Source organism: Vibrio vulnificus NBRC 15645 = ATCC 27562 (assembly GCF_002224265.1).
Classification (GTDB): Bacteria; Pseudomonadota; Gammaproteobacteria; order Enterobacterales; family Vibrionaceae; genus Vibrio; species Vibrio vulnificus.
The window spans coordinates 1,153,429-1,267,012 of record NZ_CP012881.1 but is presented as its reverse complement, the minus strand read 5'-3'; the positions used below and the strand labels follow the sequence as shown (position 1 = coordinate 1,267,012).

Here is a 113,584-nt window from a genome sequence, read left to right as displayed (position 1 = left end):
AAGCACCTTCGTGGAAGACCGCTTCAATTGGGCCAAAGTTATCACCCGCCATGATCTGAGTGAGAAAGTCATCTCGATCCATGTAATCGGTAATGTCGAGATCAACCAAGTTTTTGAACTTTCGACCGTTCTTTAGGTTGTCTACAACCAGAATGTCATTGATACCAATCTCGTTTAGGGCTTTAACAATGTTGCTGCCAATCATGCCAGCGCCGCCAGTTACGATGATCATAAATCTTCCACCTAAGGTTAAAAATGCCAAAAAATTTTATCAGGAAAAGGAGGAGGGTGCTAGAACTTGGTCTTAACCTGGGTTCTTCGTATGAAGGCAACTGAATTCCCAATCCGATGAGAGTTCAGTTGCCTATATGGGAGAAATAAGAAAACTAGACCCTAGACCCTAGACCCTAGACCCTAGACCCTTATCTCTTAATACCAACGGCTTCTCGCGTTGGTCACTTCAAATAGCTCGTACTTGCGACTCAGTGTTTGACCGCCATCTCGCGTGATTGGTTGCCAAGCAAAAACACCACGCGCCGTGCTTGGTTTGATCGTCATCGCATCAAATGGAATCGAAATATAGAAGCCTTTGTTGTAACTGCCTTCGCCATATTCCTCGGTCGTTAGGTCCGTCACGGTCGCAAATGCACCGACGATCATGCCGGATTTAAACTGTTTGGAGAAATCGACGCGTACCCCGTTGTCGCCGCCCAAGAACTTACCCGCGCTGACTTTAAACAACGTGTTCTCCAACAAAGACCACTGAGGCATGTAGTAAGCAGAAAGTTGACCCGTAGTGCCTTTATCAAGAACGTAAGCTTGGCAGCCAGTATCGTTTGGTTTGCAGTTAGAGGCATCGTAGCCATCGTAATAAACAAACGGTTCGTCGAATGTGGCAAACCAGCTATCTGGGTCACGCTGCGAGATTAAGTTCGCATCTAAGCCCAAAGCCCAGTTTTTACCTAATGGACGGTAAAGCACTTCACCACCCACACCAGCAAACATGGTTTCCAAATAACCGCCGTACATTTGGGTATAGACTTGCTGCGTAGGTTGAGCAAACCAAGTGAGCTGCATATGGTTTAGACGAACAGGGTTATCACTCACATAGGAGCGGAACATCGTTCGCACGCGCGGCACGGCGAAGTTCGAAATATGAGGGTCTTTCTCTACGTAGTTGAACTTGTCGTAGTTATCGGCAAGGTTGACGTAGATAGAACCGCTCGCCTCGATATTATTGGTGAGCCAATAGTTTGCTTCGGTATTAAAACCAAGGTGGAACAAGTAGAACGCTTCAGGGCCACCTAATGATTGCGCCAACACAGGAGAAATACCTGCGTTCCACCGCTCACGATGTGTCGTCAATGGTTTCGCGTTTTCACGGTAATCGGGCTCGCTGGTGTTGCCTAGCTCGCGGCTATTGGCACCAAGGTATTGATACGTCGCCGCTTGTTTATAGGCTTCTGCATCAAGCTCGGTTTGCGTTAAGTCCACGCCATTACGGGTTTCAACAATCTTATAGGTAGTGATGTAGTCTGGTGCGTTATTGGCTAAAATCGCGGCGGCGCGATCTTGCGCTTCTTTTCTATCTCGGTATTTAACCTGCTCACCCGCAATCACCAAAGCATCACCTTGCTCATACAAGGTGCTTTGTTGATAACCCGCGTTGCTGTCTAGTTGCTGGGCGACTGCTTGCCAATCGGTATTGCCTTCGCTTGGTCTTCCCGTGACGGCTTGCTTTGGTTCATCTCGCCAAACCGCTTTGAGATCATCAAAGTTGGTGTAGAGATTAAAACCAAAGGTCAGTGTATCGCCACGTTGGTAACTTAACTTGGCATCGCCCCAATCTCCAAGTTGGTAGAGCACGCCAAAGTTCCAAGGGGTATGTTGTGGCATCGGCTTACCACCACGGACATAAGGGAAATCTTGGCTGTAATCGTTGGCATCGTATTCCACTTTCACACGCAGTGGTTGATACGGTGTTTGATATTCAATGCCGCCATAGAGAGCGGCAGGGCCTTTAAACCAGCGCTCAAAATCAACGCTGCCCCCCGAGCCTTTATAGTCACTTGGCCTTTCACAAAACTTATCGCTAACTTTGCAAAATGGGTTGGTGAAGTTGCCGTTTTGGCCGATATAACCCCATCCCATACCGAGCGTAAAGTCGATAGGGCCAAACCGTTTGGTTGCGGCAATAAATTCGCCGTCAAATAAACCTGTCCCGCCAAAATCACGAATGCCAATTGAGGTTTCAGGTAACCAGTAGCTCTCTTGCCAAAGGCGTATTTTGAAATCAATACCTTTATCGGTATAGAGATTATCACCGCTGTAATCTGGATTCGGGTTAAACAGCATATCCGGCACGCGTGTGTAACGGATAGTGGTTTCAAACCAATCGAACAACTGCAGCGAGGTGTAATAATGGTGGTAGTCGTCGTTGAGGTTAACACCAAAGTTGAATTCACCCTCTTTTGCCATACGGCCAGACGGCATTTGCATTAAACCCACGCCACCAAAATCAGTTTGTGAAGGGCGAAGTGTCACGGTTTCAAGCTCAGAGGCGTGTGAATGCAAAGAGGTTACGCCTGCTAGTGCGGAGAATACGCCAAGGCAAACGGCGGAAACTCGAGAGCGAAAGCCAACGCTTGGGATTTTTGATGAGGAATTTAAGTACGTCATAATTAACCTTTGATCATCCCTAATAGTTTGACGATGTCGCTCTCTAGCGCCTGAAGAACATCATTACTGGCGTTAAAGCCAATGAAAATTGTAGAGCCTGGTTGCACCGACACATGCTGATTGTTCCAGTAGCCATAACCCACTTTGCTGCTGTCTCCATTTGGCGATATCACCCATGCCTCGCTTTTATTGCCATTGTCATTCAATGTGCTGCCCGCGATGTAATCGACCACCTCGAAATCGGCAGAAAAAGGCACTGTTTTTGGGGTAATCAATCCTAATAAAAACACTTGGTTCTCGCGTGAGGCTTGTTTTAATGCATAGTGACCCGGTAGGGCAGGGTTGAGATCCGTTTTCAAACGCACCGCATCAATATCTAAGTTAATGTCTTCGCGATAACCGTATTGATGCTTTTCCACTAGCGTTAGTAAAAGCTGGCTGGCCCGGCGATAATCTTCATTTTTAGCGAGTTCAAGAAGTTGCTGGCGAACGTTCTGTAGCAGGGTATCTGCCTCGGCTTGCTTGTTGAGGTTAAACAGCTGGAAGCCTTCATGGAAACTCAATGCTTGTGCATTCGATGAGTCGTTTTGTTGACGGTTTTGCTGCTGAGCATCCCAGAGCACTTGCTCAAGACGAACCGGTTGTGGGTAGTTGAGTTGTAAACCGTGATTGAGCAATATCACCTGAGTGGGTTGCTGAATATCGACCGCTTGTGAAGCCGCTAAAACGCTCGGTGAAAGAGTCAACGCAGACGCTACAATTCCACTTAGCAGGGTGACAAAGGAAAAGCCATTTTTCATTGTGCAGCCTCCGCAAACGGTTTCAGGATCTCGAACTCAATACGCGTCATTTCAGGCCCAAGATATTGAATGCTTTTCATTACTTGACCACTGTCATTAACCCAGTATTGGTTTTGCACCGTGGTATCTAATTGAGGGAAAAAGATGTTCTCTTGCCAGATGGTTAACGTTTGCTGCCAAATAGCGGAAATTGCCTCTTCACTCCCCATTCGCGTGAGCGTCACATCGCCAAGATAGCCGTAATGCTTCCCTTTATTGCTGTCAGAGCTTTGTGTTTCCCAATCATACTGGCTTTGCCATTGAAGGTTGGCTTGCCAAGGTTTCGCTTGTTGAGAGTGCGCTAAATCCACCTCTCTGCGTATAAGGTTCCCATAAGGAAGATTAAGCGTTTTTACCACACGGCCGTTTTCCGTCACGATCATCCCGCCATCTGAAGAAACCCATTTTAGCTGTAGTTGACTGTTGTCTGGGTTTTGTTCTGCGTAGCCTAGCACCATGAAAATACGCTGGCCGTCGTTAATTCGCATATAAGTACTGGCGTAGGGAAGCTCTAACACCTGCTGAGAGGTTTGGGTAATGTCTTCTGCGCCAAAGAACGCTTCATTTAGCGTGGTACTCATGTCATCGAAACGTTGAACACAACCGGAAAGGAGAATCAAACTGGCTACGGTTGCACTACGCACAAGAAAACGAGGCAAAATAGCCTGCTGAAAAGGGAGATTTATCATCGACTAACAACCTTGTTGTTGGTAGGAATCCATCAATAAAAAATAGTGTTCAAGGGTACTATGGAAGGCGTAATGAGAAAAGGAGAGATTAAACAATCGTCAAGTGAAGCCTCTATATAATAGCCATCCTTACTGGCGCGGAATCCATCCTTCGCATTGGCTGTTGCGAGAGTGAGCGGCAGAGGATTCATCATCAATTCTCTCACCCTGTCATCCCCACGAACGTGGGGATCCATCGTATAGCAAGCACCGTGGCTCGGTTTTATCGCTTCATTACTGGTGTTTCTGTTGATTTAGCTACTCTCTCACCTCGTCATCCTCGCGAACGCGGGGATCCATCGTATAGCGAGCGCCGTGGTTTGGTTATATCGTTTCATTGCCAGTGTTGCTGTTGGTTTCGCTTTAGTTTTTGTTTGTTATTGTGAGTGCGTTGCCAATACTCGGATTCTGGCGCGTGTGGATGAATGGATTCCCGTATGCACGGGAATGACAGCTGGTGGTGCGATCAATTCTCTCACTCCGTCATCCTCGCGAACGCGGGGATCCATTGTATAGCGAGCACCGTGGCTCGGTTTTATCGTTTCATTGCCAGTGTTGCTGTTGGTTTCGCTACTCTTTCACCCCGTCATCCTCACGAACGTGGGGATCCATTGTATAGCGAGCGCCGTGGCTTGGTTTTATCGCTTCATTGCCAGTGTTGCTGTTGGTTTCGCTTTAGTTTTTGTCTGTTATTGTGAGTGCGTTGCCAATACTCGGCTTCTGGCGCTTGTGGATGAATGGATTCCCGTATGCACGGGAATGACAGCTGGGTGGTGCCGATCAATTCTCTCACTCCGTCATCCTCGCGAACGCGGGGATCCATTGTATAGCGAGCACCGTGGCTCGGTTTTATCGTTTCATTGCCAGTGTCGCTGTTGGTTTCGCTTTAGTTTTTGTCTGTTATTGTGAGTTCGTTGCCAATACTCGGCATCTGGCGCGTGTGAATGAATGGATTCCCGTATTCACGGGAATGACAGCTGGTGGTGCGATCAATTCTCTCACTCCGTCATCCTTACAAACGTGGGGATCTACTGTATAGCGAGCGCCGTGGCTTGGTTTTATCGCTTCATTACTGGTGTTTCTGTTGATTTAGCTACTCTCTCACCTCGTCATCCTCGCGAACGCGGGGATCCATTGTATAGCGAGCGCCGTGGCTCGGTTTTATCGCTTCATTACTGGTGTTTCTGTTGGTTTCGCTTTAGTTTTTGTCTGTTATTGTGAATGTGTTTCCAAACGTGGCATCTGGCGCGTGTGAATGAATGGATTCCCGTATGCACGGGAATGACGGCTGGTGGTGCGATCAATTCTCTCACTCCGTCATCCTTACGAACGTGGGGATCCATCCGTCAGCACCCGCCATCACTAACGTTGATCACAACAATCCCAGCAACTTACTTACGTTCACTTTCCCTAAAAACAAAAAAACCAACACTCTTTCAAGTGTTGGCTTAGAGACTAAAGCACTAAAACTTAGTTAGTACCAGTAGTACCAGTAGTGCCAGTAGTGTTGTTTGAAGAAACAACAACCGCTGTTGCCGCTACTGCTGCACCTGCCGCTACTGCTGCAGTTGTTGCTGCACCCGCGCCCGCTGCACCTGCGCCAGCACCTGCTGCTGCGCCTGTAGAAGCAGTTGTACTAGTTGCTGTAGTTGCTGTTGCAGCTTCACCCGCAGCAAATGCAGTAGAAGACACACCTAGTGCAATCAACGCTGCTAATGCGATTTTTTTCATGATTATTCCTTTGTATATATACGTTTTCAAACATCGATGTCGGAGCTTGAATAGCTCCGGTGTTTATTTTAGGTAGAATATGGACGGAATGTAAACAATTAGTTGTAGGTGCAACGATGTGAATTTATGGTTTTTATCTTATTGATAGTACCGTTTGCGTATCAAAAATCATTGTGCTCTAAGCCACAATATGGATAATAACCGCCCATAAAAATTATTAATAATGACACAATACTCAGTGGTGTCATAAAACGTCAGTACTTTGTTGCAGCAAGCCGTTATTAGAGCTATTGCGCAGCAAATTGTCCCAGCGCTATGTGGTTTTGCGTGCTTACCAAAGGGCGGTAGCGTGTCAAAAAAGCCACAAATCTGGGTGGAAAACCACACTTTTAACGGGTTCTTACATTTTCTTACGTTCAGTTAGCGTAGAATGTTGTGCGAAGCTGCTTAAAATCGCAGTCAGTGTGGGAGCTAGGCTATAAAGTATAGTTAAATGCGGTTAAGGAAAACGCCTTTAACTATGTTGAATACCTATGCTTTCAAAAGCGTTAGAAAGAAATGGTGTTCAATCGAACCTTTGCTCATTCAAGAGTGCTGTAAACACTCTTAATTTAGACGATTTGGCTTACATGGAACTAAAAACAAAACTTCTGCTAGCGATGCTAGCGCCTGCCTTGCTTGCCGGTTGTACTGTACCCGGCTCACATCTATCCACCGATAATAAAAACCTTGTTGAAGTGAACGATAGCAGCCAAGAAAGTAACCTTTCTGAGGTGGTTAATCTGTATCCGCTAAACGCCCAATCGGTCACGGAATACGCCAAAGCGCAGCATTTTACTTCTCGCGCAAACCCAGAGCTTGATCGGCAGATCGCCCGTTATGAATACAAAGTGGGCCCTGGCGACATTCTTAACGTTACCATTTGGGATCACCCTGAGTTGACGATTCCAGCAGGCTCTTACCGTAGTGCATCTGAAGCGGGTAACTGGGTACATGCAGATGGCACCATTTTCTACCCTTATATTGGCACTGTAGAAGTGGCGGATAAAACCGTGCGTGAGATCCGCGCCGATATTGCCAAACGTCTTGCGAAGTTTATTGAAAGCCCACAAGTGGATGTCAACGTAGCCGCGTTCCGCTCTAAGAAAGCTTACATTACCGGTGAAGTTGAAAATCCAGGACAACAAGCGATCACCAATATCCCTTTAACTGTTCTTGATGCGGTTAACCGTGCTGGTGGCCTAGCGGAAGATGCCGATTGGCGCAACGTGACGCTTACTCGCAACGGTGAAGAGCAAGCCATTTCTCTCTACGCGCTTATGCAGCGTGGTGACTTAACGCAAAACCGTTTATTAGAGCCGGGCGATATCATCCACGTGCCACGCAACGACAGCCAAAAAGTGTTTGTTATGGGCGAAGTGAAAGATCCCAAACTGCTTAAAATGGATCGCTCTGGTATGAGCCTGACGGAAGCCCTCAGCAGCGTTGGTGGAATCAACGAGCTCTCTGCCGATGCAACTGGCGTGTTCGTCATCCGCACGTCAGACAACAAATCTGAACGTATGGCAGATATTTACCAGCTCAACATTAAAGATGCCTCGGCACTAGTGATTGGCACAGAATTCGATCTGAAGCCGTACGATATCGTCTATGTCACCGCCGCACCTATTACCCGATGGAATCGCGTGATCAGTCAGCTAATGCCAACCATTAGTGGCTTCAATGAACTAACTGAAGGTGCTCTACGCGTTAAAACGTGGCCGTAAGAAAATTTTATAGGGACTAGCTTACTAGGGACTAGGAAAAGAGAAAGAGCAGGAACGAGATTACTAGGAACTAGGAAGAGCACAAGCCTAGAAAACTAGTAATCTAGCAACCTTCTCTTCCCTAGCAACCTTCTTAATCTAGCAACCTAGAACAAGGGAAGTCATGCGTTATAAAGAGCTTGAGATTTGGAAGCGCAGCTATCAAGTGGTTTTACAAGTTTACAGCTTGCTCAAAACTTGCCGAGACCGTGGCTTGAAAGATCAAATCTCTCGTTCTGCTGTCTCTGTTCCATCAAACATCGCAGAAGGTTCCGAAAGAGGTAGTTATAAAGACAATATTCGTTTTCTTTATATTGCTAAAGGTTCTTGTGCGGAGTTAGCGACGCAGATTTCGCTGGCAGTCGATTTGGGCTATATCCCGATGGAAGCCGGACGAAAGCTAGAGTCAGAAATACTAGAAATAGGCAGGATGATAGGCGGTTACATCAAGTTTCTTTCTCAACATGTGAAAGAAGAAAGTGCTGAATATTTCTAGGAAGAGCGGGAAAAAGCAGGGACGAGGTTACTAGGGAAAAGCAGAAGAGCAGGGACTAGGAATAGCAAAAACCTAGAAAACTTCTCTTTCCTAGAATACTAGCAACCTTCTTTACCTAGCAACCTTCTCTCCCCTAGCAACCTGAGGAAAACATGTTTAACAAAATCTTAGTCGTTTGTGTCGGTAATATTTGTCGCTCTCCAACTGGTGAGCGTGTACTACAAAAACTACTTCCGAATAAAACCGTGGCTTCTGCTGGCATTGCAGCAGAGAAAAGCCGTTTAATTGGTAAGCCAGCCGATGCAATGGCGATAGAAGTGGCAAAAGAAAATTGTGTTGATGTAGAGAACCATCAATCACAGCAACTGACCTCTGCACTGTGTAGCCAATATGATCTGATCCTAGTGATGGAAAAAGGCCATATGGAAGCGCTAACTCAAATTGCCCCTGAAGCGCGTGGAAAAACCATGCTCTTCGGCCAATGGATAGGGCAAAAAGACATCCCCGATCCATATCGCCAAAGCAAAGAAGCCTTTGTGCATGCTTATCAGCTAATTGATGAAGCCGCACAAGCCTGGGCAAAAAAATTGTAGAAGAGCAGGGACGAGGAAGAAAGAGCAGAAGCGAGGTTACTAGGGACTAAGAACGACTAGTAACTAAGAAAGAACAGGGACGAGATTACTAGGGGCTAGGAAGAGCAAAAGCTTAGAACACTAGGACCTTCTCTTCCCTAGCAATCTTCTCTTTCCTAGTGATCTAGAAAACTGCTCTTCCCTAGAACCTTATTTTAAAATCATAAATCCACCAACCCGGAAATGAACGAGACAATGACAACACCACAAAACCGATCTTCCGTTGATAACTCGTCTGACGAAATCGATTTAGGCAAGCTGCTTGGCATTCTTTTGGATGCAAAATGGATCATCCTAGTAACAACCTTTTTCTTTGCGGTTGGTGGAGTCGCGGTTGCGCTACTTTCAACGCCTATCTACAAAGCCGATGCGCTGATTCAAATTGAGCAAAAAAGCTCGGGCGGCATTAGCTCACTGGTTGGGGATATGGGAGAGTTATTCTCTCAAGAATCTTCTGCCACAACAGAAATTGAAATCATCAAGTCACGAATGATTTTGGGTGATACGGTGGATAAGTTCAATTTAACCACAGTAGCAGAGCCCAAATACTTACCTGTCATTGGTAAGGGGCTGGCTCGCATCGCTGGAAAGGTGAACCAAATCGAAATCAGCCGTTATACCGTGCCGGAATACGCTCAAGAAATGAAGCATACCTTGGTGGTGCTGGATGCAGAGAAGAAAACGTATCAATTAGTACGTGGTGATGAACAAGTGGTGCTGAAAGGCGTCGCGGGAGAGCTTGCAAAAAATGATGGTTACGAGTTGTTTGTTACGGAATTACGTTCTCACAATGATCAAGAGTTTGCTATTGGCCAGCGTAGCCGTTTAGAAGCCATTGAATGGTTAAAGCAAAACCTAGCAATTAGTGAGCGCGGTAAACAAACAGGCATTTTACAATTGAGCTTTGAAGGTGAAAACCGCAAGCAAATTGGTGAGCTACTGAATCACATTAGCCAAACCTACTTCTTACAAAACGTTGAACGCAATTCTGCGGAAGCGGAAAAAAGCTTAACTTTCTTAAAAGGCCATTTGCCGGATATCAAAACCAGCCTAACAACGGCAGAAGATACTCTGAATCGATTCCGTCAAGATAATGAGTCGATCGACTTAGGGCTAGAAGCAAAATCGACGCTTGATGTAATGGTCAAATTGGAAGCGCAACTAAACGAGCTGACCTTCAAAGAAAGCGAAATCAGTCAGCGTTTTACCAAAGACCACCCGGCATACCGTTCTCTACTCGATAAGCGAGAAACGCTACTTAAAGAGCGCGAGCGTTTAAACCAGCAAGTGCAAAAGCTGCCAAAGACGCAACGTGAAGTGCTGCGCATGACGCGTGATGTGGAAGTTAACCAACAGATCTACATTCAGTTACTCAACAAAGTACAAGAACTTAGCATCATCAAAGCAGGTACCGTAGGCAACGTACGTATTCTCGATGAAGCGCAAAGTTACGCAAAACCTGTTAAACCGAAGAAGCCGCTGATTGTGGTGCTTGCGACTCTGTTAGGTGGCATGCTCAGTGTGGCCTTGGTATTGGTTAAAGCGGCACTTCACCGTGGTGTAGAAAACCCAGATGAGATTGAACAGATTGGCCTTTCGGTTTATGCCAGTGTTCCTAAATCCAACCTACAGTTAGAGCTTGCCAATAAGCTTGCTCGCAAGAAGCGCAATACAGATTTAACGCTACTGGCGGAAAGTAACCCAGCCGACCTATCTATTGAAGCATTGCGTGGCCTGCGTACCAGCTTGCATTTTGCGATGATGGAAGCAAAAAACAACGTATTGATGATCTCAGGCCCTGCGCCTGGCATTGGTAAATCGTTTGTTTCCACCAACTTCGCCGCAGTAGCAGCAAAAACAGGGCAAAAAGTATTGTTGATTGATGCCGATATGCGCAAAGGCTACTTGCAACAGTGTTTTGGTTTGAATTGGGAAAATGGCCTATCGGACTTGCTCAGCGGGAAAGTAACAAGAGACGTTGCAGTGCAATCTGCCAAAGTCGAAAACTTGGATATCATTACCCGTGGCCAAGTGCCGCCAAACCCTTCTGAGCTGCTAATGCACCCGCGTTTTAAAGAACTTGTTGATTGGGCAAGTGAACACTACGACTTAGTTATCATTGATACCCCACCAGTACTCGCAGTAACTGATCCAAGTATCGTTGGTGCAATTGCGGGCACAACATTAATGGTCGCTCGTTTTGGCCAAAACACGGTGAAAGAGATCGATGTGGCTCGCAGCCGTTTTGAGCAAGCGGGCATTGAGGTGAAAGGCGTGATTCTAAACGCGATCGAGAAAAAAGCCTCCTCATCCTATGGTTACGGATATTACAACTATAGCTATGGTGAGAGTAATAAAGCGTAATAATTATTTGCTAGAACCTAGAACCTAGAACCTAGAACCTAGAACCTAGAACCTAGAACCTAGAACCTAGAACCTAGAACCTAGAACCTAGAACCTAAAATGAGATGGCGATGTTGGGCTGTCTCAAAATAAATAAAAGCGTAAAGGAAAAGAGCAGTATTTTATGAAAATTCTCGTCACTGGCGGTGCAGGCTTTATCGGCTCTGCTGTGGTTCGCCATATTATCAATGATACTCAAGATAGCGTAGTAAACCTTGATAAGCTCACTTATGCAGGTAACTTAGAATCACTGGCTAGCGTTGCGTACAGCGATCGCTATGCTTTCGAGCAGGTAGATATTTGTGATCGCGCAGGGCTGGAGCGCGTATTTGCCGTGCACCAACCGGATGCTGTGATGCATTTGGCCGCTGAATCGCACGTTGACCGCTCTATCGATGGGCCTTCAGCGTTTATTGAAACTAATATTGTCGGTACATACACTTTATTAGAAGCCGCGCGTAGCTACTGGAATAGCTTGCCCTGCGAGCGGAAAGCCGCATTTCGTTTCCACCATATCTCCACCGATGAAGTGTATGGTGATTTAGAAGGCACCGACGACCTCTTTACTGAAACGACCTCCTACGCACCAAGTAGTCCTTATTCTGCTTCGAAAGCATCGAGTGATCACTTGGTCCGTGCGTGGCTGCGTACTTACGGTTTACCAACAGTTGTTACTAACTGTTCAAACAACTATGGTCCGTATCATTTCCCCGAAAAGCTTATTCCGCTGATAATTCTCAATGCTTTAGAAGGCAAAGCGTTGCCTGTATATGGCGATGGCATGCAGATCCGCGACTGGCTATTTGTTGAAGATCACGCGCGCGCGCTTTACAAAGTGGTTACCGAAGGTGTTGTGGGTGAAACTTATAATATCGGCGGCCATAACGAGAAAGCCAATATTGAAGTGGTTAAAACCATTTGTTCACTGCTTGAAGAGATGGTGCCAAACAAGCCGCAAGGCGTTGTTCAGTATCAAAACCTGATTACTTATGTAAAAGATCGCCCTGGTCATGATGTGCGCTACGCGATTGATGCAAGCAAGATTGAGCGCGAGTTAGGTTGGAAACCACAAGAGACCTTTGAGTCCGGTATTCGTAAAACAGTCGAATGGTACTTAAACAACCAAGAATGGTGGTCTCGAGTGTTAGACGGCTCCTACTCTCGCGAACGCCTCGGCATAAATTAATCACTCTCGGTCTTCCTCTTAAACTATCTAAGGTTCTTTGCTCTAGGCTCTTCCTAGAACCTAGAACCTAGGACCTATTAACCTAGGGGCCTATCTTCATGAAAGGTATCATTCTTGCCGGTGGTTCGGGCACAAGGCTTTACCCAATCACGCGTGGTGTATCGAAGCAGTTACTCCCTGTTTACGATAAGCCAATGATTTATTACCCAATTTCCACTTTAATGCTAGCGGGCATCCGCGATATTCTGATTATCACCACACCGGAAGATAACGACTGCTTTAAACGTTTACTCGGTGATGGCAGCGATTTTGGCATAAATCTGCAATATGCCGTGCAGCCAAGCCCTGATGGTTTAGCACAAGCTTTTCTCATTGGTGAAGAGTTTATTGGTGATGACGCTGCGTGTTTGGTATTGGGTGACAATATTTTCTATGGCCAGTCATTTGGCAAACAATTGAAGCGTGCCTGTGAGTTGACTTCTCAAGGAGTTGCAACCGTATTTGGTTATCAGGTGAAAGACCCTGAACGCTTTGGTGTGGTTGAATTCGACCAAGAGATGAAAGCCGTCTCAATTGAAGAAAAACCCGTTAAGCCAAAATCGAACTATGCTGTCACAGGATTGTATTTCTACGATAACCGAGTTGTAGAAATGGCAAAGCAAGTGAAGCCCTCTGCGCGTGGTGAGTTAGAGATCACTACCCTCAATGAAATGTATCTCAATGATGGCTCGCTGAATGTAGAACTACTCGGCCGTGGTTTTGCGTGGTTAGATACAGGCACTCATGAAAGTTTGCATGAAGCTTCTTCTTTTGTGCAAACCATTGAAAACGTACAAGGCTTAAAAGTGGCTTGTTTAGAAGAGATTGCATGGCGCAATGGTTGGTTAACAGACCAAGAATTAGAGATGATTGCGAAACCTATGCTGAAAAATGGTTATGGACAGTATTTGCAGTCGTTAATTAAGTAAATGGAAACTATCATGAAGGTTTTAATTACCGGATGTAACGGCCAAGTTGGTCATTGTCTGACTGAGCGTCTAAAAACTCAAGCTGAGGTGTTGGCTTTAGATTACGAAGGGCTAGATATTACCAACCGTGAAGCTGTGTTTAACACGGTAGCTGAGTTTAAGCCTAATTACATTATCAACGCCGCAGCGCATACCGCGGTTGACCGTGCTGAGCAAGAAGTTAAGCTTTCTTTTGCCATTAACCGTGATGGCCCAAGTTACTTAGCACAAGCCTCCAATGAGTGCGGCGCGGTTATGCTACACATTTCTACTGATTATGTATTCGATGGTATGGGTGATAAGCCATACCAAGAAAGCGATAGCACCAGACCTCAAGGGGTTTACGGGCAGAGCAAATTAGCAGGAGAGCAAGCTGTAGCTGAAGCTTGTCCTAAACATTTGATTTTGAGAACTGCCTGGGTATTTGGTGAGCATGGCAATAATTTTGTAAAAACCATGCTGCGTTTAGCACAAAGCTGCGATGAGCTGAGTATTGTCGGCGATCAGTTTGGTGGGCCAACTTATGCAGGCGATATTGCTGATACGTTGATTACCATGGTGCAAAACATCGAGCAGGGTAACAAACTTAAGTGGGGTGTTTACCACTTCTCAGGAATGCCTTATGTCAGCTGGTATGATTTTGCGTCAGCAATATTTCAAGCGGCAGAACAACATAAAATGTTGGATAAACAACCACTACTCTCTTCAATTCCAACATCAGCTTACCCAACGCCAGCCAAACGCCCTGCTAACTCCCGTCTAGATTGTGCGAAAATTGAAAATCAATTTTCTATTAAGCCAAGTGATTGGCAGGCTGCTTTAAACAATATTCAAGCTTATAAGTAATTAGCATTATGAAAGTTATTGATACAAACATACCTGATGTCAAAATCATTGAGCCCACGGTGTTTGGTGATGAACGCGGATTCTTTATGGAAACGTGGAATCAAAAGCGTTTTGAAGAGTTGGTGACAGGTAAGCCAACCCAATTTGTACAAGATAACCACTCAAAATCCAAAAAAGGGATTTTACGTGGTTTGCATTACCAAACAGAAAACACCCAAGGCAAACTAGTGCGTGTGGTTTCTGGTGAAGTATTTGATGTTGCGGTAGATATCCGTAAAGATTCACCAACGTTTGGCCAATGGGTAGGTGAATATTTATCCGCTGAAAATAAACGACAGCTTTGGATACCAGAAGGTTTTGCTCATGGTTTTTATGTAACTAGTAATGAGGCTGAATTTGTTTATAAGTGTACGGATTATTATAATCCAGATTCGGAAGTGTCAATTAAATGGGATGACGAAACTTTAAAAATTCAGTGGCCACTAGCTAATATGCCAATTTTGTCAAATAAAGATTTAGCAGCTCAAAATTTTTTGGAATCTGAATTGTTATGATTGAAAAATTTAATGTTCAAATGCGTGACTTTAACACGCTTAAATTATCTTCTGTAGCAGAGAGATTTTATGAGATTTTTGATGAGAACGAACTCTCTGATGTCTTTGGTAACAAGATAAATGCTGAACAAGATTTTAGAGTTTTGGGAGCGGGAAGTAACGTTTGGTTAAGTAGTGACAGCATTCCTGTTGTTATTCAGTTAAATGTTGAAGGGATTTCAATAGAAAGAAAAGAAGAAACCACGTCTGTAGCGGCAAAGGCAGGTGAGAATTGGTCGCTATTTGTCGAGTTCTTAGTTTCTGAAGGTATTGGTGGGCTGGAATTTCTGATTGATATTCCAGGAACAGTTGGCGCTGCTCCAATACAAAATATAGGGGCATACGGCGTAGAAGTCGGAGAATATATAACATCGGTTAAAGTGTTTGATACAAACAACATGGAATATAAGTATATTCCTAATGAAAATTGTATGTTCGGCTATAGAGATAGTATCTTTAAAAAAGATAAAACACTGATTGTTACAGAAGTATTTTTTGAGTTTAGGAATGATTATATTCCCAATATTAAAAATTCAGAAATTGTTCAAGAGATCTCAGGGAGTGATGTGACCATTGACTTGATTTTAAATGCTGTAAGAAAAATCAGGAAAAATAAAATACCAGATCCTAAGATACTTCCAAATTCAGGGAGTTTCTTTAAAAATCCAATATTAAAAGAAGAAAAACTTAAACAAATAAAATCAGAATATGATGATATTGTTTTTTATAAATTAAACTCTGGGTATAAAGTTAGTGCGGCTTGGATAATAGAAAAAGCTGGTTGGAAAGGAAAAATAATTAACGGTGTTGGAATGAGTTCTATGCATTCGCTTATTTTGACTAACTCATCCAATAATAATTTAGTTAAGATAGATGAATATGTGAAACTTCTTAAGCAGGATGTTTTAAGGAAATTTGATGTGGAACTCGAAGTAGAACCTGCTTGTTGGTAATTTAAAGAGAGGTTGATGTGGAAAAGTTAGAAATAATTGGTGGGAATAGGCTTAAAGGAACAATACCTGTATCAGGTGCTAAAAATGCGGCACTGCCATTAATGTGCGCTGCTTTATTAGTAGAAGGTAAGCTGACGTTAAGTAATGTACCAAGGCTAAAAGATGTCTATACTTTAGTGGATATTTTGGGTTCTATGGGAGCAAAGTCAGAGTTTAATAATAACTGTCTTGAGTTAGATTGCTCTGATTTAACTAGCACATTTGCATCATATGAACTAGTTAAAACCATGAGAGCATCTATTTTAGTACTAGGTCCCTTACTGGCTAGATTTGGTAAAGCAAAAGTATCTTTACCAGGAGGTTGTGCCATTGGTAGTCGCCCTGTTGACCTACACCTTAAAGCACTAGAAAGCTTAGGGGCAGAAATACATATTGAGGACGGGTATGTTATAGCGGAAGGAAAGCTAAAAGGAAGTGAGGTGTACTTTGATATACCTACGGTTGGAGGTACAGAAAATACGATACTGGCCGCTACTTTGGCTAAAGGAACTACGATAATTAACAATGCAGCAATGGAGCCAGAAATAGTAGATCTCTGTGATTGCCTTAGAGGTATGGGAGCAATAATATCTGGCGACGGGACATCTTGCATAACTATCGAAGGTGTTAAAAAATTAAATAACGCCAAACATAGTGTTATAGCTGATAGGATAGAGGCTGGTACATTTATTATCGCATCTGCAGTCACTAATTCAAACTTGACTTTGACTAACATTAGGAAGAAAGATTTAACATCAATTCTGAGTAAATTAACCCAAGCGGGGATCTCTTTGGTTGAAACTGAAAGTGGACTTACTGTTTATCGAGATGCAAACCTCAAAGCCGTAGATATTCAAACACAGCCACATCCAGGTTTTCCAACTGATATGCAAGCTCAATTTACAGTACTGAACTGTATTGCAGATGGGGTTGGTACGGTTGAAGAAACTATTTTTGAAAATAGATTTATGCATGTTGCTGAGTTGAATCGAATGAATGCCAATATAAGCATTCATGGTAACTACGCAAAAATTGAAGGTAGTCGAAAGCTAAAAGCTGCGACAGTTATGGCAACAGATCTGAGAGCATCTGCATCCCTTGTGATTGCAGGTCTTGTTGCTGAAGGAACGACCATTGTTGATCGTATATATCATTTAGACCGCGGATATGAAAATATCGAAAATAAGCTAGCAGCGGTAGGAGCCTCTGTGAAGAGAGTTAAATGATAATAAGTCTTTTCTTGTTTGATAAATAATCAAGCATAGAGTCATTAGTTGTGACTTCATCAAGTTAAAAAAGAGGGGAGATCAATCTATCTCCCCGAAATACTAATGTGTTATGAATAGGTAAGTGAAATGATAGGCTTTATCATTGGTACTTTTAGTCACGGAAGAGGCGGGCATGTATGGGACCTAAAAGTAATAGCCGAAACTCTTTCTAAGCATAAAAGTTGTGTAATATTTAATATTGGCTGCAGTGAGTCTCCTGTGCTTGAAGAATCAAATTTGGAAGTTATTAATTTACCTCTAGAACTATATAAATCAACAAAGTTGATGTCAGAGGAGGTTAAAAAAAGATCCATTAAAACCTTAATTGTTATTGATGTTAGAGTGAGCATCATTCCATCATTAGTTTCTAGTTTTCACACAATCCCGATTATTTCAATTAAGCCTGGCGGTCCGAATCCCAAGAAGTATTTTCCTACTTTTGGAAAATTAATCGTATATAGCCAAGAAAACTATGAATATTTCAAATTAAATTCAGAGTACAGTTTTGAAAAATTGAGTTTTATTCCAAATAGATGTTCAAAAGTCAAAGTAAACAAAAGCCTAGTAAAGGATATTGAAAAAAAAGTAGGTAAAGATACTTTTATTTTTTTGCAGATAATAAGAATTGTAGAGGAGTATCACTCAAATATATCGAAGGCTATAAGTTTAATAAAAAAACTGAGTGAAGATAAGAGTGTTAATAGCTCTGCATTAGTGCTAGTAGGGGTCCCACAATGTTCTAAAACGTTAGCTAAAGTAAAAGAAGAAGCTAAAGGATATCCGGTATATATATTGAACGATGATATTTATACTAAGAAAGCTAGTGAACTTATTGATATTGCTGATGTTGTAATTGCTAATGGCCGTGGGGTTATGGAGGCTTCGTCACGATCAAAACCGATATTGATATCTTCTGTTGACGAAGAACTTCCTGTTGTATTGAATGAATATAATTTTTCCCATGCATTTTCTGTTAACTTTTCACCTAGACTCGACTTGACGGATGTAAAAAATGAAGATTATAATAATTTCAATGCAATTAAATCTGTTATTAATGATCAGGCTTACTATAATGAGCTGGCTGATTTTTCGAAATCGAAATTTTCAGAGTGCTTTGATGTTGAAGAAGGGGTGAAAGATTATATCGAAATTATAGATAGTTCTAAGTTTCAAAAAATAAAACCAAAGGATGTGATTTTTTCCTTAAAGATATACCTATTTTCTGTGATTAAATTGATATTTAAAGGTCGAGTTTAGATTTGATAGGAAGTTTTATTTTTAATGCTGGCGGTAATGTTTTTGCTCAGTTTCTTGCTGTTGTATTTATACCCATATTGTCACGTATGTACAGCCCTGAAGAATTTGGGATTGTAACATTTTTCTTAGCTATTACATCGTGTGCCATTTCTGTTAGTTCCTTGCGATATGCTACAGCTATACCAATCGTTAAAGGAGAAAAAGAATTCTTAGCTTCGATTGTTTCAAGTTCAGCTATTGTTGCTGCGACCTCCGTACTTTTCTGGTTGGTCATTTACAGTTTTAATTTTGAATTTTTCCGACCTATTTTTGAAGTTAAAGATATCGCGGTAACATACATTATAGTAATGTCAATAAATAATATACTTATTAATGTTATTATTCGAAGGGGTGAATATAAAGCCATTGGTTTGGCAAAAATATCATCCGCAACAATATTAAATCTTTCAAGGTTACTTGCAGGTTTGCTTTCAATTGAAAATGGTTTGGTTGTATCACTGATTATATCTGAGCTTGTGACTTTGTTTGTGATATTATACAGTATTAAGCCAGCTAGCTTTTTAATTATTCGCGAGCGTACGCTTAAAAAAAACAACATACTTGATTTTTTGAAAAAATATAAAAGATACCCAATTTTTCAAGTGCCATCTCAGGCTTCTTTGATTGTCACACAGTATGCTCCAGTTTTTCTTCTTTCGATTTCATTTGATGCATCATATGTTGGGATATATGCGATGGCTAATAATCTAGTAAATATGCCAGTCAATTCATTTGGACTTGCTCTTAGCCAAATATTTTATGGTGAATTCAGTAAAGAGCATAATCAAGAAAAGATGTTAAAAACCTCATTAATAATTATTGGTTCTATAGTAACTGTAACTATACCAATTTTGTTAATATTTTATCTATACGGAGAGTCAATAATCGCTCTCCTTTTGGGTAATAGGTGGCAATTTGTTTATGAAGTGTCGTTTTACATGTTAATTCTAGGTGCTACTAAACTATGTGTTTCTTCAATATCTCAGAGTTTTAATATTTTTGATAAGCAGAGTTTTCAACTGAAACTTAATATATTATCTCTTTTTTCATCATATTCTTCGTTGTTTTTATCTATGAAGATTGGGGTTGGTTTTTTGGAAACAATATATATTTACTCTATCTGCTCATCAATTGCAAATGTAATTATAGCGATATTTATACTTAGAATGATAAAACTTTGCACTAAAATTAATGCTTTCTAGGATTTATTTTTGTGTTGAGAATATTTCTGATGAATTATGATTTATTTAATTGGGTTAAATATGAAAACAATATTAAAGAAGTTTATTTTAAATACTATTCCTAAGAGTGAAATTGGTGATAAAATTTTTGCCACCTTATCATTTATATATTTTCACCGGAGGCTGCCTAATAGTTCAAATAGCTTTATAGACGTTTTACATAGGGTTAAAACATCAGGAATTCTTTACGATCCAACAAGGTGTTTTATTTCAGATAAGTTTTTAGTAAAGCAGTTTGTCGCTGGAACCATTGGCGCTGGTTATACTGTGCCTACTTTAGCAATTTTAAAAAATAAAGATGAAGTTTTGGATTTCATAGCTCCTGAAGAATGTGTTGTCAAACCTTGTCATTCAAGTGGTGATGTAATATTCCTTAATAAGGGGGATAAACTTGACTTTGATGATGTTAAGGAGTGGTTGAGTGAAAGTTACTATGAAATATCACGAGAAGTCAACTATAAAAATTTAAAACGTCGAATAATTGTTGAACCAATCCTATATAAAAGCCGGAACTTGAATGACTATAAGTTTTTTTTCTTAGATGGCAAGTTTCTTTTCTTGCAAGTAGATGTAGATAGAATGACATCGCATAAGCGGGGTTTCTATGATAAGCAGTTTGATTTTCTCGATTTTTCAACAAAATATCCTTTGTCTGAACCTCAAGAGAGACCTTCCAATTATACAGAAATGCTCGACGTTGCAACCTCATTAGCCCAAAACTTTGACGGAATCATTAGAATAGATTTATATTCCAATGGCCAGGATATTAAAGTTGGTGAAATAACAAACTGCCACGGTTCTGCTAGAGAAAAGATTATTCCTGAAGGTAAGGAAATCATATTGGATGATTACATACAACGTTAGATTAAAAATGGGTCTGTCCTTTCTCCTGTTTTTTTCATTATTTTTTAACACACAATCGAATGTCATTGTTTTTTATTTGGCATTTACTCTCAATCTTATTTACGTTTTTTCATGCGTTCTATCGAGACTAAAGGTGAAGATTGAGCCTTTTGTTTATTTTTATTGTGTGTTTTTGTTGTGGGGAATACTAAGTATTATTTGGTCTAGAAATGTTGATTTAGCAATTAATATGAGTCTAAGGATGGTGCTTCTTTTATTGTCAATGATTTTTACAATAAACCTTAATAATAAGGATGAGTCTTTAATAAAAGCTGGTTACTATGGGCTACTTTTAGGTATTATATTGAATGTCCCCTTAACATTTTCGGATGCATACTATATTAGTGGTCGGTTTAGTGGGACTACAATAAATCCTAATCATATATCTCTCTTTAGTGGCTTTGTTATTTTCTTAACTATTCTGAATAAGAGGTTTTTGGAAAAGTCAGTTTTCCTGCTTGCCATAATACTTAGCTCATACCTTATTTTTCAAACTGGCTCAAGAAAAGGGTTACTTCTTGCTCTGGTAGCTGTTTCTATTTACCTTTTTAAGTTAGATGAAAAAAAAGCAACATTATCCTACTCAGTAGTTCTTTGCCTTGCAGGGTTTACTATTTTGTTTATATTTTTTACTAACCTTGATTATCTTTCTACAATTCACCCAACATTTTTCAGGTTTTATGAATTAACACAAGTAAACGTGAGTGATTTGTCAAGAGAGGGCTTTGGAGGAGATAGTAGTACAAGGTGGCGTTTAATTTTTATCGTTGAAGCATATAACATTTTTCTAAAGTATCCTGTAACAGGTATAGGATTAGATAACTTTAAAACCATCTTCTCTGAAGAGTTGTATAGCCATAATAATTATGTCGAGCTGCTTTCTACTTTAGGCTTTGTTGGATTGATCTTATATTACCTGTTTTATTTTTCCATTTTTAAGTATGTATTTAGAAATAGGAATGTATTTTGTATTTTTATAATGTTATTTTTCCTATCGATGGATTTCGCAATGGTATCCTACTTTGAGCGAATGTACATTCTTCCCCTTATTCTCATATATTTCACAACTAAAAGAGAGCGACCGCTTGAAAGTTCTACATATAACAAACGCATACCCTTATGAAGGTCATCCGGAATTTGGATGTTTTATTTATGAGCAAATACAAAGCCTCGAGGGAAAAGCTGATTCAGATGTTCTATTTATAAATGCTCATAAAAAAGGACCGCTTGAATATCTTAGAGCACTTCCCCGAATAAAATCAATGACTAAGGAAGCTGATATAATCCATTGTCATCATTTGTTTAGTTTTATTGCTTTAAAACTGTCATTTTCGAGAAGAAAACCTGTTGTGTTATCTTTTCTTAATGATTGGACGAAGGAGGTTAAATTAAATATACCAGAGAGGATTAAGAGGTTTTTATGCAGGTTTTATGTCACTAAAGCTGATAAGGTTATATTTAAATCATTTATTCCTGATTTCTTAAGGGGAGAGAAATTTGTATTCTTACCAAATGGTGTTGATACGGATTTTTTCAAAATTTATGACAGGAACATTTCAAAAAATAAATTAGATTTATGTGTGAATTCTAACTATATACTCTTTGTCAGCTCAAAAAATTTATATAGACAACAAAAGCGTTACGATATTTACTTGAAGGTTATGGATCAGTTAAAGTTAAAGTACCCAGAGCTAAATTATCAACCTTTAACAATGTCCATTGATGATAGAATCACTGCAAGGCATAAAATTAATAGCGCTTCGTTGCATTTGTTGTGCTCAGACTATGAGGGTTCTCCAAACTCAGTGAAAGAAGCTTTATCGAGTGGGGTGCCTGTAGTTTCTAGACCTGCTGGAAGTGTCGAAGACCTGCTGAAAGGGACTCCCCATACCTCTATGACATATACTGATGATTATATTATCATCGCTGATGCAGTTCATGAAATTGTTAGTAAAGCTGTTGTTCGTCAGTCTATTAGAGATGCATTATTAGGTAAAAACCTCTCTAAAGGACAAGTTGCTGATAAATTGTATGATATTTATTCAGATTTGGATGCTAAAAAATGCAAAAATTTATATTCTTTGCTTTAAATTGGAAAAGGTCTAAATGAACTTTCCCTTTTGAAAAATTCTCATAAATATCTTGTTTTCTTATGCTTTTCGTGATCTGAACGATATTTTCGTGAAGGTCGATTTATTGTAATTGTTATTAGGTTTATGTTGTGGATGTAAAAGTAGCTGTGGTTGGTACAGTCGGCATACCAGCATGTTACGGTGGTTTTGAATCGCTAGTTGAGAATTTGACAGCGTACAAGTCTGAGCATGTAAATTATCAGGTCTTTTGTTCTAAAAATGCATATAGCAAGAAAGTTGCGAACCATAATGGTGCCGAGTTAATTTATCTTCCTTTACAGGCTAATGGTATACAAAGTGTACCTTATGATGTACTTGCTTTGCTAAAGTGCATTTGGCTGAAGCCAAATGCTGTTCTAGTCCTTGGTGTTTCTGGGTGTTTGTTTTTGCCAATTTTTAGATTTTTTTCAGCAGCTAAAGTGATAACTAATATTGATGGTCTAGAGTGGAAGCGGGATAAGTGGGGGCGCTGGGCTAAGAGATTTTTAAAGTGGTCCGAGTCTGTAGCCGTCAAGTATTCAGACGTCGTGATTACTGACAATAAAGCTATTGGTGATTATGTAGCAGCCGAGTATGGTAAATCTAGTGTCACAATTGCATATGGAGGAGATCATGCGCTACGGGACATCGAAGCAAATAATGTAAGGTATGACTATGCTTTGGGGCTATGTCGTATAGAGCCAGAAAATAATGTTCAAATGATTCTAGAAGCCTTTAGCCAAACCGATAGGAAATTAAAGTTCATTGGTAATTGGAATTCGAGTCAGTTTGGTAGAGATTTAAGAAAAAAATACTCGGAAACTCCTAACATAGAGTTACTTGATCCTATATATGATATTGATGAGTTATACCGATTAAGAAAAGGTTGTACTTTATATATTCATGGGCATTCAGCTGGCGGAACAAATCCTTCACTAGTTGAAATGATGCACTTCGGTGTCCCAATTTTTGCTTATGACTGCAGTTTTAATCGCTTTAGTACTGAAGATAAAGGACATTACTTCGAGCATAGTTCTCAACTGATCGAACTTCTTAGCTATACGGAAGAAAGTCAGCTTAAAGCAAACGGTAATCATATGAGGGATATTGCGATCAGGCGTTATACTTGGGCTGAAATAAATAGATTGTATGAGATGACCTACTAAATTAGTTATCCAGGGAAACCGCATGAAGTTCGTTGATATATAAGGGCTGCGGTGATGCTTAGAATTAGTTACCAATGCTTCATTAATCTCAGTTTTTAGATGTAACCCGATGAAATTTAAGATCACCTTGAAGATCATTTCTGTTGTTTTGTAATAGCTTCTAGACAATATAGGAGCCTAAATATGAGCGAGTTAATCAACCCATTTATGTATTTCCAAATCATTGAAGACTATCGACAAGAAAGCAAAGTAGAACACAAATTATCAGACATTATTTTGCTGACAATTTGTGGTGTTTTGTCGGGTCACGATGGCTGGGATGGCATTATCGATTTTGGTAATGCTCGCTTAGATTTCCTTAAACGATATGGTCACTTTGAAGCTGGAATTCCTTCTGCGGATACGCTGTCTCGTGTGATGGGTATGATTAACCCTGTAGCTTTGCAAAGAAGCTTCATTGCCTGGATGAAGGACTGCCATACACTGACGGATGGTGAAGTTATTGCCATCGACGGTAAAACATTACGCGGCTCTTATGACCGCTCGAAAGGCAAAGGAACGATCCATATGGTGAACGCTTTTGCTACTGCAAATGGAATGAGCATTGGGCAACAGAAGGTTGATTCTAAGAGTAACGAGATTACCGCGATCCCCAAGCTACTTGACTTGCTAGATGTAAAAGGCTGCTTGATTACGATTGATGCCATGGGCTGCCAAAAGAAAATAGCGCAGCAAATCCTTGATAAAGAAGCGGATTATTTATTGGCGGTCAAAGGCAATCAGGGAATGCTTGAGCAAGCCTTTGATGATTATTTTCGAATGGACATGCTTCAAGACTTCGACGGTAGTTCTTATAGTACTCAAGAAAAAAGTCACGGAAGAATAGAAACGAGAGTGGCTTTAGTGAATCGCGATTTGTCGGTTTTGGGTGATATTGAACATGAATGGCCTGAGCTTAAATCAATGGGCATCGTGGCTTCAATTCGACAAGAATCGGCAGTCGCAACAGAGCAAGATGTGAGAATTCGTTACTACATATGCTCTAAAGAATTGGAAGCTCAAACGTTACTTGAAGCGACTCGTTCTCACTGGGGTGTAGAGGTCATGCATTGGTCACTTGATACCGCATTTTGCGAGGACAATTCACGCATTAGAGCGGACGATCGAGCAGAGGCTTTTGCAAGGATCAGGCAGATATGTTTGAACCTATTAAAGAGCGAAACCACGTTTAAAGGTGGTATCAAACGTAAACGGATGAACTGCGCAATGGACGAAAAGTACCTAAGTAAGGTTCTTGAAAGCCTTACGTGACGGTGATGTTCATGCGGTTTCCGTGGCTCAAGAACACTGTTCCTGAGCCCGTTTTTTAATGTATTTGACCCTTTATGCTTTTTGCTCGGCACCTTCAGTTTGGCCCTTTCCCAGAATGCGACGAGCAAAACTGGTAATACGCCAAACATAGTTAAGAAGTGTTGAATAAATCAAGAAGCAACTGATGAAGCTATAAAACATAAATGCTTCACTAATTTTAGTCGCTTCACCATAAATACCAAATGCAGCAAATAGAGTAGCAAAGCCACAAATAACGACTAAAGTTTGTCGAGATGTGAGCCCTAATCGCTGAAAAATATGGTGGAGGTGTTCTCTGTCTGGCTTAAATGGCGAATCTCCACGTCGCACTCTGCGGATCATAATTGCGGCCATGTCCATAAGTGGTACAGCAATTAACCAAAGGGCCGTTACGGGCCTCATTAATGGTTTACTTTCTACTTGGCTCACACCAAGCAATAACCAGATCACAGTAAACCCAATCATCATGCTACCGGCATCACCCATGAAAACTTTTCGTTCTCTTCCAAGAATACCTAAGTTCATCAAAATATAGGGCAGCATAGCCACAATGATGACGACGCATAAATAAGCAAGGCCGTGTTGGCTATCCACATTAAGTAAGAAAGCTAAAGCGCCAAACGTGACAATCGATAGCCCACCCAGCAATCCGTCAATACCATCTACCATATTGAATGCATTGATGGCTCCAATGACGGCTAAGATTGTTATGATGGAGCCCATCCAACCTAAATAAATTTCACCTACACCGAAAAGGTTACCCAAGCTATGAAGCTCAATTCCAGCAGCGTGCATCATAACCAGTGATAAGGCAGCTTGAATACCCATACGTATTTTAAAGCTCAAATCAAACTTATCATCAAGTGCACCAACAAAAGTCAGTAACATGATCGACGCAAGATAGAGCCAGCTGTGGTTAATGGTTTCTGGCCTAAAGACCAAATACTGAGCTAATACCAAACATATAGAAATACCCCCAACAAGAGGTACTGAACCAGTATGCAACTTACGTGCATTGGGTTTGTCTACAAGCCCTATTCTCTTAGCGACTTTGCGCATTAAAAACAGGGTGGCAAAAGAAGAAAAAAAGATAAAGGAGAGTTCTAAAAACATGTGCTAGCCAACGAATGTAATATTTAGTTTTGTAATGATGAATTTTAGCTCAGTTTCAATGTTCAGCAAAGGTTTACTCATTTGGACTGGCAATATTGTTTGTAACGTGGAAAGTTTACGCGCTTGGATTTATGTTATTGTTTTATATTCCTTTTACCGTTAGTGAAAGTTCTCTGGTGTTTTACTATCGAAAAAAAAACTTTTTTGGTAACCTTTAGCAAATTTTTATTATAGGTATAAATGAATGAAAATCGCAGTTGCAGGTACCGGCTACGTAGGCTTATCTAATGCCATGCTTTTGGCACAGAATCATCAAGTAGTCGCTGTAGATATTATCAAAGACAAGGTCGATCTATTAAATCGCAAACAATCTCCAATAGTAGACACTGAGATTGAATATTTTTTATCACACAAGTCGTTAAACTTTACCGCGACTCTAGACAAAGAGGCCGCTTATCAAGATGCTGAGTTTGTCATCATCGCGACTCCGACGGATTACGATCCGCAAACAAACTACTTCAACACATCTTCAGTTGAAGCCGTGATCCGTGATGTAATGACTATTAATCCTGATGCTGTAATGGTGATTAAGTCTACTGTGCCTGTTGGTTATACCGCTCGAATTAAGAAAGAGTTAGGATGCGAAAATGTCATATTCTCCCCTGAATTCTTGAGAGAAGGTAAGGCGTTATACGATAACTTGCACCCATCTCGCATCATCGTTGGTGAACGAAGTGAGCGCGCGGAAGTTTTTGCGAACTTACTGGTTGAGGGTGCAGTAAAAAAAGATATTCAAGTGCTGTTTACCGATTCAACAGAAGCGGAAGCGGTGAAGTTATTCTCCAACACCTACCTAGCCATGCGCGTTGCCTATTTCAATGAATTAGACTCCTATGCAGAAGCGCATGGTTTAGATGCTCGTCAGATCATTGAAGGGGTTGGCTTAGACCCTCGTATTGGCAATCACTACAACAACCCATCATTTGGTTATGGCGGTTACTGCTTGCCAAAAGATACCAAACAGCTTTTAGCAAACTATCAAGAAGTTCCAAACAATATTATTGGCGCGATTGTTGATGCTAATCGGACGCGAAAAGACTTTATTGCAGATTCGATCATTAAACGTCAACCCAAAGTAGTAGGCATATATCGTTTGATCATGAAAGCTGGCTCAGATAACTTCCGTGCGTCTTCAATTCAAGGCATTATGAAGCGCATTAAAGCAAAGGGTATAGAAGTTGTCGTTTATGAGCCTGTGCTTCAAGATGCTGAGTTTTTCCATTCACGTGTCGTAAAAGATCTGAATGAGTTCAAAAAATGTTCGGATGTGATTGTTTCCAACCGTATGGTCGAAGAGTTAGCGGATGTAGCTGAAAAAGTTTATACACGAGATCTATTTGGTAGTGACTAATCTCACACTTGATTAAGTTAAGCCAGTCTTATATGACTGGCTTTTGTTTCTTTAGGAATCGGTTAATTATGAAATACTTAGTAACTGGTGCTGCTGGTTTTATTGGTAGCGCAACAGCAGAGAAACTTAATGCAGCAGGGCATGAAGTTGTGGGCATCGATAATCTAAATGATTATTACGATGTGAATCTAAAACATGCCCGACTCGCTCGTATTGAAAATCCACTGTTCAAATTTGCAAGTGTGGATATTGCAGATCGTGGCGCGATGGAGCAGTTGTTTGCAACTGAGAAGTTTGATCGCGTTATCCACTTGGCAGCCCAAGCCGGAGTACGTTATTCACTAGAAAACCCACATGCTTATGCGGACTCAAACTTGGTTGGGCATCTCAATATTCTTGAGGGATGCCGTCAAAACAAAGTAAACCATCTGGTATATGCATCTTCGAGCTCTGTGTATGGGCTTAATGCAAAAGTTCCTTTTGCCACTTCAGATAGTGTTGACCATCCGGTATCACTCTACGCTGCAACGAAAAAGTCTAACGAGCTAATGGCTCATAGCTATTCTCATCTGTATGACATCCCAACAACAGGTTTGCGCTTTTTCACTGTGTATGGTTCTTGGGGGCGTCCGGACATGGCCCCATTTATTTTCACTAAGAAAATTCTTGATGGCGATACCATCGATATCAACAATAATGGTGATATGTGGAGAGACTTTACCCATGTAGATGATATTGTTGAGGGTGTAGTCCGTATTGCAGACGTCTTACCAACTCGAAATGAAAGCTGGACTGTAGAATCCGGAACTCCAGCAAGCAGTTCTGCTCCATATTCGGTTTATAACATTGGTCATGGCTCTCCTATCAACTTGATGGACTTCGTTAAAGCGATTGAAGATGAACTTGGTATTGAAGCGAAGAAAAACTTCCGTGAAATGCAACCTGGGGATGTTTATCAAACCTACGCAGATACAGAAGATCTATTTACCGCCACAGGTTACAAACCAAGAGTAACAGTTAAAGAAGGCGTTGCTGAGTTTGTTTCTTGGTATAAAGAATTCTATAACAAGTAATACATAACGAGGCGAAAGCCTCGTTATTATGTCTAGCTAGGTATAAATCGCAATGATTAAAAAATGTCTTTTCCCCGCAGCAGGCTACGGTACTCGTTTCTTGCCTGCGACGAAATCCATGCCCAAAGAAATGATGCCGGTTGTTAACAAACCATTGATTGAATATGGTGTTGAAGAGGCTATAGAAGCTGGTATGGATGGGATGTGTATTGTTACCGGTCGTGGTAAGCATGCGCTCATGGATCACTTCGATAAGAATTATGAGTTAGAGCACCAGATTTGTGGTACCAGCAAAGAGGCACTATTGGGTGATATACGACAGTTAATAGATTCAGCAAGTTACACCTTTATTCGCCAACGTGAAATGAAGGGGTTAGGTCATGCAATCTTAACGGGTAAAGAGCTTGTTGGTGATGAGCCTTTTGCTGTCGTTTTAGCTGACGATTTGTGTGTAAATCAAGATGAAGGCGTGTTGGCTCAAATGGTTGCGTTGTTCAACCAGTTCCGCTGTTCTATTGTGGCTGTGCAAGAAGTGCCTGAAGATGAAACACACAAATATGGTGTAATTTCCGGCGAAATGATTAAAGAGGGCATTTACCGTGTCGATAACATGGTAGAGAAGCCAGATCTAGGAACCGCACCGAGTAATCTAGCTATTATTGGCCGTTATATCCTAACGCCAGATATTTTTGAATTGATTGAGCAAACGGAACCAGGCAAAGGCGGCGAGATTCAAATCACGGATGCACTTTTGAAGCAGGCGAAGAGTGGTTGTGTTCTTGCATATAAATTTAAAGGTCAACGCTTTGATTGCGGCAGTGTGGAAGGTTATATCGAAGCGACCAATTACTGCTTCGAGAATCTTTATAAATAGATGATCGTACGAAATTAACCACTTAAAGAGCTAGGCTGATAAGAGATCCTAGCTCTTTTTTTATGTCGCTGGCACTGTTGCTTCTTTCTCTCAGCTCGTCATCCTCGCGGACGCGGGGATCCATCGTACAGCGAGTGTTGTTGCTCGGTATTACCGCTTTGTTACCAGTATTGTTGTCGGTTTCGCTCTATGTAGTTGTTGGTTGTGGCAAGTGCGTTTCCAAACGCGACATCTGGCGCGTGTGGATGAATGGATTCCCGTGTGCACGGGAATGACGACGGGTGGCGTGGCGGCTGTCTTCAGAGTTTTGTTCTTTGCAGTTGATCTTCGTTCGGCTTTTTCTTTCCGTCTTTTATCTCGTCATCCTCGCGGACGCGGGGATCCACCGTACAGCGAGTGTTGTCGCTCGGTATTACCGCTTCATTGCCAGTGTTGTCGGTTTTGCTCTATGTAGTTGTTGGTTGTGGCGAGTGTGTTTCCAAACGTGGCATCTGGCGTGTGTGGATGAATGGATTCCCGTGTGCACGGGAATGACGACGGGTGGCGTGGCGGCGGTGTGCTGAGTTTTTATGTGAGACGGTGCTGTTGGTGTTTTCTATCATCCTTTGTTTTCTAACTTTTTCCTTCTCACTTCGGTCTGTCTGCTTTTTCTTTCTATCCTTTTTCTCGTCATCCTCGCGAACGCGGGGATCCATCGTACAGCGAGTCTTGTAGCTCGGTATTACCGCTTCATTGCCAGTGTTGTTATTGGTTTTGCTCTATGTAGTTGTTGGTTGTGGCAAGTGTGTTTCCAAACGCGACATCTGGCGTGCGTGGATGAATGGATTCCCGTGTGCACGGGAATGACGATTGGTGGTGTGGCGGCTGTCTCAGAGTTTAGTTCTTTGCAGTTGATCTTCGTTCGGCTTTTTCTTTCCGTCTTTTATCTCGTCATCCTCGCGGACGCGGGGATCCATCGTACAGCGAGTGTTGTTGCTCGGTATTACCGCTTTGTTACCGGTATTGTTGTCGGTTTCGCTCTATGTAGTTATTGGTTGTGGCAAGTGCGTTTCCAAACGCGACATCTGGCGTTTGTGGATGAATGGATTCCCGTGTGCACGGGAATGACGGTAGGGGGCGTGGTGGGGATGTGCTGATTTTTTATGTGAGACGGTGCTGTTGGTGTTTTCTATCATCCTTTGTTTTCTAACTTTTTCCTTCTCACTTCGGTCTGTCTGCTTTTTCTTTCTATCCTTTTTCTCGTCATCCTCGCGGACGCGGGGATCCATCGTACAGCGAGTGTTGTAGCTCGGTATTACCGCTTTGTTACCGGTGTTGTTGTCAGTTTGGCTCTATGTTGTTGTTGGTTGTGGCAAGTGCGTTTCCCAACGCGACATCCGGCGCGTGTGGATAAATAGATTCCCGTGTGCACGAGAATGACGATGGGTGGCGTGGCGGCGGTGTTCTGAGTTTTTATAGGATAGTGGCGCTGTTGATGTGTCTTGTCTCATCTTATCCTTTGTTATTCAAATTTATTCCTTACAACTTCGGTTTGTCAGCCTCTTTCTATCTCTCAGTTCGTCATCCTCGCGAACGCGGGGATCCATCGTACAGCGAGTGTTGTAGCTCGGTATTACCGCTTCATTGCCAGTGTTATTGTCAGTTTTGCTCTATGTAGTTGTTGGTTGTGGCAAGTGCATTTCCAAACGCGACATCCGGCGTGTGTGGATGAATGGATTCCCGTGTGCACGGGAATGACTGCTGGTGGTGTGGCGGCGGTGTGCTGAGTTTTTATGGGATAGTGGCGTTGTTATTGGTTTTGCTCTATGTAGTTGTTGGTTGTGGCAAGTGCGTTTCCAAGCGTCGCATCTGGCGTGTGTGGATGAATGGATTCCCGTATGCACGGGAATGACGGCTGGTGGCGTGGCGGCTGTGTGCTGATTTTTTACGGGATAGTGTCGCTGTTGATGTGTCTTGTCTCATCCTTTACTCTTCTAACTTTTTCTTTCTATCCTTTTTCTCGTCATCCTCGCGAATGCGGGGAACCATCGTACAGCGAGTGTTGTAGCTCGGTATTACCGCTTCATTGCCAGCGTTGTTGTTGGTTTTGCTCTATGTGGTTGTTGGTTGTGGCAAGTGCATTTCCAAACGCGACATCCGGCGTGTGTGGATGAATGGATTCCCGTGTGCACGGGAATGACTGCTGGTGGTGTGGCGGCGGTGTGCTGAGTTTTTATGGGATAGTGGCGTTGTTATTGGTTTTGCTCTATGTAGTTGTTGGTTGTGGCAAGTGCGTTTCCAAGCGTCGCATCTGGCGTGTGTGGATGAATGGATTCCCGTATGCACGGGAATGACGGCTGGTGGCGTGGCGGCTGTGTGCTGATTTTTTACGGGATAGTGTCGCTGTTGATGTGTCTTGTCTCATCCTTTACTCTTCTAACTTTTTCTTTCTATCCTTTTTCTCGTCATCCTCGCGAATGCGGGGAACCATCGTACAGCGAGTGTTGTAGCTCGGTATTACCGCTTCATTGCCAGCGTTGTTGTTGGTTTTGCTCTATGTAGTTGTTGGTTGCGGCAAGTGCGTTTCCAAACGTGGCATCCGGCGCGTGTGGATGAATGGATTCCCGTGTGCACGGGAATGACGATTGGTGGTGTGGTGGCGGTGTTTTGAGTTTTTATGTGAGAGTGCCGCTGTTGATGTGTCTTGTCTCATCTTATCCTTTGTTATTCAAATTTATTCCTTACAACTTCGGTTTGTCAGCCTCTTTCTATCTCTCAGTTCGTCATCCTCGCGAACGCGGGGATCCATCGTACAGCGAGTGTTGTAGCTCGGTATTACCGCTTCATTGCCAGTGTTATTGTCAGTTTTGCTCTATGTAGTTGTTGGTTGTGGCAAGTGCGTTTTCAAACGTGGCATTTGGCGTGTGTGGATGAATGGATTCCCGTGTGCACGGGAATGACAGCCGGTGGCGTGGCGGCGGTGTGCTGATTTTTATGGGATAGTGTCGCTGTTGATGTGTCTTGTCTCATCTTATCCTTTGTTATTCAAACTTATTCCTTACAACTTCGGTTTGTCAGCCTCTTTCTATCCTTTTTCTCGTCATCCTCGCGAAGGCGGGGATCCATCGTACAGCGAGTGTTGTAGCTCGCTGTTACCGCTTCATTGCCAGTGCTGTTGTCAGTTTCGCTCTATGTTGTTGTCAGTGGTGAGTGCATTTACAAATGCGACATCCGGCGTGCGTGGATGAATGGATTCCCGTGTGCACGGGAATGACAACTGGGGGCGTGGCGGGTGCTGAGTTTTTATGTGAGACGGTGCTGTTGGTGTTTTCTATCATCCTTTGTTTTCTAACTTTTTCCTTCTCACTTCGGTCTGTCGGCTTTTTCTTTCTATCCTTTTTCTCGTCATCCTCGCGAACGCGGGGATCCATAGTACGGCGAGTGTTGTGGTGTGGTATTACCGCTTCATTGCCAGTGTTGTTATTGGTTTTGCTCTATGTTGTGGCGAGTACGTTTCCAAACGCGACATCAGGCGTGCGTGGATGAATGGATTCCCGTGTGCACGGGAATGACGGTAGGGGGGCGTGGCGGGGATGTGCTGAGTTTTTATGTGAGACGGTGCTGTTGGTGTTTTCTCTCATCCTTTGTTTTCTAACTTTTTCCTTCTCACTTCTGTCTGCTTGCTTTTTCTTTCTATCCTTTTTCTCGTCATCCTCGCGAACGCGGGGATCCATCGTACGGCGAGTGTTGTGGTGTGGTATTTCCGCTTCATTGCCAGTGCTGTTGTCAGTTTTGCTCTATGTTGTTGTCTGTGGTGAGTGCATTTCCAAACGCGACATCCGGCGCGTGTGGATGAATGGATTCCCGTGTGCACGGGAATGACGGCTGGGGGTATGGCGGGTGCTGAGTTTTTATGTGAGACGGTGCTGTTGGTGTTTTCTCTCATCCTTTACTCTGCTAACTTTTTCTTTCTCACTTCGGTCTGTCGGCTTTTTCTTTCTATCCTTTTTCTCGTCATCCTCGCGGACGCGGGGATCCATCGTACAGCGAGTGTTGTGGTTTGGTATTTCCGCTTCATTGCCAGTGCTGTTGTCAGTTTTGCTCTATGTTGTTGTCTGTGGTGAGTGCATTTACAAATGCGACATCCGGCGCGTGTGGATGAATGGATTCCCGTGTGCACGGGAATGACAACTGGGGGCGTGGCGGGTGCTGAGTTTTTATGTGAGACGGTGCTGTTGGTGTTTTCTCTCATCCTTTGTTTTCTAACTTTTTCCTTCTTACTCCGGACTGTCTGCTTTTTCATTTTGTCTTTTTCTCGTCATCCTCGCGAACGCGGGGATCCATCGTACAGCGAGTCTTGTAGCTCGGTATTACCGCTTCATTGCCAGTGTTGTTATTGGTTTTGCTCTATGTAGTTGTTGGTTGTGGCAAGTGTGTTTCCAAACGCGACATCTGGCGTGCGTGGATGAATGGATTCCCGTGTGCACGGGAATGACAACTGGGGGGCGTGGTGGCGGGTGCTGACTTTTATGGGATAGTGGCGTTGTTGATGTGTCTTGTCTCATCTAATCCTTTGTTATTCCGCCTTCTTCCTTACAACTTCGGTCTGTTAGCCTCTTTCTATCCTTTTTCTCGTCATCCTCGCGAACGCGGGGATCCATCGTACAGCGAGTGTTGTAGCTCGGTATTACCGCTTCATTGCCAGTGTGGTTGTCAGTTTCGCTCTATGTTGTTGTCTGTGGTGAGTGCATTTCCAAACGCGACATCCGGCGCGTGTGGATGAATGGATTCCTGTGTGCACGGGAATGACGGTAGGGGGCGTGGCGGGGATGTGCTGAGTTTTTATGTGAGACGGTGCTGTTGGTGTTTTCTCTCATCCTTTGTTTTCTAACTTTTTCTTTCTCACTTCGGTCTGTCGGCTTTTTCTTTCTATCCTTTTTCTCGTCATCCTCGCGGACGCGGAGAACCATCGTACGGCGAGTGTTGTGGTGTGGTATTTCCGCTTCATTGCCAGTGTTGTTGTCAGTTTTGCTCTATGTTGTTGTCTGTGGTGAGTGCATTTCCAAACGCGACATCCTGCGTGCGTGGATGAATGGATTCTCGTGTGCACGGGAATGACGGTAGGGGGCGCGGCGGGGATGTGCTGAGTTTTTATGTGAGAAGGTGCTGTTGGTGTTTTCTCTCATCCTTTGTTTTTTAACTTTTTCCTTCTTACTTCGGTCTGTCTGCTTTTTCTTTTTGTCTTTTTCTCGTCATCCTCGCGGACGCGGGGATCCATAGTACGGCGAGTGTTGTGGTGTGGTATTACCGCTTCATTGCCAGTGTTGTTGTCAGTTTCGCTCTATGTTGTTGTCTGGGGTGAGAGTATTAAGCTCCGCTATAGCGATTGTGTCTATTTGCCACGTGTATTGAGGTGAGTTGTATCTCGGTTACTCCAGGTTGCGAGGACTTCAATCGTCTGAATCTTTCTCCGATTATTTTTCAAACAGCCCTTGCAAGCAAAACTGTGATCTGTATAATACGCCGCACTGACTTGTTCAGTTGTGAACCAATGAGCAGCGAGGAGCCAGCAGCTTCGGTTGTGGGGTAATGTATACTCAGCTTATGTTCGCAGTTAATACAATTAGCTTATCTATTTTAGTGTTCCTATCTGATAGCGTTCCTTCCATAGATACATGGTTAATCGAAAATTAACTGACAATGCGTCCTAATCTTGGATGCTACGGTTTCACATAAATCAATCGGCATTCTCTCGTCTTAACGAGTTTGAGTGGCGATATTGTTTGTGTAATTTTTAATATTGGAGCTCTGTCTCATGCAGAACCAACGTATCCGTATCCGCCTTAAAGCTTTCGATTACAAACTAATCGACGCTTCAACAGCGGAAATCGTTGAAACAGCTAAGCGCACTGGCGCACAGGTTCGTGGTCCAATCCCACTACCTACTCGTAAAGAGCGTTTCACCGTTCTTATCTCTCCACACGTTAACAAGAAAGCTCGTGACCAGTACGAAATTCGTACTCACAAGCGTCTAATCGACATCGTTGAGCCAACAGACAAAACTGTTGATGCTCTGATGCGTCTAGACCTTGCTGCAGGCGTTGACGTTCAAATTAGCCTAGGTTAAGGGAGATTAGAAGAATGATTGGTCTAATCGGTCGTAAAGTGGGCATGACCCGCGTATTTACTGAAGAAGGCGTTTCTATCCCTGTAACTGTTGTTGAGGTTGAAGCGAACCGTATTGCTCAAGTGAAAACTCTTGAGACTGACGGCTATGCAGCAATCCAAGTTACAGCTGGTACAAAGAAAGCTAACCGCGTAAACAAAGCTGAAGCAGGTCACTTTGCTAAAGCTGGCGTTGAAGCTGGTCGTGGTCTTTGGGAATTCCGTTTAGAAAACGGCGAAGAGTTTGCAGTTGGTTCAGAACTAACTGTTGAGCTATTCAACGAAGTTAAAAAAGTAGACGTTACTGGTACATCTAAGGGTAAAGGTTTCCAAGGCACTGTTAAGCGCTGGAACTTCCGTACTCAAGATATGACTCACGGTAACTCATTGTCTCACCGTGCTCCTGGTTCTATCGGTCAATGTCAGACTCCAGGTCGCGTATTTAAAGGCAAGAAAATGGCAGGTCACATGGGTGCTGAGCGTGTAACGACTCAAAACCTAGAGATCGTACGTGTTGACGCTGAGCGCAATCTGCTTCTTATTAAAGGTGCAGTCCCTGGCGCAACTGGCGGTAACGTGATCGTTAAACCAGCTGTTAAAGCATAACGTCTAGGAGTAAGTAATGGAATTGATGGTTAAAGGTGCTGCTGCACTAACTGTTTCCGAAGCTACTTTCGGACGTGAGTTCAACGAAGCTCTTGTTCACCAAGTAGTTGTTGCGTACGCAGCAGGTGCTCGTCAAGGTACTCGTGCTCAAAAAACACGTTCAGAAGTTTCTGGCGGTGGTGCTAAACCATGGCGTCAAAAAGGTACTGGCCGTGCACGTGCTGGTACAATCCGTAGCCCACTATGGCGTACAGGTGGTGTTACTTTTGCTGCGAAACCACAAGATCACAGCCAAAAAGTAAACAAGAAAATGTACCGTGGTGCGATGAAGAGCATTCTTTCTGAGCTAGTTCGTCAAGAGCGTCTAATCGTTGTTGATAACTTCTCTGTTGAAGCACCAAAAACGAAAGAGCTAGTTGCTAAGCTTAAAGAACTTGAGCTAAACGACGTGCTTATCGTAACTGGCGAAGTAGACGAGAATCTATTCTTAGCTGCACGTAACCTATACAAAGTTGACGCACGTGACGTAGCTGGTATTGACCCAGTTTCTCTAATCGCGTTTAACAAGGTTCTAATGACTGCTGATGCAGTTAAGCAAGTTGAGGAGATGCTGGCATGATCACTCAAGAGCGTCTACTAAAAGTTCTACGTGCACCGCACATCTCTGAAAAAGCAACTATGGCAGCTGAGAAAGCGAACACTATCGTTTTCAAAGTAGCGAAAGATGCGACTAAGAAAGAGATCAAAGCAGCTGTAGAACAGCTATTTGAAGTTGAAGTTAAGTCTGTAAATACTCTTATCACTAAGGGTAAGACCAAGCGTCAAGGTCTACGCCAAGGCCGTCGTTCAGACGTGAAGAAAGCGTACGTTACTTTGAAAGAAGGTCAAGATCTTGACTTTGTTGGCGGCGCGGAATAACAGGAGTAGTTGAATAATGGCTATTGTTAAATGTAAGCCGACTTCGGCTGGTCGTCGTCACGTTGTTAAAGTTGTTAACGCTGACCTACACAAAGGCAAGCCTTACGCACCTCTTCTAGAGAAAAACTCTAAGAACGGTGGTCGTAACAACAACGGTCGTATCACAGTACGTCACATCGGTGGTGGTCATAAACAACACTACCGTGTAGTTGACTTCAAACGTACTAAAGACGGTATCCCAGCGAAAGTTGAGCGTCTAGAATACGATCCAAACCGTAGCGCAAACATCGCTCTAGTTCTGTACGCAGACGGTGAGCGTCGTTACATCATTGCACCTAAAGGTCTGCAAGCTGGTGACGTTATCCAATCTGGTGTTGATGCACCGATCAAAGCGGGTAACACTCTACCAATGCGCAACATCCCAGTAGGTTCTACAATTCACTGTGTTGAATTGACTCCTGGTAAAGGTGCACAGTTGGCTCGTTCAGCGGGTGCTTACGCTCAGCTAGTAGCTCGTGATGGTTCTTACGTAACTATCCGTCTACGTTCTGGCGAAATGCGTAAAGTTCTATCTGAAGGTCGCGCAACAATCGGTGAAGTTGGTAACTCTGAGCACATGCTTCGTGAGCTTGGTAAAGCTGGTGCAAGTCGCTGGCGTGGTGTTCGTCCAACCGTTCGCGGTGTGGTAATGAACCCAGTAGATCACCCACACGGTGGTGGTGAAGGTCGTACTTCTGGTGGCCGTCATCCAGTTTCACCTTGGGGTGTACCAACTAAAGGCTACAAGACTCGTAGCAACAAACGCACTGACAAGTACATCGTACGTCGTCGTAACAAGTAATCTATATAAAGAGGAATCGCCATGCCACGTTCTCTCAAGAAAGGTCCATTTATTGACCTACACTTGCTGAAGAAGGTAGAGAAAGCGGTGGAAAGCGGAGACAAAAAGCCACTTAAGACTTGGTCCCGTCGTTCAATGATCATCCCTACGATGATCGGTTTGACCATCGCTGTCCATAATGGTCGTCAGCACGTTCCAGTTTTCGTTACCGAAGAAATGATCGGTCACAAACTGGGTGAATTCGCACCAACTCGTACTTACCGCGGTCACGCTGCGGATAAGAAAGCTAAGAAGCGTTAAGGAGTAAATAATGGAAGCTATTGCTAAACATAACTTTGCTCGCATTTCGCCTCAGAAAGCTCGCTTAGTTGCGGATCTAATTCGTGGTAAATCTGTTGACCAAGCTCTTGAAATCCTAACTTTCAGCAACAAAAAAGCTGCTGTACTAGTTAAGAAAGTTCTAGAGTCTGCTATCGCTAACGCGGAGCACAACGAAGGTGCAGATATTGACGATCTGAATGTCGCAAAAATCTTTGTAGATGAAGGCCCAACCATGAAGCGTATTATGCCTCGTGCTAAAGGTCGTGCGGATCGTATCTTGAAGCGTTCAAGCCACATCACTGTTGTTGTAGCAGATCGCTAGAGACTAGGAGAGTAAGCAATGGGTCAAAAAGTACATCCTAATGGTATTCGTCTAGGCATCGTTAAGCCTTGGAATGCTACATGGTTTGCTAACACCAAAGATTTCGCTGACAACCTAGACGGCGACTTCAAGGTACGTCAGTTCCTAACTAAGGAACTTTCAAAAGCGTCTCTGTCACGTATCGTTATCGAGCGTCCTGCTAAGAGCATCCGTGTGACTATTCACACTGCTCGTCCAGGCGTTGTTATCGGTAAGAAAGGTGAAGACGTTGAGAAGCTACGCACAGCTGTAGCGAAAATTGCAGGTGTACCAGCGCAAATTAACATCGCTGAAGTACGTAAGCCTGAACTAGATGCGCAACTTGTTGGTGACAGCATCGCGTCTCAGCTAGAGCGTCGTGTAATGTTCCGTCGTGCTATGAAGCGTGCGGTACAAAACGCAATGCGTCTAGGTGCTAAGGGTATCAAAGTGGAAGTAAGCGGTCGTCTAGGCGGCGCTGAAATCGCACGTTCTGAGTGGTACCGTGAAGGCCGTGTGCCTCTACACACTCTACGTGCAGACATTGATTACGCAACTTCTTCGGCTCACACCACATACGGTGTAATCGGCATTAAAGTTTGGATCTTCAAAGGTGAGATCCTAGGCGGTATGCCAGCAGCAACTGAAGCTGCAGAGCCAAAGGCTGACAAGCCTAAGAAGCAGCGTAAAGGCCGTAAGTAAGGAGTCGACAGATGCTACAACCTAAACGTACTAAGTTCCGTAAGGTTCATACTGGTCGTAACCGCGGTCTAGCTAAAGGTACTGAAGTTAGCTTTGGTTCTTTTGGTCTTAAAGCTGTTGGCCGTGGTCGTTTGACTGCTCGTCAAATCGAAGCTGCACGTCGTGCTATGACGCGTCACATCAAGCGTCAAGGTAAGATCTGGATCCGTGTGTTCCCAGACAAGCCGATCACTGAAAAACCACTTGAAGTTCGTCAAGGTAAGGGTAAAGGTAACGTTGAGTACTGGGTAGCCCAAATCCAACCTGGTAAGGTTATGTACGAAGTTGATGGTGTACCTGAAGAATTGGCGCGTGAAGCGTTCCGCCTAGCGGCTCGCAAACTGCCATTCAAGACTACATTTGTAACTAAGCAGGTGATGTGATGAAAGCACAAGATCTACGCGAAAAGAGCGTTGAAGAGCTTAACTCTGAGCTATTGAATTTGCTACGTGAACAGTTCAACTTGCGCATGCAAGCTGCAACTGGTCAACTACAGCAAACTCATACTCTGAAAGCTGTACGCCGTGATATCGCACGTGTGAAAACTGTTTTGACTGAGAAGGCAGGCGCATAATGAGCGACAAAATTCGTACTCAACTAGGTCGTGTTGTTAGCGACAAGATGGACAAGTCTATCGTTGTTGCTATCGAGCGCATGGTGAAGCACCCTATCTACGGTAAATTCGTTAAGCGCACGACTAAAGTTCACGCACATGACGAAAACAACGAGTGTGGCATTGGCGACACTGTTGAAATCGTTGAGTGTCGTCCACTGTCTAAGACTAAGTCTTGGACTTTGGTAAAAGTTGTAGAAAAAGCGAAGATGTAATCTTCACTATTCTATGAATATAAACGGCTCCAAAAATTTTTTGGGGCCGTTTATTTTTTGACTACCCAATCACAAAAAAGGGTGGTACAATTCGCGTCCCTTATAAAGAGGCAGCCCGACCCGAGAGGGTCTAGTTTTTTTAATATTTAGCGGAGCACTAACATGATCCAAATGCAAAGTATGCTGGACGCAGCTGATAACTCAGGCGCTCGCAGCGTAATGTGTATTAAGGTTCTGGGTGGCTCTCACCGCCGTTATGCACATATCGGTGACGTTATCAAAGTTACTGTTAAGGAAGCAATTCCTCGCGGTAAAGTTAAAAAAGGTGACGTTCTGAAGGCGGTGGTAGTTCGCACCCGTAAAGGCGTACGTCGTCCAGACGGTTCTGTCATTCGCTTCGACCGAAATGCTTGCGTACTGTTGAACAACAACAGTGAGCAACCTATCGGTACACGTATCTTTGGTCCTGTGACTCGCGAACTTCGTGGCGATAAGTTCATGAAGATCGTTTCACTGGCTCCAGAAGTTCTGTAAGGAGCGGCAAAAAATGGCAGCTAAAATCCGTCGTAACGACGAAGTAATCGTTCTTGCTGGTAAAGATAAAGGCAAGAAAGGTAAAGTAACTAAGGTCCTAGCAACTGGTAAAGTTGTTGTTGAAGGTATCAACCTAGTTAAGAAACATCAGAAACCTGTTCCAGCTCTAGGTATCCAAGGCGGTATCGTTGAGCAAGAAGCAGCTATCGACGTTTCTAACGTGGCTATCTTCAATGCAGCTACTGGTAAAGCTGACCGTATCGGTTTCCGTTTTGAAGACGGCCAAAAGGTTCGTTTCTTCAAGTCTAACGGTGAAACTGTTTCTAACTAATTTAGAAAGTAATTTGGAGTTCTACTATGGCGAAACTGCATGATTACTACAAGTCGTCTGTAGTCGCTGAACTGACCAAACAGTTCGGTTACACAAGCGTCATGCAAGTCCCTAGAATCGAAAAGATCACCCTTAACATGGGTGTGGGCGATGCTATCAACGATAAGAAACTGCTAGAAAACGCAGCTGCTGATATGGCAACGATCTCTGGTCAAAAGCCACTTATCACTAAAGCGCGTAAGTCTGTTGCAGGCTTCAAAATTCGTGAAGGCTACCCAATCGGTTGTAAAGTAACCTTGCGTGGCGAACGTATGTGGGATTTTATGGAGCGTTTAATCTCTATCGCTCTTCCACGTGTACGTGACTTCCGTGGTGTTAACGCTAAGTCTTTTGACGGTCGCGGTAACTACAGCATGGGCGTTCGCGAGCAAATCATCTTCCCGGAAATCGACTTTGATAAAGTTGATCGTGTACGCGGTTTAGACATCACTATTACGACGTCTGCTGGTACTGATGAGGAAGGCCGTGCTCTGCTGGCTGCCTTTAACTTCCCATTCCGTAAGTAAGGTGAAGGGTTACTGTTATGGCTAAACAATCAATGAAAGCACGTGAAGCAAAACGTGCAAAGCTAGTAGCTAAGTTCGCTGAAAAGCGTGCTTCTCTAAAAGCTATCATCAGCGATGTAAATGTATCTGAAGAAGATCGTTGGAATGCGGTTCTAAAACTGCAAACTCTTCCACGTGATTCTAGTGCGTCACGTCAGCGCAACCGTTGTAACCAAACTGGTCGTCCACACGGTTACCTACGTAAATTCGGTCTGAGCCGTATCAAAGTTCGTGAAGCTTGCATGAAAGGCGAGATTCCTGGACTTCGTAAGGCTAGCTGGTAATTGCCACTTTAATCATTTGGAGTAAATCATATGAGCATGCAAGATCCGATTTCGGATATGCTGACCCGTATTCGTAACGGTCAGGCAGCAAACAAAGTTGCTGTTAAAATGCCTTCTTCAAAGCTGAAAGTTGCAATCGCTGCACTACTAAAGGCTGAAGGTTACATCGTTGACTTCGCTGTTGAAGGCGAAGCAAAACCTGAGCTAGAAGTTACTCTTAAGTACTTCCAAGCTAAACCAGTAATCGAGCAACTTAAGCGTGTTTCACGCCCAGGTCTGCGCGTCTACAAGAAGAAAGACGATCTGCCATCTGTTATGGGTGGTCTAGGTGTTGCTGTAGTTTCCACTTCCAAGGGTCTGATGTCAGACCGTGCTGCTCGTAAAGCAGGTCTTGGTGGTGAAATCATCTGCTACGTAGCTTAATAGGAGTAGAATATGTCTCGTGTTGCTAAAGCACCTGTCGCTATTCCAGCTGGCGTAGAGGTGAAACTGAACGGCCAAGAAATCACTGTAAAAGGTGCTAAAGGTGAACTATCTCGCGTTATCAACAACGCAGTAGTTATCGCTCAGGAAGAAAACAAGCTAACTTTCGGTCCTCGCGAAGGTGTTGCTAACGCATGGGCTCAAGCAGGTACTGCTCGCGCTCTAGTTAACAACATGGTTGTAGGTGTTACTGAAGGCTTTACCCGTAAGCTAATCCTTAAGGGTGTAGGTTACCGTGCTGCTATCAAAGGCAATGCGGTTGGTCTAACTCTTGGCTTCTCTCACCCAGTTGAGCATGAATTGCCAGCGGGTATCAAAGCTGAGTGTCCTAGCCAAACTGAAATCGTTTTAACTGGTTGTGATAAGCAGTTGATCGGTCAAGTTGCAGCAGACATTCGTGCTTACCGCGCGCCTGAGCCTTACAAAGGTAAAGGTATTCGTTACGCAGATGAAAATGTGCGTAGTAAAGAAGCTAAGAAGAAGTAAGGTAACACTATGGATAAGAAAGCATCTCGCATCCGTCGTGCTACACGTGCACGTCGTAAGATTGCAGAACTTGGTGCAACTCGCCTGGTAGTACACCGTACTCCTCGCCACGTTTACGCTCAAGTTATCGCAGCAAACGGCTCTGAGGTTATCGCAGCAGCTTCTACTGTAGAAAAAGCGATCCGTGAGCAAGTGAAATACACTGGTAACATCGAAGCAGCTAAAGCAGTTGGTAAAGCTGTAGCAGAGCGCGCTCTTGAAAAAGGCGTATCTACTGTTGCATTCGATCGTTCTGGTTTCCAATACCACGGTCGAGTAGCGGCGCTAGCAGATTCTGCTCGCGAAGCTGGTCTGAAATTCTAAGGTAGGGTTGGAAGATGGCTAAAGAACAACAAGTTCAAGCGAATGATTTGCAAGAAAAGCTAATCGCAGTTAACCGTGTTTCTAAAACGGTTAAAGGTGGTCGAATCATGAGCTTTACTGCACTAACAGTAGTTGGTGACGGTAACGGTCGTGTAGGTTTCGGTTACGGCAAAGCTCGTGAAGTACCTGCAGCGATCCAAAAAGCAATGGAAAAAGCGCGTCGTAACATGGTTACTATCGCACTTAACGAAGGCACACTTCACCACCCAGTGAAAGGTCGCCACTCGGGCTCTAAAGTTTACATGCAGCCTGCTGCAGAAGGTACTGGTGTTATCGCAGGTGGTGCGATGCGTGCAGTACTAGAAGTTGCTGGTGTACACAACGTACTGTCTAAAGCGTACGGCTCTACTAACCCAATCAACATCGTTCGTGCAACGATTGATGCGCTAGTAGACGTTAAGTCACCAGAAATGGTTGCTGCTAAACGTGGTCTAACTGTTGAAGCTATTTCGGAGTAAGAACACCATGGCAACTATCAAAGTAACACAAACTAAAAGCTCAATTGGTCGTCTACCTAAGCACAAAGCTACACTTCGTGGTCTAGGTCTTCGTCGTATCAACCACACAGTAGAACTTGAAGATACTCCGTGCATTCGCGGTATGATCAACAAGGTTTACTACATGGTTAAAGTTGAGGAGTAATCAGAAATGCGTTTGAATACTCTATCACCGGCTGCTGGCTCTAAGCATGCTCCTAAGCGTGTAGGTCGCGGTATCGGTTCTGGCCTTGGTAAAACAGGTGGCCGCGGTCACAAAGGTCAAAAGTCACGTTCTGGCGGTAAAGTTCGTCCAGGTTTTGAAGGCGGTCAGATGCCTCTAAAACAACGTCTACCAAAATTCGGTTTCACTTCTCGTAAGAGCCTAGTGTCTGCTGAAGTTCGCGTAGCTGAGCTAGCGAAAGTAACTGGTGACGTGGTTGATCTAAACAGCCTTAAAGCTGCTAACGTTATCACCAAAAACATTGAGAACGTGAAAATCGTTCTTTCTGGTGAAATCAATAAGGCAGTGACTGTTAAAGGTCTACGTGTGACTAAAGGCGCTAAAGCTGCAATCGAAGCTGCAGGCGGTAAAATCGAGGAATAATCTCGAGGAACGAGGTACAGATGGCTAAGAAACCAGGACAAGATTTTCGTAGTGCTCAGAGCGGCTTAAGTGAACTGAAGTCGCGCTTATTATTCGTAATTGGTGCACTTTTAGTATTCCGAGCTGGCTCTTTTGTGCCGATTCCTGGTATTGACGCTGCTGTACTTGCCGATTTGTTCGAACAGCAAAAAGGTACCATCGTTGAAATGTTTAACATGTTCTCCGGTGGTGCTCTTGAGCGTGCATCTATTTTAGCACTGGGCATCATGCCGTATATTTCGGCATCTATTGTTGTCCAGTTGCTAACTGTAGTTCATCCAGCGTTAGCTGAACTCAAGAAAGAGGGTGAAGCAGGCCGTCGTAAGATCAGCCAATACACACGCTACGGCACGCTTGTACTTGCAACATTCCAGGCTATTGGTATTGCAACTGGCTTACCAAACATGGTCGACAATCTGGTCGTTATCGATCAAACCATGTTTACGCTAATTGCAACCGTGAGTTTAGTAACCGGTACCATGTTCTTAATGTGGTTAGGTGAACAAATTACTGAGCGTGGAATTGGTAATGGTATTTCATTACTGATCTTTGCAGGTATTGTTGCTGGATTGCCTTCGGCAATCGGTCAAACAATCGAGCAAGCGCGTCAAGGTGAATTGCATGTACTTCTTCTGCTGTTAATTGCAGTGTTGGCTTTTGCTGTAATTTACTTCGTTGTTTTCATGGAGCGTGGTCAACGTCGTATCGTTGTTAACTACGCGAAGCGTCAACAAGGTCGTAAAGTATTTGCAGCACAAAGCTCGCACCTACCATTGAAAATTAATATGGCTGGTGTAATTCCTGCGATTTTCGCATCAAGCATTATCCTGTTCCCTGGAACATTGGCCCAGTGGTTTGGTCAGAATGGTGAAAGCAGCGCGTTCGGTTGGTTAACTGACGTGTCATTGGCTCTAAGTCCTGGTCAACCTCTATATGTAATGCTTTATGCAGCAGCGATTATTTTCTTCTGTTTCTTCTACACGGCGTTGGTTTTCAACCCGCGTGAAACAGCAGATAACCTGAAGAAGTCAGGTGCATTCGTACCCGGTATCCGCCCAGGCGAGCAGACAGCCAAGTACATTGATAAAGTAATGACGCGTTTAACCTTAGCTGGTGCGCTTTATATTACCTTTATCTGTCTGATTCCGGAGTTCATGATGGTCGCGTGGAACGTACGTTTCTACTTCGGCGGTACATCACTACTTATCGTAGTTGTTGTAATTATGGACTTTATGGCACAGGTACAGACACATATGATGTCTCATCAATATGAGTCTGTGTTGAAGAAAGCGAATCTGAAAGGCTACGGCCGTTAATCCGGCGGTAGTTTCAGTTTCAATTACGGAGTTTAGCAATGAAAGTTCGTGCTTCCGTTAAAAAAATCTGCCGTAACTGTAAAGTAATCAAGCGTAACGGTGTAGTTCGCGTGATTTGCAGTGAGCCAAAGCACAAGCAGCGCCAAGGCTAATCAGCAGAAATTTTTACTTGAAATAAAAGGTAGTGTCGAGTATATTCCTCGGCCTACCTTTTGCGTGCAAAAGAAGTAGTATCCCGCAGCGTATCCGACACGGGCTTTGCTGCGGATAATTCTTTTATGAAACCTAGGAGTGAATAATGGCCCGTATTGCAGGCATTAACATTCCTGATCAGAAACATGCTGTAATCGCTCTAACTGCGATCTACGGTATCGGTAAAACTCGCTCAAAAGCTATCCTAGCTGACGTGGGTATTGCTGAAGATGTTAAGATCAGTGAACTAACTGAAGAGCAGATCGATCAACTGCGTGATGGTGTAGCTAAGTACACTGTAGAAGGTGATCTACGTCGTGAAGTATCTATGAACATCAAGCGTCTTATGGACCTTGGCTGTTACCGTGGTCTTCGTCATCGTCGCAGTCTACCTCTACGTGGACAGCGTACTAAAACCAACGCTCGCACCCGCAAGGGTCCGCGTAAGCCGATCAAGAAATAATCGGGAAGGTAGAGTACAATGGCTAAACAACCAACTCGCGCGCGCAAGCGCGTACGCAAGCAAGTTGCGGATGGCGTTGCGCACATCCATGCTTCTTTCAATAACACAATCGTAACTATCACTGACCGTCAAGGTAATGCTCTTGCATGGGCTACTGCTGGTGGTTCAGGTTTCCGTGGTTCTCGTAAGTCTACTCCGTTCGCTGCACAGGTTGCTGCTGAGCGTTGTGCTGAAATGGCTAAAGAATACGGCCTAAAGAACTTGGAAGTTATGGTTAAGGGTCCTGGTCCAGGTCGTGAATCTACTGTTCGCGCACTGAACGCAGCTGGTTTCCGCATCACTAACATTGTTGATGCTACACCAATCCCTCATAACGGTTGTCGTCCACCTAAGAAACGTCGCGTATAACGTTTTTTAGATTACTGGAGAAAGATCATGGCAAGATATTTGGGTCCTAAGCTGAAGCTTAGCCGTCGTGAAGGCACTGACTTGTTCCTTAAGTCTGGTGTTCGCGCGATCGATACCAAGTGTAAAATTGATAACGCACCAGGTGTACACGGCGCTCGTCGCGGTCGTCTATCTGAGTATGGCGTTCAGCTTCGTGAGAAGCAAAAAGTACGTCGTATGTACGGCGTTCTAGAAAAACAATTCCGTAACTACTACGCAGAAGCTGCTCGTCTTAAAGGCAACACAGGTGAAAACCTACTTCAGCTTCTTGAAGGTCGTCTTGATAACGTAGTTTACCGCATGGGCTTTGGCGCAACTCGCGCAGAAGCACGTCAGCTAGTTAGCCACAAAGCTATCCTAGTAAACGGTAAAGTTGTAAACGTTCCTTCTTTCAAAGTAGCGGCTAACGACGTTGTTTCAATTCGCGAGAAAGCTAAACAGCAAACTCGTATCAAAGCAGCTCTAGAAGTTGCTGAACAACGTGAAAAACCAACTTGGATTGAAGTAGATGCTGGCAAGATGGAAGGTACATTCAAGCGTATGCCTGAACGTTCAGATCTATCAGCTGACATCAACGAACAATTGATCGTCGAGCTTTACTCTAAGTAAGGTTAAACTAAAGAGAGGACACAATGCAGGGTTCTGTAACAGAATTTCTTAAGCCACGTCTAGTTGACATCGAACAGATCAGCTCGACCCACGCAAAAGTAACTCTTGAGCCATTGGAGCGTGGTTTCGGCCATACTCTAGGTAATGCACTTCGCCGTATTCTTCTATCTTCTATGCCAGGTTGTGCTGTAACAGAAGTAGAAATTGAAGGCGTTCTTCATGAGTACAGCACTAAAGAAGGCGTTCAAGAAGATATTCTTGAAATCCTACTAAACCTAAAAGGTTTGGCTGTACGCGTTGCCGAAGGCAAAGATGAAGTGTTCATTACACTGAACAAATCAGGCTCGGGCCCTGTGGTTGCAGGTGACATCACCCATGACGGTGATGTAGAGATCGCTAACCCTGAACACGTAATTTGTCACCTAACGGATGACAACGCAGAGATCGCAATGCGCATCAAAGTAGAACGTGGTCGTGGTTATGTTCCAGCTTCAGCTCGTATCCATACTGAAGAAGATGAGCGTCCAATCGGTCGCCTACTAGTAGACGCTACTTACAGCCCTGTAGACAAAATTGCCTACGCTGTAGAAGCAGCTCGTGTAGAACAGCGCACTGACTTAGACAAGCTTGTTATCGATATGGAAACGAACGGTACTCTTGAACCTGAGGAAGCAATCCGTCGCGCAGCAACTATTCTTGCTGAGCAATTGGATGCGTTCGTAGATCTTCGTGATGTACGTGTACCTGAGGAGAAGGAAGAGAAGCCAGAATTCGATCCGATCCTACTGCGTCCTGTAGACGATCTTGAACTAACAGTTCGCTCTGCTAACTGTCTGAAAGCAGAAGCGATTCACTACATCGGTGATCTAGTACAACGTACTGAGGTTGAGCTACTTAAAACGCCAAACCTTGGTAAAAAATCTCTTACTGAGATTAAAGACGTACTTGCGTCACGTGGTCTGTCTCTGGGCATGCGCCTAGAAAACTGGCCACCTGCATCAATCGCTGAAGATTAATCGATACTAGTTAGAAGGATTAGGTCATGCGCCATCGTAAGAGTGGTCGTCAACTCAACCGCAACAGCTCACATCGCAAAGCGATGTTCAGCAACATGGCTAGCTCTCTTGTACGTCATGAAGTTATCAAGACTACATTGCCAAAAGCTAAAGAGCTACGTCGCGTAGTTGAGCCTTTGATTACACTAGCTAAGACTGACAGTGTTGCTAACCGTCGTCTTGCGTTTGCACGTACTCGTGACAACGAAGTAGTTGCAAAGCTATTTAACGAACTAGGTCCACGTTTTGCTGCTCGTCAGGGCGGTTACACTCGTATCCTAAAAGCTGGCTTCCGTGCTGGCGATAAAGCTCCAATGGCTTACATTGAGCTTGTAGATCGCCCAGCTGCTGAAGAAGCTGCTGCTGAGTAATCAGGTTCGTAAGAACAGAAAAGCCGAGCATTAGCTCGGCTTTTTTGCGTTTGTAAGATAAGGAAATAACGAGCCAAGCCTTACTTCCTTGGAAAAAGCTTCGCTCAGAGAATCGCGAGCGAACTTCGTTCTTCGAGAAGAGATCGCGGAGAGAGAGCCAAAAGTTGCAGACAGCACTGGTTCCTAATTTGGATTTCATTATCTGAGTTTAAAGAAAAAGGGTTGGCACTGCGCGCCAACCCTTCAAAATTTTCTCGCTTCTCGCTTCTCGCTTCTCGCTTCTCGCTTCTCGCTTCTCGCTTCTCGCTTCTCGCTTCTCGCTTCTCGCTTCTCGCTTCTCGCTTCTCGCTTCTCGCTTCTCGCTTATTTCCAGATAGAAGAAAGACTATCTAGCAAACCTGAGCTTGCGCCCTGATTTTGTAGTGCGCTTAGGATGATCGGTGTAAAGGTAGAAATAAGAGCTGGATCTAATCCCAATGCCGAAAAGGCGCTCTTAACCGTGTCGTTATTGCTGATTAACGCTGTAAGGCCGCTTGATTGTAGTGAATCAAACCCAGGCATAAGCCCTGCTAACTCGGTGCTTTCGTTATTGCTCAATGAGTTTTTCGCGAGCGCAAGGAGTGATCCCACTCCGCCGACCGCCTGTTCTGACAAAATGTTGGCGCTACTTTGGATAGTAGTGATGAGATCATTGTCAATTGAGCCTTTCTGAGACCAAGTTTGTACTGCGCTCATCAGCGCGGCGTTAGCCATTTCGCCATAACCACTTTCTGTACCTGTTTGAGCTTGTTTCGATGTCGTTTGACACCCCATAAGTGCGACACTGACAAAGGCGGCGATAGCGATTTTCTTGTACATAATATTTCCTTATTTGCTGACTTATTTTCGGTATTGTCACAACCGAATATTCTTGTTTTGAATGGCTTCAGTATTATCCAAAAAAAACGGCGACACATTGTGTCGCCGTTATGAGAAATGCTACAAGTTTAAATTAAACGATATCTAGCAGTTCTACTTCAAATACTAGTGCGGCAAATGGAGGAATTGACGCCCCCGCACCACGCTCGCCGTAAGCAAGATCGTGTGGGATGTACAGTTTCCACTTAGAGCCTACTGGCATCAGTTGTAGTGCTTCAACCCAACCTTTAATCACACCTGTGACTGGGAATTGCGCTGGTTGGCCACGTGATACTGAGCTATCGAACACGGTGCCGTCAACCAACTCACCATGGTAGTGAACGCGTACGGTTTTGTCTGAAGTTGGGATTTCGCCATTGCCTTCAGTGATGATTTCGTATTGCAGGCCAGACTCAAGAACCGTCACTTCTGGACGAAGTGCGTTGTCTTTTAGAAATACTTCGCCGTCAGCCGCTGCCGCTTTTGCCGCTTCTGCACGCGCAGATTCTGCGCGAGTGTATAGCTCGTGTAGTGCTTTGTTGATTTCGTCTACTTCAATCGCTGGCATGTCACCAGTTAAAGATGTTGCGATACCCGCTGCGATGGCTGCAACGTTTAGGCCATCAAGACCTGAACCTGCTAGTTGCTGGCCCATTTGTAGGCCAATACCGTAGCTTGCTTTCTCTTCTACGGTTTCAAATTTAATGTCAGACATAAAAGTCACTCTTATTGAACGAATGAAAGCGAAAGGATAACAGTTTAGGCTACAGGTTTAAATGGCCCATCTCTCACCGCGGGGCGTATGGACTTGTAAAAGGAACGTTTTCCTTCACGCTTTTTAACCATTTTTACCTTGTAATGACTCACTGTCATCGGAAAGCACTATACTCAGCCAATTTGTATTTTTATACTGAGTGCAAAGGGTTTGGAGAAGCACTAGCATGAATCGACGTCGAAAGAAGAAGGCTCAGGTAGATTATCTGGCGCTGTGTAAACAGCGTATTGCTCAATTTGATTACAAGCGTATTTTGTCCAACGTCAAGCAATTTTGGGCAGCGTTGCCACGTTTACATCAACGTGCGCTTTATGTTTTAGTTCCTGTCCTGTTGGTCTTGTTACTGTGGCCAAGTAGCGAACCAGAGCTCAAAGTGCCAGAGCCTAGCACGCCACAGCGTATTGCTTTGGATATTGATACTACTGGGTTAAGCCAGCAACGCACAGAAGAGCAGAACAACTTAAAGTCCAATAGCTGGAAGGAATACCTAGTGCGTGATGGTGACACCCTTTCTCAGGTGTTTCGTAATAATCAGTTGTCGATGTCGGATCTCAATGCACTGGTGCGCATCGAAGGGGATGACAAACCGCTCAGCCAGATCAAACAAGGTCAGTTGGTGCGTTTTAAGCTCAATGACACCGGTCAATTGGACATTTTGCAGTTGGAAAAAGGCACGACCTCAGTGATGTTTTTCCGTTTATCTAATGGTGGTTTTGGCCGCAGCAAGTAGCGCTGCCGTGTGATGAATCAGTCCCAATAAGGCGCCTTGAGCGCCTTATTGCGTTTATACGAACTCTCCTTTTCTAGCTCGATGATGGAGAGCGATGTTTCTGTTGTCTGATATATAGCCACTTGCGAACGGGCAGTAGCGGCAGCACAATCAATGAAATTCCAAGCCATGTGAAGCCATCGGGCCGTTCGTTAAAACCGACTAGGCCTATGATGGTGACAAACAGCAATCCAGAATACTCCGAGAGCGCAATTTGGCCTGCTGGCGCACGGCGATATGCTGCAACGGCCAAACCGTTATAGCCAAGAATGCACACAGCGCTTATTGCGACAAACAGAAACAGTTGAGCACTCATGGGTTGCCAATGAAATAGCGCCAGCAAGGCCGATACAGGAATGGAGAACAGGCTCGTCCACCATAACGTAGTCACCACCGATTGCGAGACCGGCAACTTTCTCACTAGGATGTTAAACAGTGCGAGTGTGGTGGCGGTGCCGAGTGCAAAGAGGGCCGCCCAATGAAATTGAGAAGGGCGTAACACGATCAACACACCAACAAAGCCCAGGCTGGTCGCAAGCACTTTGGCAGCGGAAGGACGTTCTTTCAACAGCCAAATTGACAATGGCAGCATGAGTAACGGTGCGGCATAAAAAACCGCATTGGCAGTTGCCAGCGGCAGATAAGTGATAGAAACCATCATACAACCGCTGCCAATCAAAATGAGGTGCGCTCGGGTGATGGTCACTGCGGGTTGTGTTAATCGCCGTTGTTCTGGTGATTGAACCCACCATAAGGGCGTGATGAGTAAGAGCGAGACCAACTGACGCAAAAACATGTATTGAAATGGGGAGATATCACCGTCAATGAGCTTTACGGCGACATCGGAAAGCGTCGCCAAGAAGTTGCCAACAATCAGTAAAACGATAGCCAGTTGGTGAGCTTGCATTTAGTCGCCTTTACGCATATCGATATGAGGGATGCCATCCTCAAGGTACATGTCTGACACTGTGCGAAAGCCGTGATGTTGGTAAAACGCTTCAAGGTGTTGTTGGGCACCAATGTCGATTACTGTGTTTGGCCAAAGTTCGTCACAACATTGCAACGCCTGAGTGAGCAACTGATGGCCAAGACCATTGCCTCGCGCACTGGCTAAGGTTGCCACGCGTCCGATTGAGGCGTGAGGGTAAGTGGTTCCAGCAGGAAGCAAGCGACTACAAGCAACCAACTCTTCTCCTTGATAACCCAATAGATGATAGACCCCAGGTTTTGTATCGTGGCCATCAAGCTCAGGATACGGGCAGTTTTGCTCAACGACGAAGACATCAACGCGAAGTTTTAATAACTGATAAAGCTGGGTGTTCGACAGCTGCGTAAACGGCAGCAATTGCCATTGGACCATGGATAACCCTCCTAATGAAATGAATATGGCGACTCTAATTTTTCTCTTCCGCGAATGCCATTAACATATGTTAACAATGACTATCTCTATGTTATCGAGTTAAGCCGTTGAACGGCTTTTAATTCGACTTAAGCTGACTGGGGTGATACCTAAATAAGCCGCAATTTGCCGATCACTGAGCCTTTCCAATAACGTGGGGAACGACGTTTTAAACAAGTGGTATTTTTGCTCAGGAGTGTGAAGCAGCAAAAAGCGCTCTTTACGTTCTTTGTAAACCAGTTGAGTCTCGAGTAAGTGCGTGTAAAGCGGGTGATGTGTTGAGCGCCAATGCTGCAGTAGTTCGATTGGAAATATCAGCAAATGTACTGGTGTTAATGTCTCAAGCAGAAAAGGACTTGCTTGTTGCAAAATCGCGCTTTCAAAGCCGATCATCCAATCGACTTCCCAATAGAATTCTTTGCTGAACTCTTTACCGTCTTCAGTGAGATAGCAGGCGTGACATAACCCATCGAGCAAAAAATAAAATTGCTGCGGATACTCTCCCTGATGGTGGAGAATATGACGAGTGGGCAACTGCAGTTCTTTGGCTTGAGAGAGCACCAGGGCAATGGCATCGGCGGATAAACTGAGTTTCTGAAGCTGTTGTATAAAGCGAGTGTCCATGTCTCTCCCTAAAAAAAACCGTTGCCTTAGGGCAACGGTTTGAGTTTAAGCATTTCTCATATCGAGAAAAGTTATTTTTGCAGATCCAACTGGTACACGGCGAAACCAACGTCGTCCGTCGCAATCTGCTTCATTGGGTAGATGCCTTTCTCCTTGATGAACTGCGCCGCTTTGTCGCTTGGCGAGGTTTCAAAGCGAATATCCAGTGCTTTGTCTGACTTAATCGGCGCGAAAGTCCAGTTATTGTCGGCACTTGGTGTCACTTCCCCTTTTTCTTGGCTCACGCGAGAGATGTAGTTGGCCACGACAGTGCGGTTTTCATCTGGTGAATCAAACGCGACAAACTCTGAACCTGTGCCTGGGAACTTGTTGCTGTAAGCACGGTAATTGTTGGTCGCAATAATGAATGTTTGCTTCACATCGATCGGCTTGCCTTGGTAAGTCAGGCCAATAACACGCTCAGAATCGGCGTTGATCACTTTACAATCACCGTCATATTTTGCAGGTTTGGTCACATCAATCTGGTAGTTCACCCCATCGATCACATCGAAGTTATACGTGCGGAAACCATCCCAATCGATCAGAGATTGAGGCGCCGTGCTGCTGACGTCGATTTGCTTGAACTGACCTGCACTACATTCAAGCCACTCTTTCACTTCGTGACCAGTGACTTTCATCGCCACCAGTGTATTTGGATAGAGGTACAAGTCGGCTGCGTTACGGAACGTTAACTGACCAGATTCCACTTCGGTAAAGTTGGCCGGATCGTTTTTACGACCACCCGCTTTAAACGGCGCTGCGGCAGAAAGAACGGGTAGGCCAGCAAGATCAGGATCGCCTTGGATAAAGCGTTCTACGTAATCTTTCTGCGCTAAGTTAACAATTTGCACGGTTGGGTCGTCTTGAACTAAGGCGAGGAAGCTGTACATCACATCGTTCGCTTTACCGATAGGTTGGTTAACGAACTCGCGTGTGCCCTTGTGGTCGGCTTCCAGTGCTTTTACCATCGCCGCATCGGCGTCAACCAATGGTTTTTTGGTTGCTTTGTCGAAAATTGGGCGCGCTTCCGTTTGTCCTTTGACAACCGTCCATTTCCCTTCTTTTTGCTGTAGTTCTAAGTCAATAATACCGACATGGCTGCCCCAGCGTCCTGGCATCACCGCCGCAACACCGTTGATGGTGCCAGCTTGATTATCGACACCTTGGATGTTGTCAAAGCCTTTACCTGGGAACACTGCGTGGGAGTGGCCAAACGCAATTGCATCAATGCCGTCCACTTCTGAGAGGTAGTAAACTGAGTTTTCTGCGCCAATTTTGTATGGGTCAGAGGAGACGCCGGAGTGTGGAATGGCGACGATCACATCGGCACCTTCTTTCTTCATCTGCGGAACCAGCTCTTCTGCGGTTTCTTTGATGTCTTTGGCGAACACTTTGCCTTCGAGGTTTTTCTTGTCCCACACCATAATTTGAGGAGGTACAAAGCCAATGTAGCCCACTTTGATGGTGTGCTCTTCACCGTTTACGTCTTTGAAGGTGTGAGCTTTGATGATGTAAGGTTTGAAGTAGTGCTTGCCCGTTTTCTTATCAAAAACGTTGGCGCTGACGTATGGGAAATCCGCATCGTTAATGGTTTCCGCTAAGAACTCTAAACCGTAGTTGAATTCGTGGTTACCAATGTTACCGACATCGTAGCTCAGCTGGTTCATGGCTTTGTAAACAGGATGAACTTCACCCGCTTTAATGCCTTTAGCTGCCATGTAGTCACCCATCGGGCTACCTTGAATTAAGTCACCGTTATCAACCAGTACGCTGTTGACCACTTCGCCACGTGCTTGTTTGACCAGTGTTGCTGCACGCGTCAAACCAATTTGTTGTGAAGGCTTGTCTTTGTAGTAGTCGTAGTCCATCACATTAGTGTGAATATCGGTGGTTTCAATAATGCGTAGTTTGATGGTTTCAGCCATTGCTGGGCCAGCCATGACTAACATGCTGCTTAAAACGGCTAGAGATAGGGGTTTCACTGCCACTTTCATCGTCTGCTCCAAAAGAATGTTTGCGGAAAGGTCGGTGATTAATGTAACAAATAATGATGAAACCTATCTTACGCGACATATTGAATTGTGATTTTGAGCAATTACTTTATCCCGTTCTGCTTATTATCTCTCACCTTTTGCGGGTTATTTCAGCGCTGAGAGTAACGAGATTGTATTTCCTTAGCAGTTTTTTGAATAAAAAATGAAATTTTAGAATTTCAGGTAATATGAAGAGCTCGCCATAATGCGCTTATCAATAGTTCGATGGAAAGATGAGCATGGCAGACAAGGACACAGCAACGGTTTTCCCTTTTAAGCGCCCTAGCGTGGTGGCAAGCAGTCCCAAGGCTGGCCGTTATGGTCACAGCCAGCTCAAGCATGGTGAAGTGGCTTTAGTCGGTGCGGGCCCGGGTGACCCGGAGCTGCTGACGCTCAAAGCGCTCAACTACCTACAGCAAGCCGAAGTCGTGCTGTACGACTACCTCGTCTCTGATGAGATCATGGCTCTGGTAGCAAATGACGCCATTCTAGTGTGTGTGGGTAAGCGAGCGGGTCACCACAGCGTACCTCAAGAGAAAACCAACCAACTCCTCGTGGACTTTGCTAAGCAAGGTTACAAAGTCGTGCGCATCAAAGGTGGCGATCCGTTTGTTTTTGGCCGTGGCGGCGAAGAACTAGAAGTGTTAGCCGATGCTGGCATTACCTTTCAAGTGGTCCCAGGTATTACAGCCGCAGCGGGCGCCACTGCGTATGCGGGCATACCGCTTACCCATCGTGATTACGCACAATCCGCAATGTTTATTACAGGGCATCTCAAAGCAGAAAGTGACCAATTGGATTGGTCGACTCTGGCAAGGGGGCAGCAAACACTGGTGATTTATATGGGGTTGATGAAGTCGAATTACATTCAAGAGCAATTGATTAAACACGGTCGCAGAGCACAAACACCGATTGCGATTATCGAACGCGGAACTCAGTTGTCACAGAAAGTTTTTAAAGGTCAATTATCGGAACTGGCTGATTTAGCTAAGAAAGCAGAGGCCCCAGCACTGATTGTGATCGGTGAAGTGGTGCAGTTGTCTCAGAAATTAGATTGGTTCTTATCTGGTACTCGAATCAACAATAGTGCTATTGCCAACTCAATATAATCGTTACCAAAGATTTAGGGATACGTATAAGCCAAAAGGTTTAAAAAGGAAATAACTATGGATCAACAACGCCTGACTCACTTGAAGCAGCTGGAAGCAGAAAGCATTCACATTATTCGTGAAGTGGCTGCTGAGTTCGACAATCCAGTAATGATGTACTCAATCGGCAAAGACTCTTCGGTCATGCTGCATTTAGCACGCAAAGCCTTCTATCCAGGGAAGATTCCTTTCCCACTACTGCATGTAGATACGGATTGGAAATTCCGCGAAATGATCGAATTTCGTGATCGTACGGCAGAGAAGTACGGCTTTGAATTGTTGGTACATAAGAACCCAGAAGGTCTCGCTATGGGATGTAGCCCATTTACCCACGGCTCATCGAAACATACTGACATCATGAAAACGCAAGGCCTTAAACAAGCATTAAATAAGTATGGTTTTGATGCTGCCTTTGGTGGTGCGCGTCGTGATGAAGAAAAATCGCGAGCGAAAGAGCGTGTCTACTCATTCCGTGACAAAAACCACACTTGGGATCCAAAAAATCAGCGTCCAGAGCTGTGGAAAACCTATAACGGCCAAGTAAACAAAGGCGAAAGCATTCGTGTGTTTCCTTTGTCGAACTGGACAGAGTTGGATATTTGGCAATACATCTACCTAGAGAACATCGAGATTGTTCCGCTGTATCTGGCCGCTAAACGCCCGGTGGTAGAGCGTGATGGCATGCTGATCATGGTGGACGATGATCGTATGAAGCTGAAAGAAGGTGAAGTGATCGAAGAGAAAAGCGTGCGCTTCCGCACCCTCGGTTGTTACCCATTAACGGGCGCGATCGAATCAGAGGCGAATACCTTGACAGGCATTATTGAAGAGATGCTGGTGGCCACTTCCAGTGAGCGTCAAGGACGAGCCATCGACCACGATCAATCGGGGTCGATGGAGCTGAAAAAACGTCAGGGTTACTTCTAAGGATCTAAGGAAAGAAAATGAATAGTGCAGTTCAAGCTCAGCTCGCTGAGTTAGGTATTGAAGGTTACCTAAATCAACACCAACACAAATCGCTACTTAGATTCCTGACATGTGGCTCGGTAGACGATGGTAAAAGTACCCTGATTGGTCGTTTGCTACACGACTCAAAACAGATTTATGAAGATCAACTTGCGGCAGTGCATTCAGACAGTCAGCGCGTTGGTACCACGGGCAGTCGTCCAGACTTAGCCTTGCTAGTGGATGGTCTACAAGCGGAGCGTGAGCAAGGCATCACCATCGATGTGGCTTACCGTTACTTCTCAACCCAGAAGCGTAAATTCATTATCGCCGATACTCCGGGGCATGAGCAGTACACGCGCAACATGGCAACAGGCGCTTCAACGTGTGACCTAGCGGTGATTCTGATCGACGCGCGTAAAGGTGTGTTGGATCAAACGCGTCGTCACTCGTTTATCTCCAATTTGCTCGGCCTGAAACACTTTGTGGTTGCCGTGAACAAAATGGACTTAGTGGAATTTTCTCAGCAACGCTTTGAAGAAATCAAAGCGGAGTACCTAGAGTTTTCGAAAAACCTGCGCGGCGAAACGGATATTCAAATTATCCCAATCTCTGCTCTGGAAGGCGACAACGTGGTTGAGCTGAGCCAACAAATGGCTTGGTACCAAGGCCCGACACTACTCGAAATTTTGGAAGCGGTTGACGTTGAGAAAGAGAAAGAAGCGAGTGAATTCCGTTTCCCAGTGCAATACGTTAATCGTCCAAACCTCGATTTTCGTGGTTTCGCTGGCACTATTTCGTCTGGTGTGGTGAACGTGGGCGATCGCATTACGGCGCTGCCATCGGGTAAGAGCTCAACCGTTGCGCGCATCGTCACCTTCGATGGCGATCTTGAACAGGCGCAAGCGGGTTTAGCTGTGACGCTGACTCTGGCCGATGAGATCGATATCAGCCGCGGGGATTTGATTGTTCACCATGGTGCGAATGTGGAGCTCACTAACCATTTGGCAGCGGATGTGGTGTGGATGACAGAACAGCCACTTCAGCCTGGTCGTGATTATGACATCAAGATTGCTGGTAAAAAGACCATTGGTCGCGTTGAGCACATTCATCATCAATATGACATCAACAACCTTTCCAAACACAGTGCGGCGGAGTTGCCGTTGAATGGTATTGGTTTGTGTGAGTGGACCTTTAACGAGTCTATCGCTCTGGATAACTACCAAGATTGTGCTGATACCGGTGGTTTCATCATCATCGATCGTCTGACAAACGTCACTGTTGGCGCGGGCATGGTGAGTGAGAGCCTGACGGAAGTAACCAAAGCAAGCAGTGATTTCTCCGCATTTGAGTTGGAATTGAATGCACTCATTCGCAAGCATTTCCCACATTGGGATGCGAAAGATTTGAGCGAATTGCTTAAGAAGTAACACTGAGTCATACCGAAGTTTGTAGAGTCAGTCAGACGTTGTTGTAACTGGGGGAGTGAGGCTCCCCCATATGGGGATGTAGTATGTGGGAGCAAGGATTTGTATTGGCGTTGTTGCTGGGCATCATCACCTGTTTGCTCGTCACGAAAATCAAACCAAGCTATATTTTTGCTGGTGCGGCGTTTGCGGCATTTATGGCTGGAATGAGTGATCTCACTGCGATTGCGGCGAACTTCACCAACTCATCCTTATTGACCTTAGTGCTGCTGATTCTCGCTTCGACTGCGCTGGAAAAGACGCGTTTGATCAGTTGGGTCAGTCGCAGTATTTCGGAAGGCAGATTGTTGACGGTGGTGGCAAAACTGGGTTTTTCCACGGCCTTCCTCTCTTCGTTTACCAATAATACCGCGGTGGTAGTGTCGTTGATTGGGGCTATCAAACGCAATCGTCAACATGCGCCTTCTAAGCTGTTGATTCCGCTTTCTTATGCAGCGATTTTTGGTGGCACACTGACATTAATTGGCACGTCTACCAATTTGATCATCAACAGTTTCGTCGAAGATGCAGGACTACCCAGTCTCAGTTTCTTTACCCCAACGTTGATTGGTTTGGCGATCGTGATTGGCGGGGTATTGGTGCTGATCCCTCTCAGTTATTTGCTACCCGATTACGATGACCAAGGTCAAGATGAGTTACCGTATTTCCTAGAAGCCGCGGTTGAACCCGGTTCACCGCTGGTGGGGCGTAGCATCACCGAGAACAATCTACGTGCTTTGCGTAAGCTGTTTTTGGCAGAGGTGATTCGTGATGGGCAAACGGTGCCTTCCGTTGGGCCTGATTTTGTTCTGCAAGCCAAAGATCGTTTGTTGTTTTGTGGTGAGGTTGATAGCGTCTCGACGTTGCAAGAGATTCCCGGTTTAACCTTGTTTGGCCAGCAGCATCTGAATGGGCAGAACTTTGTTGAAGTGGTGGTGAGTTCCTCAGCAACTTTCTGCAACAAAACCCTCAAATCGAGCCGTTTTCGTGACCGGTTTGATGCGGTGGTGGTGGCGATTCGTCGTGGCCATGAACGTCTCGAAGGGGGCTTAGGCAATATTACCCTAGCGGCTGGCGATACCTTAGTGGTAGTGCCGGGTAAGCGATTTGAAGCGGAGCGGCAGGCACATCGTAAAGAGTTTGTGCTGATGAACGATTTGGATTCCAGCGCCCGTTTGGACAGCCACAAATCAACGTTGGTGTTGCTCGGCTTTATGGCGGTGATTGCTGCGGCACTGACGGGGTTAGTGCCCATTATTAAAGGCTTGGCACTGTATCTCCTGGCTCTAGTGGTTTTTGGTATTGTGCAACTCAATGAGCTAAGACGACGTTTTCCGATTGATATTGTGGTGATTGTTGGCTCGGCGCTGTCGATTGCGCAGTTGATGATCAGCTCTGGTTTTTCAGAGCGTATGGGCGGTATGTTCATTGAAGCCTTCAATGGCTGGGGTGTGTTTGGTGCTTTGGTGGCCACCTACTTTGTCACTTTGATCCTCACGGAACTGGTGACCAACAATGCCGCTGCGGCTCTTGCCTTTCCGCTGGGCTATAGCATGGCGCTGGGTTATGGCGTTGATCCGATGCCGTTTATCATGGCGGTGTTGTTTGGTGCCAGTGCCAGTTTTATTTCACCCTACGGGTATCAAACCAACTTGCTGGTGTACAGCGTGGGGAATTATCGTTTGTTGGATTATTTGAAAATTGGTGTGCCGATCTCTTTGGTGTATTCGGTGCTCGTGTTGACTTTGATTCCGATTTTCTTCCCGTTTTAAAAAGGATTTTCTATGAGCAGCGTTATCGCGCAAAAAGATGAAAATGTCGTTTGGCATCAACATGCTGTGACTAAAATGCAGCGCGCAGATTTAAAACAGCAAAAGCCAGCCGTGCTTTGGTTTACAGGGTTGTCTGGTGCGGGCAAATCGACAGTGGCTGGTGCGCTGGAAAATCGGCTTGCTGAGCAAGGTTTCCATACTTATTTATTGGATGGAGACAACGTACGCCACGGTTTGTGCAGTGATCTTGGTTTTTCGACGCAAGATCGTCGTGAAAACATTCGCCGTATCGGTGAGTTAGCTAAGTTGATGGCCGATGCAGGATTGATCGTGTTGACGGCATTTATTTCTCCTCACCGTGCTGAGCGTCAGTTGGTGCGTGATTTATTGCCGGAAGGGGAGTTTATTGAAGTCTTCGTCAATGCGTCATTAGAAGTGTGCGAACAACGCGATCCAAAAGGTCTGTATAAAAAAGCACGCGCAGGCGAAATTGCCAACTTCACGGGAATCGACTCTGAATATGAGGTACCGCTCAATCCAGAGATTGACCTGCCTGCAGGAGAAAAAGGCATTGAAGCGCTGGTGGATTTACTGGTGGAGCAACTTACGCTGCGTGGTGTGATTTCCCCACGTTAGTACTCTTATCTGAATTTTTTGTATGACAAGAAGTGAGTGTCGCAGCGCGAGACTCACTTTTTTATTGTGATTCATTTTATGTGGATCGCATGACGTTATTACCGTGCTGGCAATTTTCGCGTCGATTTTACACGGTGTGATGGATGCTACTTTGCGCGTCAGTTTGTACGGTAAATTTTTGATTGAGTAGCGCAACCAATTGATCGTAATACGAGTTATTCGGTTTGTTGCCAAGCAACTTACACAACTCATTCCCTGTTGGAGTAAAACGGTAATAAAGCAAACGCACGCCTTTAGATGTGGCATTCAACTGCAAATTTTTGCCTTGATAAGTGAGCATGAGCGGTGTTTGCTGTTCAATTTCACCCGACTCAAGCTCAGTTCCGTGCAGCAGCCCTAATTCAATCAAAACCAGTAGACTGGAAAAGGGAAGTTGGAAGCTGCCAATATTAATGTTGCTGGTGGTGTCCCGCTTCCCAAAGCTGAACAGTCCGCCTTGTGCACGAAAGCCAATGAGTAATTTACGGCTGGCGTCACCACCAAAGCTGCAGGCAAGCGAGGCGGCGCGTTGCAGTGTGTGCGCTTCCTTCGGCGTCATGTCTTGTAGCACTTTCAGCGCTTTCATCGACGTTGAACCTGGATTGGTCACTTCGCGTTTAAGTACCTGTGCCCACAGTTTTTGCATGGCACTGTTGTGGATCTCTTGCGCCATGTCGAAGAAGCGGTAGAGCCAATCTTGATCTGGCTCACCAGCCGTTTCATCTTTGCATGATACATGCGCCAGCTTGAGGATCTGCTCTAGGTTTTTTTGTCGCTGTTCTTTGCGTTGCTCTTCACGAAACATGGCCCGCTCTAGGGCATTTTTGGCTGGCGGATCTTTTTGCAACAGTGCATCGAGGCCATAGGTTTGCGCTATGGTTTGGATTCGACTTGCGCTGTCTTTGATATAGCTGGACTTTTTCTCCTGATAACCGCCGCTTTTGGTTTCGGGTTCCACGTCAATGACGACGGGAGGTCTGCTATCCGCCATGGGTTTTTCCTTTCATCTTTTCGCTGGCTAAGCTCTCAATGTACCTGCAATCAGAAGCAGACTGCAAGATTCACGCCTCACACTCTGCTGGTTCATGGCGAGATATTGCCCTGTTCGCGGAGAAAATCGCAAATTAACCGTGTAATAGGCTATGCCAAATGATAATAAGTTGTTAAAATTGTTGCGTTGTTTTGTGAGGAAACTATGAAGTACTTCGGAGAGAATAAGCTGAAAAAGCACCTATCAATCGCGCTACTCTTGGTGGCTTACCTAGCAACGTTAATTTATTTATCTAAATTCATTGCTTGAGAGAGAACGATTGACAGGTTGTGTAAATGTTAATCGTGATTACATGTCGTCATAAGGTTCAATGGCATCACCTTCGATCACATAAGCCGTTTCTGCCAATTCATGGCTGACGGTTTCGGTTTTTAAGGTACCCACCAGATAAATCACATCCCACAGCTCCTGAACGGGAGCGCCTTTTGGAAACTTCACATAAATAATTTGGTTCGGTGGTGGTGGTGGTACGTGAATACACGCACCGAAGTATGGCACCAACAGAAACTCTGTCACTTTGTTGGCATCCCCTTCAAGCGGAATCACAAAGCCTGGGATCTTAACTTTTTTGTTATTGAGTTCAGGGCGAACGCCGCCAACTTTGGATTGGGCGGCGGCCGTACCGGAGTGATCGGCGGCGGGCATACCAACACTGTCGAACATTTTACGTTCTTGCTTGGGGACCAAATCGATCCAATCCAAAGTGGTGACTTGCTGTGCGATGGCTTGCACGGGCAGCCAAGCGGCAAAAATCAGCGTTAAAAACAGGGTGAGTCTACGTTTCATGACGTTAAATCCTTATGGTCATTCCATCACTGAGTGATTGTTTATAAGCTCTGATTGCAGGGATAAAACCGATGAGGATGCCTGCAGTTTGAACAAAGGCGAGTAACATCCATTCATGAGGAGAAATCGCCGTCATAGTGATGTTAATGCCGTATTGTTGTTGAATGATTGGCTGCGCAATCGAAAGTAATCCGTACACCCCCGTCACCCCAGTGACGATACCTGCCAGTGTCAGTAAGCTGGCTTCGCTTATCAATAACGTGAAGACATGACGAGGCCTTGCTCCCATGGCACGTAGGATGGCCATCTCGCGGCGACGCTCTTGTAAGCTGGTGAGCAAGCTGCTGAGCATGCCAAGCAACCCGGCAATGACAACGAATACCGAGACGGCCATTAAGGCTTGTTCGGCGACAGACATCATGCCCCATAGTTCATGCAGCGCCACGCCAGGCATGATGGCGCTGAGTGGCTCTTGATTGTAGGTGTTGATTTCACGTTGCAGTGCGAAGGTTTGGATGCGCGATTTCAACCCGAGCATCATCGCGGTGATCTGTTTGGGCTGAAATTGTTTTTGTTCCAATTGAGTGGCATCGGGGGAGGGGCCGAGTCGAGCGCCGGATTCCCAACCAACATGGATCGCTTCAATAGCTTCAAGTGAAACGTGTACCGTCTTGTCGACGGGGGTGCCTGTTGGCGCTAGGATGCCGACCACTTTAAATGGCAAATTGTCATGGCGGCTAAAACCGACGTCACTGATGCCGTGAGCAATGATGATTTCACTGCCGATCTGATAGCCCAGTTGTTTCGCCACATCGGCACCGAGTACCGTCTCAAACAAGCCATTGAACGGTTTGCCCTGAGAAAACGTGAGTGGTTGCTTACTGCCATATTTGAAATGTTCAAAGTAGCTGTGGTTGGTCCCCATCACGCGAAAGCCTTTATGAGAATCACCCAATGAGATCGGGATAGCCCACGCTACAGCACGATGGTTGGCAAAATCTTGATAGCTCTTCCAGTCAATATTGTTGGTGGCATTGCCGATGCGAAATACCGAATACAGTAAGAGGTTTACTTGGCCAGAACGCCCGCCGACGATGAGATCGGTGCCTGAAATGGTATTGGCAAAACTCTCTTTGGCTTGCGTGCGAATTTTCTCGACCCCCAACAGCAGAATGACCGAGATCGCCACCGTTAGCACGGTCAAAAAGGCGGTGGCTTTGCGATTCCGTAAGCTTTTCCAAGCTAAGGTCACCGTTGCGCTCATAAGGCTTCTCCTGCTTGGTTGAGTTGACGCAGATCCACTGTACGGTCAAAAAGACGTTCCAAGGTGGGATCGTGACTGACAAACACCAAGGTGGCATTGGCAGCGTTGGCTTGTTCCATCAGCAGTTCGATAAAGGCGCTGCGATTGTCGAAATCCAGTGCTGACGTTGGTTCGTCAGCAATCACTAGAGCAGGCGCACCGATTAAGGCGCGTGCCGCCGCAACGCGTTGTTGTTGCCCGATACTCAGTTCACTGACCGATTTGAGATGCAGCGATTGCGGTAAATGGAGGCGAGTAAGCAACTGCGCCGCTTTCGCTTGGGCATCGCCTTCCACATGGGTTGCGCGTGTGCGAGAGAACTGGCAAGGCAGCAAAACGTTCTCTAAGACATTGAGGTATGGCAACAGATTAAATTGCTGGAAGATATAACCGATATTGTCAGCGCGAAACTTATCTCGTTGACTGGGAGACAGTGCGGCCAGTTCTGTACCGAGAATCGTGAGTTGACCAGATTGTACTTGGTTGATGCCGGTTAATAGACTCAGCAGTGTGGACTTGCCACAACCACTAGGGCCCTTAATAAAAACATGCTCACCGCGAGCAACGGAAAAATGCGGTATCTGCAGGATAGGCTGGGTAGCCTCTTTCCACGTAAAAGAGACTTGCTGTAGTTCAATGACCGCAGGCGAAGTGTTCACCATAACATTTACCCTATTGAGTGGAGAAGAATAGCAGGTAAGTAACCACTTACCTGCTGAGCTTAGCCGTTATTTCAATGAGACGGTGCTGTGTGCTGGCGACAAGGCAAGGGCACTTTGTACTTTGTCCGTTAGAACATTGGCCTGAATCGCTTGAGTCGCAGGGAATTGCTTAAACCAATCGGTTTCAAGTTTATTCAATGCAGCCACATTGTCGCAGTGATATTGGTACTCGACGGTAAAAGCACCATGACCATCGTGCTCATGTCCGTGGTCATCATGATGTTCGTGGTCGTCATGGTGTTTGTGGTCATCATGATGTTCGTGGTCATCATGATGTTCGTGGTCGTCATGGTGTTTGTGGTCATCATGATGTTCGTGGTCATCATGGTGTTTATGGTCATCATGATGCTCATGGCCATCGTGCTCTTCACCACCTAAGGTGTGTGTCACCGATACATTCTCAATCGTGCATTTGGCGGCTCCATTGATTTGAACCATCAAGTCGGCTTGAGAGAGTTTTTCTACTGCGGCCTTAAGTTGATTTTCTTGTTCTGTATTTTCTGGAGCGTGTTCAAAACCGACGACATCGGCCCCCGGAGCGGTGATTTCGAGCAGAAGATCATGGCCGTCTTGGGCGATATTAAATTCGACCTGACCGTGTACGTGAGCATCGTGTTGACGAAAGCCCTCTTGCGCAGACGCGAGAGCGGAAAAAGAAAGCCCAACCAAAATGGCGAGAGAAGTTTTGCGTAGCATGGTTCTAATCCTTAATAAACTAAATTGAAATACTTATAGACATATTTAGTTGAAGGGAGGAGAACGCGCCAAATAGGCACTGGTTGGTTGATAAGGGGCAATCGCTGTGACGGATTGCGGTTGTGCGTATTTGGGCACCAAAACGGGGACGCTAATCGCTGCTTGGTTAACACCATGATGGGCATTGGCAAACAGTTGGCAGTGATGGCTGTTGTGGTGCTCGGCATTAAAATCAAAGTCATGGGCAATGCTGGCAAAGCTCAAAAACACGCTGAGTACCACCGCAAAGATCGCAGTGTGGCGCAAAGTCATGAAAGGGAGGCTAAGATTGTGTTGCATAAACCGATTGAGATATTTGAAAGTGTTACAATATAACAGTTATTCAGCCGCAAAGTTCACTCTTTTTGTCAAAAAGCGTACAAAAAATAAAACCCATACCGATGGAGTGTATGGGTTTTATTGATGAAGAAAAGCAATTAAATGTTAGCTTTGATTAACTCAAGGACTTGAGTGATGTCATCGCTTGAAAGTGCCCCTTCTTTGACAAACAGCACTTTGCCTTGCTTGTCTTGTACGATGATCGCAGAGCTCTCTTTATCCAGTTGCCAACTGCTGGCCACCACACCATTTTCGTCTAACACCATTGATGACCAAGGGAACTCTTTCTTGCTGTCTTGCGCCGAAGATTTGACAAACGATCCTGTGCCCCAAATCGCGTCATCTTGATTGATGATGGTGGTGGTTTGGTAATGATCCGCTGAAAACTGTGCGGCAGTAATGGCTTGCATCAGAGGCGCATTCATCTCTTTTGAGCTGCTGCGACCCGCAATAGCTTGAATCACGCGAACTTTACCGAGCATTTGTGAAGAAGCCCAAGGTTGAAATGCAGTGCCTTTTCCTTGCAGCACAATTTCGCCATACGAAGCCACACTAACGCTAGGGACTGGGTTGCCTAGAGAGAGGTTGTGTGCTGCTACGCCAAAAGAAGCACTAAGCAGTGCCAGTGTGAGGAGAGTCTTTCGTTTCATCGATTTATCCTTATGTTTCTTAAACTCCGTTCATTAAGAGCGGAGTGCATTTTATCTTGTGCTGGCTGAGTATAATACGCTGTTGGCAAAAATATCTGGCTACAAATAACATTTTTTTAACAAAAATGGCGTTAATGAGTTTAACTCTCTATCACTCTGAGGTATGCTTTTTTCATTCATTAGTGAACGCTAATGAGTCAACGACAAATAGAATGGCCAGCTGAGGTGAGAGGAACTCGCCTTCGAGTGAGCCAAACAAGGAATGCCAAAAGGCATGGGTGACGTGCTCTTTGCCCGTCACATTAACTGATACGGAAGTTGAGGTTTGCTTATGTTGCGCGAATTTGCTGTCTATCGTCCACGCCAAGTGGCTCGATTTGTTAAAACCCTTTTCAAAGGTTCTTTTTCCATCAATGGCATTGGGGAGTTTGAATTCGACAACGGCAAAGTGCTGTTGCCTGATACTCACAATACACAAAAATTGTCTGTCTATCGTGAAGTCAACGCAGAGATCAACGCTCTGTCTTTGGCTGCCGCTTAGTTCACTTTTGGCTCGTCGTCTTGCTTGGCGCCGTGGCGATCAATCACGCTTCGGCATGGAGAGCAAGCGATCACGCTGAGGTGATCGCTTTGATGCTGACATTAGGCTGGCGGAAAGCACACACCGGTACCGCCTAGACCACAATAGCCTTCTGGATTTTTGGCCAAATATTGCTGGTGGTAAGTTTCCGCGTAGAAGTAAGGCCCAGCAGGGCGGATCTCGGTGGTGATGGTGTTGTGTTGTTGATTTGCCAATGCCGCTTGATAGGCTTGCTGTGAAGCAAGGGCGATATCGAGCTGTTGATCACTGAAAGTGTAAATGGCAGAACGGTATTGAGTGCCAAGATCGTTGCCTTGACGCATGCCTTGAGTGGGATCGTGACGCTCCCAAAATTTTTCCAGCAGTTGCTCAAGTGGTAATACTTGCGGGTCAAAGATCACGCGCACCACCTCCGTATGGCCCGTTTGACCACTGCACACTTCTTGGTAGGTGGGATTGAGCGTAAAGCCACCACTGTATCCGACCGACGTCGAAACCACCCCATCGAGTTGCCAGAACAAGCGTTCCGCGCCCCAAAAACAGCCCATACCGAGCAGTATTTCTTGTTGTCCTTGAGTGGCGGGGGCGGTGATATCACTGCCGTTAACAAAATGAACTGGCTCTACTGCCATTGCTTCTTGGCGGCCCGCGAGCGCGTTATCGGCATCGACCATGATTTGTTTGTTGAGCATCTCTCTTCCCTTATATTCATCTGTGATATGACTCCGAACAAAAAACGGAATCTGGTTGTCCCTTTGTAGGTCGGGTGCTATCTTGCAAGCTCAGTCTCCGCTGGTGATGCAGGATAGTTTAGACCGTCAGCTTAACGCAACTTGTCTGCTTATGAGTTGTGTCGATTCTACACCACATTCATATCCGCAAAGCCTCGATGTCAGCCGACGTTGTTTTGTACGTACTAAAGCATGATAAAAAAAGTATTACCACTATTAGTCAGCTCGCTTTTTGCCAGCAATCTTGTTGCGGCGCCTCAAGTTTCTCTCTCTTTGGAAGGGGTGAGCGGTGCTGTGGAGGAAAATATCGAGGCGCACCTTACCTCGATTGATGAAAAGGATTATTCCACCTCTTTGCGTTTTCAATCTCGTCTTGATGGCATCATTAATGGCGCGTTGAACGCATTGGGTTACTATCATGCCCAGATTGACTATCAAATCAGCGACGATCAGGAAGAACTGACGGCCCATATCACCTTGGGCGAACCGGTGAGAGTTGAGACCTTTGATGTGCGCATTGAGGGGGAAGCCTCGAATGACAAAGATTTCCTGCAACTGTTAGAAAAATCGCCGCTTAAACAGGGGGCGATTTTAAATCATGGCGACTACGAGGCGCTCAAATCCTCAATTCGTAACCTCGCGTTGCAAAAAGGCTATTTTAAAGGCGATTTTATCGAAACGCGTTTAGAGGTCGCAGCCGATCTCAATCAAGCGTTTGTGCGCCTTCATTACGACAGTGGGATGCGTTACCACTTTGGTCAAACGGCCATTACTGGCAGTCAAATTGAAGAAAACCGAGTGCGCTCCTTGCAACCGTTTAAAGCCGGTGACCCCTATTTAGTCGCCAAAGTGGGTGAGTACAATCAAAACCTCTCTAACACCGATTGGTTCTCATCGGTATTCGTGGAACCTGATTTGTCATCCCTGGATGATAGCCGTGAGTTGCCAATGAAAGTCAGCTTGGCTCCGCAAGCAAAAAACCAGATTGAAACGGGTATTGGTTACGCCACCGACGTTGAATTTCGCGGTACGTTGAAATGGAAAAAACCGTGGGTGAATGAACTTGGCCACAGTTTTGACAGCAGTTTGTCGATTTCGAAACCAGAACAAACCGTGACCGCGGGTTATCAGATCCCGCTTGAAGATGTATTGCACGATTACTACCGCATTCAATACGCGATGAAACACGTCGACAGCCGAGACACCAAAAGCTTGGAATCAAACTTAGCCGTTGAGCGTCATTGGTTGTTAGATAACCGTTGGCACAGAACGGTGTTTGTCCGTTATTTGATTGAAAACTATGAGCAAGGCTTGCAAGACGACGTGGCGCAGTTTGTTTTACCCGGTGTCTCTTTTTCTCGCAGTCGCGTGCGTGGCGGCAGCATGCCAAGCTGGGGCGACAAACAGAGTATTACCTTTGAGTATGGTGATGACAATTTGTTATCGGAAACGCGAGTGCTGCGCGTGCAAGGCCGAACGACATGGATTCGCAGCCTAGGTGAGAATCACCGTGGTCTTGCACGGCTTGAAGCGGGTGCCAACATCACCGAGGAATTTGAAAAGCTCTCGCCCTCGCTGCGTTTCTTCGCCGGTGGTGACAATAACCTACGTGGTTATGGTTACGAGTCCATTTCACCCAAAGACAGTAGTGGTGCCTTAACCGGGGCACAGTACATTGCCACCAGTACGCTAGAGTACCAGTATCGCTTATATGGCAACTGGTGGGCGGCGGCCTTTGTTGATTATGGTGATGCCTTTAATGACACGCCAGATTGGAAAACGGGGACGGGGCTTGGCATTCGATGGGCTTCGCCAATTGGTCCAATTCGCATCGACTTCGCTTGGGGGCTGGATGCCGAGCCGGGAGATGAGTTCCGTTTGCACTTCACTTTGGGGCCTGAATTATGATCAAAATGGTGTTTAAATGGAGCAAATGGATTTCTGCGGGCGTTATGGCGCTGCTGATTTTGCTGCTGACCTTGATTGCTCTGCTGCTCTTTACGCATCCCGGCCTAACTTCGGCCATTTGGGTAGCGGAAAAAGTGGTGCCGCAGTTACAAGTTGGCCAAGTACAAGGTGCGCTGTTTCCCAAGTTTACGCTGAGAAAAGTCACCTTTAATGATGCCGATCTCAACATCGCTTCGTCTGTAGATGAACTGACTTTAGCGATGAATTTTCAGTGTTTGTTGGAGCCCAAAGTTTGCATCAATGATATCAGTATTGATGGTTTGGCGCTCTCACTGCCACAGTTACCTCCCAGCTCAGAGAGCGTTGAAGAACCCAGTAAACCGCTGAAAAGTATCAGCACACCCGTGCCCGTCTTTTTGCATCGATTGGCATTGACCAACATCCAGCTGGATGTGCTGGGCAACCAAATCTCTTGGGGAGAATTGAGTAGCGCCCTCTCCATGAAAGGGGATCGTCTGGTCATCGCGCCAACTCGCTTTAGCGATATTGATGTCACGCTGGCTCCCAGCGAGCCGCAAGCTCAATCGGTGGCGCAAAATGACGCGCCACGACAAGATATTGAACTGCCAGAAGTATGGATCCCGTTGCAAATGGTGTTGCAGCGTTTTGATGTCAACCGTTTTACCTTGCATCAAGAAACGCCATTGATAGTCAATCATTTAGCGTTGGAAGCGAAGGCGGGGAAAAAACGTGTTGACGTGGCGACGTTGGAGCTCGACATGCCGCAAGTGTCGGCCCAAGCGAACGCGCAGGTTGAATTGAAAGGTGAGTACCCACTTTCATTGGATCTTAAGGCAAAGCTGAAAGAAACCGACCTGAAAGGACAGAGCATTATACTGAATGCGTCGCAAAGCGTGGCTCATTTGCAGTTGCAGAGCACCTTGTCTGGGCCCGTTTCCGCACAGCTATCTGCCACGCTTGAGCCACTCTTAGTGAGCTTGCCTTTTGATGTCAAACTCTCAGATCTTCAGACCCAATGGCCGTTGAGTGGCGAGAGTGATTATCAGATCAAGGCAACCAACCTGATGGCCCAAGGTTCTCTTGAGGGCTATCAGTTGGCGCTGCAATCTCAACTGGATGGTAAAGAGATCCCGGCGATCACGCTTGATGTGCATGGCGGCGGTGATCTGCAACACATTAATCTCGATAAGCTCAATGTCGAGACGCTGGGGGGAGAGCTCAAAGGCCAAGTGATGGCCAACTGGCAATCGTTGGTCAATTGGCGGGCGAGTTTACAACTGCAAAATATTCAGCCTGGTCTGCAATGGCCAGAGGCGGAAGGCAACATCAGTGGCAAACTTGCAACCACTGGCTCATTGACTGAGAAAGGCGGTTGGAAAGTGGCGCTGCCAGAACTGGATATTGATGGTTTGCTGCGTGGCTATCCACTCAATATTGAAGGTTCGCTACACGCTTCCGATGAACAGGGCAACGGAGAAGTCTACCTCGATACTGAGCGCTTAACCTTGTCTCACGGTCCGAATGGCTTAACCGCCAAAGGTCAGCTAAAAAAAGAGTGGCAGATGGATGTCGATATCCATTTCACCGATTTGGCGAAGAGCGTACCGGATCTGTCTGGTTCGGTGGCTGGTGAAGTGGACTTGCGTGGTGCGTTGAAAGAGCCGGACATTCAACTGGCACTGCAAGCACAGAACATCCAATGGCAGAAGCAAGCGAGCATCGAACAGTTGTCGCTCACAGGCAGAGCCACGCCTTTGCCAGAACCGCAAGCGGATGTCACATTGAAGGTGGCGGCGCTGCGTTATCAAGAGCAGTTGATTGACTCAATTTTGCTCTCGGTCAGTGGCGGTGAAAAACAGCATCAACTGAGTTTGGACGTCTCTTCTAATTTGGTGTCCACCAGTTTGGCTATCCATGGTGGCTTACAGCAAAAACCACAGATGGTTTGGTCTGGGGAGTTGGAGCGCATGTTCGCCACCACTCAGCAAGGGACGTGGACCTTACAACAAGCGACGGCAATTAAAGCCAATATTGATCAGCAACAGGTGGATGTCGCCGCACATTGCTGGCAGCAAGAAGGTTCAACGCTGTGCCTAACGAAAGACATTCGCGTCGGTGAAAAAGGCGAAGCCGAGCTGGCATTAAATCAGTTTGATTTCGCTCAGATTGCGATGTTTTTGCCGCCTGAAACAAAGCTCGATGGCAGCGTTGACGCAACAGTGTGGGCCAAATGGGCACCAGAGAGTTCGCCGCAAGCCAAAGTGTCACTGCATCTACCCACAGGTCAGGTTCAACAGAAAGTTGAACAAGTCGTGACGCTCGGTTGGGACGACATCAACCTCAATGCACAGCTGCATCAAGATCAATTGAACGCGGATTGGCAGATCAATGTGAGTGAGAACGGCGATTTGAAGGGGCAACTGCAAGTGGCCGATGTGCAAGCCAGCGATCCACAACTGAAGGCTAAGTTGGCTCTTAGCCAGTTCAATTTGGATTTCTTGGCACCTCTGGTTGGGGAATACAGCGTGCTGAAAGCGCTGATTTCAACTGATCTGTCGGTGTCGGGTTCGGCTTATCACCCTCAAGTGAAGGGCCAGTTCCTAGTGGACGATATCCAAGTGAACGGCGATATCAGCCCCATCGACGTGAAACAGGGCAAACTGGCGATCGATTTTCGCGGTTATGACGCCGATTTGGCAGCCAACATTGTCACCCCTGACGGAGAGCTCAACGTCAGTGGTGAGGCTAATTGGCAGCAATTGGATAACTGGCACAGTAAGGTGCGAGTTTTTGCCGATTCCCTCAAAGTCGACATGCCGCCGATGGTGAAAATTAAGTTGGTGCCGGATATGACGATTGAAGTTAATCCGACGCTGGCCAAAGTGACGGGCAGTTTGGCTCTGCCTTGGGGGCGTATTGTGGTTGAAGAACTGCCACCAAGCGCGGTGAGTGTGTCGAAAGATCAGGTGCTGCTCAACGACCAACTTGAGCCTATCGATAAGTCTTCTTCGATGCCATTTAACGTTCAAACCGACATTAACATTTCGATTGGTGACGACTTCAAACTGGCGGCATTTGGCCTTGAGGGGGGCTTAAAAGGCCAGTTGAATGTCACACAGAAAGACAAAGGGCCGTTTATTCTGGGCGAAGTGAACATTGTTGACGGGACCTATCGTTCTTTTGGTCAAGACCTCTTGATCAAAGAAGGCAAAGTGTTGATGAACGGGCCTGCCGATCAGCCATATGTGGCGATCAAAGCAATTCGCAATCCAGAAAATACCCAAGATGATGTCATTGCAGGGGTTAAGGTCACTGGCCCTGCCACCGAGCCAAGTATTACGATTTTCTCCGAACCTGCCATGCCGCAGGCCAATGCGCTTTCTTACTTATTGCGCGGGCAAGACATTGATGGCGAATCTGGCGGTGGCAGCGCAATGACCACGGCCTTAATTGGGTTGAGTCTGGCCAAAAGCGGCAAAGTCGTTGGTGAAATTGGTCAGGCGTTTGGCGTGCAAGATCTTCAGTTGGATACCGCAGGTTCCGGGGAAGACTCACAAGTCACGGTCAGTGGCTACATCATGCCAGGGTTGCAAGTGAAGTATGGGGTGGGTATTTTCAAACCGCTTGGTGAGTTCACAGTGCGCTATCGCCTGATGAAAGACCTTTATCTAGAAGGGGTTTCTGGGGTTGAAAGTGCCGTTGATCTGCTTTATCAGTTTGAGTTTGATTAAAATCTCGCCACGTGCTATCAAACCTTAACTTGGTCAAACATCGCACATCATGCAGATAACACGGAGGCGTTATGCAGCATTTGGTTTTTGTCTATGGCACCTTGCGCAAAGGGGAATCTAACCACCATTATCTCGAGAAAAGCGAGTTTTTAGGTGGTTGTCAAAGTGCTCAAGATTATCGTCTTTATGATCTCGGAGATTATCCTGCGCTGGGTGAAGGCAATCGTGCTATCAATGGCGAGGTCTACTTGATTGATGATGAGACGTTACTAGCGCTGGATAGGTTGGAAGATGTGCCAGTGGAATACCGCCGCGAAACCATCGAGACCCCATTTGGCCAAGCGTGGATTTATCTCTATCAAGACAGCAGTAAGTTGGTGGAGGAAATTGCCTCAGGAGATTGGTGCCAACGCGTTTGAGCGATTGACTCTCGAAGGCCGTATACCGTGATAGGTTGGTTTGGTCGTTGTGGATGAAGAAACGACAGAGCCTTGAGAGCCCATCTCAATAAAGGAGACCAAGCATGAAAGCACTGGTATTGACGATCCCGTTGTTGTTGCTGACTGGCTGCGTACAGACTCCGTTACCGCAATCGGATCACGCTTTAGATTGGCACACCTTTGGCGTTGAAAGCGCGTTAGAAGGTAAGATGGCTTTAAGCGAAGCACGTTTATTCAAATTGGCGGAACCGCGAGACCTCTCGGCCAATTTGGTGGCCTCATACCAAGCGGGCTACCAAGAAGGTAAGCAGCAATACTGTCAGCAAAATGCCTATATGTTGGGGGTAATTGGCAAGCCTTACTATGGCATTTGTGATGATGTTGATCCCTTCTTCAAGCAAGACTACCTATCCGGAAAAATGTCGACGGCTGGTGGTTTGTAAAGATGAAAGAGGCGGTAAGAACCGAAGTGCTTGTCAGGATCAAAAAGAGCTGTGTTCACACAGCTCTTTTGCCTTTCAATGAACAAGGATTATTTGCTCTGTGCACGCTGATAAGAATCTAGGATCTCTTTGCGCGCGGCTTCCACGTCTTCCCAACCATCTACTTTGACCCACTTACCTGATTCAAGCTCTTTGTAGCGCTCAAAGAAATGGGTGATTTGCGCTTTGAGCAACTCAGGTAGATCGTTGACGTCTTGGATATGATCGTACTCTTTGGACAGTTTGGAGTGTGGTACTGCCACGACTTTGGCATCTTCGCCGGATTCATCGGTCATTTTAAGCACGCCTACCGGGCGACAACGGATCACTGAACCAGGCATCAAAGGGTAAGGGGTTGGGACCAACACATCGACAGGGTCGCCATCCAATGAAAGCGTGTGATTAACGTAGCCATAGTTGCATGGATAGAACATCGGCGCCGACATAAAGCGATCAACGAACACCGCGCCAGACTCTTTGTCCACTTCGTATTTGATCGGATCCGCGTTGGCTGGGATCTCAATAACCACATACAGATCATCAGGCAGTGATTTGCCCGCCGGGACGTTATTTAAACTCATGAGTGATTTCCTTTTCTTTAGTTTTGGGGCTGAATGGTGATAATTTAGCCGCAAACAGGCAGAGCTGTAAACCGAGTGCGTTGGGCTTTACAAAGTGGCTAACAAAAAGCGCCTGCTGTTGCAGGCGCTTTGTCTCATTCTTTAGGCTTCGTCACGGTGAATTTCTAAAAACTCTTCGACTTTTTTCACCATATTGGTGGAGCCGACGAAGAAAGGCACGCGTTGATGTAATTCCGTTGGTTTGATATCGAGGATGCGTTTTATGCCATCTGAGGCCAACCCGCCTGCTTGTTCAATCAAAAAGGCCATCGGGTTGCATTCATACAGCAAACGCAGCTTACCCTGAGGGTGGCTTTGTGTGCTTGGGTAAAGATAAATACCGCCCTTAAGCAGGTTGCGATGGAAATCCGCCACGAGCGAGCCGATGTAGCGAGAGGTGTAAGGACGGCCATCTTCTGGCACATTTTCCTGGCAATACTTAATGTATTTCTTCACGCCCATTGGGAAGCGAATGTAGTTGCCTTCGTTAATCGAGTAGATCTTGCCATCTTTCGGGATCATCATATTTTCGTGCGACAGACAGAAGGTGCCGAGTGATGGATCGTAGGTGAAACCATTCACGCCATTGCCCGTGGTGTATACCAACATGGTGGAAGAGCCGTAAATGATGTAACCCGCAGCCACTTGTTTGTGCCCTGGCTGCAAGAAGTCTTCTTGAGTGGGAGGGGTGCCAATAGGGGAAACTCGACGGTAAATAGAGAAAATGGTGCCGACAGAAACGTTAACGTCGATGTTTGACGACCCATCAAGAGGGTCCATCAACACCACGTATTTGGCGTTTTTGTTGAGCTCTTTATTAAAAGCAACCGCCTCATCTTCTTCTTCACTCGCTACGCCACACACTTGGTCGCGTGCTTCGAGTGCCGATTTGAATTTTTCATTCGCATAGACGTCCAACTTTTGTTGAACTTCGCCTTGTATATTCTCTACTCCTGCCGCGCCTGTGATATCAACGAGACCCGCTTTGTTGATTTCACGGTTAACGATTTTGGCCGCCAAGCGAATCGACGACAAAAGAGAAGAGAGATCACCGCTAGCGTGGGGGAAGTCCGCTTGTTTCTCAACAATGAACTCGCCAAGGGTGCGCATTCCAGACATGTTATTTCCTTAAACTTCGCTGAATAATGTTGGGGGAGTTTGAGCGGCATCTCTTGATGGATGTGACGAAGGTTATCGTTTGCGCTCCCAATAAGTTTAAGGTTTAGATCTTATTAATGGTAATGAAGTAACCGACGCAGATCTCAATTTGTATGTCGAATGAAACCGGTTGATTACACGGAAGAGTTCGATAAAAAGTGGCTGAAAAAACAGCGTTTGCTTCAACCCAACAGCAAAAACTGAGCGGCATGTGGCACAAGGCCAACAATGCTGCTCGCTTTTCTAACGGTTATCATGATAATGAGAACGAGAAAAAACAGTCTGATGGCAGGATTCAATTTATGCATATTCATATCTTGGGAATTTGTGGCACTTTCATGGGTGGTGCTGCAATTTTAGCGCGACAGTTGGGCCACAAAGTGACCGGCTCTGACGCCAATGTTTACCCACCAATGAGCACCTTGCTCGAGTCTCAAGGTATTGAAATTATTGAAGGCTTTGACCCTTCTCAACTCAATCCTGCGCCAGACTTGGTGGTAATTGGCAATGCCATGAGCCGTGGTAACCCTTGTGTTGAATATGTGTTGAATCACAACCTGCGTTATACCTCTGGGCCGCAGTGGCTGCAGGAGTTTTTGTTGCATGACCGCTGGGTGCTCGCGGTATCGGGCACGCATGGCAAAACCACTACCTCGAGCATGCTGGCGTGGATTTTGGAAGATTGTGATTACCAGCCGGGATTTCTTGTTGGTGGCGTGCTCGGTAACTTCGGTGTCTCCGCGCGTTTAGGCGAAAGCATGTTTTTTGTCGTTGAAGCCGACGAATATGACAGTGCTTTTTTCGACAAGCGATCTAAGTTTGTGCATTACCATCCTCGCACCTTGATCATGAATAACTTAGAGTTTGATCATGCAGACATCTTTGATGATCTTGAAGCGATCAAGCGACAATTCCACCACTTAGTGCGTACTGTTCCTGGTAATGGGCGTATTTTGGCGCCCAAGCAAGACGTCGCATTAGCGGATGTGTTGTCACGAGGCTGCTGGAGTGATCAGGAGTTTTCCGGTCAAGATGGAGAGTGGCAAGCGGTCAAACTCAGCAAAGATGGTTCACACTTTGAAGTGTGGCTGCAGGGTGAGCAAGTGGGCACGGTGCAATGGGACTTAGTCGGTGATCATAATGTCGATAATGCGTTGATGGCGATCGCCGCGGCGCGTCATGTGGGTGTGACGCCTGATCTGGCTTGTGAGGCACTAGGGCGCTTTATCAATACCAAGCGTCGCTTAGAGCTGAAAGGGGAAGTCAATGGTGTGGCGGTGTATGACGATTTTGCCCATCACCCAACTGCGATTGAACTGACGCTCGCTGGTTTACGTAATAAGGTGGGCGATAAGAAAATCATCGCGGTACTGGAGCCACGCTCAGCCACCATGAAACGTGGTGTGCACAAAGAGACTTTGGCGGCCTCACTCAAGCAGGCGGATGAAGTGTTCCTTTACCAACCAGAGTCAATTGCTTGGTCGGTGCAGGACGTGGCGGCTCAATGTCAGCAACCCGCATTCACCAGTGATAACATTGACCAGTTTGTGGCGAACATTGCGCAGCGCGCCGAGGCAGGAACACAGATTTTGGTCATGAGCAATGGCGGTTTTGAGGGTATTCACGGTAAATTACTGACCGCTTTAGAGAAATCAACGCGCTAGAAAATACATACATTAGATGAGCATGAGAAACCAAGAAAAATCGATCACGTTAGCCTTTACTGGCGCCTCTGGCGCGCCTTATGGGCTACGTTTATTACAGCAATTACTGGCGGCAGACTACCGTGTCTACCTGCTGATCTCTTCTGCGGCAAGAGTGGTGTTGGCTACCGAGCATGGTCTCAAACTGCCAGCCAATCCTGACGCCGCGCAACAAGCGCTAGTGAAGCATCTGGGTTGTCCTGCCGACAAGCTGGTGGTATGCGGTAAAGACGATTGGTTCTCGCCAGTGGCTTCTGGCTCGGCCGCACCGAAGCAGATGGTGGTTTGCCCTTGCTCGGCAGGGAGTGTAGCGGCGATTGCTCATGGCATGTCAGACAATTTAATTGAGCGTGCCGCTGATGTGGTGATGAAAGAGCGTGGCCAATTGATTTTGGTGGTGCGTGAAACGCCCTTTTCGACCTTGCATCTTGAAAACATGCACAAGCTTTCGCAGTTAGGTGTCACTATCATGCCCGCCGCGCCGGGTTTCTATCATCAACCTCAGTCGATAGACGATCTGATTGATTTTATGGTCGCGCGTATCTTGGATCATCTCGGCATTGAACAGGTTTTGGTGCCGCGTTGGGGATACGATCATCGCAATGATGGTGACTCTGTATAGCCAAGCGAAGGCATTCCGATTACAATCCGAACCACTCATCGGGGAGCTTATCTGTTTGCACATTGGTGCATTACAGAGGCTGAGATTAGGCCTGTGCCTAGGACCCGTAAACCTGAACCAGATAATGCTGGCGTAGGAATTGAGTCGGGATTAATTTGCAAGGACGATTAACACCTACCTCAAGCCTGTGCCGCTCAACTCATGTCAAATGGAGAGCGAGCCGTGAAACACACTCTAAACCTGATAGCCCTAGCGTCAATCACTTCAATGATTGGCGTCTCTTCTTCTGCACTTGCGGCGGATAAAACCTTAACCATTTACACCTACGATTCTTTTGCCTCCGATTGGGGCCCAGGCCCGACGGTCGAAAAAGCATTTGAAGCGCAGTGTGGCTGCGATGTGAATTTTGTCGCGCTGGACGATGGGGTATCGATTCTCAACCGCTTGCGTTTAGAAGGCAGCAATACCAAAGCGGATATTGTTTTAGGTTTGGACAATAATTTGATGGCAGAAGCCAAAGCCACAGGCTTACTTGCACCACATCAAGTGAACACCCAAGCGCTGTCATTACCAAATGGTTGGGCTGACGACACATTTATTCCTTACGACTACGGTTACTTTGCGTTTGTTTACAACAAAGACAAACTGGCGAATCCACCAAAAAGCTTAAAAGAGCTGGTGGAATCACGTGATGATCTGAAAGTCATCTACCAAGACCCTCGCACTTCTACGCCCGGTCAAGGTTTGATGCTGTGGATGAAGTCGGTGTATGGCGATGACGTGACGGGCGCATGGCAGCAATTGGCGAAGAAAACTGTGACGGTCACGAAAGGTTGGTCGGAAGCGTACTCGATGTTCCTCAAAGGGGAATCGGATATGGTGCTCTCTTACACTACCTCACCGGCGTACCACCTGATTGCTGAAAATGACGCACAATTTGCAGCGGCAGATTTTAGCGAAGGTCACTACATGCAAGTGGAAGTCGCCGCAAAAGTGAAAAGCAGCTCAAATCAAGCGTTAGCCGATCAGTTTATGCGTTTCATTTTAAGTGATGAGTTCCAAGGGGCAATGCCTACGGGCAACTGGATGTACCCAGTGACCAACGTGACGCTGCCAGAGGGCTACGGCAGTTTAACGGTGCCTGAGAAGGCATTGAGTTTCAGTGCAGAAGAGGTGGCGAAGCAGCGTAAAGCTTGGATTCGCGAATGGCAAAGCGCGTTGACGTTTTAAGGCGTAGCATTGAATTCGGTTCCTAAATTGGGCATTGGGGTCGCGATGATCATCGCGACCTTTGTTGTTTCTGCTCTCTCGGCGCTCTTGTTGGCGACGCCGACGCTGGATCTCACTGCGGTATGGCAAGATCCTTATTACCGCCATGTTACGCAATTTAGTTTTCTTCAAGCGACGTTGTCGATGCTGCTGAGTGTCAGTTTGGCGCTTCCCGTCGCACACGCCTTGTCTCGGCGACATTTTGTTGGCCGTTCATTATTGCTCAAATTGTTTGCGTCCACCTTGGTGCTGCCAGTATTGGTTGGCGTGTTTGGCTTGTTGGCCATTTATGGGAACAGTGGTTGGTTGGCGAGTATATTGGCAAGCTTTGACGCCAAATTGCCCTTTTCTATCTATGGATTGAGCGGCATTTTGCTCGCGCACGTGTTTTTCAATTTACCGTATGCGGCGCGATTGCTGCTGCAAACCTTAGAGTCGATTCCGGCAGAGCAGCATAAACTGGCGGCTCATCTTGGTATGAACAGTTGGCAGAAGTTTCGTTGGGTCGAATGGCCGCGATTGCGTCAGCAACTGCCACATGTGTGTGGCTTGGTGTTCATGCTTTGCTTCACCAGCTTTGCCGCGGTGATGGCATTGGGCGGTGGGCCAAAATCGACCACGATTGAACTGGCCATCTATCAAGCGATTAAGTTCGATTTTGATTTGCAATCGGGGGCGTTGCTCGCGATTTGGCAGATGCTGCTGTGCACGGTTTTGGTTCTGAGCATCCAACGTTTCACTAAGCCATTACCTGTTAGTGTTGGCAGCCAGCAAAGGCTTGAACCTATCACACCACCAAGCGGGTTGCAGAACATTTGGGACGCGATATGGATAGCCCTCGCATGTCTACTCGTCATACCGCCGCTTTTGATGGTGGTCATTAGTGGTCTCAACAGCAAACTGCCCGAAGTGATAAGCGATGGACGTTTTTGGTCGGCAATGTGGGCGTCGTTTCGCGTTGCGCTTGGTGCGGCCAGTTTGGCTGTGGCTGCCGCTATTACCATCTTATTGACTAGCCGTGCTTGGCGACTTCGAGCTCAGAGACATCGAGCAGACGGCATTGAAATGATTGGCACTATTATTTTGGTAACGCCAGGTTTGGTGGTGAGTACTGGGTTGTTTTTATTGCTGCGCAGTTTTGCAGATGTGTTCAGTTTGGCGCTGTTGATCGTCATCCTCGTCAACAGTTTGATGGCATTACCCTACGCGATTAAAACGCTCGCTCAGCCGATGCTGCATTGCGAGCAGCAGTATCAATACTTGGCTGCTACATTGGGCTTAAGTGGGTGGAATCGTTTTAAAATCGTTGAGTGGCGCGCACTGCGTAAACCTTTCGCCAATGCGTTTGCGCTCTGTTTTATGTTTTCCATTGGCGATTTGAGCGCAATTGCCTTATTTGGTAGCCAAGATTTTCGTACCTTACCGCTCTATCTGTACCAGTTACTCGGCAGTTATCAAATGGAGGCAGCAGCGGTGGTGTCACTCACGTTATTGCTGCTGAGTGTCGGCTGTTTTGCCCTGAGTGAGTCTTTACTCAGCACCAAATCGAATCAACATCAGGAGAAGTCACCATGCTAACGCTGCAACAGGTGCATTATTACTATCATCAAGACCTGTTTGCTTTTGATTTAGAGGTCGAAGCAGGCAGTATTGTGGCGTTGATGGGGCCAAGTGGGGCAGGAAAGTCCACCTTGCTGGCGCTGCTGGCAGGGTTCATCGCGCCTCAGTCGGGTCGCATGGCATTGGAGGGGCGTTTGCTCAATACGCTTTCTCCTGCGCAGCGCCCTTTCTCGATGTTGTTTCAAGAACACAATTTGTTTGCTCATCTTACGGTGCGTGACAACATTGCGTTGGGATTGCATCCCGGTTTGAAACTGACGTCACAGCAACAAAAGCAAGTGGAGCAAGCGGCAAAGCAGGTTGGCATTGGAGCCTATTTAGATCGGCTGCCAGAGCAGCTCTCTGGTGGTCAGCGACAGCGAGTGGCCCTTGCGCGTTGTTTTGTCCAGCCCAACCCAATTTGGTTACTGGATGAGCCGTTTTCCGCGCTCGATCCCGTCTTGCGTGAAGAAATGCTCTCGCTCGTCAAACAGCTGGCACAAGAGCGCGCCATTACGGTATTGATGGTGACGCATCATTTAAGTGATGCACGTGCCATTGCTAGCCATTTTGCCTATATCGACAAGGGTACCATTGCCGCGCATGGACCCATTACAAGCCTCAATGAAAAGCACAGCCACCCTGAGTTGGTAGAGTTCTTCCAAGCCGCAGTATGATAGATAAAAGCGGCAACGATCTGTTGTGGTGCAGAGATAAAAAAGGTTGGCAGTGAGCCAACCTTTGTTTCTGATCTTTTACAGCGTCGCTATTACTGTTTTAGCTCGTTTTCGATCGAGTCTGAAACCGCATCATCATTAAGCTGTTTTAAGATCTGGAAGATTTCACGGTAGGCCTTTGGTGGCTTATTCGCTTGCTTCTCTTTCGTTGCCATACGGGCTAGCTGGCGTAGGCGTTGGCGATCCGCGTCAGGGTAAAGGGCAACCACATCATCAATTGCACTGTCACCTTGCTCAACAATACGTTCACGCAGCGTTTCTAGCTTGTGTAGCACGGCGGTGTTTTGCGAGTGCTTGTTACGGATTTTGTCCAGCGCCGCTTGAATTGGCTCTGGATCTTCTTGGCGCATCACTTTACCAATGTATTGCAACTGGCGACGACGGGCCTCGTTTTTGAAACGCTGCGCATCTTTGATTGCATCAAGTAACTCTTCGCTGATTGGGAACTTAGCCAATACCGAAGGTTTGAGTTCCACTAGCTCTTCACCCAACTTCTGTAGCGCGTCCATGTCACGCTTCATTTCAGACTTGCTGACGAGGATGTACTCTTCTTCAGGTTCCCATGGCGCTTTTTGGTTTTTACGGGCCATCTTTTCTGCCTATATCACTTTCTCAAAATAAGATTAGCCCTATTTTAACAAGAATCGTGGGGAGAAAGCGAAATTCTTGTTATTCTTATGCCATTACAAATCAAAGATGATTGAGATATGGATGTAAAACAGCAAGTTGCTCAGCAAAGAGTTGAGCTCGAAGCCGCGGTTGCCAAAGCGCTCGCGCTGGCAGCGCAACATAGCGATGGTGCTGAAGTTGCGATCAACAAAACCACGGGCTTAAGTGTTTCGACTCGCATGTGTGAAGTAGAAAACGTCGAGTTTAACAGTGATGGCGCTTTAGGCATTACGGTTTATCGTGGTCAGCGTAAAGGCAGCGCGTCGACATCGGATCTCAGTGAGAAAGCGATTGAACAGACCGTCTTAGCAGCATTGGATATTGCGCAATACACGTCAGAAGATCCTTGCGCGGGGCCCGCTCCTGCTGAGTTGATGGTGAAAGAGATTCCGGATTTAGATCTCTTCCATCCAGATACGCCCGATCCCGATTATGCGGCGAAAATGGCCATTGCTGCTGAAGATCATGCGCTTAACTACAGCGATAAAATTAAGCAGAGTGATGGCGCGAGTTACGACAGCCATTACGGCGTTCGCGTCTACGGCAACAGCCACGGTTTATTGGCAAGTTATGCCTCGAGTCGCCACAGCATCAGTTGTTGTGTGATTGGTGAAGGCAAAAATGGCGAAATGGAGCGCGACTACAGCTACACTGTCGCTCGTCATCGTGATGACATGTTGCGCCCTGAACAAGTCGGTCGCGAAGCGGCGCAGAAAACCATTGAACGTTTAGATGCCCGCAAGCTAAAAACGGGCAAATACCCGGTGATGTTTGCCGCAGATGTGGCAACTGGGCTTATCGGTCATTTAGTGATGGCGATCAGTGGCGGTAACTTGTATCGCAAATCGTCTTTCTTACTTGATCATTTAGGCAAGCAAGTGCTGCCTGAGTGGTTCAATATCTCTGAGCGCCCGCATATTCTGCGTGGTTTGGCATCGAGCCCATTCGACAGTGAAGGGGTTTACACGCAAGATCGCGAAATCATCACCGATGGTGTGCTCGCCACTTATCTGCTGACCAGTTACGCCGCGCGTAAAATGAATATGACGCCAACGGGTCATGCGGGGGGGATTCACAACTGGTTTGTGCAATCGACAGGGCAAGATTTCCAACAAATGCTCAAAGAGCTGGGTACGGGTTTACTCGTGACCGAAGTGATGGGGCAAGGTGTGAATGTGGTGACTGGCGATTACTCACGTGGCGCGGCGGGTTTCTGGGTGGAAAATGGCGAGTTGCAATTCCCAGTATCAGAAATCACCATTGCGGGTAATTTGAAAGAGATGTTCCAGCAAATCGTTGCCGTTGGTAGCGATGTAGAGACGCGCTCACAAATTCAAACCGGTTCTATTTTATTGCCATCGATGAAGATTGCGGGCGAATAACCGCGATTGCGGCATTCGTTAAGAGATGAAAAAAAGGTTGCTCAGTAAGCAACCTTTTTTGTTTTGTTTTGTTTTGTTTCTATTCTGCTTTTTATTTTGATAGCGTCAGGTCGTTAAATCAAAATGGTGGCAAGACCTAAAAACACCGATAAACCAATCACATCCGTGACGGTGGTCAGCGCCATACCGCCCGCTAAGGCTGGGTCAATGTTCATCTTCTTGAGTAGGATAGGGATGGTTACCCCAGCAATGCCCGCGACAATTAAGTTGGTCATCATTGCGGCAGAAATGATGCCGCCGAGTAGCCAGTTACCTTTCCAAGCGACCACGATACCACCGATGATCAACGCCCATAACACCCCGTTGAGAAAACCGATCGCCGCTTCTTTCATCAACAGTTCACGTTTGTTGGCATCACCGATATGACCGAGCGCCAAACCACGGATCACCAGTGCAACCGTTTGGTTGCCTGCCACGCCGCCCATGGAGGGAACAATGGTCATCAATACCGCAATGGCCGCCATCTGATCAAGGGTCGCTTCAAACATGTTGGAAACCGACGCGGCCGCTAAGGCGGCAAGCACATTCGCTCCGAGCCAAATACTGCGTTTACGCGCCGATTTAACCACGGGAGCAAAGGTGTCTTCATCATCGTTCAAACCCGCCATACTCATCATCGAGTGTTCGGCATCTTCACGAATAACGTCGACGACATCATCGATGGTGATACGACCAACCAGATGCTGGTTTTCATCAATGACGGGGGCGGAGATCCAGTTTCGGCGTTCAAACAGGCTAGCTACATCTGAGTCGCTGGTGGTGACCGCAATCGCGTCATCCACGTCTTCCATCACTTCGCTGACTTTGACATCAGGCTGGGTGGTGATGAGGATAGAGATAGGGAGTTCACCAATCAAACGGCTCTCTTCGTCAATCACGTAAAGTGCATCAGTGTTTTCCGGCAGCTCACCTTTCATGCGTAAGTAACGCAGAACCACATCGACATCAACATCACCACGAATGGTGATCACGTCGGTGTTCATCAAGCCGCCGGCCGTGTCCTCAGAATAGGACAGTGCGGTTTCCACGCGCAGACGATCCGCCGCATCCATTTGCGCCAGTACTTCGCGAGAAACGTTGTCTGGTAGGCTACGTAGAACGTAAGCAACGTCATCGGTGTCCATCCCTTCGGTCGCTTCGGCGAGATCCTCAGGGGCCATTTTTGAGACAAGGCTGTCTTTGACGTCTTCACTCAGCTCGTCAAGGATTTCACCATAATCCTCAGGGTCGGTGAGTTGCCATAAAACTTCGCGGCTTTTACGTGGGGACGCTTCAAGTAGGTGGGCAATATCTTCAGGCTCCATGTCCTGAAGTTGACGGCGGACGTGAACGAAGCGGCCATTTTCGAGCGCTTCAGAAACTTCCTGGAGGGCTTGGTGAGCTTGGTCGAATTCAATTTGCTCTGCCACGGTGACCCCCTGATTCCTAGATATTTACAATGTGTTGAATAATAACTTAATTCGCCACACAAGTAACCCGAGAAAGCATGCTCGCTCGACAAAACTCTGTCAGTATCTCTTCCAAAGAAATAATTGGTTTACTGAGTAACCTTGGCTATGAAAAGAATAGCAGTTGTGATGATTCGTGATAGGGAAAGTGTGCCGAGTGTGAAAGCGAAGAAGGCTATTCGCCTTCTTCAAACTTATCTTCGATAAGATGACAAATGGCGTCTAGGGCCTGTTCTGCCTGTTCGCCACTGGCATGAATGGTCACATATTGCCCTTGTGCAGACTCAAGCATGAGTAACCCCATCACGCTGTCAGCTGCGGCGGTTTTGTCTTCTTCATTGTCGATGGTGACTTCGGCGGCAAAGCTTTGTGCCAGTTCTACCAATTTGACGGCAGCACGAGCGTGCAAGCCAAGTCGATTCTGTATGAGTACTTTGCGGCTGAGTTCCACGACTATTCCTTGTTGCGTTTTTCCAAAGTGGTATGGCGGATCTTAACGGTGTGCCCCATCGCTGCGAAATATTCACCGATTTGCTGGGTTAAGTAGACGGAGCGGTGTTTGCCTCCCGTACAGCCAATCGCCACGGTTAAATAGCTGCGATTGTTTTTTTCCAGCAAAGGCAACCAGTGCTCGATAAAGGTTTGAATCTGTCTTTTGAGTTCTAATACTTCATCATGGCTTTCTAAAAAGGTTTTGATGGGCGCATCCAACCCCGTCATCGGACGTAGCGCGGGTTCCCAATGAGGGTTGGGCAGAAATCGGACATCAAACACGTAGTCGGCGTCTGTTGGTAAACCAAATTTGAAGCCAAAAGACTCGAACACCATGATGAGCTTATTACGCTCTTTTCCTTCAATTCGGTAGCGTACGTCTTCACTGAGATCATGCAGTGATTGGTTGCTGCTGTTGAGTAAGATATCGGCGATCTCTTTCAATGGCTTGAGCATTTTTTTCTCAAGGTCGATCGCTTGATCTAGGGTATGGCACTCATCACTTAAAGAAAGAGGGTGAACGCGGCGAGTCTCACTGTAGCGTTTGAGAAGGGTAGCTTTATCCGCATCTAAAAAGAGAATCGAAAGGTCAATGCTGGATTTCAGCTTTTTTAGCGTCGTTGTCAGCTCTTTCAGTTTCTTCGGAATGTTGCGAACGTCAATGCTGACCGCGACATTCTGTTTGCTTTCCGAAACTGATTGTATGAAAGATTCCAGCAGGTTAACCGGGAGGTTATCTACGCAGTAGTAACCCATATCTTCTAACACACGTAGCGCGACACTTTTCCCTGCACCGGAGTGCCCACTCACTACAATAAGACGCATGGTTGGTTTCCGTTACTGATTGGTCATGATGTCGTACAGTTCTTGATCGCTTTGCGCTGCGCGCAGTAACTTCAGAACCTGCTTGTCGCTGAGGCGCTCTGCCATCGACGAAAGCGTTTTGAGGTGCTCTTTACACTGCTCTTCTGGGACCAATAAAGCAAAAAGGAGATCCACAGGACGGTTATCAATCGAATCAAAATCGATCGGTTCTTCACATTGCAAAAGAACGGCGACAGCTTTGTCTGCTGCGGTCATGCGCGCGTGTGGAATCGCAATACCATTGCCGATACCAGTACTGCCCATTTTCTCGCGGCTAAGCATGCATTCAAAGAGTTCGGTGGAATCTTGGCCTGTGTGCTCTGCGACCAAGTTACTGATGATTTCTAGTGCGCGTTTTTTGCTAGAACACTGGACTGCACTTTTGGTGCAGTCCAGAGAAAGTATTGTGCTAAGTTGCATGGTTAATGACTGTGTAGTTTTTCTTTGTGTTTGTTCAACTGGCGAACCAGTTTATCCACCAGCGAATCAATCGCGGCGTACATGTTCTCATCGTCAGAGGAGGCGTGAATTTCACCTTGATTGACGTGGAGCGTAGCTTCCGCGATCTGGTGAATTTTTTCAACTTTAAGTACAACTTGTATGCTATTGATGTGATCAAAAAATCGTTCAAGTTTGTCAAACTTGGTGTGAACATAGTCCTGCATTGAATCGGTAAGATCAACATGATGGCCTTGAATATTGATTTGCATAGACTTTCCTTTTCAGTTGAGGCCTAAAGTAGGCGTTTTCGCTGACTAGATGGGGCAATGCCTAAGGACTCGCGGTACTTAGCTATCGTTCGCCGTGCGACCTGGATTCCTTGGTCTGCCAGTAAGGCAGCAATTTTGCTATCACTCAGTGGTTTCGCACTGTTTTCGGCAGTGACTAACTTCTTAATGAGTGCGCGAATTGCTGTCGATGAACATTCTCCTCCACTATCCGTACTAACATGGCTAGAGAAGAAATATTTCAATTCAAAGATACCTCTAGGCGTGTGCATAAACTTCTGGGTTGTCACGCGTGAGATGGTGGATTCATGCATCTCAACCGCGGTTGCCACATCATTTAGCACCATAGGTTTCATTGCTTCTTCCCCATACTCGAAGAAATCATGTTGATGTTCAACTATGCAACGTGCAACTTTGAGCAGCGTCTCGTTTCTGCTCTCAAGGCTCTTAATTAACCATTTCGCCTCTTGCAAATTGCTGCGAATGTACTGGCTATCGGCGCTGCTGCCTTTGCCAAGTTGCGCATATTGTTGATTGACTTTCAATTTTGGAATGCTGTCTGGATTGATCGCGACACTCCATTTGCCATGCTCTTTAAATACGGAGACATCTGGGATCACGTACTCGGGCTCGATGGCATTGATCTTACTGCCAGGCCTTGGATCAAGCTGCTGGATCAGTTTGAGCGTTTCACGTAGGTCTTCTTCTTTGAGCTTCGCTTCTTTGACGATCAGCTTGTAATCGCGATTGCCTAGCGCATCAATGTGATGGCTCAGGACCATTTTTGCTTCGGCTAGCCAAGGGGTCTCGGTCGGAAATGTGGCCAGTTGCAGCAGTAAGCATTCTTGTAGGTTTTGCGACGCGACACCCAGGGGATCGAACTGTTGGATGCGTTTGCGTACGGCTTCCACTTCGTCGAGTTCGATATCGACGCTGTTCAGGCTTTCTAAGATCTCTTCAGGGCTGATAGTGAGGTAGCCAGTGTCATCGATGGCATCAATGATGGCAAAGGCGATCATGCGGTCAGTGTCGCTAAACGGGGTTAAATCCAGTTGCCACTGTAAGTAGTCGTGCAGTGTTTCCGTCGTTTCACCTTGATAGACCGGCATGTCATCGTCGAGTGCGATGCCTGTATTGCCAGAGTTGGCACTGTAAACGTCATCCCAGGTGGTGTCGATTTCCAGTTCGCTACTGATTTCGGATTTTTCAATCACATCAGAGCTGTCAGGAATGTCGCTCTCAACAGAAAAATCATCCGAATCGGAACCTTCATTGATCGCTTTCTCTTCGCCATTCAGTTGCGCTTCTTCTTGATGCTCTTCCACTTCCAATAACGGATTTGATTCCAGCGCTTCTTGGATTTCTTGTTGTAAATCCAAGGTGGACAGCTGCAGCAAACGTATGGCCTGCTGGAGCTGAGGCGTCATGGCTAACTGTTGACCTAGCTTGAGTTGTAATGAAGGTTTCATTCAGTAGTACTTACCTTTTATTCTCGTAATTGGTTCTGTTGTTCTTCATTTAATCATAGTCGGAATTGTTCGCCGAGATAAACTTGTTTTACCTGTTCATTGTTGAGAACTTGTTCAGGTGTTCCTTCCGCAATCAAACGACCTTGGCTAACGATGTAGGCTTTTTCACAGACGTCTAAGGTTTCACGTACGTTGTGGTCGGTAATCAGGACACCTAAGCCTCGATCGCGCAGATGTTCGATAATTTTTTTGATATCAATGACCGAAATAGGGTCAACGCCGGCAAAAGGTTCATCCAATAAAATGAACTGTGGGTTGGCCGCTAACGCTCGGGCAATTTCCACTCGGCGTCGTTCACCACCGGATAATGCCATGCCCGCGCTGTGACGAATGTGCTGAATGTGGAACTCTTCTAATAAGTCTTCCAGTTTGTCCTGGCGTTCTTCGCGCGTGAGCTCGTTGCGAGTTTGCAAAACCGCCATGATGTTGTCTTCAACAGAGAGCTTGCGGAAAATCGACGCTTCTTGTGGCAAATAGCCAATGCCCAACTTAGAGCGGCTATGCATCGGAAGAATACTGATGTCACGATCATCAATCTTAATGGAGCCTTCATCGCGAGGCACCAGTCCTACAATCATGTAAAACGAGGTGGTTTTGCCTGCGCCGTTAGGGCCCAGTAATCCCACGATTTGGCCTGATTCAACCTGCAAGCTAACGTCTGTAACGACTTTGCGTTTTTTATAGCTTTTCGCTAAGTGTTTTGCGCTCAATACCGCCATTAGTTATTCACCTGACTTGGCTGTAAAACGGTGGTGACACGCTCATTTTTAGAGCTGTCGGCCATCAGTTTTTGTAAAGCAATTTGGTAGACAATTGACGAACCTTTGATGACGTTGTTGTCTTGCGCTAGCTCCGCTTGACCTTTCATGGTCAACTGATCGTTATCGATGCTGTAATCGAGCTGTTTAGCGCTGCCGCTCAGCGTTTTGCCATCATCCATCAATTGTGAAAAGGTCGCTGGCTGGCCAAAGGCTTCGATCTTTTTAATCGTATTGCTCTCAGGATCGCGTGTGACGACGATTTTATCGGCATTGATATTGATGCTGCCCTGTTTGAGAGAGACGTCGCCATCAAAGATGACTTGATTACTACGCATATCTAATTGCTGTGAATCGGAATCAATATAAACAGGCTGCTGAGTGTCAGATTTCAACGCATAGGCGTTGCTGGTGGCCAGCATAAGAGCAAAAAGACTAAGGTGTAAGGGTTTCATATCTACCTTGTACATGATTATACAGAGTCGCTGTGTTGGTTTTCAGGTTACCCTTCATCGCTTCTCCGGTGGTTTCAAATTGTGGACCAATCAATAAAACCTGCTGGTCAGCATGAAAATCTCGATTCGACAGATCGATTTCCAGTTTGTCCGTAGACAGCATTTCGAAGCTGGCGCCTGGCAACAAGTTTTGCATTCTCACGTGGTCGGAGAGGGTCAACACTTGCTCTTCATCCAGCACGGCGCGTCGAGCTGTGATTTTCCATTCGATCGTGTCGCCATCGCGGTAGATGACTAAACTCGGATTTTCAAAAACGGTATCGCCACTTTTGGCGTAGTGATCCAAATGCGACGAAGAGATCTGATGGCTTCGTATGCCATCAGAGTTGTAGCTGATGTTGTTGAGTGATTCGCCACTAAACATCGGTAGCTCTAAATTGGGGGCCACTTGTACCGATTGAGCTTCACGTTGGCCATACAAGTAGTAGCAAGACCAACTGACAACGAAAAACAGCAGCAAATAAATCAGCCGAGAAAAACTCATATACTCAGACCTTTGTGAGCGTCTAATTCTCCACGTGCCTGTAAAATGAGATCGCAAACTTCACGCACGGCACCATGCCCCCCCTTAATGCGGGTAACATAGTTGGCGCGTTGTGCCAGTAGCGGATGACCATCAGCAACACAAACTTGTAGTGCTACTTTTTCCATTACAGGCCAGTCGATTAAATCGTCTCCAATATACCCGGTTTGTTCTGGGAGGATGGAGAGTTTGTCACAAATATCGTAGTAGGCGCGGACTTTATCATCCTGACCTTGATAAATGAGTGAAATACCTAATGCCTTCATTCGGTTCTCGACAATTTGTGACTGACGACCGGTAATAATCGCAATTTCAATGCCCGCATTCATGAGCGCTTTGACGCCGTAACCGTCTCGGGTGTGGAAGGTCTTCAACTCTTCCCCCTGATTGCCCATATAAATCAGACCGTCAGAAAATACCCCATCCACATCACAAATGAGAAGTTTAATATCGCGGGCAATATCGACGATCGCTTGTTCTACTGGACCGTATAAAGTTTCAACGAATTGCGTCACTACATGACTCCCGCTTTCAATAAATCGTGCATGTTTAATGCGCCAACCAGTTTACCATCTTGGCACAACATTAAACCGTTAATTTTCTTCTGTTGCATGAGGTTGAGCCCTTCAACCGCGAGCATGCTTGGATTGGCAACTGTAGGGTGTTTGGTCATCACATCGCCGATCTGTGCGCTGTGAATGTCGACACGCTTATCTAAGATACGGCGTAAGTCTCCGTCAGTAAAAATGCCGAGCAACAGATTGTCTTGACCCACAATGGCCGTCATGCCGAGGCCTTTCTGTGAGATTTCCAATAACGCATCACGCACTAAAGCATCCGGAGAGACGCGCGGTAACTGTTCGCCCGTATGCATGATGTCGTTGAGTTTCAATAATAGCTTTCTTCCCAGCGCACCACCAGGATGGGACAGTGCGAAATCCTCAGCGGTAAAGCCGCGGGCTTGCAGCAAGGCCACAGCCATAGCATCGCCCATCACTAAAGTCGCCGTTGTGCTGGTGGTTGGAGCCAAACCCAACGGACACGCCTCTTCAGGAACGGTGATTTGTAAATGGTAATCGGCCAGTTTTGCCATGGTCGAGCTGGGTTTGCCAGTCATGCTAATGATGCGGATACCCAATCGCTTTAATACCGGAAAGAGCGCGAGAATTTCTGAGGACTCACCGGAGTTGGAAATGGCAAGGACGATATCCCCACGTTCGATCATTCCTAAGTCACCGTGCGAAGCTTCCCCTGGATGAACAAAGAACGAGGAAGTGCCGGTGCTGGCTAACGAGGCGGCGATCTTTTTCCCGATATGACCAGATTTCCCCATCCCCATAACAACCACTTTTCCGGCGTTATTCAGGATTAATTCACACGCTTGCTCAAATTGCTCATCAAAATATTGCGATAACTGCTCAAGACCGCGTATTTCCGTGGCTAACACTTGTTTTGCTACCGCACGATAATCAAAGGACAGGGTCATGTGTACTCCTAGCGAGACAGCTTACGCTGCCATGTTCATTAACAGATAGGCCTGATAACCGATAAAGCAGGTCAGTAGAATACCACCTTCCGTACGACTAATTCTGCGAGATTTGCCCAATGCCATGACAACCAAAAGTAAGGAAATCGCCAGCATTACCCAAAAATCACGTCCCATTGCGTATTCACTAATAAATGACGGGTTGAGAATACCGGGGATCCCCATCACGGCAAGAATATTGAAGACGTTGGAGCCGATGATGTTACCGACCGCCATGTCATCTTCACCTTTCAGAGCACCCGCCAAAGAGGCGGCCAGTTCTGGCAGGCTGGTACCCACGGCAATAATGGTTAAACCAATCACCAAGTCACTCATGCCAAAGTATTTCGCAATGATGACCGCATTATCCACTAGCATATCGGCCGCGAGTGGTAAAAGGATCAGACCAATGACGATCCACATTGCGGCTTTGGGATTGCTGACGCCTTGAGGAATTTCCGACTCTTGCTCTTCTAAGAAGGCATCTCCGGTTTTTTGTTCGCGACGGCTGATTTGCAGCATCGCGACTAGGAATAAGGTAAATAAAACAAACAGTAGCACGCCTTCATAGAAACCAAGATGACTATCCCAAAGTAGGATGCCAGCCAAGACAGTTACACCAATCATGAGCGGCAACTCGCGACGTACTACGGCAGAGTTGATCGACAGTGGACGAACTAACGCGGTAATACCAAGAATCAGGGCGATGTTGGCGATATTCGAACCTATAACATTACCCACTGCGGTATCGGTTTTACCGTCAAGTGCCGCGGTGGCTGAAACCATCATTTCTGGCGCAGATGAGCCCATTGCGAGGATGGTCATACCGATGACCAATGGAGAAATACCGATATTGCGAGCGAGGGCGGCTGAACCAAAAACAAGTTTGTCGGCACTCCAGACCAACAAAATGAGACCAACGATAAGCAGCGCGACGGCTTCGAGCATGATAAGTTCCAGAAAGTAATGATAAGTTGAATGATTAACCGCTAATTTTGACCTTTTGCCGACAAAAATGGAAGCCAAAGTGGTAACAAATTACATCCTCGTAAGTGGTAAAGGCTAATATGTAAGGAAAATGAGAGATGAGCCGATAAGGCGTTATTTTTCGTTAGGATTAATAAAGAGTGCAGAAAGAAAGTCTATTGAATTGAGTGATGGTTCAAAGGAATTAATCGAACACTGCTTTTAATTCTGAAATAATCTGCTTATCATGGCTTGCCGAATTTGTCGCCAATCGACACAAGTGCGATAAAAAACGCAGGGGAATACCTGAGTAAATAAAGAGAGAGTATGTCACACAACGATTTAGTAACGATTCATGGACTGACGTTTTCCCGTGGCCAACGTAAGATTTTCGACAACATCGATTTGCGTATTCCCAAAGGAAAAGTGACGGCCATCATGGGGCCATCTGGAATTGGAAAGACCACATTGCTTCGCCTGATTGGTGGGCAAATCTTGCCGGAAAGTGGTGAGATTTGGTTTGATGGTGTCAATATTCCTAGTTTGTCTCGCTCTAAGCTTTATCACGCCAGAAAAAAAATGAGCATGCTGTTTCAATCCGGCGCGCTGTTTACTGATCTCAATGTCTTCGATAACGTCGCCTTTCCTTTACGTGAACACACTCAGCTGAGTGACTCACTCATTCGCACTTTAGTACTATTGAAGCTTGAAGCGGTTGGCCTGAGAGGGGCTGCAGAACTAATGCCAAGTGAGTTATCTGGTGGCATGGCTCGTCGAGCTGCCCTAGCAAGAGCCATTGCGCTCGACCCTGAGCTGATCATGTATGACGAACCTTTTGTCGGTCAGGATCCGATCACCATGGGGGTGCTGGTTGAGTTGATTCGTAATTTGAACAGTGCCTTAGGGGTCACAGCCGTTGTCGTTTCTCATGATGTCCCGGAGGTGATGAGCATTGCTGATTGGGTGTATCTGCTGGCTGATGGCAAAGTGATCGCGAAAGGCACACCAGAGGAGCTGCGCAACAACAGCGATCCTCGTGTTCAACAATTTTTATTGGGTGAAGCGGATGGTCCTGTGCCGTTTCGTTTTCCCGCGCAACCCATAGAAAAGGATTTATTTCACGATGCCTAACTTAGTCGACATGATTTCAGCGCTCGGGCGTCGCTTCCTTAGCTTATGTCAATCATTTGGCAAGGCGAGCTTAATGCTTGCAGGTTCACTTGCGGGGAGACCACAACCGCGAAAAACGCTGCCACTATTGGTGAAGCAAATTTATAACGTGGGTGTGCAGTCTTTGGCCATCATCGTGGTCTCAGGGCTCTTCATTGGAATGGTGTTGAGTCTACAAGGCTACGTGATTTTGGTGGATTACGGCGCAGAAGGCAGCCTAGGGCAAATGGTCGCGCTGTCGTTATTGCGTGAGCTAGGGCCAGTTGTGACGGCATTGTTGTTTGCCGGGCGAGCGGGCTCTGCACTCACGGCTGAAATTGGCCTGATGAAAGCGACAGAGCAGCTTTCTAGTATGGAAATGATGGCGGTTGACCCACTTAAAAGAATCATAGCGCCAAGGTTGTGGGCTGGCATTATCTCGATGCCGCTGTTGGCGATGATCTTCATGGCCGTAGGTATTTGGGGTGGCCAATTGGTGGGTGTTGACTGGAAAGGCATCGACCACGGCAGTTTTTGGTCTGCCATGCAAGCTTCGGTGGAGTTAGGGCAAGATATTGGTAACAGCATGATCAAGTGTGTGGTCTTTGCCATTACCGTGACTTGGATTGCGCTCTTTAATGGTTACGATGCTATTCCAACTTCGGAAGGCATCAGCCGTGCGACGACTCGCACGGTGGTTCACTCTTCTTTAGCGGTGTTGGGGCTGGATTTTGTCCTCACTGCGTTGATGTTTGGGAATTAAACATGCAACAAACACGTAAAACAGAATTATGGGTTGGCAGCTTTGTCTTGGCGGGAATTTGCGCAATTCTGGTCATGATTTTTCAAGTCGCTGACGTAAAGGGGCTGGGCTCGGGCAATACTTACACGCTCAAAGCACAGTTTGACAACATCGGTAGTCTTAAAGTGCGCTCGCCTGTGAAAGTGGGAGGGGTTGTGATTGGACGCGTATCCGACATTTCGTTGAATCCTGAAACCTTAGTCCCTGTCGTATCGTTGTCGATCAACAGTCTCTACAACCAGTTTCCGGAGACCTCGAGTGTGCAGATACTGACATCCGGCTTGATTGGTGAGCAGTACATCGGCTTAGTGCCAGGATTCGTTTTTGAAGATGAGCAGATGCTTAAAGATGGTGACTTTATTGAAGACACCAAATCGGCGTTGGTATTGGAAGATTTGATTGGCCAAGTGCTGTATAGCGTCGGCAACAAAGATGAAACTAAGAAGGAATAATTCGATGAAACGATTCTTTTTGACCTGTCTCTCGCTGTTGATGTCACTTAATGTATTGGCGAGCACGGCAGTGGACAAAGCCGATCCGTATCAAATGATGAAGCAGGTTTCAGAGCAGGCCTTTGCGCGTTTGAAGGCAGAGCAACCTAAAATTCAGCAAGATCCTGACTACCTCAAAGTGGTGGTAGAAGAAGAGCTGATGCCATACGTGAATGAAAAGTACGCGGCACTTAAGTTATTGGGTACAAATCTCAAAGGGGCAAAGCGTGAAGACGTCACAGCGTTTATTGACGCGTTTCGCGCGTACTTAGTGAGCTCTTATGCGCAGGTATTGACGCAATACACGGATCAGAAAATTCTCTTTGGCCCGGAATCTAAGGTGGAAGAAGATCAGCGCATCACCAGTGTGAAAGTTGATATCATTGATACCCCCCGCCCAAACATTAAGCTAGAGTTCAAATTGCGTCGTGAGAATAACGGCGATTGGCTCGCTTTTGATATGGTTGCCGAAGGGATCAGTTTACTCTCCAGCAAGCAGTCGGAGTGGAATGGTAAAATTCGCCAAGATGGTATTCTTTCCGTCGCCAACGAGCTGGAAGCATTAGCGAAACAACCGATTCGTTTTGAGGCGAAAAACTGATGTCACACCCGCAATGGCAGCAATCGACAGACGAGAAAGTCAGCTTAAGTGGTAATTTGGATCGTGAACAAGTGCCATCACTGTGGCGTTTTGCTCAGACTTGGAAGCCGAGACATAGTCAGGTGGAATTCTCACTAAAAACCGTACAACGGGTGGATTCTGCCGGAATGGTGATGCTAATTCACTTATTAGAGCATGCAAAAAAGCAAAACTGTCATATAATGCTGAGTTTTGTGCCAGCGCAACTGCGCACACTGTTTCAGTTAAGCAACGTTGAAGACGTGGTTGCCAAACATATTCAAAGTTATCAGGGGTAAATTGTGGATAGCGCAAAAGTACAACAGTTACTAGAAGAAGCACTCAACCTTGAAGAGTTGCATGTAAAAGGTGAAGGTAGCCACTATGAAGTGGTCGCTGTTGATGCTTGTTTCGAAGGAATGAGCCGCGTTAAGAAGCAACAGCTGATCTACAAACCACTCATGGACTACATCCAACGCAATGATATTCATGCCTTGTCGATCAAAGCATACACGCCTGCCGAATGGGCACGTGACAAGAAACTGATGTCTCTTTAAGGTTTTATAATGGAAAAGTTCCGTGTAATTGGGTCGACTCAGCCATTGGTGGGTGAGGTGACGATTTCAGGTGCCAAAAACGCTGCACTGCCGATTTTATTTGCGTCGATTCTGGCTGAAGAGCCAGTTGAAGTGGCCAATGTGCCGCATCTTCGAGATATTGATACCACCATGGAGCTGTTAAAGCGCCTTGGTGCCAAAGTGGAACGCAATGGTTCCGTTCATGTTGACCCTAGCTCTATCGATGAATATTGCGCGCCTTATGATTTGGTGAAAACCATGCGTGCGTCGATTTGGGCATTGGGGCCGCTTGTTGCTCGTTTTGGTCAAGGACAAGTGTCTCTTCCAGGTGGGTGTGCGATCGGTGCGCGTCCCGTGGACTTACATATTACGGGTCTAGAGCAGCTTGGTGCGACCATCACGTTAGAAGATGGTTACGTTAAAGCGCATGTCGACGGCCGCCTACAAGGCGCACACATTGTGATGGATAAAGTGAGCGTAGGTGCCACGATCACCATCATGTGCGCAGCCACACTTGCCGAAGGCACGACGGTTTTAGATAACGCAGCGCGTGAGCCAGAAATCGTCGATACTGCGAAATTCCTCAACACGCTTGGGGCTAAAATCAGCGGTGCAGGCACTGACACCATCACCATTGAAGGTGTTGAGCGTCTGGGTGGTGGTAAGCATGCCGTTGTGGCAGATCGCATCGAAACGGGGACTTTCCTTGTCGCTGCGGCGGTGTCTGGCGGTAAAGTCGTTTGCCACAATACGCAAGCGCATTTACTTGAAGCCGTGTTGGCGAAGTTGGAAGAAGCGGGTGCGCTTGTTGAAACTGGCGAAGATTGGATTTCTGTTGATATGACCGGTAGAGAGCTCAAAGCGGTCAATATCCGCACGGCGCCTCATCCGGGTTTCCCAACCGATATGCAAGCACAGTTTACCTTGCTGAATATGATGGCCAAAGGCGGTGGTGTGATCACTGAAACCATCTTTGAGAACCGTTTCATGCATGTTCCAGAGCTAAAACGTATGGGCGCAAAAGCGGAGATTGAAGGCAACACGGTCATCTGTGGTGACGTGGAGCGTTTGAGCGCTGCACAAGTGATGGCGACCGATCTACGAGCGTCAGCCAGTTTAGTGATTGCAGGTTGTATCGCTAAGGGTGAAACCATCGTTGATCGTATTTACCACATTGACCGCGGCTATGACAAAATCGAGAACAAGCTTAATGCACTGGGTGCAAAGATTGAGCGTTTTCGTGAGTCAAACTAAACTGCGTTGATACCAATATAGCCGAAACACAGGTTTCGGCTTTTTTATATTTTTGAAGTTGTTTTGTCAGAGAAGTGGAGCGTAACTTTCAATATCTTGGGAGTGCAATGCCGATCTGAATGAATACCGGAGTTATAAATGATTGCTCTAGTGCGTTTATTAGCGACGGCGTTATTTGCTGTTGTGATGTTCGTTTTTGGTTGTGGCTACTGTTTACTTAGCCCTCGAAATCCTAAGCATGTGTTCACCTTTGGCCGTCTGTTTGCCAAAATGTCGCGTGTATTTGGCATTAAGCTGGAACTGCGTCTTCCTGAAGATGCCTACCAACGTGGCCAACATATCTACATTGCCAACCATCAAAATAACTGGGACCTCTTTACCGTATCTTCGGCAGTGACACCCAAAGTTGTCACGGTAGGCAAAAAGAGCCTAGCGTGGTTACCGCTGTTTGGACAGCTTTACTGGCTGACGGGTAACATCTTGATTGACCGTGCGAATAAAACCAAAGCCAAAGGGACGATTGATCAGGTAGTGGCAAGCATGAAAGCAAGTGAAGTCTCGGTATGGATGTTTCCTGAAGGTACACGCTCACGCGGTCGTGGCCTCATGCCTTTCAAAACGGGCGCTTTTCACGCTGCGATTGGCGCTGGCGTGCCGATTATCCCGATCGTATGTAGCTCAACGGATCAACTGAAATTGAATCGTTGGAATAATGGTCACGTGATTGTCGAAATGTTGGATCCCATTAGCACCGAAGGTTATGGCAAAGAGCATATTCGCGAGCTTGCAGAAATCTGTCGCGAAAAGATGAAAGCCAAATTAGAAAGTTTGGATGAAGAAGTGAAGTTACGTAATCAGCAATGATTCACTTAAAAATCGATGGTTAAAATAAAAAGGATGTCATATGACATCCTTCAGACTGCTGACAAAGGTCTAGCTTTCGAGCTAGACCTTTGATCTAATAGGGGTATCGAAATATGGATACTCCGATATGCTTCAAGAACCGACTCCGCAACAATACGAACTGGAAATGGTGACGATGGAACAGTTAGTTCCTAAAAACCATTTAGTGCGCAAAATCGATAATGCTATCGACTTTGAATTCATTCGTGATGAAGTCGCTCATCTTTATTGTAAAGATAATGGGCGTCCACCTGTTGACCCTGTTCGTCTCTTCAAAATCATCTTGCTTGGTTATATCTTTGGTATAAAAAGTGAGCGTCAGCTCGTTAAAGAAATTGAAGTGAATGTCGCTTACCGTTGGTTCTTACGGATGTCATTAACAGAGAAAGTCATCCACGCTTCGACTCTAAGCCAAAACCGCATTCGTCGCTTTAATGGCACGGATGTATTCGAACGTATTTTTATCAATATCGTAGAGCAAGCCATGACGAAAGGCTTGGTCGCGGGTCAAGAGCTCTTTACGGACAGTACTCATCTCAAAGCGAACGCCAACAAGAATAAACACACCAATAAAGTCACGGCGGTTCGCGCGAGTGCCTATCTTGATATGCTGGATGACGACGTCGCGTTAGACCGAGAAAAAGCGGGTAAGAAGCCTCTTAAGGCTCGTGAATCAGAGTCAAAAACAAAGAATACCAAAACCAGCACCACTGACCCAGAGAGTGGCTTCATGACTCGTGATAATAAGCCACAAGGCTTCTTCTACCTCGACCATCGAACCGTTGATGGTCAACATGGAATTATCCTCGATACCTATACCACCGCGGGCAACATCAATGACTCACAGCCTTACGTTCAACGCTTAGATTACACGCTTGCTACATTCCAATTGAACCCGATAGCCGTTGGACTGGATGCGGGCTACTTTACCGCTCCAGTGGCGGAGTCACTTGAACGTCGAGGTATTCTTGGCGTGTTCGGTTATCGACGTCCATCGAGAACGAAAAATGCGTTCAAAAAGAAACACTTTACTTACGATGCGCAAAGAGACTGCTACCAGTGTCCGAATGGTCAGGCGTTGCTTTATAAAACCACGTCACGCGATGCCTACCGAGAATACCACTCAGACCCGAAAGAGTGTGCGTTCTGTCCAATGAGGGATGACTGTACTCAAAGCAAAAACATGAAGAAAGTGATTACTCGGCATATCTATAGCGATGCCGTAGAGAGAGCAAATCAAATGCGGCTTTCTTCCTATGGTAAGAAGACCTATCGACGTCGAAGTGAAACAGTAGAACGGAGCTTTGCAGATGCCAAGCAACATCATGGTCATCGTTATGCTCGCTTCCGAGGTCTAGCCAACGTGCAAATGCAATGTTGGTTGGCAGCGGCAGCCCAAAACATCAAGAAGATAGCGTTGGTGGTGAACTATCTACGAAAAATGGGCTTAAATATGGCAGAAATAAGGCAGATACTTGCTTCTGTATACCCATGTAATGAATGGGAACTTCTGCGCACGATATAACAAAAAAAAATCACGATCGCGACCTACGGTCGCTTCCAAAAAAGAACCCCACTTAAAAAGCGGGGTTCGTCATCAATCTGAAGGATGTCATATGACATCCTTTTTTTGTTCCGGCTTGACTGAGTAAAATACGGGACTAAGCTTGCGGTTTGACCACCAATACGTTAATGGGTGAGTTCTCAACCACTTTACTGGCGACGGAACCGAGCACCACTTTATCGATTTTTGAGCGTTTGTGGCTTGGCATGATAATCAAATCAGCCCCCAGCTTTTCAGCGTACTCTAAGATAGTGGCGTAAGGTTTGCCTTCGGCAACATGGACCTTGTAGACAATTTCATCGGCGATGTGTTGATCAGCAAAGTTCTTAAGTTGTTGCACCACATCTTGTTTCATTTTCTGTGCCGCATCTTTAGGGAAGTAGCTCGCCACCATCGACATGTGAATGCCGGGCAATACGTTGAGCAAATGTAATTGAGCATTGGCTTGGCGCGCGTGCCACACCGCGAGCTCAACGGCTCTATCTGAAAAACCTTTATCGTTCAGATCGACGGGAACAAGAATCTGTTTGTACATGGTATGATCTCTATTGTTGTTATTTCAGCATACTGTTTTGAGATAAATATAGCCCCGATTTCACGGGGCTATTGATGTTTACGCTTGAATGATTTGAGATCGAATTCGGCGTTTCTGATTTGCTGCCATGAAAATAAGGATCAGCAAACAAGGGACAAACACCCATTCTTTCATTGGTCGATCTGCTTCTTCTACCACCCATTTGATTTCCCAATCGAAATCGATACCGGAGGCTTCAGCAGGGCTGTCAAATTCAACCATATCAACCAGCATCTTGCCTTGATCTTCAACGAGGGAAAGCCCCATCGACTGAAGACGTTCAAGTGCGGTTGTCGCATTATCATCAAAAGGCAAACGGACCGTCTTTTCAGTGAAATCACCTTCTAGATTGGTACCAGCTACACGAAGCTCCAGTGATTGTCCTACATCTAGCTTCTGAGTGATTTGCTCTATCTCAATACCTGGTGAAAGAACTTTGGCTGGGTAAATCATGTCCCACCAGAAGCCTGGACGGAAGAACGAGAACGTAAGTATGAGCAGTAACAGCGTTTCCCACCATTTGTTTTTGGTGAACCACCAGCCTTGTGTGGCCGCGGAGAAGATCAGCATGGCGATAATCGAGGAGAGTATCGTTAATAGCAAGTGCCACCAAGTATCAATGCCCATCAACAAGAGCTGAGTATTGAAGACAAACATGAATGGCAAGATAGCGGTACGAATGTCGTAGGCAAACCCTTGGATACCGGTACGGATCGGGTCGGATTTCGCAATCGCAGCTGCAGCAAACGCAGCTAAGCCAACTGGAGGGGTGTCATCGGCCAAAATACCAAAATAGAACACAAACAGGTGGACGGCGATAAGTGGAATGATCAAGCCGTGCTGAGCGCCTAGCGTGACGATCACTGGCGCCATCAAGGTCGACACCACAATGTAGTTCGCGGTTGTAGGAAGCCCCATACCAAGGATCAAGCTGATCACTGCGGTGAAGATCAGCATCATGATCACGCTGCCGCCGGAAATGAACTCAACAAAATCGGTCATGACCAAACCGATCCCGGTTAGGGTCACCACGCCGACGACGGTACCCGCAGCAGCGGTTGCGACACCGATGCCAATCATATTGCGAGCGCCCGATACTAAGCTCTCTAACAGATCTGTCCAACCAGCCTTGGTTTGCTGCGCAATGTCGTCACTCTTGTTCATCAACGCCATCAAAGGACGTTGAGTGAGAAGAATAAAGATCATGAACACCGTGGCCCAAAACGCTGAAAGGCCAGGAGAAAAGCGCTCAACGGTGAGACACCAAACAAGCACAACAATCGGAAGCAGGAAGTGCAAACCCGATTTGATCGTCGGTCCTGGGTCGGGCACTTCGGTCAGTTCTGCATCGATCTCCAAGGCGCCATCTTGCGCATGATGGGCGGAAATTTTGACTAAGCCTACGTAGGCAACAAGTAAGGCAATGCTCACCATTGGTGTCGCGGCATCGCCAAAGACATCCTTGGTCCAACCGATGCCGTAGTAAACCACCGCACTGACGACACACAATCCTAAAATCGTTCCCGTAAAGGAGAGCAAGCTTTGCAGCATGGTTGGATTGTGGCGTCGAGGTAAGCCTGTCATGCCCGCTTTGCAGGCTTCTAAGTGAACAATATAAATCAGCGCAATATAAGAAATTAAGGCCGGCAGAATGGCCGCTTTAATGACTTCAACGTAAGAAATACCGACATATTCCACCATCAAGAAAGCTGCAGCTCCCATGATCGGCGGCGTTAATTGCCCATTGGTTGATGCTGCCACCTCGACGGCGCCAGCCTTTGTTCCTGGGAATCCAACCCGCTTCATTAAGGGAATCGTAAAGGTACCCGTGGTGACCACGTTGGCGATGGAAGAACCAGAAACAAGCCCTGATAAACCGGAGGCGACCACGGCCGCTTTGGCCGGCCCACCACGCATATGGCCGAGCAATGAGAAGGCCACTTTAATAAAGTATGCCCCCGCACCTGCGCGTTCCAGCATGGCACCAAAGAGTACAAACAAGAACACAAACGAGGTGGATACGCCAAGAGCAACACCGAACACGCCTTCCGTGGTCAACCATAAATGGGACATCGCTTTGTTGATGCTTGCCCCTTTATGGGCAATGACATCCGGCATGTAGGGACCGGCAAAGGTATAAAAGAGAAAAAGAGCGGCCACGAGCATTAAAGGAGGGCCCAACGCTCTACGAGTGGCTTCAAGCAACAGCACCATGCCAGTGACTGCTACCGCAACATCCATCGTCGTTGGAGCGCCTGAACGGCCAGCAAGCTCGGTGTAGAAGATGTAGATGTAGGAAGCAGAGAAACTGCCGAGTAAAGCCAATACCCAATCGAGGGCAGGGATGTGCTCTCTAGGTGAGCTTTTCAGTGCAGGGTAAGCAGTGAAAGCAAGAAAGATAGCAAAGGTTAAATGTACAGCTCGTGCCTGCGTGTCATTAAGAACGGCGAAATCGAAAATAAACGGCAGCGGTGAAGCGTACCATAATTGAAACAATGACCAGCAAAGAGGAACAAACCAAAGGATTCGTCCCTGTAACCCTGCCGGGTTACGTGCGCCAGTATCGGCTTGAGCCACCATTTCTTGCACATCTTGTGACGGAGTGGTATTCGTCGTCATGTACGTTTCCTTGTTATTGATGGTCTAGTTGATGCTGTCACCCTTCCGATTCTGAACTCGGAGAGGGCAGTGAACTCAATGCTGTCTGAATTAATGAGATTGTAACGGCAAATCAGACAACAGAATGATTGAAGTCGGGATCAGGATTGAATCGCAGGCAGGAAGATGGCCTTCCTGCCTGAATCGTGGGGTTGCTTATTTCAGCAGACCCACTTCTTTGTAGTATTTCACTGCACCTGGGTGTAGTGGGATAGAAATACCAGCGCTCACCATATCCTCTTTCTTAAGGGTAGCAAACGCAGGGTGTAGACGTTTGAAGGTATCGAAGTTCTCGAATACCGCTTTCGCCACGTTGTAAGCCACGTCGTCAGACACATCGGCAGTGGTGACAAGCGTTGCCGCTACACCAAAGCTCTTCACGTCTTTATCAGTGCCACGGTACATACCAGCAGGCACGGTGCTGTAAGCATAGTATGGGTTGTCAGCAACAATTTTGTCGATCTGTGGACCTGTCGCGGACACCAATTTTGCGTCACAAGAGGTAGTCGCTTCTTTGATTGAGCCGTTTGGGTGACCAACCATGTAAATGAACGCGTCGATCTTGTTGTCACATAGGGCTTGCGAACGCTCAGAACCTTTTAGCTCTGATGCTAGCTTGAAGCTGTCGTTGTTCCAACCCATAGCATCCATCACCACGCTCATCGTTGCGTGATCGCCCGAGCCAGGGTTACCGATGTTGACGCGCTTGCCTTTCAGATCTTCAAGCTTGTCGATGCCTGCGTCAGAGCGTGCAATGATGTTAAAAGGTTCGGTATGAAGAGAGAACATGGCACGCAGCTTAGTGTAAGGGCCTTGCTCTTCAAATTTACTAGTGCCTTTGTAGCCATGGTATTGCCAGTCAGACTGAACAATACCAAAGTCCAACTCGCCAGAGCGGATGGTATTGACGTTGTAGATCGAACCGCCCGTTGATTCTACAGAACAACGGATATTGTGATCTTTACGATCTTTGTTGACCAGTTTACAGATGGCGCCACCCGTAGGGTAGTAAACACCCGTCACTGAACCTGTACCAATCGTAATAAATTCTTGAGCGTGAACCGCACCTGCGCCCATAACGGCAGCAGCAATTGCACCCACTTTAATCAGCGTATTTAATGCCATGAATGTTCCTTCCTTTATCCATTATTAACCCAGAAGCATAACAAATTATCTTCAGGGGTTTCCTGTTTGGAAACGGCATCTTTTCCAATCCAATCGTTTGGAAAAGTGGCGGAATAATAACAAATAATTGGCAGATAATTATACAATTGTTAAAACTTATAGCGAAAAAATCTAAGGAAAGAGAATAGGAGTGACGTTTTTTTAGTGTTAGGTTCTTTTAGATCAATGAGTTAAATTGATGCTTATCTTGGTAGAGATTTGGTTGAATGCGTGAATTAGGTCACGAACAATTAACGCCTATTTGAATGCATTTCAAACAAAATGCTCACCAAAGCATCGCTAAAGTGAGCATTGTTTGCCGTTAGTTAGCCCGCGTATTCAAACAATTCGCAGACCGATTTGAACAGTTGTTCTGTCGTGATTGTTAGGGTAGGGGTAATGAAGATGGTGTCATCACCCGCCACCACGCCAAGGATGCCTTCCGATTTACCAAGAGAATCGAGCATACGGGCAATAAGCTGTGCCGCTCCTGGGCCAGTATGGATGACCACTAATGCTTGGTTATGGTCAACATCTAAAACCAATTCACGCAAAGAACTGCTGACGGTCGGAACGCCCAGTTCGGTGGGTAGGCAGTAAACCATTTCCATTTTCGCATTGCGGGTACGAACGGCACCAAACTTGGTCAGCATGCGAGAAACTTTAGATTGGTTAATGTTTTCAAAGCCTTCTTGTTTCAGGGCTTCAACAATTTCACCTTGAGAACCAAAGCGTTCTTCTTTCAATAAAGCTTTAAAAGCGCGTACTAGGTTGTCTTGTTTTTCTGATGGGCGCATAAAATCCACATTCCATTTCTTAACGTTTTGCATATTTTCGCATAGATATTCACTCAGTGCCAAAAGCTGATTGCAATCTGTTAGTTGTATCACTGTAAATTTTAAACAGATTACTGTCCGATTAGCGCAGTGAATAGCGAACAAAGCAAGAAATGTAGTCAATTTCTTTCATGCTTAAGCCTTTGTCATACCTACAATTTATGTGGATAATGGCCGAAGTGAATGTGGCACGCGATAATCGAGTTGCGCAAGGTCGCAAAGCGAGCGTTAATTGATTGTAATCAAGTTGTAATTGCTATAGCGTTCTACACAGTTGTTTACAAAATACCCTACTAAAACGTCTATAAGAGATCGCTCTCAAGGAGAACTACAATGAAAGTAGCTGTTATTGGTGCCGCAGGTGGCATCGGTCAAGCCCTAGCTCTTTTACTGAAAAACCGCCTTCCAGCGGGTTCTGATTTAGCCCTATATGATATTGCTCCGGTTACTCCGGGTGTTGCTGCAGACCTAAGCCACATCCCAACCCCCGTTTCGATCAAAGGTTATGCCGGTGAAGATCCAACGCCAGCACTAGAAGGTGCTGATGTGGTTCTTATTTCTGCCGGTGTTGCGCGTAAACCAGGTATGGATCGTGCGGATCTATTTAATGTCAATGCTGGTATCGTCAAATCACTTGCTGAGCGCATTGCCGTGGTTTGTCCGAATGCTTGTATTGGTATCATCACCAACCCTGTGAACACCACTGTGCCAATTGCAGCAGAAGTTCTGAAAAAAGCGGGCGTTTATGACAAGCGTAAACTTTTTGGTGTGACGACGTTGGATGTGATCCGTTCAGAAACGTTTGTTGCTGAGCTGAAAGGTCAAGATCCAGGTGAAGTTCGTGTACCAGTGATCGGCGGTCACTCTGGTGTGACGATTCTGCCTCTTCTTTCTCAAGTGGAAGGTGTCGAGTTTAGCGACGAAGAAATCGCAGCCCTAACCAAACGTATCCAAAATGCAGGTACTGAAGTGGTTGAAGCGAAAGCGGGTGGCGGCAGTGCAACACTTTCAATGGGTCAGGCTGCGTGTCGTTTTGGTCTTGCACTCGTGAAAGCACTACAAGGTGAAGAAGTGATCGAATACGCTTACGTTGAAGGTAACGGTGAGCATGCTAGCTTCTTTGCACAGCCAGTGAAACTTGGCAAAGAGGGTGTTGAAGAGATCCTACCTTACGGTGAGCTAAGTGATTTCGAAAAAGCAGCTCTCGATGGCATGCTAGAAACGCTTAACAGTGACATTCAAATTGGCGTGGACTTCGTAAAGTAAGTCAGCGAATGTGAGTGTTAGAAAAACAAAGCCGATCGTTGGATCGGCTTTTTTGTTTGTGGTTGATAGTATTCGACTCAATAAAGAAGAAAGGGAGCCATTGCTCCCTTTCTTTGCTCTTACTATTTGCTGCGCTTGACTGCCATATGTGCAAGTGCAATCAATGCTTGCTTGTATTCAGACTCAGGTAATACCTGTAATTCCGCGATGGCCTTATCGGCTTCTTCCATTGCTTTTGCTTCAGTATAGGTCAACGAACCTGCTTGTTGCATTACAGCCAGAATGTCATCTAGACGTTCCATCCCATTGGCATTCTCGATCGCTTCGCGGATCATCTGCGCGTTTTCTGCATTGGTATGACGCATCGCATGTAACAAGGGCAGAGTAGGTTTGCCTTCAGCGAGATCATCCCCAACGTTTTTGCCCATTTCTTCGCCATCTGAGGTGTAATCCATCACATCATCGATCAACTGAAATGCGGTACCGAGATACTTGCCATAATTTTGCAGTGCGGTTTCGACTTCCGCGGGAGCATCATTGAGTATGGCCCCAATCTGCGTTGCGGCTTCAAACAGGCGTGCGGTCTTAGAGTAGATCACCTGCATGTAGCTTTCTTCAGTGGTATCAGGATCGTTACAGTTCATTAACTGCAATACTTCCCCTTCTGCAATGATGTTAACGGCATCGCTCATGAGCTTCAGGATCTTCATGGATCCTAGTTCTGTCATCATCTGAAAGGAGCGTGTGTAGATGAAGTCGCCAACCAAAACGCTGGCAGCGTTGCCAAAGGCAGCGTTAGCGGTGGCTTTGCCACGACGCATATCAGACTCATCCACCACATCATCGTGCAGCAAGGTTGCGGTATGAATAAACTCGATGAAAGCGGCTGCGGTTGTGTGAGCATTACCCTGATAGCCTAACGCTCGCGCTGAAAGCACGGCCAAAAGAGGGCGAAGACGTTTGCCACCACCACTGATGATATAAAAACCAAGTTGATTGATTAAAGAGACATCAGAATTGAGTTGGGCTTGAATTGTTTCATTCACTTTTGCCATGTCATCGGCAGTAAGCGCTTGGATAGTTTTAAAATCCATCGTATATCCGGCTGAAGTTAGACCCTGCAAGGCTTAATCGATTTGTATAATTGTCGAATAATACACTAAAAAACATTGATTAATACATTACTAAAGGGCATGATTGCCGCACTTTTATTTGGCGATTAGCTTTTCGCCAATTTTTTCAAAATATGGCTTGTCATAGGGAGATCCTTTCTGTAGAATCTGCGCCCTATTGATGATTAGTTTAGCGCACACCCTTATTGCACAAAATATAGGCATAGGCTGTGCGGAAAGAGCGGAGTAAAATATGTACGCTGTTTTCCAATCTGGTGGTAAACAACACCGTGTAAGCGAAGGTCAAACTCTTCGTTTAGAGAAATTAGACGTTGAAACTGGTGCAACTGTTGAATTTGATAAAGTTCTTCTTGTTGCTAACGGCGAAGACATCAAAGTTGGTGCTCCTCTAGTAGAGGGCGGTAAAGTAGTTGCTGAAGTTGTACAACACGGTCGTGGCGATAAAGTTAAAATCGTTAAGTTCCGTCGTCGTAAGCACTCTCGTAAGCAACAAGGTCACCGTCAGTGGTTCACGGAAGTGAAAATCACTGGTATCAACGCGTAATCTATTAGGAGAGTTTAACAATGGCACACAAAAAAGCTGGTGGTTCTACTCGTAACGGCCGCGACTCAGAAAGCAAACGTCTGGGTGTAAAACGTTTTGGTGGTGAATCTGTTCTTGCAGGTAACATCATCGTTCGTCAACGCGGTACTCAGTTCCACGCTGGTAACAACGTTGGCCTAGGTAAAGACCACACTCTATTCGCTCTAACTGACGGTAAAGTTAAGTTCGAAGTGAAAGGTCCTAAAAACCGTAAATTCGTAAGCATCGAAGCTGAGTAATTTAGGTTTCTAGCAGAATCGAAAAACCCTGCCGTAATGGTGGGGTTTTTTATTGCAGTCGACATATTCAAAACACCCTCTCATGGTGTCTTCGATCTGTCATCTGCTAAAATGTAGTGATATTGATTTACGGGCGAAAGTAGCCGGAGTAAGAAATGAAATTCGTTGATGAAGCGGTAATTAAAGTTCAAGCTGGCGACGGCGGAAACGGTGTTGTAAGTTTCTGGCGTGAAAAATTCGTGACCAAAGGTGGCCCAGATGGTGGCGACGGTGGTGACGGTGGTGATGTATACATCCAAGCTGACGAAAACTTAAATACGCTGATTGACTACCGTTTTCAACGCTTCTATGAAGCGGAGCGTGGCCAAAACGGTAGTGGTGGTAACTGTACCGGTAAACGTGGTAAAGACATTACTTTACGCGTGCCAGTTGGTACACGTGCAGTCGATATTCATACCAATGAAACTGTGGCGGAAGTCGCTGAGCACGGAAAGAAAGTCATGGTCGCCAAAGGCGGCTGGCATGGTTTAGGTAACACGCGTTTTAAATCGTCAGTGAACCGCGCGCCACGTCAGAAAACCATGGGTACAAAAGGTGAGATTCGCGAACTGCGTTTGGAGCTATTGCTATTGGCTGATGTGGGTATGTTAGGTTTGCCGAATGCTGGTAAATCAACCTTTATCCGCGCTGTCTCTGCAGCGAAACCGAAAGTCGCGGATTACCCGTTTACTACCTTGATCCCAAGTCTCGGTGTTGTGAGTGTTGTTCCTGAGAAAAGCTTTGTTGTTGCTGATATTCCAGGGTTGATTGAAGGTGCGGCTGATGGCGCTGGTTTGGGGATTCGTTTCCTTAAACACTTAGAACGTTGTCGTGTACTGCTGCATATGATCGATATTTTCCCAATTGATCAATCGGATCCTGTACAAAATGCGCTGACCATCATTGATGAGTTAGAGCAATACAGCGAGAAATTGGCCAATAAACCTCGTTGGTTAGTATTTAACAAGGTGGATCTTGTTAGTGAAGAGCAAGCGGATGAGATCATTCAAGAAGTGATTGATGCGCTAGGCTGGGAAGAGCAATACTTCAAGATCTCAGCGGTGAATCGCCAGGGTACTAAAGAGCTTTGTTACAAACTCGCTGACTTTATGGAACAGTTGCCACGTGAAGAGCAAGAAGTCTCTGAAGAAGAGAAAGTGAACTTCATGTGGGATTACCATCCAGATGCAAATCAAGGCGAAGTTATCACTGAAGATGATGACGACGACTGGGATGACTGGGACGATGAAGAAGATGACGGTCACGTTATCTACGTTCGTGAGTAATCGAGATATTACGATTAAAAGCCGCAATATTATTTGCGGCTTTTTTGCATCTAAATCATGTTTAGTCCGATTTTTTTCGGGCAGAATATTTGTTTTTCGAGGCGCTTTTGCCTTTTGTTTCAATTAACAGGTCCGATTAAAAGGAATTAGGAAGTTGTTATGGCATCAACACAGCGAGCCATCTCTCGGCTGGTCGCACAAGCGGGGCAGATGTTATTAGCGCATGGAGCGGAAAGTACCTTGGTGGGCGATATTATGCGCCGCATTGGTATTGCATCTGGCGTCAGTGAAGTCGAAGTGGCGCTCTCTGCCAACGCATTGGTTGTCACCACTGTGATGGATGGTCACTGCATTACCACCACGCGCAGCTGCGTCGATCGTGGTATCAATATGAAAGCGGTCACCGAAATTCAGCGGATTTGCATCATGATGGAAAAAGGGATGCTTGATCCGATGATGGCTCAGAGAAAACTGAATAATATCAGTCCAGAGCGTTACAACCGCTGGTTAGTGGTGTTTATGATCGGCCTCTCTTGCGCCTCTTTTGCTCGTTTAGCGGGGGGAGATTGGGCCGTGTTTGCGATGACATTTTTGGCTTCGGCTTGCGGCATGATCGTTCGTCAAGAAATCGGACATCGTCATTTCAACCCACTCTTGAACTTTGCCGCAACGGCGTTTGTGACCACCCTTATCTCTGCACAAGCGGTCATTCTTGAAATTGGCAACTTGCCGACGGTGGTGATGGCATCTTCTGTGTTAATGCTGGTTCCTGGTTTCCCATTGATTAACTCGGTTGCAGATATGCTGAAAGGCCATATCAATATGGGTATTGCTCGCTTCGTTATGGCGAGTTTACTGACGTTGGCGACCAGCTTAGGGATTGTCGCGGCGATGAGTGTAACGGGTATTTGGGGATGGTCGAGCTAATGGAATTGCTAGTCGGTTTACTCAACGATATGTTTTTTGCCGCGATTCCTGCGGTTGGGTTTGCATTGGTGTTCAATGTGCCACCGAGAGCGTTAATTTATTGTGCGCTCGGCGGTGCCATTGGTCATGGCAGTCGATATTTAATGATGAAATTTGGCATTCCGATTGAATGGGCGACGTTTTTTGCGGCTACGTTAGTCGGGATGATTGGTGTGTACTGGTCACGGCGTTTGTTGGCGCACCCGAAGGTGTTTACTGTCGCTGCATTGATTCCAATGGTTCCCGGCGTATTCACTTTTAAAGCCATGATCGCAATGGTGGAGATCAATCATCTTGGCTATACCCCAGAGTTGGTGGCGGTTTGTATGGAAAACTTTTTAAAAGCGATGTTCATCATTGCGGGACTGGCGGTTGGCCTTGCCGTTCCTGGGCTGTTATTCTACCGCCGCAGACCAATAGTGTAAGGAAGAGAGATGATCATCAGTATGATTGCCGCGATGGCAAAGCAAAGAATCATTGGTAAAGATAACCAGATGCCTTGGCATCTTCCCGCAGATTTTGCTTGGTTCAAACGCTGCACGATGGGGAAACCGGTCGTGATGGGGCGTAAAACGTATGATTCGATCGGACGTCCGTTGCCAGGGCGATTGAATATAGTGATTAGTCGTGACGAAAGCTTGGTTATTGAGGGGGTCACTATGGCCAACTCGATTGCGCATGCCTTAGCGTTAGCGGGGAATGTGGATGAAGTGATGATCATCGGTGGCGGTTCAATTTACGCTGAGTGTTTACCAAAAGCAGACAAACTTTATCTGACGTTTATCGATGCCACTATTGATGGTGATACTCAGTTTCCTGATTGGGGGGAGCAATGGTATGAGAGCCATCGCGAACATTATTCTGCTGATGAGAAAAATGGCTACGCGATGGATTTTGTTATTTTAGAAAGAGAGAATTGCTAGTTTGCTAGTTTGCTAGTTTGCTAGTTTGCTAGTTTTCTAGTGCCTTCTGACTAAATACTTGTTTGTCTTCCCAGCGGATCATAGTCAGGCTGCCATTCCAAACGCAGCCTGTATCTAGTCCAATTACTTCTTCGCTGATATAGCCTTCTAAAGCCGCCCAATGACC

At 46.0% G+C, this 113,584-nt stretch carries 124 protein-coding genes and 1 riboswitch (2 of these 125 running past the window's edge); of the genes, 83 read left to right on the top strand and 41 right to left on the bottom strand.

Annotated elements, in window-relative coordinates; translation table 11 throughout:
• From rfaD to AOT11_RS05805, 5 genes are all read right to left on the bottom strand, one after another.
• A protein-coding gene (rfaD, locus tag AOT11_RS05845; protein WP_011078866.1) for an ADP-glyceromanno-heptose 6-epimerase crosses the window boundary here: on the bottom strand, window positions 1-232 show its beginning. It extends 710 nt beyond the left edge of the window; the window shows 232 of its 942 coding nt (coding positions 1-232); its start codon is at window positions 230-232; its stop codon lies off the left edge, out of view.
• 197 nt (window positions 233-429) lie between these two features.
• Entirely contained in the window at window positions 430-2,679 is a 2,250-nt protein-coding gene (locus AOT11_RS05840; RefSeq protein ID WP_017420718.1) for a YjbH domain-containing protein, read from the bottom strand.
• Between the two features lie 2 nt (window positions 2,680-2,681).
• A complete protein-coding gene (locus AOT11_RS05835) occupies window positions 2,682-3,479 on the bottom strand; it encodes a capsule biosynthesis GfcC family protein (protein ID WP_017420717.1) in 798 nt (265 codons plus the stop codon).
• Window positions 3,476-4,207, bottom strand: coding sequence for a YjbF family lipoprotein (locus AOT11_RS05830; protein ID WP_017420716.1), 732 nt, complete (start codon window positions 4,205-4,207; stop codon window positions 3,476-3,478). The genes AOT11_RS05835 and AOT11_RS05830 overlap by 4 nt, the downstream gene beginning before the upstream one ends.
• A gap of 1,509 nt (window positions 4,208-5,716) precedes the next feature.
• The gene (locus tag AOT11_RS05805) at window positions 5,717-5,977 is read right to left on the bottom strand and encodes a hypothetical protein (RefSeq protein WP_011078857.1); all 261 of its coding nucleotides are present in this window, start codon (window positions 5,975-5,977) and stop codon (window positions 5,717-5,719) included.
• Between the two features lie 629 nt (window positions 5,978-6,606).
• Here AOT11_RS05805 and AOT11_RS05800 point away from each other — a divergent pair.
• The 17 genes from AOT11_RS05800 (at window position 6,607) to AOT11_RS05720 (ending at window position 25,233) form a co-directional block, all read left to right on the top strand.
• Entirely contained in the window at window positions 6,607-7,743 is a 1,137-nt protein-coding gene (locus AOT11_RS05800; protein WP_026050413.1) for a polysaccharide export protein, read from the top strand.
• Between the two features lie 163 nt (window positions 7,744-7,906).
• The gene (locus AOT11_RS05795) at window positions 7,907-8,278 is read left to right on the top strand and encodes a four helix bundle protein (protein ID WP_017420712.1); all 372 of its coding nucleotides are present in this window, start codon (window positions 7,907-7,909) and stop codon (window positions 8,276-8,278) included.
• A 152-nt stretch (window positions 8,279-8,430) separates the two neighbouring features.
• Window positions 8,431-8,871 (top strand): low molecular weight protein-tyrosine-phosphatase, encoded by a 441-nt coding sequence (locus AOT11_RS05790; RefSeq protein ID WP_017420711.1) that lies wholly within the window; start codon window positions 8,431-8,433, stop codon window positions 8,869-8,871.
• A 222-nt stretch (window positions 8,872-9,093) separates the two neighbouring features.
• Complete coding sequence (locus AOT11_RS05785) at window positions 9,094-11,274, top strand: polysaccharide biosynthesis tyrosine autokinase (RefSeq protein ID WP_017420710.1); 2,181 nt, start codon at window positions 9,094-9,096, stop codon at window positions 11,272-11,274.
• A gap of 163 nt (window positions 11,275-11,437) precedes the next feature.
• On the top strand, window positions 11,438-12,499 hold the full coding sequence (gene rffG, locus AOT11_RS05780; protein ID WP_017420709.1) for a dTDP-glucose 4,6-dehydratase: 1,062 nt from the start codon (window positions 11,438-11,440) through the stop codon (window positions 12,497-12,499).
• A gap of 98 nt (window positions 12,500-12,597) precedes the next feature.
• Window positions 12,598-13,467: a glucose-1-phosphate thymidylyltransferase RfbA gene (gene rfbA / locus AOT11_RS05775; protein ID WP_017420708.1), complete on the top strand. Its 870-nt coding sequence runs from the start codon at window positions 12,598-12,600 to the stop codon at window positions 13,465-13,467.
• Between the two features lie 12 nt (window positions 13,468-13,479).
• Complete coding sequence (gene rfbD, locus AOT11_RS05770) at window positions 13,480-14,352, top strand: dTDP-4-dehydrorhamnose reductase (protein ID WP_017420707.1); 873 nt, start codon at window positions 13,480-13,482, stop codon at window positions 14,350-14,352.
• Window positions 14,353-14,360: 8 nt separating this feature from the next.
• Window positions 14,361-14,906: a dTDP-4-dehydrorhamnose 3,5-epimerase gene (gene rfbC / locus AOT11_RS05765; protein WP_017420706.1), complete on the top strand. Its 546-nt coding sequence runs from the start codon at window positions 14,361-14,363 to the stop codon at window positions 14,904-14,906.
• Complete coding sequence (gene murB, locus AOT11_RS05760; protein WP_017420705.1) at window positions 14,903-15,898, top strand: UDP-N-acetylmuramate dehydrogenase; 996 nt, start codon at window positions 14,903-14,905, stop codon at window positions 15,896-15,898. Before rfbC ends, murB begins: the two co-directional genes overlap by 4 nt.
• Before the next feature lie 17 nt (window positions 15,899-15,915).
• Window positions 15,916-17,163, top strand: a complete 1,248-nt coding sequence (gene murA / locus AOT11_RS05755; RefSeq protein ID WP_061778610.1) for a UDP-N-acetylglucosamine 1-carboxyvinyltransferase — start codon at window positions 15,916-15,918, stop codon at window positions 17,161-17,163.
• 129 nt (window positions 17,164-17,292) lie between these two features.
• Window positions 17,293-18,462 (top strand): glycosyltransferase, encoded by a 1,170-nt coding sequence (locus tag AOT11_RS05750; RefSeq protein WP_017420704.1) that lies wholly within the window; start codon window positions 17,293-17,295, stop codon window positions 18,460-18,462.
• Between the two features lie 2 nt (window positions 18,463-18,464).
• Window positions 18,465-19,703: a lipopolysaccharide biosynthesis protein gene (locus AOT11_RS05745; protein ID WP_017420703.1), complete on the top strand. Its 1,239-nt coding sequence runs from the start codon at window positions 18,465-18,467 to the stop codon at window positions 19,701-19,703.
• Window positions 19,704-19,763: 60 nt separating this feature from the next.
• The gene (locus AOT11_RS05740) at window positions 19,764-20,606 is read left to right on the top strand and encodes an ATP-grasp fold amidoligase family protein (protein ID WP_223848412.1); all 843 of its coding nucleotides are present in this window, start codon (window positions 19,764-19,766) and stop codon (window positions 20,604-20,606) included.
• Window positions 20,607-20,739: 133 nt separating this feature from the next.
• Window positions 20,740-21,768 (top strand): O-antigen ligase family protein, encoded by a 1,029-nt coding sequence (locus AOT11_RS05735; RefSeq protein WP_223848413.1) that lies wholly within the window; start codon window positions 20,740-20,742, stop codon window positions 21,766-21,768.
• Complete coding sequence (locus AOT11_RS05730) at window positions 21,731-22,735, top strand: glycosyltransferase family 4 protein (protein ID WP_017420700.1); 1,005 nt, start codon at window positions 21,731-21,733, stop codon at window positions 22,733-22,735. Before AOT11_RS05735 ends, AOT11_RS05730 begins: the two co-directional genes overlap by 38 nt.
• Window positions 22,736-22,866: 131 nt before the next feature.
• Window positions 22,867-23,922, top strand: coding sequence for a DUF1972 domain-containing protein (locus AOT11_RS05725; RefSeq protein WP_017420699.1), 1,056 nt, complete (start codon window positions 22,867-22,869; stop codon window positions 23,920-23,922).
• Between the two features lie 183 nt (window positions 23,923-24,105).
• Complete coding sequence (locus AOT11_RS05720; protein WP_017420698.1) at window positions 24,106-25,233, top strand: ISAs1 family transposase; 1,128 nt, start codon at window positions 24,106-24,108, stop codon at window positions 25,231-25,233.
• A gap of 72 nt (window positions 25,234-25,305) precedes the next feature.
• On the opposite strand, the gene wecA is transcribed toward AOT11_RS05720, so the two are convergent.
• Entirely contained in the window at window positions 25,306-26,385 is a 1,080-nt protein-coding gene (gene wecA / locus AOT11_RS05715) for a UDP-N-acetylglucosamine--undecaprenyl-phosphate N-acetylglucosaminephosphotransferase (protein WP_017420697.1), read from the bottom strand.
• 244 nt (window positions 26,386-26,629) lie between these two features.
• Here wecA and AOT11_RS05710 point away from each other — a divergent pair, with 244 nt between their 5' ends.
• The 33 genes from AOT11_RS05710 to rplQ all read left to right on the top strand — a co-directional run bounded on the left by AOT11_RS05710 (window position 26,630) and on the right by rplQ (window position 49,203).
• Window positions 26,630-27,796 (top strand): nucleotide sugar dehydrogenase, encoded by a 1,167-nt coding sequence (locus tag AOT11_RS05710; RefSeq protein WP_017420696.1) that lies wholly within the window; start codon window positions 26,630-26,632, stop codon window positions 27,794-27,796.
• Between the two features lie 68 nt (window positions 27,797-27,864).
• Window positions 27,865-28,869 (top strand): NAD-dependent epimerase, encoded by a 1,005-nt coding sequence (locus AOT11_RS05705; protein ID WP_017420695.1) that lies wholly within the window; start codon window positions 27,865-27,867, stop codon window positions 28,867-28,869.
• 52 nt (window positions 28,870-28,921) lie between these two features.
• Complete coding sequence (galU, locus tag AOT11_RS05700; RefSeq protein ID WP_017420694.1) at window positions 28,922-29,743, top strand: UTP--glucose-1-phosphate uridylyltransferase GalU; 822 nt, start codon at window positions 28,922-28,924, stop codon at window positions 29,741-29,743.
• Window positions 29,744-30,024: 281 nt separating this feature from the next.
• Window positions 30,025-30,306, top strand: a complete 282-nt coding sequence (locus tag AOT11_RS05695) for a hypothetical protein (protein WP_080586434.1) — start codon at window positions 30,025-30,027, stop codon at window positions 30,304-30,306.
• A 249-nt stretch (window positions 30,307-30,555) separates the two neighbouring features.
• Window positions 30,556-30,879, top strand: coding sequence for a hypothetical protein (locus AOT11_RS05690; RefSeq protein WP_172840596.1), 324 nt, complete (start codon window positions 30,556-30,558; stop codon window positions 30,877-30,879).
• Window positions 30,880-35,537: 4,658 nt separating this feature from the next.
• Window positions 35,538-35,849, top strand: a complete 312-nt coding sequence (gene rpsJ / locus AOT11_RS05655) for a 30S ribosomal protein S10 (RefSeq protein WP_004410492.1) — start codon at window positions 35,538-35,540, stop codon at window positions 35,847-35,849.
• Window positions 35,850-35,863: 14 nt separating this feature from the next.
• The gene (gene rplC / locus AOT11_RS05650; RefSeq protein ID WP_011149347.1) at window positions 35,864-36,493 is read left to right on the top strand and encodes a 50S ribosomal protein L3; all 630 of its coding nucleotides are present in this window, start codon (window positions 35,864-35,866) and stop codon (window positions 36,491-36,493) included.
• Window positions 36,494-36,509: 16 nt separating this feature from the next.
• The gene (gene rplD / locus AOT11_RS05645; protein ID WP_011078830.1) at window positions 36,510-37,112 is read left to right on the top strand and encodes a 50S ribosomal protein L4; all 603 of its coding nucleotides are present in this window, start codon (window positions 36,510-36,512) and stop codon (window positions 37,110-37,112) included.
• A complete protein-coding gene (gene rplW, locus AOT11_RS05640) occupies window positions 37,109-37,411 on the top strand; it encodes a 50S ribosomal protein L23 (protein WP_011078829.1) in 303 nt (100 codons plus the stop codon). Before rplD ends, rplW begins: the two co-directional genes overlap by 4 nt.
• Window positions 37,412-37,427: 16 nt before the next feature.
• Window positions 37,428-38,252, top strand: coding sequence for a 50S ribosomal protein L2 (gene rplB / locus AOT11_RS05635; RefSeq protein ID WP_017420314.1), 825 nt, complete (start codon window positions 37,428-37,430; stop codon window positions 38,250-38,252).
• A 21-nt stretch (window positions 38,253-38,273) separates the two neighbouring features.
• Entirely contained in the window at window positions 38,274-38,552 is a 279-nt protein-coding gene (gene rpsS / locus AOT11_RS05630) for a 30S ribosomal protein S19 (protein WP_011078827.1), read from the top strand.
• Between the two features lie 10 nt (window positions 38,553-38,562).
• The gene (gene rplV, locus AOT11_RS05625; RefSeq protein ID WP_005528535.1) at window positions 38,563-38,895 is read left to right on the top strand and encodes a 50S ribosomal protein L22; all 333 of its coding nucleotides are present in this window, start codon (window positions 38,563-38,565) and stop codon (window positions 38,893-38,895) included.
• Between the two features lie 18 nt (window positions 38,896-38,913).
• On the top strand, window positions 38,914-39,615 hold the full coding sequence (gene rpsC / locus AOT11_RS05620) for a 30S ribosomal protein S3 (RefSeq protein ID WP_011078826.1): 702 nt from the start codon (window positions 38,914-38,916) through the stop codon (window positions 39,613-39,615).
• An 11-nt stretch (window positions 39,616-39,626) separates the two neighbouring features.
• Complete coding sequence (gene rplP, locus AOT11_RS05615) at window positions 39,627-40,037, top strand: 50S ribosomal protein L16 (protein ID WP_004728605.1); 411 nt, start codon at window positions 39,627-39,629, stop codon at window positions 40,035-40,037.
• Window positions 40,037-40,228: a 50S ribosomal protein L29 gene (gene rpmC / locus AOT11_RS05610; RefSeq protein ID WP_011078825.1), complete on the top strand. Its 192-nt coding sequence runs from the start codon at window positions 40,037-40,039 to the stop codon at window positions 40,226-40,228. Before rplP ends, rpmC begins: the two co-directional genes overlap by 1 nt.
• A complete protein-coding gene (rpsQ, locus tag AOT11_RS05605; RefSeq protein ID WP_017420315.1) occupies window positions 40,228-40,482 on the top strand; it encodes a 30S ribosomal protein S17 in 255 nt (84 codons plus the stop codon). The genes rpmC and rpsQ overlap by 1 nt, the downstream gene beginning before the upstream one ends.
• Window positions 40,483-40,644: 162 nt before the next feature.
• Window positions 40,645-41,016 (top strand): 50S ribosomal protein L14, encoded by a 372-nt coding sequence (gene rplN, locus AOT11_RS05600; protein WP_017420316.1) that lies wholly within the window; start codon window positions 40,645-40,647, stop codon window positions 41,014-41,016.
• A 13-nt stretch (window positions 41,017-41,029) separates the two neighbouring features.
• On the top strand, window positions 41,030-41,347 hold the full coding sequence (gene rplX / locus AOT11_RS05595; protein ID WP_017420317.1) for a 50S ribosomal protein L24: 318 nt from the start codon (window positions 41,030-41,032) through the stop codon (window positions 41,345-41,347).
• A gap of 26 nt (window positions 41,348-41,373) precedes the next feature.
• Window positions 41,374-41,913, top strand: coding sequence for a 50S ribosomal protein L5 (rplE, locus tag AOT11_RS05590; protein ID WP_011078821.1), 540 nt, complete (start codon window positions 41,374-41,376; stop codon window positions 41,911-41,913).
• Between the two features lie 17 nt (window positions 41,914-41,930).
• A complete protein-coding gene (gene rpsN / locus AOT11_RS05585) occupies window positions 41,931-42,236 on the top strand; it encodes a 30S ribosomal protein S14 (protein ID WP_011078820.1) in 306 nt (101 codons plus the stop codon).
• A 30-nt stretch (window positions 42,237-42,266) separates the two neighbouring features.
• Window positions 42,267-42,659: a 30S ribosomal protein S8 gene (rpsH, locus tag AOT11_RS05580; RefSeq protein WP_011078819.1), complete on the top strand. Its 393-nt coding sequence runs from the start codon at window positions 42,267-42,269 to the stop codon at window positions 42,657-42,659.
• Between the two features lie 12 nt (window positions 42,660-42,671).
• Window positions 42,672-43,205: a 50S ribosomal protein L6 gene (rplF, locus tag AOT11_RS05575; RefSeq protein ID WP_011078818.1), complete on the top strand. Its 534-nt coding sequence runs from the start codon at window positions 42,672-42,674 to the stop codon at window positions 43,203-43,205.
• 9 nt (window positions 43,206-43,214) lie between these two features.
• Window positions 43,215-43,568, top strand: coding sequence for a 50S ribosomal protein L18 (gene rplR, locus AOT11_RS05570; RefSeq protein ID WP_011078817.1), 354 nt, complete (start codon window positions 43,215-43,217; stop codon window positions 43,566-43,568).
• 14 nt (window positions 43,569-43,582) lie between these two features.
• Window positions 43,583-44,086 carry a 30S ribosomal protein S5 gene (rpsE, locus tag AOT11_RS05565; RefSeq protein ID WP_011078816.1) on the top strand — a complete coding sequence of 168 codons (504 nt, stop codon included), beginning with the start codon at window positions 43,583-43,585 and terminating at the stop codon, window positions 44,084-44,086.
• 7 nt (window positions 44,087-44,093) lie between these two features.
• Window positions 44,094-44,270, top strand: coding sequence for a 50S ribosomal protein L30 (rpmD, locus tag AOT11_RS05560; protein ID WP_011078815.1), 177 nt, complete (start codon window positions 44,094-44,096; stop codon window positions 44,268-44,270).
• 6 nt (window positions 44,271-44,276) lie between these two features.
• Window positions 44,277-44,711: a 50S ribosomal protein L15 gene (rplO, locus tag AOT11_RS05555; protein WP_011078814.1), complete on the top strand. Its 435-nt coding sequence runs from the start codon at window positions 44,277-44,279 to the stop codon at window positions 44,709-44,711.
• A gap of 20 nt (window positions 44,712-44,731) precedes the next feature.
• On the top strand, window positions 44,732-46,066 hold the full coding sequence (secY, locus tag AOT11_RS05550; RefSeq protein ID WP_011078813.1) for a preprotein translocase subunit SecY: 1,335 nt from the start codon (window positions 44,732-44,734) through the stop codon (window positions 46,064-46,066).
• Window positions 46,067-46,104: 38 nt separating this feature from the next.
• Window positions 46,105-46,218, top strand: coding sequence for a 50S ribosomal protein L36 (gene rpmJ, locus AOT11_RS05545; protein ID WP_000868186.1), 114 nt, complete (start codon window positions 46,105-46,107; stop codon window positions 46,216-46,218).
• Between the two features lie 146 nt (window positions 46,219-46,364).
• Window positions 46,365-46,721: a 30S ribosomal protein S13 gene (rpsM, locus tag AOT11_RS05540; RefSeq protein WP_011078812.1), complete on the top strand. Its 357-nt coding sequence runs from the start codon at window positions 46,365-46,367 to the stop codon at window positions 46,719-46,721.
• Between the two features lie 18 nt (window positions 46,722-46,739).
• Entirely contained in the window at window positions 46,740-47,129 is a 390-nt protein-coding gene (gene rpsK / locus AOT11_RS05535) for a 30S ribosomal protein S11 (RefSeq protein ID WP_001118870.1), read from the top strand.
• Window positions 47,130-47,156: 27 nt separating this feature from the next.
• Window positions 47,157-47,777, top strand: a complete 621-nt coding sequence (gene rpsD / locus AOT11_RS05530; RefSeq protein ID WP_011078811.1) for a 30S ribosomal protein S4 — start codon at window positions 47,157-47,159, stop codon at window positions 47,775-47,777.
• Window positions 47,778-47,800: 23 nt separating this feature from the next.
• Window positions 47,801-48,793, top strand: coding sequence for a DNA-directed RNA polymerase subunit alpha (locus AOT11_RS05525; protein WP_010445384.1), 993 nt, complete (start codon window positions 47,801-47,803; stop codon window positions 48,791-48,793).
• 26 nt (window positions 48,794-48,819) lie between these two features.
• The gene (gene rplQ, locus AOT11_RS05520; RefSeq protein ID WP_011078810.1) at window positions 48,820-49,203 is read left to right on the top strand and encodes a 50S ribosomal protein L17; all 384 of its coding nucleotides are present in this window, start codon (window positions 48,820-48,822) and stop codon (window positions 49,201-49,203) included.
• 363 nt (window positions 49,204-49,566) lie between these two features.
• Here the strand turns inward: rplQ and AOT11_RS05515 are convergent, their stop codons facing one another.
• A complete protein-coding gene (locus AOT11_RS05515) occupies window positions 49,567-50,061 on the bottom strand; it encodes a DUF2780 domain-containing protein (protein ID WP_061778593.1) in 495 nt (164 codons plus the stop codon).
• Between the two features lie 133 nt (window positions 50,062-50,194).
• Window positions 50,195-50,815, bottom strand: a complete 621-nt coding sequence (locus AOT11_RS05510; RefSeq protein WP_026050414.1) for an FKBP-type peptidyl-prolyl cis-trans isomerase — start codon at window positions 50,813-50,815, stop codon at window positions 50,195-50,197.
• Window positions 50,816-51,041: 226 nt separating this feature from the next.
• Here AOT11_RS05510 and AOT11_RS05505 point away from each other — a divergent pair, with 226 nt between their 5' ends.
• Window positions 51,042-51,605 (top strand): LysM-like peptidoglycan-binding domain-containing protein, encoded by a 564-nt coding sequence (locus tag AOT11_RS05505; RefSeq protein ID WP_026050415.1) that lies wholly within the window; start codon window positions 51,042-51,044, stop codon window positions 51,603-51,605.
• Window positions 51,606-51,678: 73 nt separating this feature from the next.
• On the opposite strand, the gene AOT11_RS05500 is transcribed toward AOT11_RS05505, so the two are convergent.
• The 4 genes from AOT11_RS05500 to cpdB all read right to left on the bottom strand — a co-directional run bounded on the left by AOT11_RS05500 (window position 51,679) and on the right by cpdB (window position 55,700).
• Complete coding sequence (locus AOT11_RS05500; RefSeq protein ID WP_017420321.1) at window positions 51,679-52,551, bottom strand: DMT family transporter; 873 nt, start codon at window positions 52,549-52,551, stop codon at window positions 51,679-51,681.
• Window positions 52,552-53,004 carry a GNAT family N-acetyltransferase gene (locus AOT11_RS05495; RefSeq protein WP_017420322.1) on the bottom strand — a complete coding sequence of 151 codons (453 nt, stop codon included), beginning with the start codon at window positions 53,002-53,004 and terminating at the stop codon, window positions 52,552-52,554.
• Between the two features lie 99 nt (window positions 53,005-53,103).
• Window positions 53,104-53,667, bottom strand: a complete 564-nt coding sequence (locus tag AOT11_RS05490; RefSeq protein WP_017420323.1) for a Crp/Fnr family transcriptional regulator — start codon at window positions 53,665-53,667, stop codon at window positions 53,104-53,106.
• 71 nt (window positions 53,668-53,738) lie between these two features.
• Window positions 53,739-55,700 carry a 2',3'-cyclic-nucleotide 2'-phosphodiesterase gene (cpdB, locus tag AOT11_RS05485; RefSeq protein WP_026050416.1) on the bottom strand — a complete coding sequence of 654 codons (1,962 nt, stop codon included), beginning with the start codon at window positions 55,698-55,700 and terminating at the stop codon, window positions 53,739-53,741.
• A gap of 272 nt (window positions 55,701-55,972) precedes the next feature.
• Here cpdB and cobA point away from each other — a divergent pair, with 272 nt between their 5' ends.
• The 5 genes from cobA (at window position 55,973) to cysC (ending at window position 61,706) form a co-directional block, all read left to right on the top strand.
• Window positions 55,973-56,848 (top strand): uroporphyrinogen-III C-methyltransferase, encoded by an 876-nt coding sequence (cobA, locus tag AOT11_RS05480; protein WP_017420325.1) that lies wholly within the window; start codon window positions 55,973-55,975, stop codon window positions 56,846-56,848.
• Window positions 56,849-56,905: 57 nt separating this feature from the next.
• Complete coding sequence (gene cysD, locus AOT11_RS05475; protein WP_011078801.1) at window positions 56,906-57,814, top strand: sulfate adenylyltransferase subunit CysD; 909 nt, start codon at window positions 56,906-56,908, stop codon at window positions 57,812-57,814.
• Window positions 57,815-57,831: 17 nt separating this feature from the next.
• Complete coding sequence (gene cysN, locus AOT11_RS05470; protein WP_017420326.1) at window positions 57,832-59,262, top strand: sulfate adenylyltransferase subunit CysN; 1,431 nt, start codon at window positions 57,832-57,834, stop codon at window positions 59,260-59,262.
• An 83-nt stretch (window positions 59,263-59,345) separates the two neighbouring features.
• The gene (locus AOT11_RS05465) at window positions 59,346-61,070 is read left to right on the top strand and encodes an SLC13 family permease (RefSeq protein WP_017420327.1); all 1,725 of its coding nucleotides are present in this window, start codon (window positions 59,346-59,348) and stop codon (window positions 61,068-61,070) included.
• 12 nt (window positions 61,071-61,082) lie between these two features.
• Window positions 61,083-61,706, top strand: a complete 624-nt coding sequence (gene cysC, locus AOT11_RS05460; protein WP_017420328.1) for an adenylyl-sulfate kinase — start codon at window positions 61,083-61,085, stop codon at window positions 61,704-61,706.
• A gap of 127 nt (window positions 61,707-61,833) precedes the next feature.
• On the opposite strand, the gene AOT11_RS05455 is transcribed toward cysC, so the two are convergent.
• The 7 genes from AOT11_RS05455 to AOT11_RS05425 form a co-directional block, all read right to left on the bottom strand.
• The gene (locus AOT11_RS05455) at window positions 61,834-62,736 is read right to left on the bottom strand and encodes a TIGR03899 family protein (RefSeq protein WP_017420329.1); all 903 of its coding nucleotides are present in this window, start codon (window positions 62,734-62,736) and stop codon (window positions 61,834-61,836) included.
• A 348-nt stretch (window positions 62,737-63,084) separates the two neighbouring features.
• Entirely contained in the window at window positions 63,085-63,582 is a 498-nt protein-coding gene (locus AOT11_RS05450) for a DUF3299 domain-containing protein (protein WP_017420331.1), read from the bottom strand.
• Between the two features lie 4 nt (window positions 63,583-63,586).
• Entirely contained in the window at window positions 63,587-64,846 is a 1,260-nt protein-coding gene (locus tag AOT11_RS05445) for an ABC transporter permease (RefSeq protein WP_017420332.1), read from the bottom strand.
• Entirely contained in the window at window positions 64,843-65,547 is a 705-nt protein-coding gene (locus AOT11_RS05440) for an ABC transporter ATP-binding protein (protein ID WP_017420333.1), read from the bottom strand. The genes AOT11_RS05445 and AOT11_RS05440 overlap by 4 nt, the downstream gene beginning before the upstream one ends.
• 66 nt (window positions 65,548-65,613) lie before the next feature.
• Window positions 65,614-66,303 (bottom strand): zinc uptake protein ZrgA, encoded by a 690-nt coding sequence (zrgA, locus tag AOT11_RS05435; protein WP_017428804.1) that lies wholly within the window; start codon window positions 66,301-66,303, stop codon window positions 65,614-65,616.
• A gap of 45 nt (window positions 66,304-66,348) precedes the next feature.
• Window positions 66,349-66,642, bottom strand: a complete 294-nt coding sequence (locus tag AOT11_RS05430; protein ID WP_052152943.1) for a DUF2607 family protein — start codon at window positions 66,640-66,642, stop codon at window positions 66,349-66,351.
• A 137-nt stretch (window positions 66,643-66,779) separates the two neighbouring features.
• Window positions 66,780-67,331: a YtfJ family protein gene (locus AOT11_RS05425; protein ID WP_017420336.1), complete on the bottom strand. Its 552-nt coding sequence runs from the start codon at window positions 67,329-67,331 to the stop codon at window positions 66,780-66,782.
• A 331-nt stretch (window positions 67,332-67,662) separates the two neighbouring features.
• Here AOT11_RS05425 and AOT11_RS05420 point away from each other — a divergent pair, with 331 nt between their 5' ends.
• Window positions 67,663-67,872, top strand: coding sequence for a DUF1107 domain-containing protein (locus AOT11_RS05420; protein ID WP_011078790.1), 210 nt, complete (start codon window positions 67,663-67,665; stop codon window positions 67,870-67,872).
• Between the two features lie 101 nt (window positions 67,873-67,973).
• Here AOT11_RS05420 and msrA read toward each other — a convergent pair whose 3' ends face one another.
• A complete protein-coding gene (gene msrA / locus AOT11_RS05415) occupies window positions 67,974-68,603 on the bottom strand; it encodes a peptide-methionine (S)-S-oxide reductase MsrA (RefSeq protein ID WP_017420337.1) in 630 nt (209 codons plus the stop codon).
• A gap of 231 nt (window positions 68,604-68,834) precedes the next feature.
• Here msrA and tamA point away from each other — a divergent pair, with 231 nt between their 5' ends.
• The 4 genes from tamA to AOT11_RS05395 all read left to right on the top strand — a co-directional run bounded on the left by tamA (window position 68,835) and on the right by AOT11_RS05395 (window position 75,185).
• Window positions 68,835-70,550: an autotransporter assembly complex protein TamA gene (tamA, locus tag AOT11_RS05410; protein ID WP_017420338.1), complete on the top strand. Its 1,716-nt coding sequence runs from the start codon at window positions 68,835-68,837 to the stop codon at window positions 70,548-70,550.
• Complete coding sequence (gene tamB, locus AOT11_RS05405) at window positions 70,547-74,302, top strand: autotransporter assembly complex protein TamB (protein WP_017420339.1); 3,756 nt, start codon at window positions 70,547-70,549, stop codon at window positions 74,300-74,302. The genes tamA and tamB overlap by 4 nt, the downstream gene beginning before the upstream one ends.
• 71 nt (window positions 74,303-74,373) lie before the next feature.
• A complete protein-coding gene (locus AOT11_RS05400; RefSeq protein ID WP_017420340.1) occupies window positions 74,374-74,721 on the top strand; it encodes a gamma-glutamylcyclotransferase family protein in 348 nt (115 codons plus the stop codon).
• A 104-nt stretch (window positions 74,722-74,825) separates the two neighbouring features.
• The gene (locus tag AOT11_RS05395) at window positions 74,826-75,185 is read left to right on the top strand and encodes a DUF2799 domain-containing protein (RefSeq protein ID WP_017420341.1); all 360 of its coding nucleotides are present in this window, start codon (window positions 74,826-74,828) and stop codon (window positions 75,183-75,185) included.
• 89 nt (window positions 75,186-75,274) lie between these two features.
• On the opposite strand, the gene ppa is transcribed toward AOT11_RS05395, so the two are convergent.
• Window positions 75,275-75,805 (bottom strand): inorganic diphosphatase, encoded by a 531-nt coding sequence (gene ppa / locus AOT11_RS05390; protein ID WP_017420342.1) that lies wholly within the window; start codon window positions 75,803-75,805, stop codon window positions 75,275-75,277.
• Between the two features lie 141 nt (window positions 75,806-75,946).
• Entirely contained in the window at window positions 75,947-76,963 is a 1,017-nt protein-coding gene (gene fbp, locus AOT11_RS05385; protein ID WP_017420343.1) for a class 1 fructose-bisphosphatase, read from the bottom strand.
• Between the two features lie 341 nt (window positions 76,964-77,304).
• Here fbp and mpl point away from each other — a divergent pair, with 341 nt between their 5' ends.
• From mpl to thiQ, 5 genes are all read left to right on the top strand, one after another.
• Window positions 77,305-78,666 carry a UDP-N-acetylmuramate:L-alanyl-gamma-D-glutamyl-meso-diaminopimelate ligase gene (mpl, locus tag AOT11_RS05380; RefSeq protein WP_026050417.1) on the top strand — a complete coding sequence of 454 codons (1,362 nt, stop codon included), beginning with the start codon at window positions 77,305-77,307 and terminating at the stop codon, window positions 78,664-78,666.
• 16 nt (window positions 78,667-78,682) lie between these two features.
• Window positions 78,683-79,327 (top strand): flavin prenyltransferase UbiX, encoded by a 645-nt coding sequence (locus AOT11_RS05375; RefSeq protein ID WP_017420345.1) that lies wholly within the window; start codon window positions 78,683-78,685, stop codon window positions 79,325-79,327.
• Window positions 79,328-79,356: 29 nt separating this feature from the next.
• Window positions 79,357-79,483, top strand: a riboswitch (TPP riboswitch).
• 66 nt (window positions 79,484-79,549) lie between these two features.
• A complete protein-coding gene (gene thiB, locus AOT11_RS05370; protein WP_017420346.1) occupies window positions 79,550-80,557 on the top strand; it encodes a thiamine ABC transporter substrate binding subunit in 1,008 nt (335 codons plus the stop codon).
• A 9-nt stretch (window positions 80,558-80,566) separates the two neighbouring features.
• Window positions 80,567-82,174, top strand: coding sequence for a thiamine/thiamine pyrophosphate ABC transporter permease ThiP (gene thiP, locus AOT11_RS05365; protein WP_017420347.1), 1,608 nt, complete (start codon window positions 80,567-80,569; stop codon window positions 82,172-82,174).
• Window positions 82,168-82,872 (top strand): thiamine ABC transporter ATP-binding protein, encoded by a 705-nt coding sequence (gene thiQ, locus AOT11_RS05360; protein WP_017420348.1) that lies wholly within the window; start codon window positions 82,168-82,170, stop codon window positions 82,870-82,872. Before thiP ends, thiQ begins: the two co-directional genes overlap by 7 nt.
• Window positions 82,873-82,964: 92 nt before the next feature.
• Here thiQ and yjgA read toward each other — a convergent pair whose 3' ends face one another.
• Window positions 82,965-83,522, bottom strand: a complete 558-nt coding sequence (gene yjgA, locus AOT11_RS05355; protein WP_011078777.1) for a ribosome biogenesis factor YjgA — start codon at window positions 83,520-83,522, stop codon at window positions 82,965-82,967.
• A gap of 117 nt (window positions 83,523-83,639) precedes the next feature.
• Here yjgA and pmbA point away from each other — a divergent pair, with 117 nt between their 5' ends.
• Window positions 83,640-84,983, top strand: a complete 1,344-nt coding sequence (pmbA, locus tag AOT11_RS05350; protein ID WP_017420349.1) for a metalloprotease PmbA — start codon at window positions 83,640-83,642, stop codon at window positions 84,981-84,983.
• Between the two features lie 113 nt (window positions 84,984-85,096).
• Here the strand turns inward: pmbA and mgtE are convergent, their stop codons facing one another.
• The 12 genes from mgtE to AOT11_RS05290 all read right to left on the bottom strand — a co-directional run bounded on the left by mgtE (window position 85,097) and on the right by AOT11_RS05290 (window position 94,373).
• A complete protein-coding gene (gene mgtE, locus AOT11_RS05345; RefSeq protein WP_011078775.1) occupies window positions 85,097-86,452 on the bottom strand; it encodes a magnesium transporter in 1,356 nt (451 codons plus the stop codon).
• A gap of 214 nt (window positions 86,453-86,666) precedes the next feature.
• Entirely contained in the window at window positions 86,667-86,942 is a 276-nt protein-coding gene (locus tag AOT11_RS05340) for an HPr family phosphocarrier protein (protein WP_011078774.1), read from the bottom strand.
• Between the two features lie 2 nt (window positions 86,943-86,944).
• Complete coding sequence (gene rapZ, locus AOT11_RS05335; protein WP_017420350.1) at window positions 86,945-87,808, bottom strand: RNase adapter RapZ; 864 nt, start codon at window positions 87,806-87,808, stop codon at window positions 86,945-86,947.
• Window positions 87,809-87,820: 12 nt separating this feature from the next.
• Window positions 87,821-88,267, bottom strand: coding sequence for a PTS IIA-like nitrogen regulatory protein PtsN (gene ptsN, locus AOT11_RS05330; RefSeq protein ID WP_011078772.1), 447 nt, complete (start codon window positions 88,265-88,267; stop codon window positions 87,821-87,823).
• Between the two features lie 2 nt (window positions 88,268-88,269).
• Window positions 88,270-88,557: a ribosome hibernation promoting factor gene (hpf, locus tag AOT11_RS05325; RefSeq protein ID WP_011078771.1), complete on the bottom strand. Its 288-nt coding sequence runs from the start codon at window positions 88,555-88,557 to the stop codon at window positions 88,270-88,272.
• A gap of 23 nt (window positions 88,558-88,580) precedes the next feature.
• Window positions 88,581-90,044 (bottom strand): RNA polymerase factor sigma-54, encoded by a 1,464-nt coding sequence (locus tag AOT11_RS05320; RefSeq protein ID WP_017420351.1) that lies wholly within the window; start codon window positions 90,042-90,044, stop codon window positions 88,581-88,583.
• 53 nt (window positions 90,045-90,097) lie between these two features.
• Window positions 90,098-90,823, bottom strand: a complete 726-nt coding sequence (gene lptB, locus AOT11_RS05315; protein ID WP_011078769.1) for an LPS export ABC transporter ATP-binding protein — start codon at window positions 90,821-90,823, stop codon at window positions 90,098-90,100.
• A complete protein-coding gene (lptA, locus tag AOT11_RS05310) occupies window positions 90,823-91,317 on the bottom strand; it encodes a lipopolysaccharide transport periplasmic protein LptA (protein ID WP_011078768.1) in 495 nt (164 codons plus the stop codon). The genes lptB and lptA overlap by 1 nt, the downstream gene beginning before the upstream one ends.
• Window positions 91,298-91,861 (bottom strand): LPS export ABC transporter periplasmic protein LptC, encoded by a 564-nt coding sequence (gene lptC / locus AOT11_RS05305; RefSeq protein ID WP_011078767.1) that lies wholly within the window; start codon window positions 91,859-91,861, stop codon window positions 91,298-91,300. Before lptC ends, lptA begins: the two co-directional genes overlap by 20 nt.
• Window positions 91,858-92,415 carry a 3-deoxy-manno-octulosonate-8-phosphatase KdsC gene (gene kdsC, locus AOT11_RS05300; RefSeq protein ID WP_013572482.1) on the bottom strand — a complete coding sequence of 186 codons (558 nt, stop codon included), beginning with the start codon at window positions 92,413-92,415 and terminating at the stop codon, window positions 91,858-91,860. Before kdsC ends, lptC begins: the two co-directional genes overlap by 4 nt.
• The gene (gene kdsD, locus AOT11_RS05295) at window positions 92,415-93,386 is read right to left on the bottom strand and encodes an arabinose-5-phosphate isomerase KdsD (protein WP_017420352.1); all 972 of its coding nucleotides are present in this window, start codon (window positions 93,384-93,386) and stop codon (window positions 92,415-92,417) included. Before kdsD ends, kdsC begins: the two co-directional genes overlap by 1 nt.
• Before the next feature lie 21 nt (window positions 93,387-93,407).
• Entirely contained in the window at window positions 93,408-94,373 is a 966-nt protein-coding gene (locus AOT11_RS05290; protein ID WP_026050418.1) for a calcium/sodium antiporter, read from the bottom strand.
• A gap of 345 nt (window positions 94,374-94,718) precedes the next feature.
• Between AOT11_RS05290 and mlaF the strand changes: the two genes are divergently transcribed.
• The 9 genes from mlaF to AOT11_RS05245 all read left to right on the top strand — a co-directional run bounded on the left by mlaF (window position 94,719) and on the right by AOT11_RS05245 (window position 101,712).
• The gene (gene mlaF, locus AOT11_RS05285; protein ID WP_011078763.1) at window positions 94,719-95,522 is read left to right on the top strand and encodes a phospholipid ABC transporter ATP-binding protein MlaF; all 804 of its coding nucleotides are present in this window, start codon (window positions 94,719-94,721) and stop codon (window positions 95,520-95,522) included.
• Window positions 95,515-96,303 (top strand): lipid asymmetry maintenance ABC transporter permease subunit MlaE, encoded by a 789-nt coding sequence (gene mlaE, locus AOT11_RS05280; RefSeq protein WP_017420354.1) that lies wholly within the window; start codon window positions 95,515-95,517, stop codon window positions 96,301-96,303. Before mlaF ends, mlaE begins: the two co-directional genes overlap by 8 nt.
• Before the next feature lie 2 nt (window positions 96,304-96,305).
• Complete coding sequence (gene mlaD, locus AOT11_RS05275; protein ID WP_017420355.1) at window positions 96,306-96,794, top strand: outer membrane lipid asymmetry maintenance protein MlaD; 489 nt, start codon at window positions 96,306-96,308, stop codon at window positions 96,792-96,794.
• Window positions 96,775-97,434, top strand: coding sequence for an MlaC/ttg2D family ABC transporter substrate-binding protein (locus tag AOT11_RS05270; protein WP_017420356.1), 660 nt, complete (start codon window positions 96,775-96,777; stop codon window positions 97,432-97,434). Before mlaD ends, AOT11_RS05270 begins: the two co-directional genes overlap by 20 nt.
• On the top strand, window positions 97,434-97,751 hold the full coding sequence (locus AOT11_RS05265) for an STAS domain-containing protein (RefSeq protein WP_017420357.1): 318 nt from the start codon (window positions 97,434-97,436) through the stop codon (window positions 97,749-97,751). The genes AOT11_RS05270 and AOT11_RS05265 overlap by 1 nt, the downstream gene beginning before the upstream one ends.
• A gap of 3 nt (window positions 97,752-97,754) precedes the next feature.
• Window positions 97,755-98,009, top strand: a complete 255-nt coding sequence (gene ibaG, locus AOT11_RS05260) for a BolA family iron metabolism protein IbaG (protein ID WP_011078758.1) — start codon at window positions 97,755-97,757, stop codon at window positions 98,007-98,009.
• 9 nt (window positions 98,010-98,018) lie between these two features.
• A complete protein-coding gene (murA, locus tag AOT11_RS05255) occupies window positions 98,019-99,284 on the top strand; it encodes a UDP-N-acetylglucosamine 1-carboxyvinyltransferase (RefSeq protein ID WP_011078757.1) in 1,266 nt (421 codons plus the stop codon).
• 138 nt (window positions 99,285-99,422) lie between these two features.
• The gene (locus AOT11_RS05250) at window positions 99,423-100,148 is read left to right on the top strand and encodes a 1-acylglycerol-3-phosphate O-acyltransferase (RefSeq protein ID WP_017420358.1); all 726 of its coding nucleotides are present in this window, start codon (window positions 99,423-99,425) and stop codon (window positions 100,146-100,148) included.
• Window positions 100,149-100,275: 127 nt separating this feature from the next.
• Window positions 100,276-101,712, top strand: coding sequence for an IS1182 family transposase (locus AOT11_RS05245; protein ID WP_017428762.1), 1,437 nt, complete (start codon window positions 100,276-100,278; stop codon window positions 101,710-101,712).
• A gap of 136 nt (window positions 101,713-101,848) precedes the next feature.
• Here AOT11_RS05245 and AOT11_RS05240 read toward each other — a convergent pair whose 3' ends face one another.
• From AOT11_RS05240 to argR, 4 genes are all read right to left on the bottom strand, one after another.
• Window positions 101,849-102,286, bottom strand: coding sequence for a universal stress protein (locus tag AOT11_RS05240; RefSeq protein ID WP_011078755.1), 438 nt, complete (start codon window positions 102,284-102,286; stop codon window positions 101,849-101,851).
• Between the two features lie 78 nt (window positions 102,287-102,364).
• Window positions 102,365-104,944, bottom strand: coding sequence for a TRAP transporter permease (locus AOT11_RS05235; protein WP_017421239.1), 2,580 nt, complete (start codon window positions 104,942-104,944; stop codon window positions 102,365-102,367).
• 195 nt (window positions 104,945-105,139) lie between these two features.
• A complete protein-coding gene (locus AOT11_RS05230) occupies window positions 105,140-106,108 on the bottom strand; it encodes a TAXI family TRAP transporter solute-binding subunit (RefSeq protein WP_011078753.1) in 969 nt (322 codons plus the stop codon).
• A gap of 365 nt (window positions 106,109-106,473) precedes the next feature.
• On the bottom strand, window positions 106,474-106,944 hold the full coding sequence (argR, locus tag AOT11_RS05225; protein ID WP_011078752.1) for a transcriptional regulator ArgR: 471 nt from the start codon (window positions 106,942-106,944) through the stop codon (window positions 106,474-106,476).
• Window positions 106,945-107,316: 372 nt separating this feature from the next.
• Here argR and mdh point away from each other — a divergent pair, with 372 nt between their 5' ends.
• Entirely contained in the window at window positions 107,317-108,249 is a 933-nt protein-coding gene (gene mdh / locus AOT11_RS05220; RefSeq protein ID WP_013572475.1) for a malate dehydrogenase, read from the top strand.
• A 122-nt stretch (window positions 108,250-108,371) separates the two neighbouring features.
• On the opposite strand, the gene ispB is transcribed toward mdh, so the two are convergent.
• Window positions 108,372-109,343, bottom strand: a complete 972-nt coding sequence (ispB, locus tag AOT11_RS05215) for an octaprenyl diphosphate synthase (RefSeq protein ID WP_013572474.1) — start codon at window positions 109,341-109,343, stop codon at window positions 108,372-108,374.
• A 271-nt stretch (window positions 109,344-109,614) separates the two neighbouring features.
• Here ispB and rplU point away from each other — a divergent pair, with 271 nt between their 5' ends.
• The 6 genes from rplU to folA all read left to right on the top strand — a co-directional run bounded on the left by rplU (window position 109,615) and on the right by folA (window position 113,418).
• Complete coding sequence (gene rplU, locus AOT11_RS05210; RefSeq protein WP_000271393.1) at window positions 109,615-109,926, top strand: 50S ribosomal protein L21; 312 nt, start codon at window positions 109,615-109,617, stop codon at window positions 109,924-109,926.
• A gap of 20 nt (window positions 109,927-109,946) precedes the next feature.
• Window positions 109,947-110,204 carry a 50S ribosomal protein L27 gene (gene rpmA, locus AOT11_RS05205; RefSeq protein ID WP_011078749.1) on the top strand — a complete coding sequence of 86 codons (258 nt, stop codon included), beginning with the start codon at window positions 109,947-109,949 and terminating at the stop codon, window positions 110,202-110,204.
• Window positions 110,205-110,359: 155 nt separating this feature from the next.
• Window positions 110,360-111,529 carry an Obg family GTPase CgtA gene (cgtA, locus tag AOT11_RS05200; RefSeq protein ID WP_017421240.1) on the top strand — a complete coding sequence of 390 codons (1,170 nt, stop codon included), beginning with the start codon at window positions 110,360-110,362 and terminating at the stop codon, window positions 111,527-111,529.
• 159 nt (window positions 111,530-111,688) lie between these two features.
• The gene (locus AOT11_RS05195; RefSeq protein ID WP_013572472.1) at window positions 111,689-112,456 is read left to right on the top strand and encodes a threonine/serine exporter family protein; all 768 of its coding nucleotides are present in this window, start codon (window positions 111,689-111,691) and stop codon (window positions 112,454-112,456) included.
• The gene (locus tag AOT11_RS05190) at window positions 112,444-112,920 is read left to right on the top strand and encodes a threonine/serine exporter family protein (RefSeq protein ID WP_011149394.1); all 477 of its coding nucleotides are present in this window, start codon (window positions 112,444-112,446) and stop codon (window positions 112,918-112,920) included. The genes AOT11_RS05195 and AOT11_RS05190 overlap by 13 nt, the downstream gene beginning before the upstream one ends.
• 9 nt (window positions 112,921-112,929) lie before the next feature.
• Window positions 112,930-113,418: a type 3 dihydrofolate reductase gene (folA, locus tag AOT11_RS05185; protein ID WP_017421241.1), complete on the top strand. Its 489-nt coding sequence runs from the start codon at window positions 112,930-112,932 to the stop codon at window positions 113,416-113,418.
• Window positions 113,419-113,446: 28 nt separating this feature from the next.
• Here the strand turns inward: folA and apaH are convergent, their stop codons facing one another.
• Window positions 113,447-113,584, bottom strand: the 3' end of a protein-coding gene (gene apaH, locus AOT11_RS05180) for a bis(5'-nucleosyl)-tetraphosphatase (symmetrical) ApaH (protein WP_017421242.1). 672 nt of this gene lie beyond the right edge of the window; the window shows 138 of its 810 coding nt (coding positions 673-810); its start codon lies beyond the right edge, outside the window; its stop codon occupies window positions 113,447-113,449.

Bases quoted from the DNA above. Each gene is read 5' to 3' on its own strand.
- AOT11_RS05840 (WP_017420718.1), bottom strand. From the start codon at position 2,679: ATGACGTACTTAAATTCCTCATCAAAAATCCCAAGCGTTGGCTTTCGC.
- AOT11_RS05835 (WP_017420717.1), bottom strand. From the start codon at position 3,479: ATGAAAAATGGCTTTTCCTTTGTCACCCTGCTAAGTGGAATTGTAGCG.
- AOT11_RS05830 (WP_017420716.1), bottom strand. From the start codon at position 4,207: ATGATAAATCTCCCTTTTCAGCAGGCTATTTTGCCTCGTTTTCTTGTG.
- AOT11_RS05805 (WP_011078857.1), bottom strand. From the start codon at position 5,977: ATGAAAAAAATCGCATTAGCAGCGTTGATTGCACTAGGTGTGTCTTCT.
- AOT11_RS05800 (WP_026050413.1), top strand. From the start codon at position 6,607: ATGGAACTAAAAACAAAACTTCTGCTAGCGATGCTAGCGCCTGCCTTG.
- AOT11_RS05795 (WP_017420712.1), top strand. From the start codon at position 7,907: ATGCGTTATAAAGAGCTTGAGATTTGGAAGCGCAGCTATCAAGTGGTT.
- AOT11_RS05790 (WP_017420711.1), top strand. From the start codon at position 8,431: ATGTTTAACAAAATCTTAGTCGTTTGTGTCGGTAATATTTGTCGCTCT.
- AOT11_RS05785 (WP_017420710.1), top strand. From the start codon at position 9,094: ATGAACGAGACAATGACAACACCACAAAACCGATCTTCCGTTGATAAC.
- rffG (WP_017420709.1), top strand. From the start codon at position 11,438: ATGAAAATTCTCGTCACTGGCGGTGCAGGCTTTATCGGCTCTGCTGTG.
- rfbA (WP_017420708.1), top strand. From the start codon at position 12,598: ATGAAAGGTATCATTCTTGCCGGTGGTTCGGGCACAAGGCTTTACCCA.
- rfbD (WP_017420707.1), top strand. From the start codon at position 13,480: ATGAAGGTTTTAATTACCGGATGTAACGGCCAAGTTGGTCATTGTCTG.
- rfbC (WP_017420706.1), top strand. From the start codon at position 14,361: ATGAAAGTTATTGATACAAACATACCTGATGTCAAAATCATTGAGCCC.
- murB (WP_017420705.1), top strand. From the start codon at position 14,903: ATGATTGAAAAATTTAATGTTCAAATGCGTGACTTTAACACGCTTAAA.
- AOT11_RS05750 (WP_017420704.1), top strand. From the start codon at position 17,293: ATGATAGGCTTTATCATTGGTACTTTTAGTCACGGAAGAGGCGGGCAT.
- AOT11_RS05740 (WP_223848412.1), top strand. From the start codon at position 19,764: ATGAAAACAATATTAAAGAAGTTTATTTTAAATACTATTCCTAAGAGT.
- AOT11_RS05720 (WP_017420698.1), top strand. From the start codon at position 24,106: ATGAGCGAGTTAATCAACCCATTTATGTATTTCCAAATCATTGAAGAC.
- wecA (WP_017420697.1), bottom strand. From the start codon at position 26,385: ATGTTTTTAGAACTCTCCTTTATCTTTTTTTCTTCTTTTGCCACCCTG.
- AOT11_RS05710 (WP_017420696.1), top strand. From the start codon at position 26,630: ATGAAAATCGCAGTTGCAGGTACCGGCTACGTAGGCTTATCTAATGCC.
- AOT11_RS05705 (WP_017420695.1), top strand. From the start codon at position 27,865: ATGAAATACTTAGTAACTGGTGCTGCTGGTTTTATTGGTAGCGCAACA.
- galU (WP_017420694.1), top strand. From the start codon at position 28,922: ATGATTAAAAAATGTCTTTTCCCCGCAGCAGGCTACGGTACTCGTTTC.
- rpsJ (WP_004410492.1), top strand. From the start codon at position 35,538: ATGCAGAACCAACGTATCCGTATCCGCCTTAAAGCTTTCGATTACAAA.
- rplC (WP_011149347.1), top strand. From the start codon at position 35,864: ATGATTGGTCTAATCGGTCGTAAAGTGGGCATGACCCGCGTATTTACT.
- rplD (WP_011078830.1), top strand. From the start codon at position 36,510: ATGGAATTGATGGTTAAAGGTGCTGCTGCACTAACTGTTTCCGAAGCT.
- rplW (WP_011078829.1), top strand. From the start codon at position 37,109: ATGATCACTCAAGAGCGTCTACTAAAAGTTCTACGTGCACCGCACATC.
- rplB (WP_017420314.1), top strand. From the start codon at position 37,428: ATGGCTATTGTTAAATGTAAGCCGACTTCGGCTGGTCGTCGTCACGTT.
- rpsS (WP_011078827.1), top strand. From the start codon at position 38,274: ATGCCACGTTCTCTCAAGAAAGGTCCATTTATTGACCTACACTTGCTG.
- rplV (WP_005528535.1), top strand. From the start codon at position 38,563: ATGGAAGCTATTGCTAAACATAACTTTGCTCGCATTTCGCCTCAGAAA.
- rpsC (WP_011078826.1), top strand. From the start codon at position 38,914: ATGGGTCAAAAAGTACATCCTAATGGTATTCGTCTAGGCATCGTTAAG.
- rplP (WP_004728605.1), top strand. From the start codon at position 39,627: ATGCTACAACCTAAACGTACTAAGTTCCGTAAGGTTCATACTGGTCGT.
- rpmC (WP_011078825.1), top strand. From the start codon at position 40,037: ATGAAAGCACAAGATCTACGCGAAAAGAGCGTTGAAGAGCTTAACTCT.
- rpsQ (WP_017420315.1), top strand. From the start codon at position 40,228: ATGAGCGACAAAATTCGTACTCAACTAGGTCGTGTTGTTAGCGACAAG.
- rplN (WP_017420316.1), top strand. From the start codon at position 40,645: ATGATCCAAATGCAAAGTATGCTGGACGCAGCTGATAACTCAGGCGCT.
- rplX (WP_017420317.1), top strand. From the start codon at position 41,030: ATGGCAGCTAAAATCCGTCGTAACGACGAAGTAATCGTTCTTGCTGGT.
- rplE (WP_011078821.1), top strand. From the start codon at position 41,374: ATGGCGAAACTGCATGATTACTACAAGTCGTCTGTAGTCGCTGAACTG.
- rpsN (WP_011078820.1), top strand. From the start codon at position 41,931: ATGGCTAAACAATCAATGAAAGCACGTGAAGCAAAACGTGCAAAGCTA.
- rpsH (WP_011078819.1), top strand. From the start codon at position 42,267: ATGAGCATGCAAGATCCGATTTCGGATATGCTGACCCGTATTCGTAAC.
- rplF (WP_011078818.1), top strand. From the start codon at position 42,672: ATGTCTCGTGTTGCTAAAGCACCTGTCGCTATTCCAGCTGGCGTAGAG.
- rplR (WP_011078817.1), top strand. From the start codon at position 43,215: ATGGATAAGAAAGCATCTCGCATCCGTCGTGCTACACGTGCACGTCGT.
- rpsE (WP_011078816.1), top strand. From the start codon at position 43,583: ATGGCTAAAGAACAACAAGTTCAAGCGAATGATTTGCAAGAAAAGCTA.
- rpmD (WP_011078815.1), top strand. From the start codon at position 44,094: ATGGCAACTATCAAAGTAACACAAACTAAAAGCTCAATTGGTCGTCTA.
- rplO (WP_011078814.1), top strand. From the start codon at position 44,277: ATGCGTTTGAATACTCTATCACCGGCTGCTGGCTCTAAGCATGCTCCT.
- secY (WP_011078813.1), top strand. From the start codon at position 44,732: ATGGCTAAGAAACCAGGACAAGATTTTCGTAGTGCTCAGAGCGGCTTA.
- rpmJ (WP_000868186.1), top strand. From the start codon at position 46,105: ATGAAAGTTCGTGCTTCCGTTAAAAAAATCTGCCGTAACTGTAAAGTA.
- rpsM (WP_011078812.1), top strand. From the start codon at position 46,365: ATGGCCCGTATTGCAGGCATTAACATTCCTGATCAGAAACATGCTGTA.
- rpsK (WP_001118870.1), top strand. From the start codon at position 46,740: ATGGCTAAACAACCAACTCGCGCGCGCAAGCGCGTACGCAAGCAAGTT.
- rpsD (WP_011078811.1), top strand. From the start codon at position 47,157: ATGGCAAGATATTTGGGTCCTAAGCTGAAGCTTAGCCGTCGTGAAGGC.
- AOT11_RS05525 (WP_010445384.1), top strand. From the start codon at position 47,801: ATGCAGGGTTCTGTAACAGAATTTCTTAAGCCACGTCTAGTTGACATC.
- rplQ (WP_011078810.1), top strand. From the start codon at position 48,820: ATGCGCCATCGTAAGAGTGGTCGTCAACTCAACCGCAACAGCTCACAT.
- AOT11_RS05515 (WP_061778593.1), bottom strand. From the start codon at position 50,061: ATGTACAAGAAAATCGCTATCGCCGCCTTTGTCAGTGTCGCACTTATG.
- AOT11_RS05510 (WP_026050414.1), bottom strand. From the start codon at position 50,815: ATGTCTGACATTAAATTTGAAACCGTAGAAGAGAAAGCAAGCTACGGT.
- AOT11_RS05505 (WP_026050415.1), top strand. From the start codon at position 51,042: ATGAATCGACGTCGAAAGAAGAAGGCTCAGGTAGATTATCTGGCGCTG.
- AOT11_RS05500 (WP_017420321.1), bottom strand. From the start codon at position 52,551: ATGCAAGCTCACCAACTGGCTATCGTTTTACTGATTGTTGGCAACTTC.
- AOT11_RS05495 (WP_017420322.1), bottom strand. From the start codon at position 53,004: ATGGTCCAATGGCAATTGCTGCCGTTTACGCAGCTGTCGAACACCCAG.
- AOT11_RS05490 (WP_017420323.1), bottom strand. From the start codon at position 53,667: ATGGACACTCGCTTTATACAACAGCTTCAGAAACTCAGTTTATCCGCC.
- cpdB (WP_026050416.1), bottom strand. From the start codon at position 55,700: ATGAAAGTGGCAGTGAAACCCCTATCTCTAGCCGTTTTAAGCAGCATG.
- cobA (WP_017420325.1), top strand. From the start codon at position 55,973: ATGAGCATGGCAGACAAGGACACAGCAACGGTTTTCCCTTTTAAGCGC.
- cysD (WP_011078801.1), top strand. From the start codon at position 56,906: ATGGATCAACAACGCCTGACTCACTTGAAGCAGCTGGAAGCAGAAAGC.
- cysN (WP_017420326.1), top strand. From the start codon at position 57,832: ATGAATAGTGCAGTTCAAGCTCAGCTCGCTGAGTTAGGTATTGAAGGT.
- AOT11_RS05465 (WP_017420327.1), top strand. From the start codon at position 59,346: ATGTGGGAGCAAGGATTTGTATTGGCGTTGTTGCTGGGCATCATCACC.
- cysC (WP_017420328.1), top strand. From the start codon at position 61,083: ATGAGCAGCGTTATCGCGCAAAAAGATGAAAATGTCGTTTGGCATCAA.
- AOT11_RS05455 (WP_017420329.1), bottom strand. From the start codon at position 62,736: ATGGCGGATAGCAGACCTCCCGTCGTCATTGACGTGGAACCCGAAACC.
- AOT11_RS05450 (WP_017420331.1), bottom strand. From the start codon at position 63,582: ATGAAACGTAGACTCACCCTGTTTTTAACGCTGATTTTTGCCGCTTGG.
- AOT11_RS05445 (WP_017420332.1), bottom strand. From the start codon at position 64,846: ATGAGCGCAACGGTGACCTTAGCTTGGAAAAGCTTACGGAATCGCAAA.
- AOT11_RS05440 (WP_017420333.1), bottom strand. From the start codon at position 65,547: ATGGTGAACACTTCGCCTGCGGTCATTGAACTACAGCAAGTCTCTTTT.
- zrgA (WP_017428804.1), bottom strand. From the start codon at position 66,303: ATGCTACGCAAAACTTCTCTCGCCATTTTGGTTGGGCTTTCTTTTTCC.
- AOT11_RS05430 (WP_052152943.1), bottom strand. From the start codon at position 66,642: ATGCAACACAATCTTAGCCTCCCTTTCATGACTTTGCGCCACACTGCG.
- AOT11_RS05425 (WP_017420336.1), bottom strand. From the start codon at position 67,331: ATGAAACGAAAGACTCTCCTCACACTGGCACTGCTTAGTGCTTCTTTT.
- AOT11_RS05420 (WP_011078790.1), top strand. From the start codon at position 67,663: ATGTTGCGCGAATTTGCTGTCTATCGTCCACGCCAAGTGGCTCGATTT.
- msrA (WP_017420337.1), bottom strand. From the start codon at position 68,603: ATGCTCAACAAACAAATCATGGTCGATGCCGATAACGCGCTCGCGGGC.
- tamA (WP_017420338.1), top strand. From the start codon at position 68,835: ATGATAAAAAAAGTATTACCACTATTAGTCAGCTCGCTTTTTGCCAGC.
- tamB (WP_017420339.1), top strand. From the start codon at position 70,547: ATGATCAAAATGGTGTTTAAATGGAGCAAATGGATTTCTGCGGGCGTT.
- AOT11_RS05400 (WP_017420340.1), top strand. From the start codon at position 74,374: ATGCAGCATTTGGTTTTTGTCTATGGCACCTTGCGCAAAGGGGAATCT.
- AOT11_RS05395 (WP_017420341.1), top strand. From the start codon at position 74,826: ATGAAAGCACTGGTATTGACGATCCCGTTGTTGTTGCTGACTGGCTGC.
- ppa (WP_017420342.1), bottom strand. From the start codon at position 75,805: ATGAGTTTAAATAACGTCCCGGCGGGCAAATCACTGCCTGATGATCTG.
- fbp (WP_017420343.1), bottom strand. From the start codon at position 76,963: ATGTCTGGAATGCGCACCCTTGGCGAGTTCATTGTTGAGAAACAAGCG.
- mpl (WP_026050417.1), top strand. From the start codon at position 77,305: ATGCATATTCATATCTTGGGAATTTGTGGCACTTTCATGGGTGGTGCT.
- AOT11_RS05375 (WP_017420345.1), top strand. From the start codon at position 78,683: ATGAGCATGAGAAACCAAGAAAAATCGATCACGTTAGCCTTTACTGGC.
- thiQ (WP_017420348.1), top strand. From the start codon at position 82,168: ATGCTAACGCTGCAACAGGTGCATTATTACTATCATCAAGACCTGTTT.
- yjgA (WP_011078777.1), bottom strand. From the start codon at position 83,522: ATGGCCCGTAAAAACCAAAAAGCGCCATGGGAACCTGAAGAAGAGTAC.
- pmbA (WP_017420349.1), top strand. From the start codon at position 83,640: ATGGATGTAAAACAGCAAGTTGCTCAGCAAAGAGTTGAGCTCGAAGCC.
- rapZ (WP_017420350.1), bottom strand. From the start codon at position 87,808: ATGCGTCTTATTGTAGTGAGTGGGCACTCCGGTGCAGGGAAAAGTGTC.
- ptsN (WP_011078772.1), bottom strand. From the start codon at position 88,267: ATGCAACTTAGCACAATACTTTCTCTGGACTGCACCAAAAGTGCAGTC.
- hpf (WP_011078771.1), bottom strand. From the start codon at position 88,557: ATGCAAATCAATATTCAAGGCCATCATGTTGATCTTACCGATTCAATG.
- AOT11_RS05320 (WP_017420351.1), bottom strand. From the start codon at position 90,044: ATGAAACCTTCATTACAACTCAAGCTAGGTCAACAGTTAGCCATGACG.
- lptB (WP_011078769.1), bottom strand. From the start codon at position 90,823: ATGGCGGTATTGAGCGCAAAACACTTAGCGAAAAGCTATAAAAAACGC.
- lptA (WP_011078768.1), bottom strand. From the start codon at position 91,317: ATGAAACCCTTACACCTTAGTCTTTTTGCTCTTATGCTGGCCACCAGC.
- lptC (WP_011078767.1), bottom strand. From the start codon at position 91,861: ATGAGTTTTTCTCGGCTGATTTATTTGCTGCTGTTTTTCGTTGTCAGT.
- kdsD (WP_017420352.1), bottom strand. From the start codon at position 93,386: ATGACCCTGTCCTTTGATTATCGTGCGGTAGCAAAACAAGTGTTAGCC.
- AOT11_RS05290 (WP_026050418.1), bottom strand. From the start codon at position 94,373: ATGCTCGAAGCCGTCGCGCTGCTTATCGTTGGTCTCATTTTGTTGGTC.
- mlaF (WP_011078763.1), top strand. From the start codon at position 94,719: ATGTCACACAACGATTTAGTAACGATTCATGGACTGACGTTTTCCCGT.
- mlaE (WP_017420354.1), top strand. From the start codon at position 95,515: ATGCCTAACTTAGTCGACATGATTTCAGCGCTCGGGCGTCGCTTCCTT.
- mlaD (WP_017420355.1), top strand. From the start codon at position 96,306: ATGCAACAAACACGTAAAACAGAATTATGGGTTGGCAGCTTTGTCTTG.
- AOT11_RS05270 (WP_017420356.1), top strand. From the start codon at position 96,775: ATGAAACTAAGAAGGAATAATTCGATGAAACGATTCTTTTTGACCTGT.
- AOT11_RS05265 (WP_017420357.1), top strand. From the start codon at position 97,434: ATGTCACACCCGCAATGGCAGCAATCGACAGACGAGAAAGTCAGCTTA.
- murA (WP_011078757.1), top strand. From the start codon at position 98,019: ATGGAAAAGTTCCGTGTAATTGGGTCGACTCAGCCATTGGTGGGTGAG.
- AOT11_RS05250 (WP_017420358.1), top strand. From the start codon at position 99,423: ATGATTGCTCTAGTGCGTTTATTAGCGACGGCGTTATTTGCTGTTGTG.
- AOT11_RS05245 (WP_017428762.1), top strand. From the start codon at position 100,276: ATGCTTCAAGAACCGACTCCGCAACAATACGAACTGGAAATGGTGACG.
- AOT11_RS05240 (WP_011078755.1), bottom strand. From the start codon at position 102,286: ATGTACAAACAGATTCTTGTTCCCGTCGATCTGAACGATAAAGGTTTT.
- AOT11_RS05235 (WP_017421239.1), bottom strand. From the start codon at position 104,944: ATGACGACGAATACCACTCCGTCACAAGATGTGCAAGAAATGGTGGCT.
- AOT11_RS05230 (WP_011078753.1), bottom strand. From the start codon at position 106,108: ATGGCATTAAATACGCTGATTAAAGTGGGTGCAATTGCTGCTGCCGTT.
- argR (WP_011078752.1), bottom strand. From the start codon at position 106,944: ATGCGCCCATCAGAAAAACAAGACAACCTAGTACGCGCTTTTAAAGCT.
- mdh (WP_013572475.1), top strand. From the start codon at position 107,317: ATGAAAGTAGCTGTTATTGGTGCCGCAGGTGGCATCGGTCAAGCCCTA.
- ispB (WP_013572474.1), bottom strand. From the start codon at position 109,343: ATGGATTTTAAAACTATCCAAGCGCTTACTGCCGATGACATGGCAAAA.
- rplU (WP_000271393.1), top strand. From the start codon at position 109,615: ATGTACGCTGTTTTCCAATCTGGTGGTAAACAACACCGTGTAAGCGAA.
- rpmA (WP_011078749.1), top strand. From the start codon at position 109,947: ATGGCACACAAAAAAGCTGGTGGTTCTACTCGTAACGGCCGCGACTCA.
- cgtA (WP_017421240.1), top strand. From the start codon at position 110,360: ATGAAATTCGTTGATGAAGCGGTAATTAAAGTTCAAGCTGGCGACGGC.
- AOT11_RS05195 (WP_013572472.1), top strand. From the start codon at position 111,689: ATGGCATCAACACAGCGAGCCATCTCTCGGCTGGTCGCACAAGCGGGG.
- AOT11_RS05190 (WP_011149394.1), top strand. From the start codon at position 112,444: ATGGTCGAGCTAATGGAATTGCTAGTCGGTTTACTCAACGATATGTTT.
- folA (WP_017421241.1), top strand. From the start codon at position 112,930: ATGATCATCAGTATGATTGCCGCGATGGCAAAGCAAAGAATCATTGGT.